Source organism: Deefgea piscis (assembly GCF_019665785.1).
Taxonomy (GTDB): Bacteria; Pseudomonadota; Gammaproteobacteria; order Burkholderiales; family Chitinibacteraceae; genus Deefgea.
In genome coordinates this window covers 862,675-978,017 of the sequence record NZ_CP081149.1, presented here as the reverse complement: position 1 = coordinate 978,017, position 115,343 = coordinate 862,675, and the positions used below count along the sequence as shown (strand labels likewise).

The window sequence follows — 115,343 nt, the reverse complement described above, 5'->3', positions numbered from 1 at the left end:
TTGTAACCACCGCCGGCGTTACCACCGGTATCACCACGCCCGCCGAGCATTTTCATTTCATCAGCGATAATTTCAGTGGTGTAGCGATCAGCACCCGTTTGCTTATCTTGCCATTTGCGAGTTTGCAAACGACCTTCGATATACACGCTGCTGCCTTTTTTTAAGTATTGGCCGGCAATTTCAGCCAAGCGGCCATACATGCTGATGTTATGCCATTCGGTTTTTTCTTGCTTTTGGCCAGATTGCTTGTCTTTCCAGCTCTCAGTGGTCGCAATCGAAAAATTACATACTGCATTGCCATTAGGCATAAAGCGCGTTTCTGGGTCTCTACCCAAATTACCAATTAGCAATACTTTATTTAATGAGGCCATTCATTTGCTCCAGTTTTTTTAAATCAATTCAATTTTTACGGCGCCTAGCACCGCACAATTTATGTCGTAGCGATATTGGTTTCAGCGATGAGTCGATCGACTTCAGCTTCGTCATAGCCCGCTTGCATCACTTTGAGCAGGGCGACGCGCTCGTCGATCAAAACCACGGCTTCTTTTACACCATCAATGGCGCCTAGTTTAGCAGACAGTCGGCCTACATCGCCTGACCATTCCTCACCAATGTGGAACATTTTGGTTTTGACCGGCAGTGGCGCTTGCATTCCCCATGAGACTAAAAGCCACACGGCCATCAGTAATGCGCACAGCGCAAACACCGGCATAGGGCTTTGAAACTCTTGGTATAAATACCCCGCTAATGCCGAGCCCATAAACATACTCGCCGCTTGGCAGGTGTTGTAAACACCCATCGCGGTGCCTTTGGCGGCGGTGGGAGCGATTTTAGAAATCAACGACGGTTGGGTGGCTTCTAAAATATTAAAGGCAATAAAATACACCCCTAGCCAAGCCACAATCCACGTGAGGCTGGGCATCCATAAAGTCATGCCCAGTTGCGCGGCAAACATCAGCGCGATGGCAAATAAAAACACTTCTTTAAGGTGGTTTTTTTTCTCACCATAAATAATTGCCGGCACCATCAACACAAAACCGACCAACACGACCGGCAAATACACCCACCAATGATGAGCCACATCAATGCCACCAATTTGCTTGAGTAGCAAGGGCATCACGGTAAACATGGCCATTTGCGAAGCGTGTAGCGCAAAAACACCGTAATTCAAACGCAGTAATTGCGGGTCTTTTAACACTTGCGGCAAGCGGCTGGCATTGGCTTCAGCATCGGAATGAAAACGCGATACTGCGGGATTAGGCACCACTTTCCACACGCCGATCAAAGCGGCAATAGTAAGACCAGCGGTGAGTAAGAAAATCCCCGGCAAGCCTATCCATTCGGCGAGTTTGGGCGCGGCCACCAGAGAAATAGCAAAGGTTGACGCAATTGACGCGCCAATCATCGCCATCGCTTTAGTGCGATGCTCTTCGCGGGTTAAGTCAGCCAATAACGCGGTCACTGCCGCCGAAATCGCCCCCGCGCCCTGCACTGCACGGCCCACAATCAACCACGCAATATGGTCCGCCATGGCACACATAATCGAGCCAATGGCAAACAGCGCCAAGCCGATATAAATGACTTTTTTGCGGCCAACATGATCAGACCACATGCCAAATGGCAATTGCAGCAAAGCTTGCGTTAAGCCATAAGCACCAAAGGCCAAACCGACCATGGTGTGATTTTCACCGCCGGGCAAATGCCCCGCGTAAACCGCAAACACTGGCAAGATCAAAAACATGCCCAGCATGCGAAGTGCATACAGCCCAGCTAGGCTGCTTGCGGCGCGCAATTCTAACGCCGACATAGTAGGAGAAACAGACATCAGCAGCCACATCAACAAAAGGATGGGCGATTTTAACAGCTCAGCCTCAGGATGGCAGTGTTTGCTTTATGATTGATTAAGAATACCTGCAGCACATCCCTATCCAGACTGGCCATATTCAAAGGGTATATCGATACAAGCTATTTAATTCAATGCCGATAGCTAAATACCTATAGATAAATGCCCTGCCACACCGCATCAGCACCCAAGCTGGCAAATACTGCTCTCATTTGTACCCAAGCAAATGAAAGACCGAGCAGCCCATCACTACGCAGACGCAGCAATTCCCCACAATTTGCACTTAATTCGAGGCTGGATGCGCGGCGCTGGCGGCATTGGCCACGCTTTGAAAATCAGCATCTAGCTGCGCCAATTGCGCGAATTTATTCGCGAACCACGCCGCATCGTACCAAGCCACATTCTGGCTATGCTTTACATCGTCCCACAAAGAAAAAAACCAACGCCGCGCCGCAAAGCCATCCGCTAAAGGATGCTGCTCGATATAGCTTTCCAATAAGCGCCAATCGGCAAATGCATCTGCCAAATGAAAAATATCCTGCTCACGATGGCGAAATGCCACATCACACGGATCAATGGCAGCAAGCGGCAAGCCGCTACTTGCGTCATATAAAAAATTACACGCGTGGGGGTCATCGTGGCACAGTGACGATGGCCCCGTAATGGGCGCCAACATGCGTTCACGCTCAGCCCACAGCTTGGCAAACGCGCTGCGTAATGGCGCAGAAAACGGCGAATTTGCAGTATTCAAACCATCCAGCAACGGCCGCGTCCACGATTCAAATGCGGGTAAAAATTCCGGTGTGAACTCACCATTGGCATGTTCAAAACCTCGCGCATCACTTACCGCATGCCACGCCAACATTTGCTCAACAATCCGCTGCGCCGTTTGTACCGGATTAGGCAAAGGATTGGGTAATTCCCATGCAGGAACGCCCAATAAACGCGGCATCAGAAAGGTATCGAGCTTGCCATGTTCACCCAAAATTTCGCGATGCTCTAAAACCTCGGACATTGGTAATACGCTATGCACTCGTAAGCGATTCAGGGCGATGATTTCAGAGGCCAAGCGCCCAGCTTGCCGAGAAAATTTAACGACAAACTCACCCTGCTCGGCCCGCAGCAACACCACATGCCCATAAAACGACGGAATTTCTTGCGTTATTTGCAGATTGGTTAAACCCGCTTGCGCCGCAAAGGCCAATGCCGGCGCTAGATAGTCCGAAGGATTCATCGCATTCACAGTATTTTCCTCGCACTTACAGTTTAAGCGTCTAGTAATCTTCAATTAATATTGGTATTGCAAGCCAAGCTGACGCCAACTATAAAGTACAAATCAATATTTTGAATTTTTAGCGACTTTGCGCAATCAGGAGTGTGGTTTATGCTACAAGCGCCAACCACGATGTTAAACGCTTTAGCAGCACTGACTAGCCTGCATGATCGCGACGCACTTTCATTAAGCTTGTGCATTACCTTGCAAGAAATTTTTGACTTCAAGCAGCTCGATCTCTATCACTACCGAGCGGCGCCGCTGCAAACCGACTGCGCATGGCAAATCAAACACACGATTCACCTGCAAGATGGCCAAATGTCGCAATCTTGGCATTGGCATGAGCATGAGCATGAAATCCTTAGCAATCTGTCGCCCGAGCTTGATCCCCTGATTACCCAAGCACTCAGCTCAAGCGAAGCCAGCGTTTTATCGTCGGATGGCTACCGTGTGGTGCGTTGCCTATATTCGGCCAATCAACCGCAACTGCTCATCGACTGCCGCAATACCAGCGCCTTAAGTGCTAAAGATTTACATGTGCTGCATGGCATGACGCGAATTTACGAAAATCACAGCACCCTGCTCGACTATGGCCAAACCGATACCCTAACCGGCTTACTCAATCGCAAAACCTTAGAGCAACAATTTTTCAAAGTGATGGCGCATCAAAAAAACATCAACAATCTCGAGCCCAGTAGCACAGACATTGAATGTGAACGCCGCAGCCATTCTGATAACGAGGCTTATTTCCTCGCTGTGATGGATATTGATCACTTCAAACGAATCAACGATCAATTTGGGCATATTTATGGAGATGAAGTGTTACTTTTGATCGCCCAACTGATGAAGGCCAGCTTTCGCAGCGAAGATCATTTGTTTCGATTTGGCGGAGAAGAATTCGTCATCATGATCGGTCCACAATCTGAGGACAGTGCACTACAAGCCGTCGAACGGTTTCGCGAGCGGGTGGCGAAGTTTGATTTTCCACAAGTGGGTCAAGTCACCATCAGCATTGGCATTACTCAATTACTTGATTTTGAAATTTTAAGCACTGTACTTGGCCGCGCAGATGAAGCTTTATATCAAGCCAAAGACCAAGGTCGCAATCGCGTTGTGAATGCGGCAATCGATGCCATGAGCATCAAAGAACACAGCCCGAATAATGGCAGTATTGAATTATTCTAAGCACCGTATTCGCCCGCTTAGCCCGCACTTTGGTAGCAAAGTGAACATTCGTACTCTTCACTACCCCGCGCTGCGGCAAAGCGCTACAATGCACGGTTACTTTTGCCGCCGGATAATGCCATGTACCGCTCTGCACTTGCCACTGACCAGCCAATGATCCGCATTCGCGGAGCCCGTACACATAACCTCAAAAACGTGAACTTAGACTTGCCACGTGGCAAGCTGATTGTCATCACCGGCTTATCTGGCTCAGGTAAATCGTCCTTGGCTTTCGACACTTTGTATGCCGAAGGGCAACGCCGCTACGTTGAATCACTGTCGGCGTATGCGCGGCAGTTTTTGCAATTAATGGAAAAGCCCGATGTCGATTTGATTGAAGGGCTCTCGCCTGCCATTTCCATCGAGCAAAAAGCCACTAGTCACAACCCGCGCTCAACCGTGGGCACGGTGACCGAGATTCACGATTATTTACGCCTGTTGTTTGCCCGTGTTGGCACACCGTTTTGCCCTGAACACAATCAGGCGCTGCAAAGCCAAACCGTTAGCCAAATGGTTGATCATGTGTTGGCGCTGCCCGAAGACAGTAAACTGATGATTTTAGCGCCAGTGATTATGGGCAAAAAAGGCGAAAACGCCGACTTGCTCGAAGAACTACGTGCGCAAGGTTTTGTTCGTGTTCGCATCGACGGCGAAGTGTTCGAGCTCGACGAAACCCCGAAACTCGACAAAAACAAAAAACACACCATTGATGTTGTCATCGATAGACTGAAAGTACATGCCGACATCCAGCAACGACTCGCCGAAAGCTTTGAAACCGCATTGCGCCACGCCGAAGGCCGCGCCATTGCGGTTGAAATGGACACCGGCAAAGAGCATTGGTTTTCGGCCAAATTTGCTTGCCCAATTTGTAGCTACAGCTTACCTGAGCTTGAGCCGCGCCTATTCTCGTTCAACAATCCAATGGGCGCTTGTCCTTCGTGCGACGGCTTAGGCCACCGCACCTTTTTTGATCCCAAGCGCGTCGTGGCGCATCCCGATCTGAGCTTGGCCGCTGGAGCAGTCAAAGGCTGGGATAAACGCAATCAGTTTTATTTCCAAATGCTGATGAGCATTGCCGAACATTACGGCTTTGATATCAATACGGCGTGGAATGAATTAAGTAGCGAAGTACAAGACGCGATCTTGCAAGGCTCGGGGCGCGATGAAATCGCCTTTATGTATACCAATGAACGCGGCAATAAGTTCGAGCGCGCCCATGCTTTTGAAGGGATTATTCCGAATTTAGAGCGCCGCTACAAAGAAACCGATTCAATGGCGGTGCGTGAAGAGCTGGCCAAATATCAAAATAATCAAGTTTGCCCAAGCTGCAATGGCGCACGTTTACGCACCGAAGCGCGCCATGTACAAGTTGGAGGTATTACTCTGCATGCCATATCCAAAATGGCTTTGCGAGATACACTGCTATTTTTTACCGGTTTACATTTAGAAGGCGCCAAAGCGCAGATTGCCGAAAAAATCGTTAAAGAAGTCAGCGAACGACTCGGCTTTTTGGTCAATGTTGGCCTCGATTACCTGTGCCTTGAACGCAGCGCCGACACACTGTCGGGCGGCGAAGCACAGCGTATTCGCTTAGCCAGCCAAATTGGTTCTGGCCTCACTGGCGTGATGTATGTACTCGATGAACCATCCATTGGTCTGCATCAGCGCGACAACGACCGCTTGATCGGCACTTTGATTCATCTGCGCGATTTGGACAATACGGTGATTGTCGTTGAGCATGATGAAGACGCGATGCGGGCTGCCGATTGGCTGATTGATATGGGCCCAGGCGCTGGCGTGCACGGTGGCGAAGTGATTGCCTACGGCAAACCTGACGACGTGTTTAACAACCCCAATTCCGTCACTGGCCAATTTATGACCGGCAAACGCAAAATTGCGATGCCCGCCACCCGCCGTGTGCCCACCGAAGGTCGTTGGTTGCATATCAAAGGGGCAAGCGGGAATAACTTAAAAGACGTCGATCTGGATTTGCCGCTGGGCATGATGGTGTGCATTACTGGGGTTTCTGGCTCGGGTAAATCGACACTAATTAACGACACTTTGTATGCCATTGCCGCACGTGAACTCAATGGCGCCGGGATCGAATCGTCGCCTTATCACAGCGTGCATGGGCTTGAGCATCTAGATAAAGTCATTAATGTCGATCAATCGCCGATTGGCCGCACGCCGCGCTCGAATCCCGCAACGTATACCGGGCTCTTTACGCCGATTCGTGAACTGTTTTCAGGCGTACCGATGAGCCGCGAACGCGGTTATGGGCCGGGACGATTCTCGTTCAACGTCAAAGGCGGTCGCTGTGAAGCGTGCCAAGGCGATGGCGTGATTAAAGTCGAAATGCATTTCTTGCCCGATGTGTACGTTCCGTGCGATGTGTGCCATAGCAAACGCTATAACCGTGAAACGCTGGAAGTCTTGTACAAAGGCAAAAACATTACTGAAGTTTTAGAAATGACAGTGGAAAACGCGCTGGCCTTCTTTAGCGCCGTGCCCACCGTTGCCAGAAAGCTGCAAACCTTAATGGACGTTGGCTTGGGCTATATTCGCCTAGGGCAAAGCGCCACGACGCTCTCAGGCGGCGAAGCACAACGGGTGAAATTGGCGCTGGAACTCTCCAAACGCGACACCGGCCGCACGCTGTATATCTTGGATGAGCCGACCACGGGTTTGCATTTTCACGATATCGATCTGCTACTGACCGTGGTGCAGCGCTTGGCGGGGCACGGCAATTCAATTGTCGTGATTGAGCATAATCTGGACGTGATTAAAACCGCCGACTGGGTGATTGATTTGGGTCCCGAAGGCGGCGCTGGCGGCGGACAAATTATTGCCACCGGCACGCCTGAAGAAGTGGCCAAAAATCCACATAGTCATACAGGGTATTACCTTGCACGCTCTTTAAATAAAGCGCCTGAATAAAATACCCCCAATAAAAAAACCGCCAACATTACATTGGCGGTTTTTTATCGTCTTTTATTTTACTGATTAGGGTTGCCCATAGTGGCTGAGTAATTTATCTAGCCATTTTGACGCACTTAAACGCTGCGGCATGGTGCCTTTATACAAGAGCATTTCTAAACGTTCAAATGCTTCACGACGTTGATCATCGGCAATTAGGACGGCAATTTCTTGCAAAGTAGCATCGTCAGAGACAAAGTCTTTCGCCTCAAATTGCCGGCGCTGTGATACTACAGACGACAAGCTAGCATCAATTTCGCGATCTTGCTGAGCGGCAAAAACACTCAATTGATCAGCGCCCCGCTCATTGGCATTGGCTGTAGGCAACAAATCTAAATCAAAGTGAAAGGCATCCTGCTGCGCTGTGCTCAAGTCGCTATTGACTGGGCTAGCAGCTAAAATTGGCGCTAAATTTGCGGAGTTAATTGCTGCGCCTTCTACAGGTGCATGCGCCAATGAATGCGCTGCTGAGCGCGCATCTAGCGATTGATATAAAGGATTATTGACGTCAATTTGCTGCCCCATACTTTGCACTTGTTGCCACAATGAATCGCTGGCAAATTGCAAGCGAAACGCCACGGCACGTTCTTGAAATGCCTCAAGCATGTTTTCTTGCGCAAACACCTCTAACAGCTTCATCCACAAAGCCAATGCATGTGGATGCTCAAGCAATTCATCGCTGAGTAGCTGAATGGCTTGGGCCTGCATGCCATAGTCGAGTAAAAGTTGCGCTTCTTCTGCAACCGAGTTTGGCGAAACCACATCCACCGCTTCATTACGCCAGTCACGCTCGTCACGCTCGTCATATTCCGGCACGCTGGGGGTTTCTTCCGTCATAAAGCCGCTGGTTCGCGTGAGTGAATGCGGAAAATGGCTTGGCGTTCTTTGCGTCAAAATTGTCGTTGGATTGCCATGTAAAGTGGCAACGCCCAACGCAGAATACGAGGTATCTTCAGTAATACGCTGCCGTTGACGCCAAATCAGCACCGCAATCGCCAATCCAATTAAGCCTAAAAATAAAAACCATTGCCAAGAAAATAAAACGTCTTCTGCAATCTTGCTCTCGCTTTTCGCCGCTGGCGAAACCTTAGCCCCACTCACTTGATGCAGTTGCTGCTCTAATTGCTTAATTTGATCTTTAAGCTGTAGCATTTGCGCCGCTTGCTCATCGGATTCAAGCGACAATAAACCCTCTCGCAAGCGTAAGATTTCCGCCGGAGATAAATTATTTTTTTGTTTTAAATCTAATGCTGGCAGGGACAGGCGCAAACGAAACTCACCATCCGCAGCAGGTGCGGCGAGCGGTTCGACCGCCTCAGCGGGGGGATTGGCTGGGGTTAAACTTAATCTGGCTTCAGTGGCGAGTGGCACCACATGCTGTGCGCTCGTGACTTTCGTTTTTGGGTTCGGATTCGTTATTGGCGCGGGCAGCTGAACTCGCCATTGATTGCCTAAACGCACTGTCGTGCCTTGTGGCAAATCGGGATTCAATTCATAAAGACGTTCAACAAAACGCGTCCGCAGTTGCGCTTGATTTGGGTAATAACGGCGAGCGATATTGGCGACCGTATCCCCCTCTTCGGTTAACCACACAGAGCCTAAGCGTGGTAAATCGCGCTGGCTGATAGGTGGATTAATCGATGCATTGCGTTTTTTATTCGGCGCTTGGTATTCATGCGGATCGAGTAGTACGCTGTAATCGCGCTGAAAAACCCGATTTTCCTCCCCTGGGCATTTCACTCGAACGGCGAAATTCAATATGGGCTCATGCCAAGCATCAAGCCCCTGCACCAAAAGTCGTCCACCCGCGCCATCGGGTTGAAAAACCAGTTTGGCACGGCGCAGTACATTTTGTTCTTCGCCACTATGTAAACCCACTAAACGAAAACATTGGCTACTTAGGGTTTCTTCTTCTAAAGCTGCAACAGCTACACTCGCCGAAAATTGTTCACCCAATGCCGAATACACCCGCAAATCGCCGAGCATAGCAGCGCGCGCGCCAGCCGCAATCATCAACATTGCAGCGAAAACGAAAATAAATTGGGGAAAGCGCAGCAGATGATGCAATTTTCTTATCATTATTTTTTCATAGACATTTCAAACACACATCAACAAAACACCATCGCATAGCCAGCAGTGCGCTGAAATAAATCGCTCAGGCCCACTCTGAGCTATCCATTTTTGTCCAGCAACAAACGAGCTTGCTGAATGCTTTGCGCTGATCTGTTTGCTAAAACTCTGTCACCAATACCATTAAATACGCCAATAAAGCGAATCCTCCGATCCGTCGTGTTGATGCATTTAATCCGCAACAAAAATCCTTTATCAACTCAAACCACACAAATACCATCTGCATTAAACAATGCAATCAAGCCATACACTCAATAAATCCTACAGCACTACAACACAAAATGAGCTGTAGTGCTTTGAGTACGCTTAACAAATTGTTAGCGATTGATTTTATACAATATCAAGATGATCTAGACCAGACAAAACGTCACGATTTTTCGATTCTGTGCCATTTAATTTGATTTGCAAGCGTAAATCATTCACCGAGTCGGCATTACGTAAGGCATCTTCATAGCTAATGCGATTGGCTTCAAATAAATCAAATAGCGACTGATCAAATGTTTGCATGCCTAATTCACGCGATTTTTTCATAATTTCTTTAATCTCGTGAACTTCACCTTTAAAGATTAACTCCGAAATCAATGGTGAATTGAGCATGACTTCAACTGCGGCAACGCGGCCTTTACCCGATAAGTGCGGCACTAAGCGTTGCGAAACAAAAGCTTTTAAATTGAGCGATAAATCCATCAACAACTGGGAACGGCGTTCTTCAGGGAAAAAGTTAATAATCCGATCCAGTGCTTGATTAGCCGAGTTGGCATGCAATGTTGCCATGCAAAGATGGCCGGTTTCGGCAAACGCAATCGCATAATCCATGGTTTCACGATCACGTACTTCGCCGATCAAAATCACATCGGGCGCTTGGCGCAGCGTGTTTTTAAGCGCAGCCATCCAAGAATCGGTATCAACGCCCACTTCTCGCTGCGTAATAATCGAATTTTTATGCTCATGAACGTATTCAATCGGGTCTTCAATGGTAATGATATGGTCATAGGCGTTTTCATTCCGATGACCAATCATTGCCGCTAACGATGTTGATTTACCTGAGCCAGTCCCACCGACAAAAATCACTAAACCGCGCTTAGTCATCGCAATATCACGCAATACTGGCGGCAAATTTAATTGATCCAGCTTGGGGATTTCCGAATTAATCGTTCGCAGCACCATCCCCACACGGCCTTGCTGCATAAATGCATTCACCCGAAAGCGCCCCATTGATCCAGGGCTAATCGCGAAATTACATTCTTTATTGGCTTCAAAGTCTTCGGCTTGACGATCATTCATAATCGCCCGAGCTAATTCTTTGGTGTGTTGTGCGGTCAGTTGCTGATTAGAAACTGGAGTCACTCGACCGTCAATTTTCATTGCCGGCGGAAAATCAACGGTAATAAATAAATCCGAAGCATTTTTACTGCGCATATGGCGCAATAAATCATGCATAAACTTAGCGGCTTGTTCTTTTTCCATAATCGACTGAAATTAACCTTTAAAATTATCTGGAATCGCCGCTTTACCACGCGCATCGATAATTGATACCACATTACGCTGCACTAAATTTTGCAGACATTGATCCAAAGTTTGCATGCCATATTGTGAGCCGGTTTGAATCGATGAATACATTTGCGCAATTTTATTTTCGCGGATTAAATTTCGAATCGCCGGAATCCCAATCATAATTTCATGTGCTGCAACACGCCCTTGCCCATCTTTGGTTTTTAACAAGGTTTGCGAAATCACCGCGCGCAATGATTCAGACAGCATCGAGCGCACCATTTCTTTTTCTGCCGCTGGGAAAACGTCAACAATCCGGTCAATGGTTTTGGCGGCCGATGTGGTATGCAAGGTGCCAAACACCAAATGCCCGGTTTCTGCTGCCGTTAGCGCTAAGCGGATGGTTTCTAAATCGCGCATCTCACCCACCAAAATCACATCCGGATCTTCACGTAAGGCGCTACGTAATGCATTCGAAAACGACATCGTGTGCGGGCCGACTTCACGCTGATTCACGAGGCATTTTTTAGATTGATGTACGAACTCGATTGGGTCTTCCACCGTCAGAATATGGCCGTATTCATTATCATTAATGAAGTTAACCATGGCCGCGAGTGTGGTTGATTTACCCGAACCGGTTGGCCCGGTGACTAGCACCAAACCACGTGGGTTTTGTGCGATATCTTGAAAGACTTTTGGACAGCCCAGTTCTTCTAATGACAGCACCTTAGAGGGAATCGTCCGAAATACCGCACCAGCACCGCGATTTTGCACAAAAGCATTCACCCGAAAACGCGCTAAATTGGGAATTTCAAAAGAAAAGTCACATTCCAAGGTGTCTTCGTAAATTTTTCGCTGGCCATCATTCATAATGTCGTACACCATATCGTGCACGTCTTTATGCTCCATTGCTGGCAAGTTAATGCGCCGAACGTCGCCATGTACCCGAATCATCGGTGGCAAACCCGCAGAAAGGTGTAAATCGGATGCTTTATTCTTTACCGAAAAGGCTAAGAGTTCTGAGATTTCCATTTATAATTCTTCCTCTTATCCATCAAATTGGCCCAACAAAAGCCCATTATTAAGTATGGGCTTGGGCTTTTGAGTTAATTTTCCCATTATGGCAACGATTTTTACTGCATTGCAAGACGTACAGGCGAGGATTGACACTGCGTGCACAGCTGTAGGGCGAAACCCCGCAGAGGTGAAGCTATTAGCGGTAAGCAAAACCTTTCCGGCTAGCGATATCCATGCGCTCTATCAATTTGGTCAACGAGCATTCGGTGAAAACTATGTGCAAGAGCTGGTCAATAAATGCCAAGTATTGGCCGAATGCAAAGACATTGAATGGCATTTTATTGGTCCTTTACAGAGCAATAAAACCCGCTTAGTCGCAGAAAACGCCGCATGGGTGCATGCCATTGACCGACTCAAAATTGCCGAACGTTTGTCTGCGCAGCGACCGCTGCATTTGCCACCCTTGAATATTTGTCTGCAAATCAATGTTTCTGGCGAAACCAGCAAATCAGGGCTCGCCGCAGATCAAGTGATCGCATTAGCTGAGCAAGTGGTCAAATTACCGCAGCTTTGCTTACGTGGCTTGATGTGTATCCCAGAATCAAGCCATGATTCAACCATACTGGCGCAGCAATTTTTAGTTTTAGTGCAATTAAAAGAGCAACTCCAAGCTCGCGGATTAGCTTTAGACACCCTATCGATGGGCATGTCGAACGATTTAGAGCCAGCCATTGCCGCTGGCTCAACCTTAGTGCGTATTGGTAGCGCCATTTTTGGCCAGCGACATTATTCATCATGAACGCCGTAAGATGCTCAGGCATACGGTTTGATCAGGACATCAAATAACCATGAAAATTACATATATTGGCGGCGGCAATATGGCTAGCGCAATGATTGGCGGCATGTTGTCACAAGGCTTTAAAGGGCAAGACATCCACGTTGTTGAACCCGATGCCGGCAAACGCGTTGAACTTGCACAGCAATATGGCATTAGCTGCAGCGCACCGGATGAAGCGCTGCCAGCGAGCCAAGCCATTATTTTCGCGATTAAACCGCAACAATTTCGTACAGTGGCGCAAAGCATCCTGCCACAACTGAATCATGCTTTGGTGATTTCAATCGCCGCCGGAATTCGTGCCGCCACCATCAGCCAATGGCTGGCAGGCTATCAACGCATCGTTCGCGTGATGCCCAATACACCGGCTTTAGTGCAGGCGGGTATTTCTGGGGTGTATGCGACAGAACACGTGACCGATACTGACAAAGCCTTAACGACGCGTATTTTAGCGTCGATTGGTGAGCAAGTTTGGGTTAATGATGAATCGCAAATGGACGGGATTACCGCGATTTCTGGCAGTGGCCCTGCATATGTGTTTTATTTGATGGAAGCCTTGCAAGCTGCGGCCTTGGCGCAAGGTTTTGATGCTGAAATCGCCAATAAACTGGCCTACCAAACTTTTGCTGGCGCGGTCAAACTGGCGCTGACTAGCCCAGATGACGCAGGAACTTTACAGGTTAAAGTAACTTCTAAAGGCGGAACAACTGAACGCGCGATTCAAACGCTAGAAGCGCATCATGTTCGCGCTACTATGATTGCCGCCGCTGCCGCTGCCGCTGCGCGCTCAGTCGAGCTAGGTGACGAACTCAGTCAAGATCCAAAATAAATAGATAGGAGGCTCTATGCTCACCAGCGTACTCGATTTTTTAATACGCAATGTACTCGATTTCTTTATTTTATTGCTTTTGGTTCGATTTTATTTACAAGCGGCGAAAGTATCATTTCGTAATCCAATCGGCCAATTTGCGCTCGCATTAACCAATTGGATGGTACTACCCATTCGCCGTTTTATTCCGCCATTTAAAGGCTATGACAGCACCAGCCTGGGTTTGGCTTGGCTATTTGCACTCACAATGCATGCCTTACTTTTGGCGATTAGCCCGTGGCCGTTTAACTTTATGTCAGGCAATTCAATATTAGCTTTGACGCTAATTGCGACACTTGAGCTTTTCAAAATGTCGTTATATTTATTATTTGCTGCCGTAATTGGGCAAGCCCTAATGAGCTGGCTTTCACCCTATAACCCATTTATGGCGATTTTAACCGGATTAACCGCGCCGTTTTTACGACCGATCCAGAAAGTAATTCATCCGATTGGTGGGATTGATATCACACCATTTATTCTTATTTTATTCATTCAGCTCCTACTCAATGTGTTTGTCGCACAAATGGAGCCGATGATTCTTCAACAAGTCGTGGTATCTGCATAATGGCGCACAATCGCTGGTTCACTCAAAACGGAACAACCCTCACTTTACGTTTACACGTTCAGGCCAGTGGCAAAAAAACTGAATGTATTGGTTACTATGGTGATGCGTTAAAAATCAGGGTCGCAACGCCCCCTGTTAGCCACAAAATGAATGTGTGCTTAGTCACTTGGCTGGCCGATCAATTTGGAGTTCGCCCACAGCAGGTGGGGCTAAATAGTGGTGAAAACTCACAAAATAAAGTTTTCACCATCACAGGCAGCAAGGTATCGCCCGAGAAGCTAAACCCCGCTTAACTTAGCGATCAATACGTGGCGTGGTATCGACAGGATCAACTCGGCGATATTCTGCCTCAATGATGCCATCGTCCGGTCTAGGCTGGCCGATGGTGGATTTAGTTTTCCAGGGTAAGAGCAAAATCAAAGCGATTGCATCACTGATTAAACCCGGAATAAGCAGCAGCACAGCAGCAATAAAATAGCGCGCAATGCCTAATAAACTATTGATCCCAACTTGGCCTGTGCGAATATCGTGCATTAGTTTTAAACCCATCGCCAAGCGATGATGACGTAGCATCAAAATACCCAAGCAAAACGATGCGATAACCCAAATCAGCGTCCAAAAAGTGCCAATCGTATCGGCAAGCCAGATCAAAGACATGACTTCAAGAAAAGGATAAGCCAATAGGCATCCGAACAAAAGGTAAGGCATGACAACTCCAACTGAAATTTTAATCGTGTGGTGCAACTGCCCCGATCATGCCACTGCAACGCAATTGGCATCGGGTTTGGTTAAAGAAAAACTAGCCGCTTGTGTGAATGTTTTACCTGCTGTGGAATCTATTTACCATTGGGAGAATAGGTTAGAAAATGCCACAGAAGTTCCATTGATGATCAAAACCACTCGCGCCAACTATTGCCAACTTGAAAACTGGTTACAAACTCATCACCCTTATACAATCGCTGAAATTATCGCCACGCCGGTCACCGCAGGCTTGCCCGCTTATCTAAATTGGGTTCGTACCGCCACTGCAGAGAACATTTAAATGCAACGTCTTTTAAGCTTTATTTTTTTAATCTTTATTTCTTTCGGCTCGCAAGCGCAAACCGAGTTGCTGGCCCCAGATAAAGCCTTTATTCCCAGCTTAATTGCGCTTGACTCGCATACCTTTGCGGCTGACTTCAATGTGGCTCCGCAATATTATCTCTATCGTGATCGAATCAGCTTTTCTGCTAACGGCCACGAAATCGAAACTGTATTTCCCAAAGGCGAGATGAAAGACGATCCCAGCTTTGGTCGAGTCGAGGTTTATAAACACGATACCCGCATTCTGCTGAAATTCAAACAAGCCGTCGACGCAACGCTACCCATTACCTTCAAATATCAAGGTTGTGCCGATGCGGGGATTTGCTACCCGCCACAAACCCAAATTTTACAGCCTGGGAAAAATACCCAAAATAAAGCTGTGAATGATTTATTTGGCAGCAATAGTAATAGCCCCCCATCGCAAGATGAACCCGATTATTTTGCTGGCAGTTTTCTTGGCACGCTGGGCGTGTTTTTTTTGGCCGGCATTGGCCTAGCTCTCACCGCCTGCATGTATCCGCTCATTCCAATTGTGTCTGGCATTGTCATTGGTCATAACGCCAAACAAATTAAGCCACAACGCTGGCAAGCTTTTGCTCTTACTTTTATCTACGTACAAGGCATGGCACTGGCCTATACAGCGATCGGCATCGCCGCTGCCGCAACGGGGACTTTATTGGTGGTAGTCTTGCAACAACCCATCGTGATTGCCGCATTTGCTTTATTTTTCGTCATGATGGCTTTGGCCATGCTTGGCGTATTTCATTTGCAACTCCCTCAAGGCCCACACAATTTTATTAATAATCTAGCCAATCGCTTACCGGGTGGACGCTGGTTATCGGTATTTGTGATGGGTTTACTCTCGGCCTTATTAGTCGGCCCCTGCATTGCCCCACCGCTGGCTGCTGCTTTAGCTTATCTGGGTAAAACCGGCGATTTATTCCTTGGTGGTGCCGCACTATATATGATGGCGCTTGGACTTGGCCTACCTCTATTACTGATTGGTGCATTTGGCTCAACGATATTGCCACGCCTTTCTGGGCGCATCATGCAAGGCATTAAAATCGCTTTTGGTATTGCACTATTGGGAATGGCGCTGTGGGTATCACGCCCATTGTGGGAAGTGTATTTGCGCCCTGCCGAACATCAACTTAATTTTGCTACAGTGACTTCATCCAGTCAGCTGGATCAAGCGCTATTGGCGGCACGTGGCAAACCAGTCATGGTCGACTTTTATGCCGACTGGTGTGTGGCTTGTATTGAATTTGAACGCGAAACCTTAAGCGACGACGCGGTACAAGATAAACTCAAAGAGATGGTCTTAATTCGCGTTGATGTGACTAAAAACAGTACAGAGGATGCCGCTTTATTGGCCCGCTTTGGTTTATATGGTCCACCGGCACTGATTTTTTATTCATCAGCAGGTCAAGAATTAAAACCACGCGTCATTGGCTTTCAAAATCCACGCGACTTTCTGCAAACGCTAAGCAAGATTGAGGCCCAGCAATGAAAAAATGGTTTCTCGCGCTGTTTTTATTGCATAGCAGCTGCTTTGCTGCCAACGATCTAGCGGGCTCATTGCCTGATTTGACCGGCAAGCCGCAAGCGCTATCGCAATGGCGAGGTAAACCGCTAGTGATTAATTATTGGGCTACCTGGTGTGGTCCATGTCGGCAAGAAATGCCTGAGCTGATCGAGCTACAAGCCAAATACGCTGGGAAAGTACAATTTATTGGCATTGCGATTGATGATGCCGCCGCCGTCAGCGCCTTTATCAAGCCGCTCAAAGTGAACTACCCCATGTTAATCGGTGGCAACACGGCAATGGAAATGATGCGTGGACAGGGCAATCTGCATGGCGGACTGCCCTTTACGGTGATTTTCGATGCGAAGGGACAAAAAATCGCCGTCGAGTTAGGTCGGATCAAGAAAGAACGGCTCGATCGCGCTTTAAATTTATTAAGCCAATAAAGCGCCAATGCCTAGGGTATATTAATCTAGTCATTATTAAATAATGGCTAGAGGCATATACCCTAAAAGCCGCAAAAAACGTCGCGCATCATCGCCACAACATCCAATGTGCGCTGGTCACCGACGCGGTAATAAACCCGATTGGCGTCCTTACGCGTTCGCAACACGCCTTTTTCACGCATCAAAGCTAAGTGCTGCGAAATATTCGATTGTGTCGTACCCACACGCTCAACGATATCTTGCACGCTCACTTCTTGATCGGCCAATACGCATAAAATTTTCAAGCGCAGCGGATGCGACATTGCCTTCATCGCTCGTGAAGCTTGGTCAATATGCTCATCGCCCATTAATGCAATAGAATCCATCATGTCTCTTATCTTTTTTATTAAATCTAACTTTATGTTTTCTGCTTTCCATCAGCAAAAAGACCAAACGCACACGGCATGATACCTGCTTAGGTTAGAATACTACCTACTATTGAATTTGATTCCAACCGCACTTACTTATTAATTGCGCGCCAAGCAATTCCATTCTTCTATTTAAACCTCAAGGATCGAGATATGACGCAAAAAATCACGCCTGTATTACTACTTATTTTAGATGGCTTTGGTTACCGTACCGGCGGCAATGACAATGCGATTTTACACGCGCGTAAACCGCATTTCGATCGTTTGTTTAGCCAATACCCATTTACAACAATTAACGCCTCAGAACAATTTGTGGGTTTACCTGCGGGGCAGTTTGGTAATTCAGAAGTCGGCCATTTAAACATTGGTGCCGGCCGTATCGTACAGCAAGATATTAGCCGCATCGACTGCGATGTGGCCGAAAATACACTGAAAGATAATCCGGTACTCAAAGCCGCGATGGACTCAGCCAAAAATAATAACAAAGCGCTACATATCATGGGCCTGATGTCCGATGGTGGCGTGCATTGCCATGAAGCGCACGTCTTTGCCTTAATCAAAGCAGCGCATGAGTACGGCGTACAAGATATTCGCGTTCACGCCTTCTTAGATGGCCGTGATACGCCACCACGTAGCGCCGAACGTTATATCGACCGCCTACAAGCAATTTGCGATACCAATGGTGCCAAAATCGCCGGCATCGTCGGCCGTTACTGGGCGATGGATCGCGACAATCGCTGGGAACGTGTTGAACCAGCGTACAAACTGATTGTGGATGGTGTTGGCCTTTACAGCGCACCAACGGCCATCGAAGGCTTAAAAGAAGCTTATTTACGCGATGAAAACGATGAATTCGTTTCCGCTACCGTGGTTGGCGAACCAAGCCAAATGGCCGATGGCGATGCCGTTGTCTTTATGAATTTCCGTGCAGATCGCGCGCGTCAATTAACTACCGCCCTCACCGCCAAAGACTTCCAAGGTTTTGAGCATCCACAGCGTCAACCGCAATTTGGCTATTTCTGCACCGCCACCGATTACGGTTCGGCTTACGATTTACCTGTGGCGTATACCAAACCGAAAGTACAAAACGGCTTTGGCGAATATGTGGCGAGTTTGGGCTTAAAACAATTACGCATTGCCGAAACCGAAAAATATCCGCATGTAACTTACTTCCTCTCTGGTGGTGAAGAAAGTGAATACGCCGGTGAAGATCGTATTTTGGTGCCATCGCCTAAAGTGGCCACTTACGACTTAAAACCAGAAATGTCGGCGCATGAAGTGACCGACAAATTGATTGGCGCAATCAACAGCCAACAATATGCCGCCATTATCTGCAATTACGCCAATGGCGACATGGTGGGTCATAGTGGTATTTTTGATGCAGCTGTGAAGGCCGTTGAAACTCTTGATCATTGCGTCAGCAAAGTAGTCGATGCGATGTTAGCAGCAGGCGGCGAAGTCATTATCACTGCCGATCATGGCAATTGTGAAATGATGTATGACCGCGATGCCAATCAACCGCATACTCAGCACACTACCGACGTAGTGCCATTTTGCTATATCGGCCGTAAAGCCAGCTTAAGTGCCGGTGGTGCCTTAAAAGACATCGCGCCTTCGTTATTGGCCATGATGGGTGTATCACAACCAAGCGAAATGACTGGTCAATCTTTGATTAGTTTTTTGTAAAAAGTAGCAAAAAGCCGCGTAATTCAGACTGAATCACGTGGCAATTTCAGCTAAAGGTTTAGTCGTTGCAATGAATCGAGTACAGTAGCGGTTCTGATCATTCTTTACTCGAGTCGATGTTGTGTTGCGACGACTATTCTTTATCCTAACGACCGGCATGGTCGGCTTTGCTGTAGCTGCGCCCAAAGCGCCCAGTACCAGCAATACCCAAGAACAACAAGCCGAGCTGCAAGAACTGCGCGGCCAAATTAAATCGCTGCAAAAAGACCTTTCGGCCAACGAATCAAACCGCAATGAAGCCGCAGATGCGCTTAAAAATGCTGAAAGCTCGATCTCAGAAGCCAATCGGGTGCTCAAAGAATTAGATAATCAGCGCCAATTGACTGCAGAAGAACTCACTCAGCTTAACTTAGACATTAGCAACACCCGTAATCACATTCGCGAGAGCCAAAAACGCCTCGGCGATTTACTCAGTAGCCGCTACAAAACCGGCAATGTTGACGCATGGCGCTTGCTGATCAACCAAAAAGATCCTAGCCAAGCCACGCGTGACTTAAGCTACTACCGCTATATTGCCAAATCACAACAAGATCTCGCCAAGCAGCTAGAAGTTCAACTCAATGAACTCAACCTGCTCGCCAATGAAATTCAAGAAAAAAACCAAGCCTTGCAAGAAATTGCTAGCGACAAACAACGCCAGCGCCAAGCCCTAGTCTCACAGCAACAAGAGAAAAAAGAGTTATACAGCCAACTCTCACAGACCATCAGCAGCCAACGCAATCAAATTCAAAAATTAGCCGCCGATGAAAAGCGCATCACTCAGCTGATTGAGCGCTTAAACGCCATTATCAAACAACAAGAAATCGCCAGAGCCAAAGCCGCAGCCAAACAGGCCGCAGCGCGGCGAGCGGCACAAATCGCAGCAAAAAAAGCCGCAGAAAAAGCCAAAGCCGAACGCGCAGCACAACAAGCCAAATTAGAGCAAGCGGCTAAAGCCGCAGGCAAGCCTGCGCCAACACCACCACCCGAGCCTAAGACCGCGCCTGAAACCGATAATGAAGTTAATAATACCGTACCAGATGCTAGCCAAGCAGGGCTTGCATTTGCGACACTCAAAGGCAAGATGCGTTTGCCAGCCAAAGGTGAAATCATTGGCCGATTTGGCGCGCAACGCGGTGAGGGTGGTAGCTGGAAAGGTTTATTTATCCGCACCAACACCGGCGAATCAGTTCATGCCGTCGCCACAGGGCGCATTGTATTTGCCGATTGGCTACGTGGTTTTGGTAATTTAATGATCATTGATCATGGTGGCGGATACATGAGCCTCTATGGAGCGAATGAAAGTTTGCTGAAACGTGTTGGCGACTCGGTGAAAGCTGGAGACCTCATTGCCAACGCAGGCAATAGCGGCGGAATGGCAGATTCCGGCGTATACTTTGAAATACGCCAAAACAGCCGCCCGCTTGACCCTGCGGCTTGGGTTAAATAATTATTTAGAGGCCTTAATGAGCCTTAACGATTCAAAACAGGAATAATCGGATGTCGCACAAGCCTTACAGTCGCTGGAAAAAAGTCAGCCTTCTCGCTGCAGGCGCTGGCCTCGGCGTAGCTCTCAGCCTTTCATTTAATGCCTCGGCAGACAAGGATTCAGTAAGCAACCCCTTGCCGATTGATGAGCTTCGCGCATTCTCAACCGTTTTTGGCGTTATTAAACAAAGTTATGTCGAGCCAGTTGAAGATAAAAAGCTCATTAATGAAGCCATTAAAGGTATGGTTGCTGGACTCGATCCGCACTCAAGCTACCTTGATGAAGCGGCGTTCAAAGAACTCAAAGTCAATACCCAAGGCGAATTTGGCGGCTTAGGCATCGAAGTCAATATGGAAGACGGCTTGGTGCGCGTGGTTTCGCCAATCGAAGATACACCCGCCTACCGTGCTGGCGTAAAGCCGGGTGACTTTATTGCCAAAATTGGTGATACCCAAGTGCAAGGTTTAACCCTCAACGAAGCTGTTGCCAAAATGCGCGGTAAAGTCGGCGAGCCGGTTACCCTCACCTTGCTCAGAAAAGGCGAAAGCAAGCCCATCGTCGTGACGCTAAAACGCGCGATTATTAAAGTGCAATCGGTTAAATACAAGCTGGCAGAACCTGGGTATGGCTATATCCGCGTAACACAATTCCAAGAACATACCAGCGAAAATCTGGGCCAAGCCATTGAGGCGCTTTACAAAGAAAACAAAGCACCACTCAAAGGTATTGTGTTGGATTTACGCAATGATCCAGGTGGCTTGCTCGATGGCGCAGTGGGGGTTTCGGCCGCATTCTTACCAAAAGATGCATTGGTCGTTTACACCGAAGGTCGTGTTGCCGATTCTAAAATTCGCTTAACAGCGAATCCGCAATTTTATCAGCGCGATAGCAAAAAAGACTTTTTCAAAGATCTACCTGCTGACGCCAAAAATGTGCCACTGGTGGTGCTGGTCAATGGAGGCTCAGCCTCGGCCTCTGAGATTGTCGCAGGCGCTTTGCAAGACCATAAACGCGCTTTAGTGGTTGGCACGCAAACTTTTGGTAAAGGCTCAGTACAAACGATTCTGCCAATCGATGCCAAGAGTGCACTCAAGCTAACTACTGCACGGTATTTCACGCCAAACGGCAGATCGATTCAAGCCAAGGGCATTACCCCTGATATCATCGTCGAAGACGCGACACTCAATGGTAAAGAAGACTTTGGCTTACGCTTGCGAGAATCCGATCTGGGCAAGCATTTAGATAATCCAAGTGATAAAGACGCCGGCAAAACTGAAGCCACGCCAGCGGTCGTTAAAACGGAAATCAAAAAGCCAGCCAAACTCAATGCCAGCGGTATTGATCCGGATGAAAACCCGCGCGAATTGGTATCAAAATCTGACTTCCAATTGCAGCAGGCACTCAATGTACTCAAAGTACAGCAATTAATGCTTAATAAAGAAAAGCCCAGCGCGAAAAAATAATACGCGACCAGCAAAAAGCCACTCAATTGAGTGGCTTTTTTTTCGTCAATATGGTCAATATACACAACGAATCTGGCATTCAGATGGAGTAATGCCCCGTTGTTCAGTACGGGGCATTGGGGCCTTACTCTCGTATCGGTCAACGTGTTCAAAGCGTTAACCTGAGATCATCATACCGAGCAACAACTATCTCTTCTCTGCATTTTTGCCACAATTAGAGTGTACTAATATACAGAGTCTAACTGCATAAATGCGCAAATCAAGTTTATTTTTTACCCAGAAAATAAACCCACGCACGTAAAAATGCCCCGTTGTTCAGTACGGGGCATTCGATGGTTATATCTTTTGGTAGCGTGTTCAAGGCGCATTCCATGTGTTGAATAATACGCGACTCAAAACCTGAGTGCGTTGTATTTTTACCACCAAAACAAAAAGTTCTTTACTTTGATCGAATAGATCTCGAATTTATATAAACCAAAAATTATTGCTTATTTCTCAGTGCCACCCCCGCGACAAAAAAACACTGCAGCGCAAAAGCAGCATCCATCTCGCGAATCAACACCAATCAAAATGAGGCGACGCTAACGAGCCCATCTGATTCCGCTCAATATCGCGCGGCGTCGCGTCATTTATACTTATGTGAATGAAACCGACTTTAATTCTTTATGCCAGCCGCGATGGACAAGCCAAGCACATCGCGCAAACGGTGCAGCAACATTTAGCGCTGCAAGCCTTGCATTGCGAACTTGCCGACTTAAAATACCCTCCCAATATGGCCCAAAACTGGCAGGCGATTATCGTCGTCGCTTCAGTTCGCTATGGTCGGCATCATGCCGAAGTTCAACAGTTTTTTGAGCACAATACACTGCTTGCGCCATTGGCCATTATTTCTGTGAGCTTAAATGCCCGCAAAGGCGATGGCACGCCCAATGGCTATTTAAAAAAACTCTTAGCGCAATATCATCTGCAGCCTTTTGCAGCATTGTCCGTTGCGGGTCGACTGGATTACCCACGTTATGGCTGGTTAGATCGGCAAATGATGCGCTTGATCATGAAAATGACTGGTGGGCCTAGTGATGGAAAATGCTGCGTTGAATACACCAATTGGCAACACGTTACCGAATTTGCAGGCACAGTGAGTCGCTATATTCAACAAGAACAAAACACAAACGCCAAACCGCTGTAGCAGTTTGGCGCTGAAGATTAACGCGGTGGTGAAGTTCGAATTTGCTTGAACTCACCATCGATTTTTTGCCATCGCGCATGATGCTCACGAATCAACTGCACTGCGTCTTCGATCGAATCAACCACGATCGGAATTTGCATATCAACGGCGCTGGCTAAACCGGCGTTATTGTCGACCATATGGTGTTGTGCCCAATCCACCAGCTCGTGCCACATTTCGCCAACTAAAATAATCGGCGTATCGTAGAGCTTACGTACCTGAATCAATTGCCAGACCATCGACAATTCAAGCAAAGTACCAATGCCACCGGGCGTCACAATAAACGCATTCGAGCGCATAATAAAATGATGTAAGCGCGAGAAAAACGTTTTATGTTCAAATACACGCCCAACAAAATCGTTCACATTCTGCTCAAAATCCAAATCAATCCGAATCCCCACCGAAGCCTCAGGCTTATTGGGGGCACCTTGACTGGCGCCTTCATTGGCCGCTTGCATTAAGCCCGGTCCACCGCCGGTTACAATATGGCAGCCCATCGCCGCCAATTGCGAAGCCAATTGCTTCACCGCTTCATACGCTGGCGTATTATCTTCAATACGTGCCGAACCAAAAATCGTCACATGATAATCCGGCGTATGCGCTGGCCGCAGGCGCGATAAATCATCCACCGCATCCCAAAGTTTTAAAACCGCTGAACCCACAATATCCAGCGCCTCTTCATCGTCAATCGTGCCGATGGGTTTGTTATATTCATTAATCATGATGAGTCACTTCAGTTACGCGCCATCAGGCTACAGACGCTTTGATCTTAGATTGAAAGTCGCTCATTGCAGGCGCTAAAAACAGAGCCGCACTGCACTACCTTGCTCACATCCATTGTACAAGGTCATTAGCAATACAGCATACGCACACTCTGTTGCAAGCCGACGCACTGCATATGGGCAAAGAAAATCTAATTCCCATAATTCAACAGCTTGCAATCCAATAAAGCCTTTAGAATCTACCACTCGATGTAAATAAAAACAAAAGTAAAATTCAAAAAAGTAAATCTTGCCGTAAGTAGATCCAAGTCCTAGCCTTAAAAAAACACCTTCTTGAGAACACAGTCGATGATTTTTTTTGAGCTAGTTTGGGACACGCAGCAAAATTGGATCGGACTCTTTGCCCATCACGCACAACACGATGCCGATGCGCTCAGCGAGGCCTGTCATAGCTACGAATTACTGAGCCTGCCATGTATGCTTCTCGATGATACTGCAGCACCACTCCCATCCCCATTGATAGCCTTAATACGCGACGAACAGGGTATTGCACTACCACAAGGCGGACATTTACATTTCAACGTGCAGCATACTGCAAGCTTAAGCCAACTTAACCCGCATGATGCCGTTTGCGGACCATGGTTTACCGAAGCATCGAATCCAAGCAGCACCAGCAATCCAAGCCGCCCTGTACTACTAGAAGTACTCAGTTTGATTGTTAGCGATGCAGAAATCGCTCAACTTGAAACCGCATTGGCCAAAGCCCCACAACTGATGCTGAATTTGCTACGCCTAGTTAACTCAGTCGGGATGGGGAACGCCACGCCCGCGCGCAGCATCCGCCAAGCCATTACCCTATTGGGTCGGCGCCAACTACAACGTTGGCTACAGCTGCTGATCTATGCCGAACAATATGGCGAAAGCGGCAAACCGGCATTACTGATTGCCGCAGCGCTGCGTGGTAAACGCATGGCGCAATGGGCCGAACAAGGCTGGCTTGGCAATATACAAGCCGATGAAGCTTTTTTATGCGGCATGCTATCCCTGCTGGATCGACTATTTGGTGAACCCTTGCAGCAATTATTGGCCCCGCTGCCACTGGATGAGCATTTACGTTCAGCGTTAATTGCGGGTGATGGTATTTTGGGTGCCGCCTTAGTCCAATTGAGCGCGCTTGAGGCCGGAGACACAGAGCATGCCTTGATTGCGCCCTTACTAGCCAAGCAAACAAAATGGATCAATAGCGAAATTCAAGCCATTGCTTGGGTGCATCGCTTAGTACGTGAGTCGCTGTAACGTGTCGACACTCAATGAACTTGGCCCCAGCAGCTTGATCGTTAATGATCTGGCGGCGTCTTTAATTACCCTCGATTTACAAGGCTATATTACCGGCTGGAATAAAGGCGCTGAACAACTGTTTGGCTACTGTGCCGACGATGTACTTGGCAAGCATATTTTGATGCTGTATGCCGATGAAAGTGGCGATGACAGTGAACTAATTGATGCGGTGATGATGAGCGGTCACGCGCAAATGGAAGTTTTGCGGCGCAAAAAAAATGGCGCGGTATTCTGGGCCAATATTCACCTCACCCTCATTCGCAATGACGAGCACAAACCAATCCGCATGATTGGTTACCTGACCGATATCACCGAACAATTAGCGGTCGAAGAAAAAAATAAGCTGTATAGCCACATTCTAGAGCAAGCCCCTGATGCGATTGTGATTACCAATTTACGCTTTAGCTGTGTTGGCTGTAATGCAGCGTATCACCACATTACTGAGCGAAAACTAGAGCAAACCCTAGGGCAACTCCCCAGCTTTATGCTGGCGCAACAAAGAGAATCGTCCTTCTTGCAGCAAATGTACGATTTACTTGAACGAATTGGCCATTGGGAAGGTGAACTCTGGGATGAACGCGCCTCGGGTGAGCGCTATCCAATTCATTTGGCCATCAGCGGAGTCAGAAACAAACGCGGCGATTTAACGCATTATTTTGCAATTTTTTCCGACCTGACTGAAAAAAAACACGCCGAAGCCCAATTGCATCGCTTGGCTTATTTTGACCCACTAACCAACCTCCCCAATCGCACCATGCTCTTTACCTTGCTTGAGCAAGCCTTGAGCGAGGCGCGCCGCAACCACCATCATGGGGCTTTATTATGCTTTAACATTGCCCGTTTTAAAGCGCTAAACGACTCTTTTGGCCATACCGCCGCCGACCAAGTCTTAATCGAAGTTGGCCAAAGAATACGTGCCAGCTTACGCGATGAAGACGTAGTTTCGCGCTTTGCGGCCGATGAGTTTTATATTGGCTTATTTGATATTCGCCACCGTGATGATGCCGCGATGGTGGCGCAAAGGGTTTTACTTCGAATTAGTCAGCCTTTTCTGCTCTCAGAAGAAGAACTACTGCTCAAAGCGTATATCGGCATCAGTATTTACCCCGACGATGGTCGCGATGCCGAAAAACTCATCAATCAAGCCGCAGTGGCCTTGCATCGTGGTAAGCAAGCGCAGCAAGATTTATTGTTTTATTCCCCCGAAATGAATCAACGCTCGATGGCGCGTTTAAAACTATCTAGCGAATTGCACCACGCCTTAGAGCGCAACGAATTAAAACTTTTTTACCAAGCGCAATACAACACGCAAAATACCCGGATTGTAGGCGCAGAAGCATTGATTCGCTGGCAACATCCAAGCCGTGGCTTTATATCGCCAGCTGAATTTATCCCTTTTGCCGAAGAAACTGGGCTGATCGTACAGATTGGCGAATGGGTGCTGTCCGAAGCCATTGGGCAATTAGCGCAATGGGATCAAGCCGGAATCGAGCTCAATCGTTTATCGATCAATTTATCGGCGCAACAATTTAAAATCAATTTAACTGATCTGTTATTAAACAAACTAAAACAGCATCAGATTCAAGCCCAACGTATCGAGCTAGAACTCACTGAATCCATGCTGATGAAAAACGACGAAGCGACACTCAGTCTCTTACTGAATCTAAAAGCCGCCGGGTTTTCTTTAGCGCTTGACGACTTTGGGACGGGTTATTCCAATTTATCGTATTTACAACGATTTACCCTCGACTACCTTAAAATCGATCAAAGCTTTATTCGTGGTCTGCCGGATAATCCTGGCAGCGCGGGGATTGTGAACGCCATTTGCGGCATTGCCAGTAGCTTGAATTTACGACTGATTGCTGAAGGGGTAGAAACCGCGGATCAATTAAGCTTTTTACAAAAAACGGCGTGTGATCAAATTCAAGGATATCTATTAAGCCGGCCCATTCCTGCCGATGAATTTGCCGTTTTATTTACACGCAATCTTGAACAATTTCAGCCCAATCAAACACGATAGATTCCCCGCTATTGGCCAACTCCAACATCGCGAATCTAAAATTTAACTTGTTTTTATCAATCCCCTCCCTAAGAATAAGTCGCAAGCTCAATCTGCGCAGAGCGCTTCTCCCCCTTACTTTCATAGGAAAATATCATGGGTTTACTCGATTCTTTAGCTGGTCAATTTCTCGGTGGCAGCAATAGCGAAGGCACAATGGGCATGCTCAGCACCTTACTTGAACAACAAGGCGGCGTTGCTGGCGTGGTGGAAAAATTTCAAAATGGCGGTTTAGGTGAAATCGCCCAATCATGGGTCGCCAGCGGTCAAAATCTACCGATCTCCAGCGAGCAAATTGAAGCGGTGCTCGGTAACGAAACCGTCGCTGGCATCGCCGACAAATTAGGTATTGACCCAGCCACTGCAGCAGGACAAATCTCGAGCCTATTGCCACAATTAATCGATAGCTTAACGCCAAATGGCCAAATCGAAGCTGGCAACACCGATGTCATGGGTGCGGCAATGAATTTAATCAAAGGTAAACTATTTGGTTGATTGCCACTGATAACAAAACGAAGCAGCTAAAAATTTGCCCGCCAATCTGGCGGGCAAATTACAAAAAATCTCGCAAGCGCAACGCTCTATAAACCGTCATACCGTAGAAATACAGTTCACTTAACGATAAACCCTGAAAACCTGACGCAGAGGCGCGGAGGCGCGGAGGAAATTCAGAGTTTTTCGATTGATTTTCTCGGCACCTTGGCGTCAAAAGCGACACCAGCAATGAGATCGAGAAAAAAATGCCGCTCACTTGGCTTAAGTGAACGGCATTAGTCATACCGCAGGCACTTAAAACCATCAACACCGAATCAAAAGAGCAAAAAATACGTGGGTATATAACTCTAAGCTATATTCTACAATGCCAACTAATCAATACCCCCTACTTGCTTCTGCCGAAATGCCCACCAATGGCTGCCACTAAAATTCCACAGCAAACCTACCGCCGTGGCTAATAATTGCGCTGGCCAATACCCCCAAAGCCAATGCCCAACCAAGATCGCCATCAAGCCCGTATTGATACACCAGCCGATACCGGTAATGGTATAAAACTTACTGATGGCTTCTCGATGCGGCTGACCGTGCTGCTTAAAGGTTAAAAAGTAATTTAATAAATAATTCGCCACCGAGCCCAGCGCGTAACCAATACCCGATGCCACGGCCGCTTTGAGCGCCAATAATTCAACGCCCAACCACAGCACCAAATATTGAATCGCCGTACCGCAAACCCCCACAGCGGCAAAGATGAAAAATTTTTTTACCGTGTTGTGCATCGATTAACCCAATAAGTGCTGGTGCAATATGGTTTGGCAGGCCGTGCAAGCCTTAGGCCGTACATCGAGCACGACCAGGCGAGACAAGGCTGCAAGAACTCAACATTATTCTTTCGGTGGAAAACCAATGCGATCTTGCACCACGTATAAAGGACGGCGTTTTATTTCGTTATATATCCGCCCGATATACTCCCCCAAAATCCCAATGCACAGCAATTGCACCCCGCCGATAAACAGAATCGCCACCATAATCTCAGCCCAACCGGCCACCCAATCGGTGGTGGTTAAACGCACGATCAGCGTATTGATAATCCCGATCAAGGCCAAAAATGAAGCGACTAAACCAATCGTGATCGATAGCTGCAGCGGCTTAGTTGAAAAAGACAAAATGCCGTCGGTAGCAAAACGCACCATTTTGCGCAGTGGATATTTACTCTCGCCAGCAAAACGCTCGGCACGGCGATAAGGCAAGGCCACCTGTTTAAACCCCACCCAGCTCACCATGCCGCGCACAAAGCGATCGCGCTCAGGCATGGCTTTGAGCACCTCGACCACCTGCCTATCCATTAAACGAAAATCGCCAGTATCCAGCGGAATCGGCACGTCTGAGAGTTGATTGAGCACCCGATAAAATGCTCTGGCAGTAATCAGCTTAAACGCCGATTCGCCGGGACGATCAACCCGCGTGCCATACACCACATGATAACCATTACGCCATAAGGCGATCATTTCACTAATGACTTCCGGTGGATCTTGCAAATCGGCGTCGATTAACACCACCGCATCACCGCTAGCGGCATCAATACCTGCAGTAACCGCAGTTTGATGACCAAAATTACGCGCAAAACCAATCACCCGCATTTCTGGATTTTCGGCCTGTGCGGCGAGTAATAAGGCGCGAGTTCGATCTTTACTGCCGTCATCGACAAAAATAAACTCGCAATCCATATCGACAACCATGGCGCGAAACTCGGCCAAACGCCGCAGCGTTTCGGCAATGACTTCTTCTTCGTTGTAACACGGAATAACCACAGATAAACGTTGTTGCATGTCCCCTCCTGCGCTCGGATGGCGCTCAGCCTCGGGTCTGTTGGCATTTTTCCAGCCGCGCCAGCGCGGCAGAAAACTAAACGCCAATAGCCGCTAAAGCTATTTATAATTTTTATATTGTCTGACCAACGACTCACAACCTTACAGCATCACCGAGACCTTGGAAAGCCCAGTTCACCTCAAGCTGAGCTGTGGTTTTGTTTTCAGCGAGTCAGTCACTCAGAGTGATGCAATTACACGACAAAGCCAAGCCAGCAAACGCTTTAGCGTTCACTAATATAGCGCCGTCGATATTGCACTGCAGTATCGCAGCCAAACCATAGCTGGCTTCATTTTGTAAGAAAAGCACTGTTTCTCCGCCATGATGACCAGCGATTAACGCCAAATGATTCTGAATGCCGCGCTAGGCGTAAGGATTCAGAGTCGCTATAGTGCTCACTTTGCTTGAAACTGAGTCAGCCTGACATGCCTCGATCTGCTGCACCTATGCTAGCCCGCCAATGGGCGATGATTATTCTGCTGGGATTATTACTCCCAATCCTCAGCAGCCTTGCGCATGCCGAAACTGCGGCCAATTTATTGCACAATGCCGACGCCGAAACGACGAGCCCATCGGGCGGTGCCGCTGGCTGGACTTTTGATCATTGGACGCAAGGCGAGCCCGCCAGTCAGGCTAGCCGCGATACCACGGTCAGCCATAGCGGCAGCGCAGCGCTCAAAATCAGCCTGCCGCAAGGCGATGATGGCAAACTCACCCAAGCCGTGCCGGTTGAACCCAATACCTGGTATCGACTATCGGGCTGGGTGAAAACCGCCGGTATTCCCAATGAAGTCAAAACTGGCGCTAATCTGAGCGTCATTGATGCAATGGAATTTGTTGGCGATATCAAAGGCGATCAAGACTGGCAACAAATCGTCGCTTGGGGCAAAACCGGCCCCGAGCAAAAAGAAATCAAAGTCGCCGCTCGGCTGGGGTTTTACGGCAGCTTAGCTACCGGCACCGCCTGGTTTGACGATCTGAGTCTAAGCCAAAGCGAGCCGCCAGCGGGCGCAAAAATCATCAGCTTTACGCCACCACCGCCTGCACCAGCGGTCTCATCTAGCCCTTCTGCCGCGCTGGTCAATAGCGTGGTCATTGGCGCCAGCTTGGCTTTTTTACTCTTAGCATGGCTCGCCATCCAAAACCGCAGCGCACTCAATCAACCCTTTGCTACGTTGGCCGATGGTACTCGCTCTTGGCAGCAAACTGCGCCCGCACTGGCTTTAATCGCCCTAGTGATTTTGGCTAAAGCGTGGGGCGCGGGGTCATACCTTGGCTACACCCAAGACGTTGGCACATTTAGCGCATGGGCGCTCGATATGTATAGCCGAGGCTTTGCTGGCTTTTATCAGCCGGGTTATTTTGCCGATTATCCACCCGGCTATATCACCGTACTGTGGCTGGTTGGCGCGATCTCCAACAACTTTGGCATTCATTACGGCACGCCGGGATTTTTGGTATTACTCAAAATGCCAGCCATGCTGGCCGATATTGCCGGGGTGGTGTTTTTACTTTACGTGGCGCGCGAGCAGCATCGCGCATGGGCGCTGATCGCGGCGCTGTTATGGTTACTCAACCCTTTAGCCATCGTCACATCCGCATTTTGGGGACAGGTCGATAGTATTTTTACGCTGATTTTAGCCGCGTCATTTTTAATGCTCGAGCGTCGCCGCATCGTCTTGGCGGCCAGTTTATACGCCGTTGCTGTGCTGTTTAAGCCGCAGGCTTTATTGGTCGGGCCAATTGCCTTAATCGCGCTATTGTCGCTGCGTGATCGAACTTTACAGCTCAAAGCACTCGCAGCCGCCGTCGGCACTTTTGTTTTGCTGTCACTGCCGTTTACCATTTCACGCGAACCCTTGTGGATTTTCAGTCTCTATGGCGGCACGCTGGCCAGCTACAACTACCTCACGCTGAATGCGTTTAATCTTTACGCGCTGCTGGGACAAAATTGGCTGCCCAATGAAACGCTATTGCTTGGTTTGCAAGTGAGTACTTGGGCTTGGGTGCTGACATTAAGCGCCTTGGCTGCCGTCTGCTGGGGCGTGATCGCCAGCCCGCAACGCGGCCCAGCCACTGGCCGATTCTTGTATGGCGCTTTTGCCATTTTTGTACTGTTTTTCGTGCTTGGCCCCAAAATGCACGAGCGCTATTTATTCCCAGCTGCCTTTATGGGTTTAACGGCATTTTTGGTCATCGGTGACAAACGCGTGCTGTGGTTGGCCATCACCGCCAGCTTAAGCACCTTTGCCAATACGCTGATCACGCTCGATATGATGACGCGGCTACAAAGCTCGCAAGTCCCCAATAGCAACGGCTTTATGCTGCTATGCAGCTTGGTGAATGTGATTTTACTGATCCAAACCTTGCGCATTGGCTACGATATTTTTTGGCGTGGCCAAATCAAAACCGATACTGATACCGATCAAACTGAATCACTCGATACCGCCGATCAAGCACTACCGCAGTCGCCCCGCGCTGATCTATGCGAGCCATTACCGCTAGCGCCGGTGAGCCGCTCTGCTTGGTTGGCCTTGGCTGGGATTTGCCTGCTGTACAGCATTGCCGCCTTTACCTATCTGGGCAATTTTGCTTCGCCGCAAAAATTCTGGCAGCCCCATATTGGCACGGACTCGGCAGTATATGACTTGGGCCAAATTAAATCGGTGGCTAGCGTGCAATACCACCATGGTTTAGGCACAGGTGAATATGCGCTCGCTTGGTCGACAGATGGGCAAAACTGGGTGAACAGCACCGGGATTATTGTGGATAATCGCTTCGCCGAATTTCGCTGGCGCAGCGTGCCCGCCAATCTGGCGGCGCGCTATTTGAAGGTCAACCTCAGCACCGGCGCCTTGCAAATGAACGAGCTGGCGCTGCGCGACCATCAAGGGCAATTACTCGCGCTACAGCAAATCAGCGGTCCAAGCCAAGCCAATGCCTTGATTGATGAACAAGACAAAACCGCCACGCAATCGACTGCGCTCAATGGCATGTATTTTGACGAGGTGTATCACGCGCACAGCGCTTGGGAAATCCTGCAAGGCATTGACGCCACCGAAAACACCCACCCACCTTTGGGTAAAATCATCATCGCCATCGGCGTGGCCATTTTTGGCATGAATCCTTTTGGCTTTCGCTTTATGGGCGTGACCTTTGGGATTTTGATGCTGCCGGTGTTTTTTGGCCTATCGCGGCGGTTATTACGCTCCGAGCCATTTGCACTGTTGGCCACCGCGTTGTTGGCCGTCGATTTTATGCATTTCACGCAAACGCGTATTGCCACCATTGACACCTATGGCGTGTTTTTCATCCTCGCCAGCGCGTATTGGATGTTGCGCTTTATGCAAAGCGAGCCCGCCAAAAACCACTGGCAAACCGATATCAAGTCGCTCTTACTGTGCGGCACGATGTTTGGCCTAGGTGCGGCCAGTAAATGGATTGTGCTGTATCACGGCGTTGGCCTTGCGGCACTTTATACTTGGCATCTGTGGCGACAAGCCCAAGTCGCGCGCCAATTGCCGCCGGCGCTACCTGATCAGCGCGGCTATACACAATGGCTGATCCAAACGCTTTTGGTTTCGGTACTGGGGTTTATTGTGATTCCGCTACTGATTTATACCGCCGCGTATATTCCGCTCATGCAAGCCACTGGCCAAGGTATTGGCGGTATGCTCGCTAACCAAAGCAGCATGTTGCAATACCATAGCCAGCTAAAAGCCACCCACCCCTTTAGCTCGTTCTGGTATGAATGGCCGACAATGGCTAAACCAATGTGGTATTACGGCGGCAGCGAATGGACGGGGCCAGCCAAAGTCTCAACCATTATTGCTTTTGGCAACCCAATCACTTGGTATTTGGGCACCTTGGCGTTTTTAGTGCTGCTCGGCTGGAGAATGCTGCTGGCGAATGCCAAAACCAGCGCCGCACTCTGGACGCTGAGCGCACAGCAAAAAATGGCGATGGGCTTTATCCTGATTGCCGGCTTGGCGCAGTTTTTACCTTGGGCGGTCATCCCGCGCAAATTGGTGTTTATCTATCACTTTTTTGCCTCGGTACCGTTCATTATTTTGGCGCTGGTGTGGCTGCTGCAAACCGTACAGCTCAACAACGCCAACCGCACTTGGGCCAAATATCTGCCGTGGAGTGTCTTTGGCGTCGCCCTGATCCTGTTTATCGCCTACTTCCCCGCCATCAGCGGCCTACCCGTCCCCCGTGGCTGGCTCGAATTCATCAGCCACGGACCGATTGCTTTGTATTTCTAAAAGCTCAGCTAATAAAAAACGACCTTCGGGTCGTTTTTTAGTGGCGGGCTAAAACGACGAAGCGCCCACCAGCAAAACCATGGTAAGTAATAATCCTTGCCCAATCACGGCAAATACGATGAAATCGCGCCATGACTTTTCAATGCCGCCCCCTGTGTGCCGCCTGCTGCACCGCCCCTTCTATCTCTAGCCCGATTCCCGGCATGCCCAATGGCAAGCCCGCCGGAGTGCCGTGCATTCAACTCGACGAAAATCTAGCCTGCAAAATCTTTGGCCAGCCAGAGCGCCCAGCCGTCTGCGCTGGGCTGCAACCGTCAGCAGAAATGTGCGGCGAGAATACAGCGCAGGCGATGTTTTATTTAACGCAGCTTGAAATCGCCACCGCGCCGCAAAATCTGCCGCGCTAATGACGCATCAAAATAATGGCTGCTATAGCTCCGATACAGCACAGCGAAATCAATGGCATCGCCGCGTGCCCCAGTAGTATTTGATGCGGGCGATTACGCGGCGCTAATCGCACCAACAGCGCTGGCTCAGAAAACCTTTGTGGGTAAGCCAATTCTTACTGGGTCTGCTAAAAACTAGCCATCATCAGGTTTATTGCAGCGAAAAGCGACATGTGCGCAATGAAATTTCGAAGCCGAGTCGGCATTATTTAAGTTAGCTCGGAAGTCATCAACGATGGGTATCAATTTTGAAAATAAAGGTGTGAGAGCACCCTTGGAGTGATTTATGGTTTGGCTGGACAATTCAAGAATAATCGCAATTTTTGCAGTAGTACTTTTACACATTTCAGCGCGCGTTGTGATTCAAAGTGATATTGGCACCACCCATTGGTGGATTGGCAATTTTTATGATTCGCTCGTTAGATGGTGCGTTCCAGTGTTTGTCATGATTAGTGGTGCATTATTACTTGACCCAAGCAAAAAAGAAGACTTAAAAACTTTTTACTTAAAAAGATTGTCACGGATATTAATACCACTTATTTTTTGGTCGGCTTTTTTCTTGCTTTTTGCCAACTGGCAAAACCCTATCCAAGGTGAGCCCCTGCCAATCTTAGAATGGGCTCAGATCATTTTATCTGGCCGTCCGTATTATCATATGTGGTTTCTGTATATGATCATCATTCTCTATTTGTTTACGCCATTTTTCAGAAAAATAGTTGCAAACTCATCAAAAAATGAAATTTCAATCCTTATTTTATTAACATTAACCCTGTCAGCATTAAACAGCTTTTTATTGCCAGAATCTAATATTTTTATTAACTGGTTTCTATCTTACATACCCTACTTCTTTCTTGGTTATTTAATCAAGGAAGACCAGAGTAACTATCCAAGTCCTATTTTATGGGGTGTATTTCTTGCATCGGTTATTTTGACTGCGGCAGGATGTTATGTTGTTGCAACAAAAGAAGGTTTAGAGGCTGGGCTATATTTTTATCATTATTTAAGTGTTACCGTAATTCCTATGTCGATCAGTGCTTTTTATCTACTTAAGAAATTAACCAAGCCGATTGGCAGTATGGCGTTTACTAAAAAAATAGCCGCATTAACGCTAGGCGTTTATCTAATACATCCAATAGTAATTAATATAATTAATTCTGCTGGTTACGGCCCGCTCAATTTTCATCCTTTAGTCTCAATTCCCGCTATCACTGTTGTTGTTTTTAGTTTGTCTTTAATTACTGCTTGGCTCATTAATACAGTGCCCCACCTAAAGCGAGTGATTTAATACCGTAATACTGCAGCGTGAACGCCCCACAGGCGATGTTTTATTTAACGCAGCTTAGAATCGCTACCGCGCCGCAGCGCCATTGCGGCCAATAAAAAAAGCCACTGCAATCAATCTGGCAGTGGCTTTATTTTTTGCGGATGTTAATGACTAGCCGCAGTCACCGTTTGATCGAGCACGGTTAGATCGGGCAAGGTTTTACAAGCGTCAGCAGCCACAATCCATTTTTCTGGAACAAACCAGCTTTTGGCTGCGGCATCGACGTTAGCGCGGGTCAAAATCTGCTCTGGTTTTGGATTTACCCAGCTCAAATCATGGTTATAAACCCAGTGAAACATCTGCGAATACGCATACCAGTAAGGATATTTCGGGCCGTTATCCAAGCCTTTTTGCATCAATTCATGCATCGCTTTGAGCTCGGCATCGGTCACTGAGTTTTGACTGAGTTTTCGCAATTCCTGCGCGGCCAGCACTAAAGCCTCACCGCATTTTTCACGCGATACGCTGTATTCAAAACCTAGTGTTGGTCCATAGTACGGTGACATTTCGCCCCTAGTATGCACCCCATATGAATCACCCGCTTGCTCGCGCAATGTCCTGTATAACCGTTGTTTGATCACGTCATTCAAGCCCTCTTGCAAGAATCCATTCTGGGTATTGGACTCCACGCCATCCAGTGCAACGCTCCAGACCGTATACTTATCATCACGAAACGTAAACGTCTTCAGCGACTCTTTCAAGCGTTCACTGAGCACGGTGCTCGACAAAGCTTGGACTTTCGGTTCAATTTTGCTCGGTAACAAGGTCACTGCCGTTGGCTTGGCTGGCGGAATGCTGGCGATATAGCGTTCAACCAAATCTTTGGCCTGCGCCATATCGGTAACGCCAGTTAACACGATACGTAGCTGTGCTGGGTTGCCATACAACTGGTCGCGTAACTGATCGAGTTTTTCAGTTGTAATCTCAAAGTCGCTCAGGCTACCCCAAACGCGATATGGCCACCCTGCACCGTATAGGTTTTGCAGAAATCCCGGGCCATTGGGCCAATAGCCACTCATGGCCAGATCTGCCGAGTTAATTCGGGCTGCATCATCGCTACGCGGCTGCGCCAAACTCAGGTAAATCAGCTGCATTAAAGGTTTCAAAGAGCGTTCCGCAGCTATGCCACCAAAGCCGTGCTGTGCGGTTTCAAACATTGGTTGAAATTGCAATTCTTCATTACGAACGGCTTGCCCAATTTCAGCCGAAGTTAAATCACCTGCACCTGCTGTTGCCATGTATTTTGGCAACATCTGCGAAACAAATCCCCACTCTTTGGGCAAGGCCAATGCGCCGCCGGCAAAGCGACCATTGATGCCAATGCGTTCATCAGGTAGACGCTGCTGGCGAACCAAGACTTGTACGCCATTACTCAGCGTCCAAACGGTCGCGCCATTTTCGGTTTTCGTTTGTACCACCTTGCCGCGTTGCGGCTCTGTGACCAGTAATGGTTTTACCACAACAGCCGTCGGCGCTTGCAAAGTCTCGGTCTCCACTGCCGCGATCATCGCGTTCACTTTATCGTCATGCCAGCTGTAATAATCGTCCTTTGCTGCTTTCGTTGCGGGCTTACCAATTAAAATGGCAACCTGATCGGGCGTGGTCAAAATTTGCTGTAACGCGGCATTACCCGCTTGTGGTGTGATCGTTGCCGGATCAAAAATAGACTTTTGCTCGGCGACATATAATTCAGGAACGCCCATTTTGGCCGACCCCGTTAAGCTATTGGCCCAAACCTCATTTGTCGCTGGAATACTTTTCATCGCCAACACATACGTATCGATGGCTTCTTTTACTTCAGCCGCCGTTAAGCCAAATTCGCGCGCACGGCGAATTTCTCGATACATCTGCGTGAGTGTGGCGCCTGGATTTTGCTCCCTGACTACCGCATTTAAGATCAAGTATGACTCGCGGCCGATAATGCCACTCCAGTCGGCCATCGATGCACTGGCAAACGGTTCATTTTCCAGCGTAGACATCTTGCTCAGCCGTTGCGACAGGGCCAACATCGCTACTTTTTGTAATTGAACCTGCCGTGCATCACTGATTGGCGATTGCATAAAACCCCAAGACACCGCCAGCTCATCTTGCGGCCAAGGATTGCCACGGTAGCTGCGTACTTTCGGCGTCAGCGGCAAAGCCGGATATTGGCTGGCCTGATCGCCCATCGGCGCTTTAGCAAATAGTGTTTTGATGGTTTGCTCGATATTTTTTGGCACGTCACCCGCAACCACCAAAGTCATTTTTTGCGGCTGATACAGCTTGCGGTGCAGCGCTTGAATGCGTTCAGGCGATAAATCGCGGATATTTTCTTCAAAGCCAATCGGCATATTTTCTAAATGCGGCGCATCAGGAATCAACACCGAATAAAAACTTTGCCAATTGACAGAATCACCTTTACGCAGATTCAGCTCATCAAGCACCACTTGCCGCTCGGTTTTCAACTCTTCGGGATCAAACACAATGTCACCATTGGCCCAATCGGCCATTAATTGCAGGCCACGATCTAAAGCCTCAGGCTTCACTTTAAAAAAGTAATTGGTGCTTTCGATATTGGTATAGGCATTGCTGTCATTACCCCAGCGCATGCCATTGCTATTAAAAAAACCTTTAACTTCGTCTTTGCCAAAGTTTTTAGTCTGTCTAAACGCCATATGCTCGATCAAATGCGCAACGCCGCGCTCGTCTTTGGCTTCACTGAGCGAGCCGCTATTGACCAGTAAACGCAGCTCAACTTCACTGGCTTGCCCTGCTTGCGGCGCAATCGGTTTGATTAAATAGCGCAGGCCATTGGGCAATTGCCCTTGGATGACACTGGGGTGCAGATGCGGAATCGGCGGTAGTTTTTCTACCGCACTAGCCAGCGATGCTACGCTAAGCAAAGCTAAAAATAGTAGATTTGTTTTTTTCATGACAGCCTCAAGAAATTATGCCGTCGTACTATACCCCTGTTGGTCATTTATTACAGTTGAACTTATGTCAGCTTTAAGTTGAAGATCGCACCGCTTTGCCGCGAGCAATCATCCGATCGCCAATCAAGCTCGGCATTGCGCGATTTAAGCGCCCATTGATGACCATGAAAAAAAACAAGGTACAATCAAGCGTTTTACACGGGCGGTGGCACAAAGTTAGCGCCAACCGAACGCCTCATCGTGCAGTTCAACCCAATGAACTGCGGTGCGTTAGCCCCCAACTTCACGATGGAAAATTGAGATATGGAACAAACCCTGATTCGAATGATGGATGCCAAAAGCGATCCATTAACGAGCCTGAAAGAACTCATTGACGCCTTGCGCCCGGGCAAGGTGATTGATGGCGTCACTGCGATTAATAACGCACGCGCGCTGTGCTATTTGCTAGAACAACACGCTGAATATCGGGCAGCGCTGCGTAAGCAGTTGTTTACGCTACTGGGCACCACGCGCCAAGTGCAGCTGTATACCGATACCGGTATTTTATCCAATGAGAGCGTCTTTACCGCGATTGTGCGCCGTGTAGGCTCCAAGCTATTGCCGCCGCCGGTGAAGCCTGAATATCTGAAAGATTTATTCGGGGTATTGTTCCCCAATACCAATGATTATGTATGGCTCAACGAGATACCTACCGAAGTTTGGTTTGAAGTCGGCGCTGCCGCGCATTTAGAAGAACTGAGCTTAGCCGAGATTCCAACGCATATTCGCTTGCAGCAGCTCGAAGCGATTCAAGTGTTGTCGTGCCGGCTTTCAGCGATTGGTTTAGAGCCCGAAATCGTTTTGCACCATCCCGATGTTGAGCGGTTTGAGTCGCCGTTTGTGCGTTTGAATGCCGAAGTTTTAAGCTATATCGAGCGCTATCGCGAAGACCTCACTGCGCGCCGCCCACCGGATGAAGATCATTCGCATATTTTGGTTTTGCTACAGCAATGCGAGCAAATCATCGCCAAAGTGTGGAAAATGGCCGCCAAAAATGGTGCTTCGGTGAGTCTGACCTACCATTTGCTGCGCCTCAAGCAGCATATTGATCGCTTAAAAGTGCTGTTTGATTTGGTCGACTCGATGACGCCAGCAAAACACGGCCCAGCCTTACTCGGCTTGTTTCTTGAGCTGGTGAAAGCTGAAAACCGCAAATACAGCGTTCGCGATGTATTGCAAGAAAACACCGAATTACTCGCGCTGCAAATCACCGAGCATGCCAGCCATACTGGCGAGCATTACATCAGTGAAACCCGCAGCGAATGGCTGCAAATGTTCCGTTCGGCCGCAGGCGCTGGGGCCATCATCGGCTGTATGGCTTTGATTAAAATCTTGTTTGCTAAAGCGCATTTACCGCCTTTGCTCGAAGCGTTTGCTTTTAGTATGAATTACGCGCTGGGCTTTATGCTGATTCATATTCTGCACTTTACGGTGGCCACCAAGCAGCCGGCGATGACGGCAGCACGTATTGCGGCAGCTTTGCCAACGATAGAAAACAAAAAAAATGAAGCGTATCCCGAGCTGATCGAATTAATGATCAAGGTTACTCGCACGCAATTTATTGCCATTATTGGTAACGTTTTACTCGCCATTCCGGTGGCGCTGGGGATTGCTTGGCTGTGGTGGTATGAATTTGGTAAGCATGTGGTCGACACCACCAAGGCTGACAAAATGCTGCAAGAGCTGATGCCAATTGCTGGTCTGGGGATTTTTTATGCGGCGATTGCTGGTTGCTGCTTATTCTTGGCCGGTTTGATTTCGGGTTATTACGACAATAAATCGCTGTACAACCAAATCCCACAGCGGATTGCCGCGATGCCGCTACTAAATAAAATCTTGGGCGAATATCGCAGCCGCCGCCTTGGCCAATATATCGAGCACAATCTGGGCGCGCTGGCGGGTAATTTTTATTTCGGGATTATGCTAGGCAGTATGGCCACGCTGGGCTTTCTACTCGGACTGCCGCTGGATATACGTCACATTACCTTCTCTGCGGCCAATCTCGCTTATGCGGTATCAGCGTATGACTTTACGCTGGCTTGGCCGATTGTGGCTTGGGGTGCGATGGGGGTGGCGGTGATTGGTATCACCAATTTATTTGTCAGCTTTACCTTGGCGCTATGGGTGGCGATGCGCTCACGTAAACGCCGTATGAGCGAGCTCAAACCGTTATGGGGCAAATTCTGGCGTCGGGCGATGAGCCGACCGATTGATTTATTTATTGCGCCCAAACCAGCCATCGAGGCAGTCAAAACACCGCCGCTAGAGGAAAAACAAGGATGAGTATTGATCTTGAGATCGTTGACGCTTTAACCGGCCCAGGCTATTTGGTCGTGCCCAATTTTTTAGATGCCAACCAATTAACGCAACTGAATGCATTATTTGCCAGTAGAGAAGACGACTTTGTTGCTGCTGGCGTAGGCCGTGAGGCCGCGCTGCAAGTACGGCAAGAAATTCGCGGCGATGCGGTGCTTTGGGTCGAAAACGATGATCCGGCGATGATAAAAGCCAATCAAAGAATGCGTGATTTACAGCAAACACTCAATCGCGAGCTGTATTTAGGGCTCGATGAATTGGAATGGCATTTTGCCCGCTACCCAGCGGGCAGTTTTTACCAGCGCCATCTTGACCAACATCGGCATCAAGACAGCCGCGTGGTCACCGTGGTGCAATACCTTAACCCAAATTGGCACGAGGACGATGGCGGCCAATTACGAATTTATTTGGATGACGAACAAACCCTGGATGTCACGCCGTATGGTGGCACTTTGGTGGTGTTTTTATCCAATCGATTTGAGCACGAGGTATTACCCGCTAGACGAGAGCGGCGATCACTCACCGGCTGGTACCGCCGCCGTCCGTGAACCTCACCACAGCCAAAACCAACCATACCGAGTAAAATCGGTATGGTTTTTTTACGCAGTCGCGCGTTGAGCACCCTCAGCGCAGCCCAAGGAGCCATGGATGAATACGCATTGGATTAAAATAGCTTTGCTCAGCGCAGCCTTACTCACGGGTTGCGCCAGCAATGATTCGGCCAAAATCTATACGCAAAATGAAACCATGCAAGTGGCGCGCGCGCGCAGTGGTCAAATCGAGCAAATTCGCGATGTTGCAGTTAAACCGGGCCAGCAATTGGGCATCGGTGGGGTGGCTGGCGGTGTGGTCGGTGGCGTATTGGCGGGCAATCACATCGGCCAAGGCACGGGCAGCGTCATTAGCAGCGTGTTTGGCGCATTATTAGGTGGTTTTGTCGGCAATCAGCTCGAAGACAATATGCGCAGCAAAATGGCCAAAGAAATTACCGTGCGCATGCACGACAATGGCGAGCGACTGGTGATTGTGCAAGATGGCGACCAAGCATTGCGCGTGGGTCAGAGAGTGGATGTGATTGCCAACGCCAACAACGCCCGAGTAGTGCCTGCCCAGCCCTAGGGTCTATTGACGTTTGGTGTTCGGTCGCCAAGCAAACGTCAACCAACCCTAGCAAGGAGAACGTCCGAGGCGCAATACCGCATCAGACGTCGTTAGCAATTAATAGCCCAAACGCTGACACACCGTCGACACCGCACCTGCGGCGTTGAGCGTGTAAAAATGCAAGCCCGGTGCACCACCCGCCAAGAGGCGATCCGATAGCTCGGTCACAAAGTCCAAACCAAACGCGCGAATTGACGCGGTATCATCCGCATAAGCCTGCAAACGCAGGCGTAACCAACGCGGAATCTCGGCACCACACATATCCGAAAAGCGCTGTAATTGGCTGTAATTTTGAATCGGCATAATCCCCGGCACAATCGGGATATTCACGCCACGTGCTTGGACTTCATCCACAAAGCGAAAATAAGCGTCAGCATTAAAGAAATACTGCGTAATCGCAGAATCAGCCCCAGCATTGACTTTATTAATAAAATTACGCAAATCAGCTTCAGCATTAAGCGATTGTGGATGAAACTCGGGGTAAGCGGCGACTTCGATATGGAACCAATCACCAAATTCGCTGCGCAAAAAACTCACCAATTCATTGGCATAGCGAAACTCGCCAAATTCCCCCATACCCGATGGAATATCGCCGCGCAAAGCGACGATATGTTTAATGCCGTGATTTTTGTATTGCTGAACCACTTCACGAATATTGTCTTTGGTCGAGCCAATGCAGGATAAATGCGGCGCGGCGGCGTGGCCGGCGGCTTGAATATCCACCACGGCGCGCAGCGTGCCTTCTTGCGTGGTGCCGCCAGCGCCAAAGGTTACCGAGAAAAATTCGGGATTAAATTGCGCCAATTGCCGGCGAGTCGTGGCCAATTTAGCCGCACCTTCGTCAGTTTTCGGCGGGAAGAACTCAAAACTAATCGGACGCAAAGGATTCGTCATGGCAAGGCCGCTTTTTTACAATCGCAATAGATGAATCTTATCACTGAGTTGCCGTCATCATCATGAAGGTAATTCATAGTCAGATTAATCTTTTTATCAATGACTATAAAGCCGCAACACTATTCAGCCAGACGTTTATATCTGTAAGAAAAGCGCCTAATATTCCTGTGAACTTGAGCATTCGACTCAAGCTTGGCAATCCCGATTGCCAACACATCAACAGGAAGAGACGATCATGACACGCAACACAATTCGTATCGCCAGTCTGCTTGGCGCACTGCTATTGGCCGCTGGCGTTCAAGCGGCAACATGGCAAGAAGGAACAACGTACTCAGCAAATACCGTTGTCGATTACAACGGAAAAACCTATAGCGCTTTGGTGACGCACACTGCTTATGTTGGTGCTGGCTGGAATCCAGCAGCAACGCCGACGCTGTGGAAAGAAGTCGGCAACAGCGCCAGCCCTGCGCCATCAACTGGACCGACGGCCAGCCCAAGCGCCAATCCAACGACCAGCCCAACTGCCGCGCCAACCAGCAGCCCTGTGCCAAGCAATACGCCGGTGACCACCCCACCACCGAGCACTGGCGTTGCCGCTTGGGATGCCAGCAAAGTGTATAACGGCGGCGCACGCGTGAGCGTCGGCACGGCTATTTATGAAGCCAAATGGTGGACCCAAGGCAATGTACCTGGAAGCGACCAATGGGGGCCGTGGAAATTAATTTCAGGCTCAGTTGCCACCCCAACCGTAACACCAACGGCCACCCCATCGGCAACGCCTACACCTGTCGTATCGCCAACACCGACACCAACGGCCACCCCTTGCCCGATTGTGACCCCATACCCAGGTAGCACTTGGGTGCCACCAACGACACCAGGCTCTTGCGGCTATTGGGTTCCGCCAACACCAACGCCGGTGACGCCAACGCCAACACCGACTGCCACCCCAAGCACTACACCGGGCACTGACTTGCTACCTAAGCACGTAGTGGTGGGTTACTGGCACAATTTTGACAATGGCTCTGGCGTAATGCGCTTAAAAGACGTACCGGCCGAATACAACATCATCAATGTCTCGTTTGTTGAAGGCGATCAAAGCGCAGCCAAAGGCACTGCTGCTTTTGTTCTGGATAAATTGTTTAACGAAGCTGAATTTATCGCCGACATTAAACTCAAACAATCGCAAGGCGTGAAAGTATTGGTGTCCCTAGGCGGAGCCAATGGGGTGATTGTGATCGACTCACTCGAAGCGCGTGAACGCTTCATCAAAACACTGGGCGACATCATTGCCAAATATGGTTTTGATGGTCTCGATCTGGACATGGAAAACAATCTAACGATTACCGCCCAAGACGACTACCGCAAACCCGTTACGCCACAAATTGTGAATGTAATCGCTGGCGTGAAAGCCATCAAAGCCCGCTTTGGTGACAAATTTATCCTGACGATGGCGCCGGAGGTGAACTACGTTCAAGGTGGACATGGCTTCTACGGCGGCACATGGGGCGGCTACTTGCCGATCATCCACGGCCTGCGTGATGATTTGAATATGCTGCATGTTCAGCATTACAACACCGGCAGCATTGGTGGCACGGACGGCCGTCAATACTCACAAGGCACGCTCGATTTCCAAGTGGCGATGACCGATATGTTGCTCACTGGCTTTAATTTGGGTGGCGACGTGAATAAACCCTTCCCCGCATTGCGTGCTGACCAAGTGGGCTTTGGTTTGCCAGCAACGACCAGTGCGGCGGGTGGCGGTTACCTCTCGATTGCCGAAACGCAAAAAGCATTGGATTGTTTGATGAAATTGCAAAATTGCGGCACTTACAAGCCATTGAAAGCGCAGCCCGATTTACGCGGCATTATGACTTGGTCAATCAATTGGGATAGCAAACAAGCCTACCAATTTGCTAAAAGCCATAGCGCGTATTTTAAAAAATAAAGCGCAGTCATAAAGCAAAGCGGCCTCATCATGAGGCCGCTTTTTTTGCAGAAATAATTAATTAAACGTTCAGCGATTCATTGAGCTTTGGCGCATTAATGATTCGCCGAGCAAGCCATATCGTTAATGTCTTCATCATTTGGATCGGCATATTCTTCGGCGATTTGTGCAAATCGATCGGCACAGACTTGAAAAGCATCGACTAAATCCGGATCAAAATGTTTACCACGGCCTTCAACAATAATATTCATTGCCATTTCATGTGAAAATGGCGGTTTATATACCCGCCGACTACGCAATGCATCATATACATCGGCGAGCGCCATTAATCTAGCACTCACCGGGATTTCTTCGCCTTTTGCGCCAAGTGGATAACCAGAACCATCCCATTTTTCTTGATGACCGTAGGCAATTTCACGCGCATAGCGTAAAAATAAGCTTTCACCCCCTAACATTTTTTCCACTTCTAAAATTATATTCCGGCCATAGGTTGGATGATTTTTCATAATGCTAAATTCTTCTGGCGTTAAGCGCGCCGGTTTATGCAAAATCGCATCCGGAATACCGACTTTACCAATATCATGCAAAGGTGCTGATTTGGCCATCCATTCAATACTAATGCTATCGAGTTCATCAATAAATCGAGGATGATGCATCACCGCATTGGCCAGCAGTCTGAATCGCACCGGGTTTCGCGGAGGCTGTTTGGTTTGAGTCAGACCAACATGGCCTGCTCGCTTTGATTACGATAATAATTTGCTTCTGCTTCCGCAGGTGGAATGTGGCCAATCGACCCAAGCAAACGATGCTGATTGAACCACGAAACCCATTCTAATGTCGCTATCTCCACAGATTCTAAACTTTTCCAAGGACCCAAACGATGAATCACTTCAGTTTTGTAGAGTCCGTTAATCGTCTCGGCCAGCGCATTGTCGTAGCTATCACCAGTCGTGCCCACTGATGGCTCGATACCCGCTTCGGTTAATCGCTCGGTATAGCGAATCGAAACGTATTGCGAGCCACGGTCGCTGTGATGAATCAATGCTTCGCGCTCTGGCTGGCGCGCCCAAAGGGCTTGCTCCAATGCATCCAGCACAAACTCGGTTTGCATGTTGCGACTAACTCGCCAGCCCACGATATAACGAGCGAAGACATCAATCACAAACGCCACATACACAAAGCCCTGCCAAGTCGACACATAGGTAAAATCCGACACCCAGAGCTGGTTTGGTCGTTCAGCCACGAATTGTCGGTTTACATGGTCAAGCGGGCACGCAACAGCAGGGTCTGGACGTGTGGTGCGCACCGTTTTACCACGCGATATGCCGCGCAAACCGAGGCTGCGCATCAAACGCTCAACGGTACACCGCGCGACAAGATGCCCATCGCGCTTGAGTTGCCGCCAGGCTTTGACGGCACCATACACCTGGTGATTCTCTTGCCAGACGCGCGTAACTTCACCGCTCAGTTGCTCGTCACGAATGGCGCGCTGGCAACGCAATGCGGGATTACGCAACCGAGCGGCATACCGTCGATAAGCAGACGGAGCGACCTGTAATAGCTTGCAGATCGGCTCGACCCCGTGCTGCTCACGGTGGGTATCGATGAATCCTCTTACGATTTCAAGCGGCGGTCGAGCTCCGCCTGTGCGAAATACGCGCTGGCCAGGCGCAGAATTTCATTGGCCTTTTTAAGCTCGCGCACTTCGCGCTCTAAGGCTTTGATGCGTTCGCTCTCTGCGGAGTTTTTGTTGGCTTGAACGCTATCGCCACCTTGTCGACGACACCAGGTGCGCAGCGTTTCGGGTGTGCAGCCTATTTTGCTGGCGATGGAAACGAGGGTTGCCCATTCAGATGGATATTCGGCAAGGTGCTCAATGACCATGCGAACGGCCCGCTCGCGGACTTCAGGGGAAAATGGGGTAGATTTTTTCATGGCACTATTCTCTCAAGAGTTAGTGCCTCCGCGAAACCCGGTGCGATTCAGTCGAACATATTCTTGCGTGCGTTTTAAATGCAAGCCAGTTTCTTCATCACGCAATTCAGCCATCACCCCCATCGCCATAATAATGGCATCCTGCATCTTATAAAGCTCTTGAGTACGCTGCGCAACGCGATCTTCTAATAATAAATTATGCTCTTGGATTGAGTTTTTTAAATCTTGCATTAATAAGATATTTCTAACTCGAATCAATACAAGCGCTGGACTTAATGGCTTATGTAAATAATCTGCTGCACCAGCATTAAAGCCATTAATCTCATCAATTTCTTGGGTTTTAGCAGTTAAAAAGATAACTGGAATATCTGCAGTTAACACATTACTTTTTAAGCTGTGGCATACCTCAAATCCATCCATCCCCGGCATCATGACATCTAGCAAAATTAAATCGGGTATCGGCAAGCGCTCAGCCAAACGTAATGCTTGCTCACCATTATTTGCAATCCTAACTTTGTAGGTATCTTTCAAAATAGCATTAAGTACCGTCAAATTATTTGGCGTATCATCAACCAGCAAAATAGTTTTTCGGTGGCTGGTCAGTATTTCAGTCATGACAAACCCCTTGCTAATTGAATTTCTTTTAACCACCTTGTTGCCGCCGAAAAATCAAAATCATTGGCTATCGCACATCCGAGACGATCAAGCAAACTCACATCAACCACCGATTCTAAATCATCACGCAATTTATAATAAATCTCGACAGCTTCTCCATCACAATCATCTAATAATTCGAATAGTTGCTTAATTAATAATTCGGCTTCAGCTGGATTCGATAAGACACTCGTGTGATTGTTCATTGGCTCTTGATAGGCAGCAGAAATCACTTCGATCATTTTCTCAAGCTCAATATAAAATAACGCTGCATTTTTAGCGATTGAAGTAGGATCTTGCTTTAAGTTTGATTCTAATGCGACTGCCGCATCTGCAAGTTGATGCATACCTAAAGTACCTGCAACACCTTTCATAGAATGAATAAAAATACCAGCGGCAGTTAAATCTTCTTTAAGTAGTTTAGCTAATACTTCACTGCCATTTTTATATTCATGCAAAAACTGTTTAAATAACTGCGTGTATAATTTTTTATCACCCATAAACCGCTGCAATAATTCTTGCGTATTGATACCTGGAAATTGAACGAGATGGTCTTCATTAAAATGTTGCTGAATCACTTCAACATCATCAAGAACAATATTCTGCGTTGCCGCCCATTTAATCACGGTAGCAAACAAAACATCAGGGCGAATCGGCTTGGTAATATAATCATTCATGCCGTTTTCTAGGCAACGCTGCCGCTCATCTGACATCGCATTCGCCGTCATAGCAATAATGGGTAAATCGACAAAACGTGGATCACTACGGATTAATTGCGTTGTTTGATGCCCATCGAGCACCGGCATTTGTAAATCCATAAAAATAAAATCACACGGCAATGGATCTATCGATAACCAACCTAAAGCTTCGCCACCATGTTGTGCTAATAACACGCTAGCGCCGGCACCTGTGAGTAATTCCTGTGCGACTTGCTGATTGAGTGGATTATCTTCAACCAATAAAATACGTACCCCATTCAGATTTTTTCGATTATGGCTTGGATTATCGACCTCAATATCAACCTCGGCACAGGCCAGCCACGCCGTAAAATGAAAAGTACTGCCAAGATTGACTTGGCTTTCAACCCAAAGCTCGCCCTCCATCATTTCAACTAAGCTTTTGCAAATCGATAAACCCAGCCCTGTTCCACCAAATTTCGGGTGGTTGAACTATCGGCTTGAGAAAATGGTTTAAATAAACTGCTGATTTGAATCGGAGTCAGGCCAATGCCACTATCTTGTACTGCAATATGTAAACGAATTTTATTTTCTAATTGTGTTACTACCTCCACAGAGACTTTGACTTTACCTTCTTTTGTAAACTTAATTGCATTACTCACCAGATTATTGAGTATTTGCCCTAAACGAAGTGGATCACCTAATAAAGTCGACGGGCAATTCTGTGCAAGAATAATTTCTAATTCAATCTTCTTTTCTTCCGCTTTTATTTCATGCAAAGAACGAACTTGATTTAATACCTGATCAAATCTAAATGGAATTGTTTCCATACCTAAACGATCGGCTTCAATTTTTGAAAAATCCAGAATATCATTCAAAATATGCAGCAATGATTCGGCAGCCAAACTGATTTTGCTTAAGTAATCTCTTTGCTTATTATTTAACTCAGTCTGTAGTGTGAGATGCGTCATACCAATAATGGCATTCATTGGTGTGCGAATTTCATGACTCATATTGGCCAAAAAATCACTTTTTAAACGATTGGCTTGATCGGCGGCTTCTTTGGCATTAATTAATTCAGTTTCTACTGCTTTTCTTAATTCAATATTGTCATATACGGCAACAAAATGCGTAATCTCTCCGTTTTTTTCTCGAATTGGAGAAATAGAAACCGACATCCAAACTAAAGAGCCATCTTTACATATATTGCGTAAATCTTTATGCCACTCTTGGCCTTGTAATACTTGTTGTAAAATTTTATTGTGCGCAACGGGGTTAGCCACACCACCACCCAGTACATCCACCGGACTTCTGCCCAGCATTTCTTCGGTCATAAATCCAAAGGTTTGTTCAAATTTTGGATTGGCGTACTCAATCAATCCTTGTAAATTGGTAATTAAAACGGGATTTGGGCTCGCTTCGATGGCGGCAGAAAGTTGCCGTACTTGCTGTGCAGCCTGTTTTTGCTCGGTGATATCAAACAATATCCCATCTAAATACTGCACCTGGCCCTGGGTATCACGCAGCACTTGGCCACGCTCATAAACCCAATGCAAAACACCTTGTGCATCATGAATTCGATATTCAACGCTATACCGCTCACCGCCCGCGACTGCCGAAGCGATCGCCTGATCAAGCTGCTCCATATCGTCGGCCAGTATCAGGCTGTGATAGCTGATCTGCGGTGATGAGGATAAAAATACAACTGGGGTATAGCCCGAGAGCACTTCAATTTCCTTGTCGATATACTGCATACCCCATGGCTTGGCAATTTCTCGACGAAATACGACACCAGGAATATTATTCACTAGCGTCTGAAATTGCGCCGCTTGGGCTTGCAAGGCGAGCTCAGCTTGTTGGCGCGCATCAACCAGCTGCCCCATCAAAATCGACAATTGCTCTAAATCTGCCGTCGCATTATTTGCAACCGGCAAGCCCAAGCTCTGTTGCAGCTGGTAAGCGGTTTGCCATAAAGCATCTATTGCTCTTTGCCTAGCTTCACCTTCGAGCCGCAATGCATCATTACTGCGGGTTAATTCATCCGAACTAATTTGCAGGCTACGCGAACTCAGTGCCAAATCGCGTTCGGACTGCTGATAAACCTCATCAATCACAGTCAATAAACGCCGAAAATTGGGTCCTAAACCCAGACAAGGAAACTCAGGGTGCGCTGCAATATAGCTCTCCATGGCGCTCAGCTGAGCCTCAGACATTGCTTCATCGGCCCACGCCAAATGGCGTTTTAACTGACGAGCAAGCAATCGATTCATACTTGCGGCTCACTCAATGTCGTAATCGTCATGGTCTGATTGTGTAATTTGCATTCCGTTGAGCTCACAAACGGGCTGATTTCACCGTAAGAATAAAACCCAGCCAGGGTCACATGCTGACCAAAAACATCGGCAACCGCTTCAACTTCTTCATCGACTCGGCTGCCCATTACCAGCTTTCTCCCCACACAACTAACCAATAAGCCCAAACTTTGATCGGCTGGCGTCACCACCATTTGTGCGGCATGGGCGGCGGCTTCTGCGCCTTCAATCAGCGCGTCATTACTGGCGTGCATCAGCCGTAAATAACCATCGGCCACAATATCGCCCGCCAATATCAAGCTGCCATCGTCCTCATTCACGCCCAAGATAGTCCGCACCACCCCCATTGCCTGATGATCTTGCCCAAGCATTTCAAATGGAAACAGCAAGCCCGATGAGGGTAATTGCGCGGCGTATTCACCAAGGTAATTCTTATACACATCCAGCGCCTGCTCGCCATCGAGCTCATACAGCACATTGTCCACACTGCGCGTAACTCGCCGGGCAGGACCAAAAGGCTGCCAGCCACCAAATGAGCCATGCCCCACCGCAATCTCAGGCGCAATGGCCATGGCAACAATAGTATTGCTGGCAATTCCTTCATTGCTGAGCACCAAGGTTTGGCTAAATGCAGTGCCATCTCCTGCGAGCCCGCCCATGACTGGCACCTTGGCGGTTAAATTGGCAATCAAGCCTTGTACCAAGGCGCTGCCATTAATTTCGACCCCTTGGCCCAATACCAGTACGCCACCCAGTGGATGCGGATTGAGTGCCTCGGCCAGTCGCCGCCCTGCGGCCTCGCTGTCGGCCATTCCTGCCAATTGTGTGATCGCACAAAAAGGGACTCCGGCTAGCCAATGTACTGCCGTGATCACGCAGCAATCATCATCGACGCCGTCATAGGCAATCTCACCAGCGGTTGAACAGCCCAATAAGGCCGCTGTTGGAAAATACTGGCGCAACTGACTAAACCATTGCGTATCGCTCAATAAGGCTCGACTGGCAAAAACCAGTAAGAAATGGGGGTCTATCTGACTTATATCTGCTATTTTCCCATTTAAATCATTAATATTGCTGACTTTAATCTGAGTAACTTTCATTATATTGCCTCGCAACATGGATGATTCAGCTTAGCAAAAGCATTTTTTTTCGCCGAAAAAAAAGCACTCTCCAGCGAGAGTGCCGTCTATAGCGACTAAAAATTTCTTAACAAATACTGACAATAAAAATTCAAACAACCCATCGCACACGATATAAACCCACACCATAGGCCAAATACAGTTCACTTAACGACAAACCCTGAAAAGCTGACGCAGAGGCACAGAGACGCGGAGGAAATTCAGGGTTTTTCTATTGATTTCTCTGTACCTTTGCGTCAAAAGCGACACCAGCAATGAAATAGAGGAAAAAAATGCCGCTCACTTGGCTTAAGTGAACGGCATTAACACCATAGGCCATCATTCAAATTTAAAATCAGCAGCTAAAAACAGGTGATTTCAACCCATCATTGCTCAGCATGCGGCATCAAGGCGCTAGCTTAGCTTGGGCAATAGCGGCAATTCGGGCGGCTTGTACTGCTTTGGCGATTTCTTGCGGCTGCGAACATTGCGCAGCAATCGCCCCCGCATCCACCGCAGCGACTACATCACGCAAATACAACAAATAGCTGTGCTGTGGATAGTCACAATGCTCAAACTGCCAGCGACCGCGTGCATCGGCCAAACATGCGTCAAGCAATTGTTTAAATCGGTCCGGCCTGCGCAAAGCATCGCAGCGCATGAATAAAGCGCATAACGTTTCGGAGCGCAATTGCTCGGCGGTATGCACCAAGGTATGTTCACGGCAGACCAAAACGGCCAATTCTTTACATTCAGTGGGCACTCGCAAGCGCTGGCACAGCGCCTCCACCAGCGGCACACCGCGAGCTTCATGACCGATATGGCGCGGCAAAACATCGGCTGGCGTTGTGGCTTTGCCCAAATCGTGGCCGAGCGCGGCAAAGCGCGTCGCCAAAGGCCAGCCCTGCGCGGCGCAATAGTCCAGCACCAGCATGGTATGCAGGCCGGTATCGACCTCTGGATGGTAATCGGCGCGCTGTGGTACGCCCCATAGTGCGTCGATCTCTGGCGCAATTTTGGCTAAAGCGCCACATTCGCGCAAAATGGCAAACATTAAACTCGGTCGATCTTCCATTAAGCCTTTGGCCATTTCTTGCCAAACGCGCTCAGCGACTAAATGATCGACTTCACCCTCGCTAACCATTTGCCGCATTAAGGCCATGGTTTCATCGGCAACACTAAAGCCAAATCGCGCCGCAAATCGTGCTAGTCGTAAGATTCGCACCGGATCTTCGGCAAAAGCGGGCGAAACATGGCGTAATATTTTGGCGGCCAAATCAGCCTGCCCAGCATACGGATCGATTAAGTTGCCGTGCTCGTCCTCGGCAATGGCGTTGATGGTTAAATCACGGCGCAGCAGGTCTTCTTCGAGTGTCACATCGGGGCTAGCGTGAACTTCAAAGCCGGTATAGCCATGGCCGCTTTTACGCTCAAGGCGTGCCAACGCATACTCTTGATGTGTTTTAGGGTGCAAGAAAACCGGAAAGTCCTTTCCCACGGCTTGATAGCCCAAATCGAGCATCGCTTGTGGCGTACTACCAACGACCACCCAATCGATGTCTTTGACTGGCAAGCCCAATAAACGATCACGCACAGCGCCGCCAACACGGTATATCTGCATTGCTTCTTTCCTTAGGCAAAAAAGTGCTTTTAACTGTGCACATAATACCGTCTACAATCTGCAGATTGCCGTTTAATTTTAGCTGGAGCTGCTATGAAGATCGCGAACAATGTGACTGAACTAATCGGCCACACCCCATTGGTTAAACTCAACCGCATTACAGAAGGCTGCGTGGCCACCTTGGTCGCCAAGCTTGAATACATGAATCCATCGCACTCGGTTAAAGATCGGATTGCCGTGAGCATGATTGACGCCGCCGAAAAAGCCGGCCTCATCCACGCCGATACGGTGATTGTTGAACCGACCTCGGGCAATACCGGGATTGGTTTGGCGATGGTGTGCGCCGCGCGCGGGTATAAATTGGTGTTAACCATGCCAGAAACCATGTCTAAAGAGCGCCGTGCTTTATTGCGTGGTTATGGTGCTGAGCTGATTTTAACGCCGGGGCCAGATGGCATGGGCGGCGCGATTGCCAAAGCCAAAGCACTCGCAGAAGAAAACGCCAATTACTTAATGCCACAGCAGTTTGAAAACCCAGCCAATCCAGAAATTCACCGCCAAACCACGGCGATTGAATTGTGGGAAGACACCGATGGGCAGATTGATATCTTGGTTGCTGGCGTCGGCACCGGCGGCACGATTACCGGCGTTGCCGAAGTGCTTAAAGCCAAAAAGCCATCGTTTCAAGCGATTGCAATTGAGCCAGAAGCTAGCCCAGTGTTATCTGGCGGCGCTAAAGGCCCACATCCGATTCAAGGCATTGGTGCTGGATTTGTACCTAAAGTGCTCAATACCGAAATTTACGATGAAGTGATTGGCGTAAGTAATGACGATGCCTTTGCCACCGCCCGCTTAATGGCAACACAAGAAGGCATCTTATGCGGCATTTCAGCTGGTGCGGCAGTCTGGGCGGCGTTACAAGTGGCCAAACGCCCAGAAAACGCTGGCAAGCTGATTGCGATCATTATTCCATCATTTGGCGAGCGCTATTTATCCACCAAACTGTTTGAAGGTCTGGCCGACTAAGCACGCTTAAGTCGCCAACAACATTGCCCGCCCAGCACGACGCGCGTTCAGTGATGAACTGATAGAGCGGGCAAGATTGAGTGTGATGCCGTGCCGCGCTCGTTGATCTGGGGCTTAAAAACCCGTTTAAGCGCACCGAGTGAGTCAGAAACAAAAGCATTACCGTTTGGCTCACGATCGATCGAGGGAACAGCGGAGCTGGGCGAGATCAAAATCGCCTTTCTTTCCCCATCTTTCTTTGGCGAGACAAAGAAAGATGGGGCCGCCACTGACTGCGACTGTAAATAACCGTGCCGTAGGCACTTAAAACCATCGACAGCAAGTCATCACTAAATTATCAACGTATTTACTTCAAACCTGCGAATATAAAAGCCTTGCAAGCAATACCCCTAAAAACCAAAAACGCTCGCCTCTTCATCCTGCCAATTACTAATATCACGAAACACCAAAACAGCGCCCAAAGTGCCATGCGCATCGTCGCGAATTCGCGCGGCGCTTTCTTCAATATAAAAATGCAGGCCAAGCTTATTGAGTAAAATACTGCGCCGTGCACCGTGGCCTGATGCTGAATTTTGTAACGCCAATGCCGCTAAGCCAGCCAGCGGCAAGCGCGTTTTAGCGTCGATGGTTTGGTAAACCGAGCTTAAATATTGCCCTTGCGCCATTTCTGGTTCCCAACCCAATAAGGCGGATGCAACAGGATTTAGATAATAAATCCGGCCGTTTAAATCCGTCGTCACTACCCCATCAACAATCGAGGCCAAAGTAGCTTGGGCGCGCTGCTGCTCAGCCAAGAGCGCCGCTTGCGCCAAGCGAATCGCCGTTACATTGCGGCCCACGCCACGGTAGCCGATAAATTCACCGTTATGGTCAAACACCGGCCGCCCCGAAACGCTTAAATGCAGCGCCTGCTGATTCAATTCGGTTTGATATTCAAAATCACGATACGCTTGTTGCGATGCCAATACGGCACGATGCGCCGCCCATTGCGCAGCTGATAAACCGCCGTGCCCCAGCTCCCAGCGACATTTACCAATAAACAGCGCAGGGTTAATGTCCAAGTCGGTAAAAAACCCGCCCGACACCGCAGTAAATCGCCCTTCAGGGTCTTGTTCCCAAAACCAGTCATTGGAAATCTCCACCATCATGCTTAAGCGCTCAACTTGCTCACGCAGAGATTTAATCGTGGCCGCACTGGCGCTAATATCGCGTGCTTGCATCACCGTACCAATCCACTGCAAGCGGTCGTCCCGCAAGGGTTTGAGCATCAGTTCGTACTGCCGCATTTGTTCATCGCGATCAATATGGCTCACCATCAGTTGCTGCGGCATGCTTAATCGCCCTAATTCAGCCGCGTCAAATACCGCCTCAATGGAGCCCAGCAAACTACGGTCATGCTGGCCCAAGCGCAACTCGGCTACGGCATTGGCGTAAGTAATTTGCCCGCGAGCATCGCGCAATATCAAAGGGTCACTCACCGCTTCAAGTAATGTCCGCGTTGGTAGCTCCTGAATTAAACGCAAATTTTGCTTGTCCACGTTGTCATCCAATACCGGCTGCGGCAAACGATTGCGGCGCTGTAATAAGCTGGCCAACAACAGGCTGAACGCCAGACCCAAAACTGCCAGCCATGCCATAAACTGCATTTGCTGCAAACTCAGTGCACTGGCGATGGGTTGAAATTCAAACCGCCATTGCCGACCCAACACATTCAGCGGTGCCAGCATCAGGCCTGAACTGGCATCTGGCTGAAAATTACTCGAGCTATAGCGTATTTTTGCCGCAGCGGCGGAGCGCGCCACAGCATCAATTGCGCCATGATCCACTACGCGAAAAGCCAAGCCAGCCGCTGCGGCCAAGCGATCTAGCGCGGCAAAAAAAGGTTTGGTTTGTAGTAAAACAATCGCGCTGCCCAAGTAATTGCTCGATCTTAATGCGGGCGTGCTCGAATTAAATAAACTGCGATAAATCGGTAAATAAATCACCAAAGACTCAGTGCGCACTAAGCTGGCGGTAAAGCCATCACTCATCCACGGCTGACCACTACTTTTGGCACGCTCTAAAGCGCGTTTAAACGCTGCATTATGTGCCAAATTAAAACCCAACCACTGCGCAGTCGTACTATTGAGTGGGCTGAGCATATCCACAATCTGTAAAGCTTCTTTTTGCTGCGGGCTAGCGACATCAAATACCGAATAAAACTCTGTGGCAAAGCGGGTATCGCTGCGATTTTGCTCAATATATTGGCTCAAAAAGTCAGCAGAAACCGGGCGCACAAAGCCCATCGCCAGCACGCCTGCGCTGATTTTTCGCGATTGACTTTGTAATTGCAATTGATTGAATTGCTCGGGAGAAAGTTGATTTTGCGCGATAAAAGCCGCTTGAATAAGCTGCAAATCGGACTGGGCCAGTAATAATTGCGTCCGAAATTGATCCAATAACTGATCTTGGCTTTGCTGCCAGCGCCCATTCGCCAAATTAATGGCCTGCCAATAATACAAACTAATACTCGCAGCGGTTAACAATAGGCCAAGCAATAGCGTAACGATAAAAACAGTGTATTTTTTTAGCTTAAACATAACACTCTATTGATTAGGCAATGATGATGCTTTGCACTGCGCGCAAAGGATTACATGCCACTATAAAGTGATATGGTTACAAAAGAACAGCGTCATAAAAAAATGGCAAGTGTCAAACAACACCTGCCATCAAAATAACAAAAATAGTCAGATTAAAATCAATTCACCGCTTCGGTGCCCAAAAATAACTGATACGCCAAATTATGCGTCTCTAGCCAATACGGATAAGCCAAGCGCGTTAGGAAGGCATTAAATTCAACGTCATCACTTGGCGGCACCTGAATCCCCACCAAGACCCGACCATAATCCGCGCCATGATTACGATAATGAAATAAAGAAATATTCCAGTTGTCGCTCATGCCATTTAAAAAATTCAACAATGCGCCTGGGCGTTCTGGAAATTCAAAACGAATCAAGCGCTCATTCACCGCTTGCGGCGCATGTCCACCGACTAAATGGCGAATATGCAATTTAGCCAATTCATTGTCGGTTAAATCCACCGCCGCCAATTCATGGCTCGCCAGCGTGGCAATTAAATCGACTACTTCTGAGCGATGCTGAATCGACAAGCCAACAAACACATGCGCTTCGCTTTCTTTGGCGTAGCGGTAATTAAATTCAGTGACATTACGCGCGCCAATCAAGCTGCAGAAGGTGCGGAAACTGCCCGGTTTTTCTGGCACGGTGACCACCATAATCGCTTCGCGCTGCTCACCCATTTCGGCTTGCTCGGCCACATAGCGCAAGCGATCGAAATTCATATTGGCGCCAGAAGCAATCGCCACAAAAGTTTGATCTTGAGCGCCTTCGCGCGCCGCCCACGCCTTCATGCCGGCAATGGCCAATGCGCCTGCGGGCTCTAAAATCGAGCGATTATCTTCAAAAACGTCTTTAATCGCCGCGCACATCGCGTCGGTATCAACCAAGATCACATCATCAACAAACTCTTGCGATAAGCGGAATGTTTCTTCGCCCACTTGCTTGACCGCCACACCGTCAGCAAAAATACCCACTTGCGGCAAAGTAATACGCTCGCCCAATTTAAGTGATAAATACATTGCATTGGCATCGGTGGGCTCAACGCCAATGACTTTAACTTCTGGGCGTAAACGTTTGATATATGCCGCCATGCCCGCTAGCAAGCCACCACCGCCGACAGGAATAAACACCGCGTCAATTGGATCAGGATGTTGGCGTAAAATTTCCATCGCCACTGTGCCCTGCCCGGCAATCACATCAGGATCATCGTAAGGATGAACAAAAGTGGCCCCCGATTGCGCCGCCAATTTCATCGCATGTTCGTAGCAATCAGAATAAGAATCACCAATGAGCACCACTTCAGCACCACGGCGCGTTACCGCATCCACTTTAATGCGCGGCGCAGTCGCGGGCATCACAATCGTTGCGCGGCACTTTAAATATTGCGCAGCCATCGCCACACCTTGCGCGTGATTACCTGCCGAAGCGGCAATCACACCACGCTCTAAATCAGCGCGTGATAACTGCACCATTTTGTTATATGCGCCACGAATTTTAAACGAGAACACGGGCTGCATATCTTCGCGCTTGAAATACACCGTATTTCCAATACGACGAGATAAATTCGGAGCGTGCTCTAGCGGCGATTCAATCGCAACATCGTATACACGGGCTGAGAGTGTTCGTTCGAGGTAGTCTTTATTCATTGGCGCATGACCTTGGTTTAATCGACTGATTGGCTAAGTGATACAGGCAAAATGTTAACGCCAAGCGTTGCTCAGACCGTAGCCGACAACGAGAGAACAAGGCCAAAAAACATTTTGCTTTACGACTTAATCCAGCAATCGATTGCTAACGGCAAAAAAAGGGGCGATTTATTACAATCGCCCATTCTAACCGTAAAAGTCACGCCTTACGCATAGATTAGTCAGCGTAATCTCGATAAGACATTCTGATTTCTTCAATTTTTGGTAAGCAACGGAAAAACGCATCCACCACTTCTGGATCAAAATGACTACCCGATCCGGCTTTAATTTCATCCAACACCCGCTCACGCGACCATGGTGGTTTGTAGCAACGTGAATGCGCCAGCGCATCATACACATCCGCCAAAGCAATAATTCGCCCAGCAATATGAATCTGCTCGCCGACCAATTGCTGCGGATAACCACTGCCATCCCATTTTTCATGGTGCTGGTGGGCAATCACAGCGGCCATTTTTAAAATTCGCGGTTTAGACGCTTTGAGCATTTCATAACCGAGCTGCGCATGCGTATTCATCACCGCCCGCTCTTGTGCGTCTAAAATGCCGGGCTTATTGAGCACCAAATCGGGAATGCCGACTTTGCCAATATCGTGCAAGGGGCTGGCGATGCGAATAATCTCGGCTTCTTCTTCACTCAGACCCAGCACAATGGCCAGCGCATAAGAAAACTCAGCCATTCGGTGAATATGTTTACCGGTGTCTTTTGAACGATTTTCGATGACTTCAGAAAGCTGATAAATAATGCTGCGTTGCGTTTCTTCGATCTCTTTATTGAGCATCAAGTTTTCATACGCAATCGCGACATTTTTACAAAACATTTCGATTAAATTGGCATCAGGGTGCGACAGCGCCACCGGACCATCAATAATCAGTAAATTCACCGAACCCAAAGGTGCTTGAAAAAAACCAATAAAATGGTCGGCCGCAAAAATGCTATGCCGCTGCGCAAGTGCCTCGTCAATCGATGGTTTTAAACGACTTAATTCGGCATTAGCCAAGGTCTGCCCACAAAAAGTCTGATAGCCACCAGTAGCATACATAATGGTTAAATCATCGCTTTGCGACAAAGCCGCCAGCCCGCCAGTGACCACCACATACAAAGCGTCTTGCTCAAAAAACAATAATGACTGCAATTGCTCGAGCACGCCTTGCGCGAACTTAATCACTGATTGCTGTTTAAAAATCGTTGTTGATGCATCGACGACTTTGATCAACCCACGACGATTGGCATCTAATTGCCGACGTTGATGTTCAATCAACATGATGTCGTTATAAGAGCGCAATGTCCCTAGCACCGCGGTATACAATTTATCGCGCGTAAGCTCAGTTTTGGCTTTGTAATCATTAATATCGTAGTTTTCAATGACGTGTCGTTCTGGTGCAACACCGGGCTGGCCAGTGCGCAAAATAATCCGGATATGATGATTGTGTAGTTTTTCGCGAATATCTCTGGCCACATTTAAACCGGCGTCTTCTGACTCCATCACCACATCGAGCAACACCAAGGCGATATCGTCCCGCGTGTTAAGCATATCCAAGGCTTCTGCGCCTGAATAACACGACAATAAATTCAGCGGTCGGTTTAAAAAATCAATATTAGATAGGGCCAATTTGGTCACATGATGAATATCGGGCTCATCATCCACCACCAGTACATTCCACGGCTCTATCTCCGCACGGAGCGATAAATCAGTATCTTCTTCGAGCCAGTTTTCATCATCAATCATCATGCGCCCCTGTTAAACCCCATCGTGTGGTCGCCTCTTACAACACACGCAAAATTTTATACATTTAAATCATTGTGAAATAAGGAGTGAAACAAGCAAGCGTCATCTCCACGCAAGCCATATTTAGTAGATTAGTCAAAATTCAGGGAAATGCACTAGCTATCACTCCAGCAATCGCACTCACGTCTCCTCCAAGTCACACTCAGACCTTTAAAAATCGCCAAATGCCCAGATGTGATTCAAAACCGTATGCTTAAGGATTGCGCAATGACTCAAATGACCCCACAAGAAATTGTCCACGAACTGGACAAACACATCGTCGGCCAAGCCGCAGCCAAAAAAGCCGTGGCCATTGCGCTGCGTAATCGCTGGCGTCGTCAGCAAGTGGCCGAGCCACTGCGTAGCGAAATCACGCCAAAAAACATCTTGATGATTGGCCCGACTGGCGTAGGGAAAACCGAAATCGCTCGCCGGCTGGCCAAATTATCTGACGCACCATTTATTAAGGTTGAAGCGACTAAATTCACCGAAGTCGGCTATGTCGGCAAAGACGTCGACAGCATCATTCGCGACTTAATCGAAATCGCCATCAAGCAAGTTCGCGATCAAGCCATCAGCAAAAATCGCATCAAGGCCGAAGACGCAGCAGAAAACCGCGTACTCGATGTGCTATTGCCGCCCGCAGCGCCAGCGTATGGCGAAGTCAATGCCAATGATGGCATGAGCGAAACGCGGCAAAAATTCAGAAAAATGCTGCGTGAAGGCAAATTTGACGACAAAGAAATCGAAATCCAAGTTGCGGCCACTGCGCCGACAATGGAAGTATTTGCGCCACCGGGAATGGAAGACTTCTCTAGCCAGATTCAAAATATGTTTAAAGGCGCAATGAGTGAAAAAACCAAGGCACAAAAACTCAAAGTACCTGACGCACTCAAAGCATTGATCGACGAAGAAGCCGCCAAACTAGTCAATGATGAAGACACCAAAACCGAGGCGCTACGCGCGGTTGAACAAAACGGCATTGTGTTTATCGACGAAATCGACAAAGTGACCACCCGCTCAGAAGGACAAGGCGGTGAAGTGTCACGCCAAGGCGTACAGCGTGATTTGCTGCCGCTAGTGGAAGGCACCACCGTGACCACCAAATACGGCATGGTCAAAACTGACCATATTTTGTTTATTGCCTCTGGCGCGTTTCATTTAGCCAAACCATCGGATTTGATTCCTGAGTTGCAAGGCCGTTTCCCGATTCGCGTTGAGCTCAATTCGCTCACGGTGGACGATTTTGCCACCATTCTCACCGGCACCGATGCTTGCTTAGCCAAGCAATATCAAGCTTTGCTAGCGACTGAAGACGTCGAGCTGGTATACACCGAAGACGGGATTCGCAAACTGGCGCACATGGCATGGCAAGTCAATGAAAGCACCGAAAACATCGGCGCACGCCGCTTGTATACCGTGATGGAGCGTTTACTCGCCGACATTTCATTCGACGCCAAACGTGGCACGGTGACCATTGATGCTGAATTTGTTAGCAGCAAACTCGCCAGCGTCGCCAGCAACGACGACCTCGCCCGCTTTATGCTCTAAATTACCGGCAAACTGTTTGAATTTAAAACCTCAAAGACCAAGGTATTTCCATCTAGCCTTTCTATTTAAATGGCTAGATGGAAATACTCAACCATCAAGCAATTAAAATTTGCCAACCATAGGGTGGAATAAACGAAGTGCATTCCACCATAAGCTTCGCGACAAGGTTGAATGCGCTGTGCTTATTCCACCCTACAATGGCATTGTTTTTTATATTGGCTTAAAGCTAATCCCATCAAAAACTCATCGCAATACTCATCCCTGAGCCCGATACATTCGGTCCAAACATATAGCGCATTAAAAACCGGGTACGGGTTACAAACACAGGATGCGCGCTGCTATCGACCTCAAAACCTAATCCCACGGTAGATAAATAATCAAAGCCCAAGACCCCAGCCTGATCACCGTAATAATGCGAATGCGATGCTTCTAATACATAACGCAGCGGACGGCTTAAAAAAGTCAGTCCTGTCGGCGCACGATATCGCGTCCAGACATTGGCGGTTTGCGACTTGGCACTGCCGGCTACCGCATCGTTCGTTTTAAACGTTTGCAAATGCACTTGAGATAGGCGCAGCTCTAAATCCACTTCGTATTCGGGCTTGACCAGCTCGTAATCGAGCATTAAAGCGCCGCCTAAGCCGTACACATTCATGCTGCCTTTATCAAAAAAATTAAACTCTTTGCCCGTTTTATAATTAATCCACCAATTGGCGATTTTTAAATCACTCGCCACCGTACCCAATGAAAAATTAACAATCGGTCGCAACACCCAATTTTCTGCAATCGGAAAATCCCAGCCGATACCACCAGTGCCACTTAAGGAAGTCCATTTGAGCGGAATCGCACGCTCTTGTTCGCCATTAGTGGCGACAAAAGTCGGGTCAAAACGGCTGCCCGCTAACGCGCCTTCCAAATACAAAGGCACATCTTTGCTGATGGTTGAACCGCCCCCCAATTGCGTCATCATTAATTTTTTATTTTCACTTTCAGTACCTTTAATCGACAAACTACTGGCGGCCAAATCCAAAATCACCGAATACGACATCAAAGACAACACCGCATTGGCGCTGCGTTGCACATTGCTATTGGGTAATAAATTCAGCTCTTTTTTATCCTTTGCCGACAACGGTGACAGCAAGCTCAAACTGAGCAAAAAAAACAGCGCTAATTTTTTCATAAGCAAGTAATTCTTAAGTATTGCAAACAGATTTTCAGCATAGCATCAACGCCTGCCAGCTCAGCAAAGCCACGCAAAGACGCGGCATAAACACGACAAATTGTCATTATTTGGCCTCATCCAAGCAAAAAAAACAAATATTGACCACCATCAAAAACAGCCCATTATGTGCAGCAAGCAAAACAAAAACACCATATATTGTGTTTGCTTCGAGATAAAGCCACAAACCAACACAATAAGCTGCAGGCCAAAAGCAAAAGCCCTGTCAGCCAATAATCTCAATACCTGTACCACTGATTACGCACCAAGGAAAAAACAGCAATGCTCAAAGTGATTAAACGCGACGGCGCCAAAGCCGCCTACGACAGTGCCAAAATTTTTGAAGCCTGCCGCCGCGCTGCCACTGCTGCAAAATATCCGCAGCCAGACCAATTGGCCGAACAAATCACCAGCCAAGTTGAAGCACAATGCCGCACTTTGAGCCAGCACAATGCCCCTACCGGCTTATTAGATATTCCAACGATTCAGCAATGGGTCGAAGACGCCTTGATGCATGATTACCCCGAAGTGGCGCGGATTTATATTCAATATCGCTACGACAGAGATCGCACGCGCGCGCAAGGCTCGGAGCTACACGCCAAACTGATGGGCTTAGTCAATAAAACCGACAGCGAAGCCACTACTGAAAACGCCAATAAAGATGCCAATGTCTTTCCGGTGATGCGTGACCTGATGGCCGGCATTGTCTCGAAACAATTTGCCAGCACCTTTTTGCCCAAAGATATTTTAGAAGCGCACCACCAAGGCGATATCCATTTTCATGATCTGGATTACTCACCGTTTTTGCCGCTAACCAATTGCTGCCTCGTCGATTTAGAAGGCATGCTCAAAAACGGTTTTCGCCTTGGCAATGCAAAAATCGAAAGCCCTAAATCCGTCGGCGTCGCTTGCGCGGTCACAGCGCAAATTATTGCTCAAGTGGCCAGCCATCAATATGGCGGCACCACCATTCCCAATTTGGACCAAGTGCTCGCGCCGTATGTGCTCAAAAGCCATGCCAAAAATTTGGCCATTGCTCATGAATATGGCATTACCGACCCAGAACGCTACGCCACCGAGCGCACCGAAAAAGAAGCCTACGACGGCATTCAAGCGTGTGAATACGAAATCAACACGCTGTTTAGCTCCAATGGTCAGCAGCCCTTTGTAACCTTTTCATTCGGCATGGGCACCAGCTGGGCTGAGCGCATTATTCAGCAATCGATTTTGCGCGTACGAATTAAAGGCCTAGGCAAAGAAGGCACCACACCGGTGTTTCCTAAATTGGTGTTTTTTATCGACGAAGGCATTAACCTCAAGCCCACTGATCCCAATTACGACATCAAACAATTGGCGCTCGAATGCACGTCCAAACGTATGTATCCGGACATTATCTCGGCCAAGCTCAATCGCCAAATTACCGGTTCGAGCGTGCCAGTATCACCGATGGGTTGCCGCAGCTTTTTGCCCGCTTGGCGCGATGAACAAGGTAAAGAAGTCCTCAATGGCCGCAATAATCTAGGTGTAGTCAGCCTGAACCTGCCGCGTATTGCCATTGAAGCGCAAGGCAATATCGAGCAATTTAATCAGTTATTAGCGCAGCGCCTACAAGTATGCTTACGCGCACTCAATATTCGCATCCAACGACTGCAAGGCGTAAAAGCCAATGTAGCCCCGATTTTGTATACCGAAGGGGCGTTTGGGATTCGACTCAAGCCGCAAGACGACATCATGACGCTATTTAAAGATGGCCGCGCGTCGATCTCTTTGGGTTATATCGGTCTGCACGAAGTTGGCGTATTACTGTTTGGTCAACATCCCGCCGATGCCAGCGCCGCGCAAGCCTTTTTGCACCAGGTGGTCAAAACCATGGGGGATGCCACGCAGCGCTGGAAAGAAGAAACAGGCTTTGGCTTTTCGCTGTATTCCACGCCAAGTGAATCGCTGTGCTACCGCTTTTGTAAACTCGATCAAGAACGCTTTGGCGACATCAGCGACGTGACCGACAAAGGCTATTACACCAATTCATTCCATCTGGATGTGTACCGCAAAGTCAATCCATTTGAAAAAATCGACTTTGAAACCGGCTATGCCGAGCTCGCAACCGGCGGCCACATTACCTATGTTGAGCTGCCCAATATGAAGCACAATCTCTTGGCGCTCGAACGCATTTGGGATTACGCCATCGAACGTGTGCCGTATTTTGGCAGTAATACGCCGGTTGACGCCTGCGGCGCTTGCGGCTTTATGGGCGAAACCCTCGCCACCGCCAACGGCTTTGTCTGCCCCGACTGCGGCAACCACGACAGCGCCACGCTATCAGTCACCCGCCGAGTCTGCGGCTACCTCGGCAGCCCCAACGCTCGGCCGTTTAACAACGGCAAACAAAAAGAAGTCATGCGCCGAGTCAAACACCACGCGCATGCGGTTGAGTGATTGGGTATATCAACACAAGTATTTTAAATACATGCCCACAACCCTATACCCATGAATTACGACCGCTATTACACGCATGATCTGATCAACGGCCCCGGCATCCGCGTGACGCTTTTTGTCAGCGGCTGCCAACATGCGTGCGAAGGTTGCTACAACCCATCGACATGGGATAGAAAATCCGGCCAAGCCTTCACCGCTGAAATCGAACAAAAACTACTGCAAGCCTGCGAATCACACGACGGCCTTAGCCTCTCCGGCGGTGATCCACTGCACCCGGCCAATCGGGACGCCATCCTCCAACTCTGCCAAGCCTTTAAACAGCGCTACCCCGAAAAAAACATCTGGCTCTGGACTGGCTACGTGTTTGAAGAGCTGCAAGACCTCGCCATCATGCAATACATCGACGTGCTCATCGACGGCAAATTCGAACAAAATGCCCCCACCAGCCAACCCTGGCGCGGCTCTAGCAACCAACGCCTGATCGAACTCAAAAACCACCGCAACCGTGGTGGTGATTAATTCGCGGCAGCTTATTTGGGATTGGGGAAGTGTGTGCAAATTCGCAGGGTTTACGCACTCGGAATTATGCTAAATAAATCACAAATCGTCATAATTACGCCAAGCCTATCATCCAACACAATCATTGCAATTGGCTTTACAGCGCAACGTAGATAAATCACCAACCGGTTCACCGCGTGCGCAAATGCGCACCCTACAGAACTAAAATATACATTTCATTTTAAGAACAAAATTTAGGTCTAATATCGGCCGACATATTCGTCGTTGCGCAAAGCCATTGATCTTGTATCAAATCATAATTGAGGACGATGGTTGAATTAACTAAACTCGAAGGCGTATTTTGTAATTCACAACGAATCGATGCCGCTGTCACCGTAATAGCACAATGATTGGTTAAGGATTGCAAACCAATATCAGCAACTGAAGAAACGGTTTCGCCATTATTAATATGGCCAATAAAATTAGTTTTTCCTGCAGCAATTTCAGTATACGCAGCCATCGCTTTGCTTTGGCTTAAATATTGTTGATACTGATTAGTTGCGATAGAAGCAATAATGCCAATAATTGCAATCACCACCAACAATTCAATTAGAGTAAGGCCAGCTTGTATTTTCATTATTCCAGTTCCTCATAATAAAAAACAATCTTGAGCCATATTTAATTTTAGCTTGAAATCCAACTTATTTAATAAGAAGTAAGCCCCATAACTATGGGGCTTACTTTCAAACTATTACTTAACTAACAAAATTAAACGCCTGGGCAAGTTTTTGGCATCAAATCTGCAGGGCCGTCCGAAGTACAAGTCCAAGCACCAGCTGCATCACGCGCCCAAGTTAAAATTTTGCCATTAACTGCTGCTGGAGCATTAATAAGTGTACATGCAATACTAGCAACACCATCAGCTCCACCTGTAGCGGCAATGGTGCAATTCTGTGTCTTTGCTTGCAAACCAATATCTGTTTGAGCTGCGACTGTTTCGCCATTATTTAGTTTTTCTTCCATTGCTGTTTTACCTGCAGCAACTTCAGCTAAACCAGCAGTTGCTTTGGCTTTAGCTTGGTATGCAGAATATGCAGGGATCGCTACTGCAGCCAAAATACCGATAATCGCCACAACGATCATCAATTCAATCAAAGTAAAACCTTGTTGGGCGCGTTTCATAGTTTGGTTCATGGTATTGCTCCTAATGTATTGGGTGAGTAGGCAATTCTGCCTAACTTGATCTTGGTATAAGCAATCATCGTGCCAGCCGCGTAAATATGATGAGCCTAGCGTAATCACCCGTATGCAATCGTTGCAATAAAACCTAGGGAATAAGGCAATGCCGCCGCCGACTTCGCTACGCGCCATCAAAGTGACTAGGCTAAATTACGCAAAAATGTAGTTTAACCACTCTGAGTCTGACCATTTTTGTCACAAAAACTGCCGTAAATGGTAAAAATACCTATGCCGCAAACAACATCAAGCTAATTACCCATCCCCCATTCAACCTTTCCACCCCACTCGCACATTAATACTTCCCTGACAAATCTGGGCTTGTTACCATCAAGCGGATCAGTTAACGAGGTGGCGTATGCGTTTATTTTTGGTGGTTTGCTTATTGCTTAGCGCCCTGCCCGCCTTTGCGGCGCGGATTTTGCCGGAAGGGGCTTATGCGCAGATGGATTATTATGCGCCGCCGGTGATTCGTTTGGATGGCAAGGATTATTTGGTGTCAGCGGCGTTTCAGGTGCGTGATCAGCAAAACCGTTTGATTCCACCACAGCGCGTACCCCGTGATGTGCCGGTTTGGGTACAGCTTGAAGCCAATCGCAAGGATTTGGTGTGGAAAGCGTGGCTACTCTCGCCAGCTGAGATTGATTTCCTTAAATCCATCGGCCGAATCAAAGAACCACGCGGTGGTTTTTTGGGGATAGGCTGCTGGTTTGTTGACTGCAATGCGGTGCAATAACGAAACAAGCACAAGCCATTGCTCGCATTCTGAAACAGAAGCAATAATGTCAAATACTGGCCTTAGCAAATGGGATGTCGCGGACTATCTCAAAACCGAAGCAGAGATGACTTTGTATTTTGAGGCCTGCCTTGAGGAAAATGATCCACAGCTTATTGCGCATGCCTTGGGCGATATTGCTCGCGCTCGCGGCATGAGTCAGCTTGCCAAAGACACTGGGCTTTCTCGTGAGAATCTCTATAAAGCACTCTCTAGCAATGGCAATCCCAGCTTTGCGACCATACTCAAAGTAACCCAAGCCCTTGGCTTGCAATTGCACGCTAGCCCACGTTAATGGTTGGCGTTGTTACTACTACGATTAGCGTCGCGTAATCGCCCGCATGGCATCAATTACGCGCCAGCGCTGGCGATAAGGCGGCGGAGCCTTCGATTTCGCTGCGCGCTATCGGAGCTACGCTATTGCGCAAGTCGGCAGTCCTGCTTGCTGCTGCTCACCCTGTGTAACAAATCCCATGTCATAAGAGCGCCGCTTGTGGGTCGATTTGCGTTAAAATCACGGCCTAGTCTTTGCTGGCAACATTGCCCAATACACCAAAATAATTCTTATTTTTATTGCATTCCAAGGGTATTGCTACATAGCCCTTGTTGATAAAAGCAGTAAAACCAATACCCCTATAGAAGAAAGCGATGAGCAAAAAAGTCTTTATTAAAACCTTCGGCTGCCAAATGAATGAATACGATTCAGACAAAATGGTTGACGTGCTCAATGCCGCCGATGGCTTGGTGAAAACCGAGAATGTCGATGAAGCTGACATTATTTTATTTAACACCTGCAGCGTGCGCGAAAAAGCGCAAGAAAAAGTATTCTCCGATTTAGGCCGTGTTCGTGAGCTTAAACTGGCCAATCCAAATATCGTCATCGGTGTGGGCGGCTGTGTTGCCTCGCAAGAAGGCGATGCGATTATCAAGCGCGCGCCGTATGTGGATATTGTATTTGGCCCGCAAACCCTGCACCGCTTGCCTGAATTGATTGCCGAAAAACGCAAATCTGGCATTAGCCAAGTGGATATTTCCTTCCCCGAAATCGAAAAATTCGACCACATGCCGCCTGCTCGTGTTGAAGGCGGCGCGGCGTATGTATCGATTATGGAAGGCTGTTCTAAATACTGCAGTTTCTGCGTGGTGCCGTACACGCGTGGCGAAGAGGTTTCACGCCCGTTTGAAGACATCTTGACCGAAGTTGCGCATTTGGCTCAGCAAGGCGTGAAAGAATTACATTTGCTCGGCCAAAATGTGAACGCCTATCGCGGCGTGATTTTGGATGGCGAAGACGCTGGCGAAATCGCCGATTTGGCGACTTTACTGGAATACGTACACGAAATCCCCGGCATCGAGCGCATTCGCTACACCACCAGCCACCCCAAAGAAATGACGGCGCGGATTATCGATTGCTACCGCACGCTACCAAAACTGTGCTCGCAATTGCATTTGCCGGTGCAAGCGGGGTCGGATCGCGTATTGGTGAATATGAAACGCGGCTACACCACACTGGAATACAAATCAGTGATTCGCAAATTGCGCGAAGCGCGCCCTGATTTGTGCTTTTCTAGCGACTTTATCGTCGGCTTTCCTGGCGAAACCGAAGAAGACTTCGAGCGCACAATGAAGCTGATCGAAGACGTGGGTTTTGATACTAGCTACAGCTTTGTTTACAGCCGTCGCCCGGGTACGCCAGCGGCTGATTTGCCGGATGATGTGCCAGAAGAAGTGAAACTCGCACGCTTGCAACGCATGCAAAAACGCCTAGAGCAACAAGCCGAAGCGATCAATCTATCGATGATTGGTAGCGTGCAGCGTGTGTTGGTGGAGCGTTTTGCCAAAAAAGACAAAACCGAGCTCGCTGGCCGCACGGATAACAACCGCATTGTGAATTTTGAAGGCAGCCCACGCCTGATGAATCAGTTTGTTGAAGTGCGCATTACCGATGCCTTCCCACGCAGCTTGCGCGGCGAAATCATTATTAAAGAATAAATCCGCGCTTGCGAGCACGCTGCCAAGAGATCCCTTCGCCAAGATATCCATCACCATCGCTCAAACCAAGCGATTAATCTGGATGTTTTGGCGATGCGCCAGACTGATCCAGCCAGAGAGAATTAAACCTTGCATACAGAAACTCTGCATTTCACTCCCATCGATAATCTGCGTTTAGCCAATTTATGCGGCGCGCTGGATGAAAACTTAAAACAAATCGAAGTGGCGTTTGATGTCACGGTGCATCGCCACAATGAAGCGTTTCGCGTTTCAGGCGAATTAAAATCAGTTCGTCAGGCGCTCGATGCGCTGGAATGCTTTTACGAAGACAGCGCATCCCCGCTTGATGTGGATGCAGTGCAATTGGGTTTGATGGAAATCTTGCGTAATCCCAACGCGCAAATTATCGACCCCACCGTGCCGCAATTGCGCACCAAACGCGGTGATTTACGCGGGCGCACGCCGGGGCAAAATGTGTATATCAAAGCCATTGCCGACAACGACATTACGTTTGGCATAGGCCCTGCCGGTACCGGCAAGACGTATCTGGCGGTAGCCAGCGCCATTGATGCGCTAGAGCGAGATACCGTGCAAAGATTAGTTTTGGTTCGCCCTGCCGTTGAGGCCGGTGAAAAGCTCGGATTTTTGCCGGGCGACTTAGTACAAAAAGTTGATCCGTATTTGCGGCCACTGTACGACGCGTTGTACGACTTAATGGGCGTAGAAAAAGTAACCAAACTTTTTGAAAAACAAATTATCGAAATCGCCCCGCTGGCGTTTATGCGTGGTCGTACGCTAAGCCACAGCTTTATTATTTTGGATGAAGCGCAAAACACCACGCCAGAACAAATGAAGATGTTTTTAACGCGGATTGGTTTTGGCAGCAAAGCGGTGATTACCGGCGACGCTACGCAAGTTGATTTGCCTAAGCATCAAAAGTCCGGCCTGACCGACGCGCAAGAAGTCTTGCAAGGCGTGCGCGGCATTGGCATACACCACTTCACCGCTGCCGATGTAGTGCGCCATCCACTGGTGCAAAAAATTGTTACCGCTTACGAAAAAGCCGCAGCCAAACGCACAGCAGGCGATAAACCGTAGGGTGGGCTTTAGCCCACCACGCATCAATCAATTCGGTGGGCTAAAGCCCACCCTACACTTGTAAAGAAGATCGTCGCAACAATGAAAAGCCAAATCCAGCTCGCCATTCAAAACGAAAGCTGCAACAGCCCCATTCCACGTAAAAGTTTATTAAGAAAATGGGTGAGCGCCGCCTTGTCCGCGCAAATTGAGCACGCTGAAATCACGCTGCGCTTTGTTGATGCCGACGAAGGCCAAACGCTGAACCGCGATTACCGACAAAAAGACTACGCCACCAATGTGCTGACCTTTACTTTTGATGACGAATTGCCACAGCTAGCCGGCCAACCATTAATGGGCGATTTGGTGTTGTGTGGTGCGGTAATTGAGCGTGAAGCGCAGCAGCAAGGCAAGCCCTTATTGGCGCATTATTGCCATATGGTGGTACACGGTACATTGCATTTACAAGGGTTTGACCATCTTGAAGAAGCAGAGGCCGAAGCGATGGAATTGCTTGAAACCCAAATTGTCACGCAGCTGGGTTATGATGACCCTTATCTGACCGAGCGCGAATAATTTCGCTCATTGATCGCTGCGGGCCAGCCCTGCCATCCACCCATAGGAGCAATACGCATTATGGACGACGTTCCGTCCCCGAGTTATAAGCCCAGCTTATTAGAAAGATTGACCCATTTCCTGTTACGGGAGCCGGAAAACCGCGGCGAACTGGTTGAAATTCTCCACACTGCTTTCGAGCGCCAATTACTCGACGCCGATGCCCTCGGCATGATCGAAGGCGTGCTCAATGTAGGTGATATGCAAGTGCGCGATGTGATGGTGCCGCGCTCGCAAATGGATGTCATCGACATCAACGACTCCCCCGCCGAATTTATCCCCTTTGTCATTGAAACTGCCCACTCGCGCTTTCCAGTCATCGACGGCAGCAAAGACCATGTATTGGGCGTATTGCTCGCCAAAGATTTGCTGCGGTTTTATGCCAGCGACAGCGAATTTAATGTCCGCGAAATGCTGCGCCCTGCGGTGTACATCCCCGAAGCCAAACGCCTGAATGTGCTACTTAAAGATTTTCGGAATAATCGCAACCATATGGCGATTGTCGTCGACGAATACGGCGGCGTTGCCGGATTAGTCACCATTGAAGACGTGATGGAACAAATCGTCGGCGATATCGAAGACGAATACGACGAAGATGAAGACGAAGACAATATGGTGCAAGATCGCAAAGGCCATTGGCGCGTCAAAGGCGTGACCGAACTGACTGATCTAAATGAAACCATCGGCAGCCGCTTTCCAACCGATGAATTCGACACCATTGCTGGGGTGATGATGGATTGCTTTGGTCATGTGCCTAAGCGTGGCGAAAGCATCGATTGCCATGGCTACCACTGCTTGATTTTGCGCGCCGATAGCCGCCGCGTGCATTCGATTTTGCTAGAAAAAATCACTGATCATCACGAAGCTTAAGTCATCGATGGATCACGATAAAAATAATGCGTCGTGATCCAAGCCACCTCCTCTTTGCAAACCACCTTGCAGCGCGACTTCGCTTTTAAGACCATGCCTAAAAACCGCTATCTATTACTGCTCATTCAATGCCTTGCCGGCGCTAGCGCTGTCGCCGCTTTTGCGCCTTTGTCGCAATTTTGGTTGCTGCCAATTTCGCTATGGATTTTATTTACTGGCTGGCAAAACGCCGGTTCAGCACGGCAAGCATTGTGGCCGGGTTTGGCCTGGGGACTGGGGTATTTCGTTGCCAATGCCGGCTGGATTTACATCAGCTTACATACCCACGGCAAAATGCCAGCACTCGCCGCTGCGGGCGCAGTGCTATTGTTTGCCGCCTATTTAGCCTTGTTTCCGATGTTAGCCGGTTGGCTCACATGGAAAATCCCTTGCCGCAATAGCTGGCGCTTTACGCTGATTGCGCCAACGATGTTTATTTTATGTGAATGGCTGCGCGGTTGGCTATTTACTGGTTTTCCATGGGCATCGGTCGGTAGCGCTCAGATTGATTGGCTTGGTGGGCTATACCCTATTATTGGCAGCTATGGCGCAGGTTGGTTAATGGCTTTATGCGTTGGCGTATTTTTATTGGATAAAAAAATTGCGCTCGGCTTAGCAATCGCATTATTCAGTAGCAGCCAATTACTGCAAAAAATCAATTGGACGCAAGCCATCGGCGAGCCACTCAAAGTCAGCGTTTTGCAGGGCAATATCGGGCAAAGCATGAAGTGGAATAGCGATTTTTATTTTGACAGTCTAAAAAGCTACCTCACACTCACTCAGGCCGCCAAAGGCCAGCTGATCTTGCTACCAGAAACGGCGATTCCATCGTTTTTTAACGAGATCCCGCCTGACTATTTGGCAGAACTACGCCAAATCGCTCAGCAAAAATCCGCCACGCTATTCATGGGCGTCGCCACGCGCGGACCACAGCCAGATCAGTATCAAAATTCCGTGGTGAATTTAGCTAACCCAGCCCAAGAACAGTATGCCAAATCGCACTTGGTACCCTTTGGTGAATACATTCCGCTGCCGTGGTTATTTGGCTGGGCGTATCAAATGCTCGAAATGCCAATGAGCGGTTTTCAGCGCGCCCCATTGGCGCAAGCGCCATTGACGATGAATGGCGGGCTGATCGCTGCCAATATCTGCTACGAAGACGTTTTTGGCGACGAAATCCGCATTAACGCCGCCAACGCCACATTGCTGACTAACTTTACCAATATGGCGTGGTTTGATGGCTCTTGGGCGGCCGAACAACACGCGCAAATGGCGCGCGCCCGCGCGCTAGAAAACGGCCGCTATCTGATTCGCGCCACCAATACCGGCAAAACGGCGATTATTGATGCCAAAGGCCGAATTGTGAAGAGCTTGCCCGAGCAAACCCAAGCGGTTTTAGAGGGTGAAGTTCGCCATATGCAAGGCCATACGCCGTATCAGTGGGCCGGTGATAAACCGGTGATTGGCTTTTTGGTGGCGCTATTATTACTGGCTTTTTTGCGCAGTCGCCAAGATTAAAACCGGTATAAAAAAACCGTTGCACTGCTTCGCCAGTCACAACGGTTTTTCATCGCTAAATGCGCGGTGCTTTAACCCAATTGACTAAACAGCCTCATCCTGACTTAGCTTGGCGTATTTTGATGGCACTTCTTTGGGAAAAAACACTGTGCGGGTTTTGGCAAAACGATCATAAACAAACTGCTTATCCTTATCGAATACAGCCCAAATAAACGGCAATACAAATAAGCCGCCCGCAATATACAAGCCCAGTTGATATTCGGGCTGTTTGCGCGCCAGCAGATAAATCGGCAATAAAGGCAGATAACAGGCGCTCGCCACTACAAAGCGAATCAACACCGCTTTAGGCGTTAAATTGGCGCCATCTTGCATCAGCAAGCGGCAGCGCCAAGTTTTCATCGCCAAGGTTTGCCCACCACGCATCCAGCACCAGCCAAAATACAGCAAGGTCACCAAGGTCAGCCACGCAAAATTAAGCGCATTGAGCCAAGGATATGCACTCAACTCGGTCACCGCTTGCCCAGAAAGCAGCTGAAAACCGCCTTGAAACAGCCCTTCGGCAATCAGTAATAAGGCAGTGAGTAATAAAATCTCATACAAAAACGACACAAAACGGCGTGCTAAACCCGCGCTAATGAACATATTGGTCCTACTCAGTTTTTGGTGAATTACAGCAAGCTTGGCTGGCTCGACGTTGATGGCGCTGATGCATCAATTTTTGTCGTTCTTCTGGCGACATCGCTTGCAAGCGTCGATAGTTTTCGCGCGCGCGCTCACGCTGCTCAGGGCTTAATGTGGCCCATCGATTGATACGCGCCCGCATTTTTTCTTGATGATGTGGCGGCATTTGTGAACAGCGCAAAGCCAAAGCTGAAAATCGTTGCTGATCTTCATTGGGCAAACCATCCCATTGCGTTTGCATGGCGCTTAATACTTCGCGCTGAGCTGGCGTTAATTCCGACCAAGCTGGCGCCGCCTGCGCAGCAGCACTCCAAAACAGCAGCGTACACAGCAATATGATCAATCGTTTCATCGTGACTGCGCGTCCAATAAAGTAGGGTCAAGTAAATCGTCCATCGCCACATCGCTACTTAATAAAGCCAAATCAATCGACGTCGTCATCGGTTTTGACTGCTGCTGTTGCAGTAAAGTCACACTCATAATCAGCACCATGAACAAACTCGCCATACTGATTTTGGGGTGTGAATAAACGAGTGCCCACACGCCACTCGCGCGAGAATGCGGTAAAGCCGCCTGCGCTACCGCCGCTTGGCGGGCCTGAATTAAACGGGCACGAATATCCTCAGGAATCGGCGCATCAGCCACCTGCCGACTCAATTGTGCTAAATGCTGCTGCTTTGCTTCATCAAATTCATTCATAGGGTGAGCCCCCTTTGTTTAAGCCAATCGGCCAAGGTATGACAAGCGCGCGAACAATGCGTTTTAACACTGCCTTCAGAGCAGCCCATCACTTGCGCGGTTTCTTGCACATCCATCTCCTCCCAATAACGCAGCAAGAAGGCTTCGCGTTGACGTGGCGGTAATAAAGCCAGCCCTTCCTCGATTAAGGCCATATTTTGCTGCTGTAATACCGCCTGTTCTGCACTGGGATTGAGCTCGCTATTGTGCGGGACATAGGATAGCGGATCAGCTAAGTCAGCCTCATCATCGGAATTAGAAGAGAATTTAGAGAATAAACTCACCCAAAAATGACGTAATTTGTTCCGACGTAGAAAGTCTCGTATCGTGTTTTGCAAGATAGTTTGAAATAACATCGGCCATTCAGATTCGGGTTTGTCAGCATAACGCGTTGCCAATTTCAGCATTGCATCTTGCACAATATCCAAAGCGTGCTCATGATCGCGCACTGCGTACTGTGCTTGCCGCCATGCACGGCGCTCAACGCTAGCTAAAAAATCATTTAATTGCTGCTGACTTGCCAAACTTGGACTCCAAAACAGGGACGCGCAAAACTGCTGCCAAATAGCCAGCAAAAACAGGGGATTGATACTAACAAAAGCAAAAATATTCAGCCAGAAAAACTTGCCAAAATATAAGCGATCGTATACCTTTAATCCCCTACACAAAGTCACTATAGCGACCGGTCGTTTAAACAGACGGCAGGGGCACTGGATCGACACCGCAAGCGCATCACACTTCGTTCTTGATGGCCACAAGCCAGTGAACTGCGGCAAGTCCAGTAAATAAAATGCCCGTTCTTAAATAGATAAGCTGATAAAGCTTACAAGCGCGGCGTTGGCTGTTGCTCTTCAACAGTCGCCTGCTGCTATCTAGCAGCTTGCATTTAACCGATCAACGATTGACTCAGGACTTATCCCATGCAGATCTCGGGCGCTGAAATTCTTGCGCGCTGTCTTGCCGAAGAAAATGTCGAATTTGTATTCGGCTATCCCGGCGGCGCGGTTTTGGAAATCTATGATGCGATTTTCAAACAAAACAAATTCAAACACGTACTCGTTCGCCATGAACAAGCCGCAGTCCATGCCGCTGATGCTTACTCACGATCCAGCAATAAAATTGGCGTGGCGTTAGTTACATCGGGCCCTGGCGCCACCAATGCTTTAACTGGCATTGCAACGGCGTTTATGGATTCGATTCCAATGGTGGTGATTTCTGGCCAAGTCGGTACGCCGTCAATTGGCTCAGACGCCTTCCAAGAAGTCGATATGGTTGGCTGTTCACGCCCGATTGTGAAGCATAATTTCTTAGTCAAAGACGTTAAAGATCTAGCAACGACGATCAAAAAAGCGTTTTACATTGCCACTACCGGTCGTCCCGGCCCTGTGGTGATTGACGTTCCTAAAGATGTGACGCAAGCCAAAGCGGTTTTTGAATACCCTAAATCGGTCGCTATTCGCAGCTATAACCCGCCAGTAAAAGGCCACCCAGGGCAGATCAAAAAAGCGGCGCAATTACTCGAGCAAGCTAAACGCCCATATATTTATGTTGGCGGTGGCGCGATCTTGGGCAATGCCTCAGAAGAAGTGACTGAGTTGGTGCGCATGCTCAATGTGCCATGCACCAATACGCTAATGGGCTTGGGCGCATATCCAGGTTCGGATCCGCTGTTTGTCGGCATGCTTGGCATGCATGGCACGTATGAAGCAAATATGGCGATGCAATACGCTGACACCATTATCGCCATCGGCGCTCGTTTTGATGACCGCGTGATTTCTAATCCGGCGCAGTTTTTGTCGCAAAGCAAAAAAATTGTGCAAATCGACATCGATCCATCGTCGATTGCCAAACGCGTTAAAGTCGACGTGCCGATTGTTGGCGACGTGAAAGACGTACTGAAAGATCTGATTGCAATCCTAAAAGAAACCAACGCCCGTCCAAGCGAAAAAGCATTGAATGCGTGGTGGGATCAAATTAACGAATGGCGTGCACCGAAAAGCTTGTGGTATCCACAAGACGACGAAATTATTCAGCCGCAATTTGTGATGCAAAAACTGTTTGAAGTGACCGGTGGCGAAGCGATTATTACTTCGGACGTCGGCCAGCATCAAATGTTTACCGCGCAGTACTATCATTTTAACCGTCCTCGCCAATGGATTAACTCTGGCGGCTTGGGCACGATGGGCTTTGGTCTACCTGCTGCGATGGGTGCCCAACTGGCTAATCCGTATGCCGATGTGGCTTGTATCACCGGCGACGGCTCAATCCAGATGAATATTCAAGAATTGTCGACGTGCAAGCAATACCACACGCCAGTGAAGATTATTAATCTAAACAACGGCTACTTGGGTATGGTTCGCCAATGGCAAGAATTCTTCTATGGCACGCGTTATTCTGAGTCGTATGTCGATGCATTGCCTGACTTTGTGAAGTTGGCTGAAGCTTATGGTCACGTTGGCATGCAAATCACCAAGCCAGCCGACGTTGAGCCAGCACTACGCGAAGCGTTTGCGATGAAAGAGCGCTTGGTATTTATGGATTTCTTAACCAATCCAAAAGCCAATGTGTTCCCAATGATCCAAAACGGCAAAGGGCTCAACCAAATGGACTTGCCGCCGCATATGCAATCAATGCAGCTTGTGCCATTTGAAAACAACCGTGATTACGGCAATCTTTGCTAAGGAGAGATGAACATGCGCCATATTTTATCTGTCCTGATTGAAAACGAAGCCGGTGCGCTATCGCGCGTGACGGGGCTGTTTTCGGCTCGTGGCTACAATATTGATTCACTGACGGTGCAAACCACCGAAGATCCAACCATGAGCCGTATGACGATTGTCACGCATGGCTCAGAGGATGTGATCGAACAAATCACCAAGCAGCTCAACAAGCTGATCGAAGTGGTTAAAGTGATCGACCTGAACGAGGCCGATCACATTGAGCGTGAACTGATGCTCATTAAAGTACGCGCCACCGGCAAAGATCGCGACGAAATGAAACGCATGGCGGATATTTTCCGTGGGCGTATCATCGACGTGACTGAAAAAACCTACACGATTGAACTGACTGGCACCGGTGAAAAGCTTAGCGCTTTTATCAATGCGCTCGACCAATCGGCGATTTTAGAAACCGTGCGCACCGGAGCCTCAGGCATCGGCCGTGGCGAACGGATCTTGAAACTATAACGATTAGCCCTGTAGGAGCGGGCTTGCCCGCGAAAGCAGTGTCAATACGGCGTGAAGTGGCTTTGCAATCAATGTCTTCGCGGGCAAGCCCGCTCCTACGAGAATACGATTTCAAGCCTGCTGAAACCGCTAGCTAATTAAAAACTAACAAGGTATTTACCTGTAGCCATTTACAGGTAAAGCCTGCAAACATATACCCATTTAACCAAGGAAATAACATGAAAGTTTCTTACGATAAAGATTGCGACTTAAGCATCATCAAATCTAAAAAAGTAGCCATCATCGGTTACGGCTCACAAGGCCATGCCCACGCTTGCAACTTGCAAGACTCTGGCGTTGATGTGACTGTTGGTTTGCGCACTGGTTCTGCTACCGTAGCTAAAGCGCAAGCACACGGCTTAAAAGTAACTGACGTTGCGACTGCCGTTGCTGGCGCAGACGTGGTGATGATTTTGACGCCGGACGAGTTCCAATCTGCATTGTACAAAAATGAAATCGAACCAAACATCAAGCAAGGCGCAACACTCGCTTTCGCTCACGGCTTTGCGATTCATTACAACCAAGTTGTGCCACGTAAAGACCTCGACGTCATCATGATCGCGCCAAAAGCACCAGGCCACACTGTACGTTCAGAATTCGTCCGTGGCGGCGGCGTGCCTGATTTGATCGCGGTTTACCAAAATGCATCCGGCAAAGCGCTTGAAATCGCTATGTCTTACGCTTCAGGCGTGGGTGGCGGCCGCACTGGTATTATCGAAACGACATTCAAAGACGAAACTGAAACTGACTTGTTCGGCGAACAAGCTGTATTGTGTGGCGGCGCGGTTGAATTGGTGAAAATGGGCTTCGAGACTTTGGTTGAAGCCGGTTACGAGCCAGAAATGGCGTACTTTGAGTGCTTGCACGAATTGAAATTGATCGTTGATTTGATGTTCGAAGGCGGTATCGCCAACATGAACTACTCAATCTCGAACAACGCTGAATACGGTGAATACGTAACTGGTCCACAAGTCATCAACGAAGAATCTCGCAAAGCAATGCGTCAAGCACTGAAAAACATTCAGTCTGGCGAATACGCGAAACAATTCATCTTGGAAGGCCAAACTAACTACGCATCAATGACTGCAGCCCGCCGCAACAACGCCGCGCACGGCATTGAAGTAGTGGGTAACAAATTGCGCTCAATGATGCCTTGGATTCAAGCGAACAAAATCGTTGACCAAACCAAGAACTAACAAAAGCGGCTGCAACGTGATTGAGCCAAGAAGAAAATAAAACATCTTCGCTGCGCGGCTCGTGTACTCAACGTACACGTCGCCGCTATCTTCGTGCCCAATCGCGTTTCGCTCGCTAAAATGATGCGTCAAATAAAAAACCGGCTTCGCGCCGGTTTTTTATTTATCTACTTATATCAATCGGTATATTTTTAACTCTAATCACAGAGTCATAAATACGGCGCTAATGAGAAAAACCTTTTGACATCAACACGCCTTTATTCATGATGTTTAAAATGCCCGCCACTCTTTGAGCCTCAAACTCAGCATTCTCAGCCTCAACATTAAATAAAACCAACTCGTCGCGGATCGTGCTAAACAAAGTAAGCTCATAACAATAACGTCCCTCTTTCACATAAACATAAGAAAAATCAGAAACATGCATCGTTTTTTCACTCGCCACTCGCCAAGCAAAAATAGATTTTTCTAGGGAAAGAGCATTTAATTCAGCATCAAAAGTACACTCGATTTTACTTGCCAAATGAATTAAAAGACCAAGCAGATTTATAGCCACAAAAAGTAGCGCAAACTTAAAGCCATATTGGAAATGAGCATAAGCAAGCAATGCTGATAGTAAAAAAGAGGCCATAATAATATGCGTATTGTGCCGAATAGAAGTACCAGCACTACACCCTATCTTGACTGAACTCATTAATCCTCCTCCAAAAAGACCATCGCCGATTAGCACGACTCGTAAGTCGCAATCGTACCACGTACACCGTAATGCTTTTGTAACTAGTAAGCCGAAATCGTAGGGGGCAATGAGCTTTAGCGAATTGCACCGGCTTTTGCGTAAATTGAATCCATCTGCTTGTAAAATGAGTAATGCTTGAATCACACTGGGTTGTGGTTCCACGTTTATTCGGCGCAATTCGTTTCACTCATTGTCGCCCGTTGGGGCTTACTTTTACGGATGGATGGATCGGAAGCCACAATCAAGCCCAATCCGATGCACCGCGTATGACATCATTCCTTTGGGGATCATTGCGCCGCATGACGTGAGCCAAACGGTGGAATGCGCTGCGCTTATTCCCCCCTACGCATGGCAAATCAGCCAACATCAAACCAACGTCAACTCCGCCATTTTCGAACGGGGCACGACCATTGATATTGAAAACAAAATATCGGGGCAGTCGCCAAAAGCGTGTTCGATTTCTGGGTTAAGGATAAAGACCATGCCTTCACTCACCGCAGTGGCTTGCTCGAGAGGATTGCTCGCGCCAGTCATTCGCAGCACGCCTTCGCCTTGCAGCACCACATGCAAAAAGGCGACGGGTTCGTCTTGCACCAAAAAGCCAATATCAGTGTGCGGATCAAGCTGGGTATAACCCATCAAATTGGCATCGTGCATATACTCGGGCGCGAGGCCCAGACGATTTAATAAGGCGATGCCAAATGCCGCTTTTTCCGCATCCAGTTGCCACGCATCCCCTGTCGGCAGATTAGGATTGCCTTGCGGAAAATAATGCACCTCAATCACGCCTTTGGCGGCAAACGCCGAGCTGCGCGTTTGCCGAATTTCGGCGAGGTTTTGCTTAAGCGATTCAGGAATCGTAATCTGGCCTAATACTCGTACTGCACTCATTTAAACCTCACTGGCAGCGAAAAAACCCAATACAAAATCTATACCCAGGATTTATGCATCTAAATAAAAAGACCTGATTAGTCTCAACAACACGCCGTAGGAGCGGGCTTGCCCGCGAAAGCAATGCCAATATGAGCGTGAATCGCTCTAATTAACCGTGTCTTCGCAGGCAAGCCTGCTCCTACAAACGCGCATTGTTGGCTTTAAAATGACTCAGTAATCCAACAGATAATGGGTATATAGATACAAGCATTACTAATAAATAGCTACATGGATATACCCAAGCAATAAACCAGCCAACTTAATCCGCCATCACCTCACCCAAGCGCACGCTGCGCCCAGCTTTCCAATCGGCATTAAATTCCAAATCGCCCTCAGGAAACAGTAATACCACGGTTGAGCCGAGTAAGAAGCGGCCCATTTCTGCACCCTGCTCCAGCACGATTTGCTGGTCGCGATAATCTTTGGTCCACACCGATTTGCTGCGCGGCGGATTGACTACGCCGTGCCAAGTAGTCGCCATACTGCCGACAATTGTCGCACCGACCAGCACTTGCACAAAAGGATGGCCGTTGTCGGCTTCAAACACGCACACCACTCGCTCATTACGCGCAAACAAGCCATCGACGCCACGCGCTGTGGCTGGGTTCACCGAAAACAACTCGCCCGGTACGTAAGTCATTTCCAACAAACGTCCACGGCATGGCATATGAATGCGGTGATAATCTTTTGGGCTGAGATAAATCGTAGCAAACAGGCCGTTTTCAAATTGCTTGGCCAACGCCTCATTGCCACCCAATAACGCCGTGGTGGTAAATTGCTTGCCTTTGGCTTGATAAATTTGCCCGTGTTCTATTGGGCCAAACTGACTAATTGCCCCGTCAACAGTACACAGCAGTTGCGCATTGGTCAGTGGCCGCACGCCGTCTTTTAAGGCGCGGGTAAAAAATTCATTGAATGTGGCATAAGCGGCAGGATTTGGATTGGCCGCTTCGGCCATATTGACTTGGTATTTGGCGACAAAGCGAGTAATCACGGCGTGAGTCAAGCGGCCAGCACGTAATCCGGCCAAGGCCCCCATCAATCGAGTCAACGCCAACTTAGGGATGACATACTGCAAAAGTACAAATAGACGCTCAGACACGAAAGTCACCTAGGACAAATAAGAGCGCGGATTATAACGTATCTACCCACATGCTACCGATGGCACGAGACGTCAGTTACAATGTTGCCTCAAATGCTTATGCAATCGAGGCTTTCATGCAACTGCAACCCCCATCAAGCCGCGCACAAACCTTGCGCCGTCAAAGTATTTACTTGCTGCCCAATTTATTTACCCTCGCCGCACTGTTTTCTGGCTTTTATGCCATCGTGCAAGCCATGAATGGCCAGTTTGAATCGGCGGCGTTGGCGATTTTTGCTGCGATGATTTTAGATGGCCTGGATGGCCGTGTTGCCAGAATGACGCATACGCAATCTGAATTTGGTGCGCAATTTGATAGCTTGTCCGACATGGTGTCGTTTGGCGTTGCTCCGGCTTTAATTATGTATGAATGGGGCTTGTCGGGCTTTGGCAAACTCGGGTGGGCGGTGGCCTTTATCTACTGCGCTGGCGCCGCACTGCGTTTGGCGCGCTTTAATACCAATATCGAAGTGGTTGATAAACGTTTTTTTCAAGGACTACCCAGCCCAGCTGCAGCGGCCTTAGTCGCCGGTTTAGTGTGGATCAATATTGAATACCATGACGATTTATCGCCCTTGGTTGAGCTACTACCCTACGCTGCGCTGTGCTTTACGCTATTTGCTGGCTTAACTATGGTGTCCAACGTGCCGTACTGGAGCTTTAAAGAGCTACATATGCGCAAAACCGTGCCTTTTGTGAGTTTATTGATTGCCACCTTGATTTTGCTCATCGGCGCATCACGCCCAGCCTTGGTGTTGTTTAGTTTCTTTATCTGCTACGCCGCCTCAGGCTATGTGTATTGGCTGTGGCTTGTGATGAAACGTCCAAAACAAGTCAGAAAATTAGACAAATAGTCTAATTTATAAATAAAATGTAGAAAAAAGAGCGGCCAATACAACAGGTCGCTCTTTTTTATTTCTCAAGTTTGACACTAAGTCTAAAAATGGCTAATCTCAAGTCATCGCTGCAAAGGAGAACACTGTGTCATTAGACATCGATCGTCTAATCGCTGATTTTGGTGGACCCAGTACACTGGCCGATCAGCTTAATGCTGCTTTTCCAGATGAGCCGGTATCCCGAGCTGCGATTTATAAATGGCGCGAACGCGGCAGCTTGCCGCTCGCCCAAGTGAATAAACTGGCTCAATTGGCAAGTCAGCAAGGCCGGCAATTCAATATCCAAAACTATATGGGCCGTGATCAAACCACCGCCGCAGAGACTCAGGAGCACAGCATGACTCAACGCAGTAATGACCGCTTGGTGATTTTTGATACGACATTGCGTGATGGTGAGCAGTCTCCTGGCGCATCGATGACCAAAGAAGAAAAAATCCGTATCGCTCGCCAATTGGAAAAACTCGGCGTTGACGTCATTGAAGCCGGTTTTGCCGCCGCAAGCCCAGGCGACGCGGATGCCATCAAAACCATCGCTGGCATTATCGAAAACAGCACGGTTTGTTCTTTGGCGCGCGCCAATGAGCGTGATGTACGCGCTGCGGGTGAAGCAATTAAAGACGCTAAACGTGGCCGAATTCATACCTTTATCGCCACCAGCCCGATTCATATGGAACACAAATTGCGCATGACGCCAGATCAGGTGGTTGAAGCCGCAGTGAAAGCCGTCAAAATGGCGCGTGAATACACCGATGATGTTGAGTTTTCGGCAGAAGACGCTTTGCGTAGCGATATCGACTTTTTGGCGCGTATTTTTGGCGCGGTCATCGAAGCTGGCGCGAGCACCTTGAATGTGCCTGATACCGTCGGCTACGCCGTACCACAACGCACTGAGGCGTTTTTCCGCGAATTGATCGCCAAAACCAAAGGCGGCGATACCGTAATCTGGTCGGCACATTGCCACAACGATTTGGGCATGGCGGTAGCCAACTCTTTGGCCGCGGTTTTGGGCGGCGCACGTCAGGTTGAATGCACGATTAACGGTTTGGGCGAACGCGCTGGTAATGCCTCACTCGAAGAAGTCGTCATGGCGACGCGAACTCGCCGCGATATTTTCAACGTTGAATGCAATGTCGATGCCACCCAAATCGTGCCAACCAGTAAATTGGTTTCAACGATTACCGGCTATCCGGTACAGCCGAACAAAGCCATTGTCGGCGCCAACGCCTTTGCCCATGAGTCAGGGATTCACCAAGATGGCATTTTGAAATGCCGCGAAACCTATGAAATCATGAGCGCGGAATCGGTAGGCTGGAGCACGAATCGCTTGAGCTTGGGTAAATTGTCTGGCCGCAATGCATTTAAAACCAAGTTGATGGAATTGGGCATTGAACTGCAATCGGAAGAAGCCTTGAATGCCGCTTTTGCGCGCTTTAAAACTTTGGCCGATAAAAAACGCGAAATTTACGATGAAGATTTGCACGCCTTGGTGTCCGATGAGTTGATTTCGATTGAGCAAGAACACATCAAACTCATTTCCTTGAAAGTGGTTTCCGAAACTGGCGAAACACCAAGCGCCGATCTAGTGGTCAGCGAAGCAGGGATTGAGCGCCATGCTACGGCACACGGCGATGGCACAGTAGATGCGACCTTTAAAGCGATTGAATCACTGTTTAATAGCGGCGCAGAAATGCAGCTGTATTCGGTCAATGCAATCACCTCAGGAACAGACAGCCAAGGTGAAGTGACCGTGCGCTTGATGAAGGACGCCAAAATCGTCAACGGCCAAGGTGCAGATACCGACATTATTGTTGCCAGCGCCAAAGCGTATATTTCGGCACTGAATAAAATCCACAACAATATTAATCGAGTGCATCCACAACCGGTTTAAGTGAATGCACCTAGTGCGACATCCACTGCTTTTTTGTCGTTGAGCAGCACGCTGTTAGGTACTGCTCAATGGCAAGCATTTGCGAATCACGGCACCGATCGATACCACCCCCATCGATTGGCGGAGGCAGCAACCACAAATTGCGCGCGCTCAAGCTTTTAGTCTGGTGAACCTAAGCCACAACTGAAGAAACCGAACGCATAAACTACAAAGCCCCGCTGCGATCCAGCGGGGCATTGTTCTATCTATCGGGCGACAGACCCTTAAAGCTAAAAACCAAACTCAATCATCAGCCAACAATAGGTATATTCATCTATGCACTGAAATAAATACTATGCAGCCATATACCCATACATCAACTACCCATTAACTTTGCGCCAATAAACTCGGTCGAGAATACTTGGCATATAAAGTAGCACTCACAAAACTCACCACCGTCAGCACCACTTGAATCGCTGCCAATACTTGTGATAAACCTTGATCACTCCATGCGCGCATCACGCCTTCCATAAAAAACACCAACACAAACATGGTGTACCACTGATAGGTATAGCGGCGGCCATGCAATAAACCGCGTAATGGCAAAAACAAAATCAGCGCTTTTAATACCACCCATGAACCACCGGGCTTAAGCGGCGCGAGCCATAATTCCCATGCGGTAGTTAGCAAAATCATCGCCACCAAGGCAATGACGGTAATGGTTTGCAATGCTGGCAAATTGGCGGGACTTAATTTCATTCACTTATTCCTTTTAATTTCAGTGCAACTTCTGCCAATCGACGCCCTTGCGCCAAGCACAGCACGCGCTCAGAGTCCGAAATCGCTTGGTTTGACTCAGTGCCAGCCCAATGGCTCGGGCCATACGGCGTACCACCGGTCGTAGTCGACATCAAAGCGGTTTCTGAATACGGCGTTCCAACAATCAGCATGCCGTGATGCAATAGCGGCAGCATCATCGTCAATAGTGTGGATTCATTGCCACCGTGCAATGTGCCTGAACTGGTAAAGACTGAAGCGGGTTTGCCAATCAAAGTGCCTTTGAGCCAATCGGCAATGGTCGAATCCCAAAAATATTTCATCGGTGCCGCCATATTGCCAAAGCGAGTGGGACTTCCCAGTGCTAAGCCGTCACATTCAAGTAAATCGTCGAGCGTGACATACGGCGCCCCTGTAGTTGGAATATCCGCCTCGGTGGCTTCACACACCGTCGAGATCCGCGGCACAGTGCGTAAGCGCGCTGAGCAGCCCGCTGTCGCTTCAATACCCCGTGCAATTAGTTGCGCCATCTGACGCGTAGCACCGTGGGTTGAGTAATACAAAACAAGGATTTCAGTCATGATCTTTACAGGGGCGGCTTTCAGGATGCGCTATTATAATGGGATTCGCTTCTTATCGTTGTCTGCTATGAATTTTGCTAACACTTTCCCACGATTGACCCGAATTAGCGGTTTTTCTCGCTTTGTCGGTCAACGTCTACTCAATGATCGTTGCCTAGAAACCGCCGGTAGCCTGACATTTACCACCTTGCTGGCGGTGGTGCCGCTGTTTACCATTGCGATTACGCTGATTTCAGCTTTTCCGATGTTCAGCATCAATGTGGGTAAATTTCGCGGGTTTATCCTCAATAACTTAGTCCCCGAAGCCTCCGGCAAAGTGATTGGCGTGTATATGCGCCAATTTGCCAACAATGCCGATAGTCTCACTACGATGGGCATGATTGGCTTGCTGGCCACTGCGCTATTGATGATGTTTACCATTGAGAAAACGTTTAATTCAATTTGGCGCGTTAAACGCCCCAGAAAATGGCTATCGCGCACGCTTACTTATTGGGCGGCACTCACCTTAGCGCCGATTTTGATTGGTTTAAGTTTGTCACTCACCAGCTGGATATCGCAAAATTCGGGCCTAGGTGGACTCAACATCCCCATGTTGCAAATATCTTCATGGCTGCTGATGTTTATTACTTTGGGATTACTGTATCTCACACTCCCCAATTGCTTTGTTCCTCGCTCGCACGCCTTAATTGCGGCGCTGTTTAGCAGCGCGTGCCTCGAATTGATGAAGATGCTATTTGGTTTGTATATCAAACAATTCACCACATACAACTTGGTTTACGGCACTTTTGCGAGTTTTCCGATTTTTTTGATGTGGTTGTATTTATGCTGGGTATTGATTTTAGCGGGGGCGGTATTATCAGCGAGTTTGTCGTATTGGCATGGCAATGGCTGGCGCTGGGATAATCATCACGGTACGCGCTTTGAACAAGCAGTGCAGATTTTAGCTGCTTTAGCGCGCGCCCACCAACATGGCGAAGTGCTGCACATCGATCAATTACGCCGCAAAGTTGAGCTCGGCATCGATGCCACACAGCAATTATTAGAACAAATGACGGCTAAACAATGGGTTGAATCAACTCGGGATGGCGAATGGATTTTGGCTTGCAGTAGCCAGCGAATTAGCTTGCTAACGGTATTTGAATTGGTGGTGAGCCCACTCAATAGTGAAGTCGATAGCGGGCTAGAATCTCATCTAGAATTAGCCCGCTCGGCGTTAGATCTATCGCTGGCCGATTATTTGCTAGATTCACAACCTGCCAGCAATGCGGTATCAATCGCGATTTCAGGCAACTCACCGATATAAGCTTCACCCAATTGGCGCAGCAAGATAAATTTGATTCGACCAGCGTCGACTTTTTTATCTTGCGCCATTAAAGCCTTATAACGCTCGCCCCCTAAAACAGGCGAAACCACCGGTAAGCCGGCTCTTTGCAATAGATTGATCACACGATCCACATCAGCTGCTTGTAAATGCCCTAATGCGCGCGAAGCATGCGCTGCAAGCACCATCCCCGCTGCAACAGCTTCGCCGTGCAACCAAACGCCATAACCTAATCCAGCCTCAATGGCATGGCCAAAGGTATGACCCAAGTTGAGCAAGGCGCGCTGACCGGTTTCTTTTTCATCAGCAGCCACAATTCGCGCTTTATTTTGGCAGCAACGTTCCACGGCATAGGCGATTAAATCCACATCACGCGCCATTAAAGCATCGATGCTTTCTTCGAGCCAGACGAGAAACTCTAGATCGTCAATCAAGCCATACTTAATGACTTCGGCCATTCCGGCTGAAAACTCGCGCTGCGGTAAAGTCGCTAGCGTACTTAAATCAGCGAGTACCAGCTTAGGCTGATAAAACGCGCCAATCATATTTTTACCCAATGGATGATTAATCGCGGTTTTACCGCCGACCGAAGAATCAACCTGAGCGAGCAGCGTCGTAGGAATTTGAATAAACGGCACGCCGCGCTGATAGACCGCAGCGGCAAAGCCCGTCATATCACCAATCACCCCACCGCCTAAAGCGATCAAGGTGGTTTTGCGCTCGGCACGTGCAGTTAATAGCGCATCAAAAATTAGATTTAAACTGTCCCAAGTTTTATATTTTTCACCATCGGGCAGGATGATCGACTGGCATTCAACACCAGCAGCTTCTAATTGAGCCACTAAACCCGCCAAGTACAACGGTGCAATCGTCTCATTAGTTACAATGGCAACGCGTTTTTGCGCTAGCAATGCAAGCAGTGGCTCGACGGACTGAAGTAAACCTTCACCAATCAAAATCGAGTACGGGGCGTGGTCAATATCAACGTGTACATTACGGATCATGCCTGACGCTCCAATTCTTTTAGCAGTAATTGCAAAAGGGTATTCACAGTTTGTTGGCTGGTATCAATCACCAGATCGGCCACTTCGCGATACAGCGGATCGCGTTGTTCGTAGAGTTCTTTGAGTTTGCCTAAGGGATCTGCCGTTTGTAATAAAGGCCGATTTTTATCATGGCAAGTGCGTGAATACAGCTCTTCAGGGCTAGCGCGCAAATAGATCACATAGCCATTGCGCCGTAAATGATTCCGATTAATTGGATTTAAGATCGCGCCACCACCTGTTCCCAATACAATGCCTTGTAATTTGGAAAGCTCGGCGATGGTCTCTGCCTCTCGTTCACGAAACCCACTCTCCCCTTCGATTTCAAAAATCATAGGAATACGAGCGCCAGTTCGCGCTTCGATTTCATGATCCGAATCATAGAAAGTTTTCTGGGTTGCACGCGCAAGGGCACGCCCCACGGTCGTTTTGCCAGCCCCCATTAGGCCGACTAAATAAAAATTGCCTGGCATTCTCATGCCAGGCATTTTACTTGAATCTATGTTCCTTAGCGAGCCATGGGCTCGCAACGTTGCTAGATTATCGCAGCGTTAGATCTGATTCCAATACGCGAGGCGTCAAGAAAATTAACAACTCACGACGCTCTTTCTTGGTTGATCGATTTTTAAACAAATTACCCAATACCGGAATATCACCCAAGAGTGGAACTTGCGTAATCGTATTGCCGGTATTTTCAATATAAATACCACCAATTACCACGGTACCGCCGCTTTCAACCAAGACCTTGGTTTTAATTTGCTTGGTATTAATCGCTGGGCCATTTATGGTTTCGGTGCCTCGGCTGTCTTTATTCACATGCACATCCATAAATACGCTGCCATCTGGCGTAATTTGTGGCGTCACTTTTAATGACAACGTCGCCTTTTTAAATTCAACCGTGGTTGCACCATTTTGTGATGAAGTTGAATATGGAATTTCTTGACCATCTTCAATCACTGCTTCAACTTGATCGGCAGTCACCAAACGTGGGCTCGAAACGATTTTCAACTTCCCATCTTGCTCTAATGCACTCAACTCCAAGCCCAAAATACCATCTGAACCAGCAATCAACATCGCAATTGAGCTAGGAGTAAAGCCGCCAATCCCTGCCGCAGGCAAACTCACTGAAGGCACATTGCCACCAACGGCAGGGCCCGGAAAAGTCGAGCCACCTGGGCTGGTGTAATCTTTACTGGTTAAATTGCCACCAAACGCCGTATCGCCTTTGGCATATAAACCATGCAATTTCACCCCAAGTTGACGTTGGAAACCATCTTCAGCCTCAACAATCCGCGCTTCAATCATCACTTGACGCACAGGGATGTCAATTTTGGTCAACAACTCGCGAATTTGCTCAAGCTTAGATGGGATGTCTTGCACCACCACTTGATTGGTACGAGGATCAATCACCGCTGAACCACGCGGCGAAAGAATCTTTTGCTTTTCATCGCTCAAAATAGTTTTTAACGCATCGGCTTTATGATATTTCAGCTGGAAATATTCAGTGCGAGTTGGCTCTAATTCAGAAATTTGTTTACGATTTTCTAATTCAGATTTCTCTTTCGCGGCCAATTCATCCCTTGGGGCAATCCACATCACATTGCCTGTTTTACGTTGATCAAGCCCTTTGGCTTGCAAAATAATATCCAACGCTTGATCCCAAGGCACATCTTTTAATCGTAGTGTTAATGCACCACCCACCGAATCACTGGTAATAATATTTAAACCGGTAAATTCAGCGATCACTTGCAAAACCGTACGCACTTCAACATTTTGGAAATTCAAAGATAATTTTTCACCTTTGTAATTCGCTTTACTTGCTACTTTATCTTTGTTGGCACTGGCATCGCGCACTTCAACCACAAATCGATTCTCGGTTTGATAGGCTGAATATTCCCAATTGCCTTTAGGCTCAATCAGCATTTTGACTGAGTCACCTTGCGCATGGGTTTCAATTTTTTGAATTGGCGTGCCAAAATCAGTGACATCGAGTTGGCGCTCTAGATTTTTTGGCAAGCCCGCTTTTGAAAAATCAACGACTAGATTTTTACCTTGTTGGCGAATATCAATACCAACATTGGGGCTGGATAAATCAATAATAACTTTACCTTCACCGGCCGAACCACGCCGGAAATCAATCGCTTGAATCCCTTCTGATTTACTGCTGGATTTCGCATCTGAAAACTGCGTATTACTCCGAACAGGTGCACTATTGACTGCACTATTCGCCGCAGCTGCAGCATCAACAGTAATTAAATACGAATTACCTTCTACGCTGGTTTCGTAACTGGCTTGTTTTTGCAAATTAAACACTAAGCGAGTTCGACCCGTTCCTTCGGCTACATTCACTGAGCGTAATGCAGCACCATTAACTGGATAAACATTTTTCCCGGTTTGGTTCGCGGTATTTGCAAAGTCAAATGCAATCCGGGGCGGCGTGTTCACAGAGAAACTCGTTGGTGTTGGTGGCGCACTATTAAAGGTAACTTTAATAATTTGCTTATCGGCGCTGACGTTACTGACTTCAACATTGGTGATATTGGCCGCATCGATTGCAAATGCAAATGGCGTTAACAAACATAAAGCAAAATAGCTTAAACGCGCCAGGCTCTTATTCATTTTCATTTTTTCTGCTCCGCATCATCCAAGCCCAAGACAGTCGTTCGCTCAACCCAATCGCCACCACTGTCTTCAACAATTTCTTTTAATGTAATTTCAGTTTCTGACACTTTCGCGACCATGCCAAAATTTTGCCCCATATAACTACCTTGCTTAACTCGATACAAATTACCATCAGGCGCACGAATTAGCGCTTGTACTGCGGCACCTTGTTGTAAAGTCCCAACCATGCGTAGTTTTTCAAGGTCGTAATTTTCTAACACCTCTTTTACACGATTCATATTTGGCGCTAAGCCACTACCATTGGTCTTTTTGGCCAATTCCATTTTGCTAGTTCGAAATGGATCGGCGATTTCAAAAGCTTCATAAGGAAATGCAACATACACCTTTGCCTCAGGCAACGGCTCAATTTTTCCTCGTAGGCCTTTTGATTGTTCCACCATCCATTCTTTTAAATCACTATGTTCATCGCCAAAACAACCGGTTAATCCCGTTAGCAACAATACATAAAGGAGCCATCTTTTCACAATATTTTCTCCGATAGACCTTTATTTTTTCTTTTTACGCGCTTCAGCTTCAGCCTGACGAATCGCTTGTAGTTCAGCCTCATCCAATGCGCGATAAGTTTTAATTGTCGCTTCCATGGTCAATAACTGATCTTTTGAAGCGCTTAATTTAACATCACTTAAAATCACAATTCGTGAAAGCTGGGCAATATCACTCACAAAAGCAGCTAGATCATGATAGCTACCTGTGACTTTAATTGAGATCGGTGCTTCAACAAACTCAGCTGTTTTTATCTCAAGACCAGGCTTGAATAGTTCAAACAATAAGCCGCGTCCTACACCTGCTTGATTAATCTCGGTCAGCAATGTTTCCATTTCAGAGCGATTTGGCAATTGCTTAAGTAAAGCACCAAATGATTGTTGAATTTCCAACAACTGTTGCTTGTATTCAGCAAGATTAATTGCTCGTTTTTTCTTATCAATAAATTCAGTTTTTAATTGAATTTCTGTTGCTTGCCCCGCTTCAAGTTCTTCAACCTGAGCGCTCCAAACATAAAAATAACCCGCAGCAATGGTTAAAACTAATACGACAATCAATGATCCTAACTGAACCTGTATTGGCCAATTGCCTGCATCTTTTGGATCTAAATTTCTTAAATCATCCAATGTCATTGCTGGCCTCTCTTCACTGAACTAGCCGTGTTTTCTGCTGGCTCATCAACTCGTGTTAGTTTTATATTTAATGTGAAGTCAGATAATCTTTGATTACCTACAGAAGCTGATTTTACTTCAATCAGCAAAGGCTGCTCAAAAATAGGCGAATCGTTTAAATTACGCATTAATGTTGATACCCGAGCATTTGATTGTGCGTAGCCGGTTAATACCAATTGCTCATTGGTTTGCTTAACTTCTTTCAAATACACGCCCTCAGGCACTTGTCGTGTTAACTGATCAAGTAAATGAACGGTTTCTGTTCGATTAGATTGCAAACGCTCAACAATTTTCTTCCGATCCAGCAAAGCTTGTTTCTCGGTTTTTAATTTGTCAATTTCTGCTATTTCACGATCGAGCTTGGCGTTTTCTTCAGTTAAAAAGTGATTACGTCCATTTTGAATATCTACTTTTGCTGAAAGCAGCATGTATCCGGCGAGTACCACCCCCACTGCCAACAAAAAAGACATAATCAACATTGACACATATTGCCGCTGCCGTGCCGCACGCTTTTGTTCGCGATGTGGCAATAAATTAATCCGAATCATACTGGGTCAAACCTCCGCATAGCCAAACCACATGCAATCAGCAATGAAGGCGCATCCAGTTGAATTTGCTTACCTTTGATCTTGCCAGTTGACATACTAAAAAATGGGTTTGCCCGCATAGTACTGGCGACCTGAGTACGACTTGAAACCGCTTCATCTAGGCCATGAATCACACTACATCCTCCTGCCAAGAGGATATGATCCACTGCATTGTAATTACTGGAAGTGTAGAAAAACTGCAGCGAGCGAGAAATCTCAAGCGCCATCGTATCCATAAATGGCTGCAATACATCAGGCTCGTAATTATCCGGCAAACCACCTTGCCGCTTGGCTTGCTCAGCCTCTTCGGCCGACATATTGAATTTTCTTTGAATCTCTTGTGTGAGTTGGTTACCCGCATAGCCTTGATCACGACTATAAATCGACTGACCATCTTTAAAGATATTCATGTGCATTGCTGTTGAGCCAATATCAACAACAGCAACGATTTGATTTTCGCCACCATTAGGCAATTGTGGACGCATCAATTCAAAAGCCGCCTGAGTGGCGTAGGATTCCACATCCAATACAACCGCCTTTAAGCCTGCCTCTTCAATTGCCGCTACGCGCTCATCGACTTTGTCTTTTTTCGCGGCGGCAATCAATACATCTTCTTCATCTGGATTATTTGCAGCAATCCCTAGCACCTGAAAATCAAGGTTAACTTCATCTAAAGAAAATGGAATATATTGATTAGCCTCGGTTTCTACTTGGCTCTCAAGCTCACGCTCGCTCATGCCTGCTTGCACCAAAATCTTTTTAGTAATAACCGCTGAGGCCGGCAACGCTGCGGCTACATTTTTAACCTTACTTCCCATCCGCCGCCATGCATTGCGAATTGCATGTGCCACGGCCTCGGAATTCACGATATTATTGTCTGTCACCGCATCTTTAGGTAAGGGCTCAATAACATAGCGCTCAAGGCTAAAATTGCGCCCCGCTTGACTCAGCTCAACCATCTTTACGGCCGAAGAGCTGATGTCTAGACCGATAAGCGGAGGCGCTTTCGGTTTAAGAAAATCGAGGTTCAACGCAATATTCCCTATTGTAATTGGTAAAAAATCCTATCAGTGACACCTTACTCCTGTAAAGTAAGCTAACTCTTAATCTCTTTTTTTGCAACATCAGTACAAAACCCGTAAATTACCACTCACTGAATAATAGATTCATACTCATGGCAAAAAAATTAATTATTTCCCTGCTTATAGTTTTCTTTGGAATTACAATCATTGGCATAAGCTTAGCGGCTTTAGCCGTTATTGTGACCTATCCAAAGTTGCCTCCGCTCAATGCGCTCACTGACTACAAACCTAAAATTCCATTACGAATTTTCAGTGAAGATAAAGTTTTAATTGGTGAATTTGGCGAGGAAAGACGGGCCTTTGTTCCCATCAACCAAGTTCCGCCAATGATGATTAACGCGCTACTGGCCGCCGAAGATGAGCGTTTTTATCAGCATGGTGGCATTGATTATCTCGGTGTGCTGCGTGCGATTGTTGGTAATGTACTTTCTGGGCACTCACAATCAGGCGCCAGCACGATCACGATGCAGGTTGCCAAAAACTTCTATTTATCCAATGAAAAAACTTACACTCGTAAGTTCAATGAAGCCTTACTTGCATTCAAAATTGAGCACAACCTATCTAAAGATCAGATTTTAGAACTTTATATTAACCAAATTTATTTAGGCCAGCGTGCTTACGGTTTCTCTTCTGCCGCACAAACTTATTTTGGAAAAAACCTAAAAGACCTTTCAGTTGCTGAATTTGCCATGTTGGCCGGCTTACCAAAAGCCCCATCAGCTTACAATCCAATTGTTAATCCAAAACGAGCCACATTACGTCAAATGTATGTGCTACGCAGAATGGCTGAGCTGAATTTTATTGATGCCGCACAATACAAAGCCGCACAAACCGAACAATTAGTATTTAGCCGTAATAGCCAACAGTTTCCTGTTCATGCTGAGTATGTCGCTGAAATGGTACGGCAAATGATGTTTAAAAAATATCAAGAAGCGACCTACACCCAAGGTTTCCAAGTCTTTACGACCATTAATAGCCAAGCACAAAATGATGCGTATAGTGCATTGCGTAGCGGCATTCTCGAGTACGATAATCGCCACGGCTACAAAGGTCCTGAGGGCTTTATTGATGCGGCACTACTGGCAAATCAAATAGATGAACAGCTCGATGAAGCACTTAGCAACATCAAAGAAGCTGATGACTTACGCCCGGCCATTGTATTGAGTAGCAATAACAAAGAAGTTCGTGCTTACTTGCAAGGTGGTGAACAAATTACGATTCAAGGTGATGGCTTACGCTTTGCCCGTAGCGCCCTTTCTGATAAAAACACCCCAGCGAACCGAATCCGCCCTGGCGCTATCATTCGCGTGAATGCCACAGAAAAGGGCTGGGCCATTAAGCAGCTACCTGAAGTCGAAGGGGCCATTGTCGCAATGGATCCACAAAATGGCGCGATTCGAGCACTGGTTGGTGGTTTTGATTTTAACCATAACAACTTTAATCATGTCACTCAAGCATGGCGTCAACCCGGCTCTAGCTTTAAACCTTTCGTTTATTCCGCAAGTTTAGAGCGCGGGGTCACCCCTGCAACCATGATCAATGATGCCCCCTTGGTCATTGAAGTTGGTGGACAACGCTGGGAGCCGAAGAATTACGATGGTCGTTTTAGAGGCATGACCTCGGTGCGTAAAGCTTTGACCCTATCGACCAATTTAGTGTCTGTGCGGATTTTACAAGCCATCGGTACCGACTATGCACAGCAGCATTTAACCCGCTTTGGCTTTGACCCCAAGCAGCACCCTGCCTATCTGACCATGGCACTCGGTGCGGGCAGCGTCACGCCGTTGCAGTTGGCAGAAGGTTATTCGGTATTTGCCAATACCGGCTACCGTGTGCGCTCATTTTTTATTGATCGCATCGAAGATGCGCGCGGTAAAGTATTAGCGCAAACCCAGCCAGAGGTTGCCGGCAAAAATGCACCGCGCACCTTGGATGCGCGCAATGCGTTCATCATGAATTCAATGATGGGCGATGTCATTAAAATGGGTACCGCAACGAAAGCTAAGGTGCTAGGCCGCAGCGATTTGGCAGGCAAAACAGGGACAACCAATGATGCTTATGATGCTTGGTTTGCAGGTTATCAAGCTAACTTAGTCACCATTACTTGGATTGGTTTTGATAAACCTAAATCACTCGGCGCACGCGAAACCGGTGGCGGTGCCGCACTGCCTATTTGGGTGAATTTCATGGGTAAAGCACTCAAAGATATTCCCGAATCACCTTGGGTAATGCCAGATGGTGTCATTAGCCGAACGACTGAGACTGAACGCGGTCCGATCACCGAATATTTTTATCAAGAGTTTCAATCTACCAATCCACAGCTTGGTCTAAGTGGTGGCAGCGAGACTGAAGCGGCTCCGATCGATGAAATTAAAGAACAATTATTTTAACGCTAGGCTGACGAAAAATTACGCGGTACGCACAAATTAACTAACCTGTATTCTGTTAAGTTAAACCGCAGTCGTTTAAATGATTCAATAACAAGAAATCCTATGTATATCTTTAGGGGCCCGATATCAATTCGGTTTCATCGATATACATAGGCCTATATAATTTATGCTGTTGTTAAAATATTGTCCTGCCATAATGATGTATTGATGCATTACTCTCCCTTGAACTCGTGCAACAAGGAAAGACGGCATGTCTATCACAACGACATTAATATCTTCCCACCGCGACAAAATGGCTCAACGTGCGGCACAATTAATGCACGAGGGTCGAGCTAAAAATTTTGAGCAAGCACGTCGTCAAGCTTGTATCGAATTAGGCTTATCCACCAAGGAGATCGGCGCTTGCACTGCAGAAATAGAAGCAGCAATGGCGCATTATCAGCTGTTATTTTGCCCCGATTTTGATGAAGATTTACTTAAATTACGTCAAAAAGCATTGGCTTTAATGATTTTTTTCCAGCAATTTGAGCCATATCTCGTTGGCTCGATACTCAAGGGCAATGCCAGTAAACACTCTGATATTAATCTTTTGGTTTACTCTGATGACCCAAAAATTGTTGAAATTTTTTTATTAAATCAACAAATAGATTACTCAAGTAAAGAGAGAAAGACGCAATATCGTCAAACCGATTCTCCAACAATTGCTTTCTGGTTTGATCAAACAGAAGTACATTTACAAATATTGCCCAGTGTCGCCCGTCATCAATACGCAAAAAAAAATGAGCGCGCTAATTACCGACAACTTCAACAACTGATAGCAGACAGTCAATCGACACACTCTATTGCATCAGAGGAATAGGATTAAATTATGGCTAGCAACTCCTCATTAACGCCGATTCGGCTCAAAGATCCTAGCCCCTATTTAGTCCATGATCGTGATGAAATTTTGCTTGTATTAACTCGGCTGGCTAAAAAACCAGAATTAGTTTGTCTGTATGCAAATCAGCAAAGTGATGTATTTATTTTGAGTGCTTTACTTCAGGTTAGTCAAAACAATCTTATTTTTGATCTAGGCCGAAATGCAGAATTAAATCAGCGCCTACTTTCTGCAAAAACAATATGTTGCGTTGCGCACATCAATAGCATTCACTATCAATTTGATTTAATTGTGAGTGAGGCCACCAGTATTAATGAGCAAGCGGCTATTGTTTGTTTGTTTCCAACGCAAATGCTAAGTTTGCAGCGACGAGATTTCTACCGGCTCTCCATTCCATTATCAACCCCATTATCTTGTCTTATACCTTTACAACAAGGTGGTGATGTCGAGATTTCAATGTCAGATATTAGCCTTGGTGGAGTTGGCCTACTCGGCTTTGTTCCTGATATTTCACTCGATATCGGCAGTATTTTGCACAATTGCCGTATTGAGCTACCCCAAGTCGGTCTGATTACTGCAGATATTGAAATATGCACGAGCAATGAACTCACTATGAAAAATGGCATCCGCACCATTCGCAGTGGTTGTCGATTTATTAATTTATCCGGTCCAGGGCAAACCTTAGTACAGCGCTATATTAACCATGTTGAACGCAAGCGCTTGGCGCTAGAATAATGCAGCTTCGATCTAGCTCTGATTTACTCCCAGCGCTACAGCAATTAATACGGCCAATAGATACTCACAAAGGCCTCTACGGTAGCGTTGCCATAGTTGGCGGTGCCACAGGAATGACTGGTGCAACATTACTTGCAGGACGTGCTGCACTGCATTTAGGCGTCGGCAAGATTTGGATTGGCTTATTAGAGCCACGGCTACTGGTTGATCCAAATCAGCCAGAATTGATGATTGTCGCAGCGAATCAAATACTAAAACAAAAACCCAGTCATATACTTATCGGCCCAGGTTTAGGGCAATCCCAGCAAGCAACCGAGCTATTGCATAGCTGCTTAATAAGTCGCTTGCCATTAGTGCTTGATGCTGATGCATTGAACTTAATTGCACAAGAATCTGAGTTTAAATCACTACTGCGCGCTAGAGCAGCAGAAACAATCATTACCCCTCATCCAGCCGAAGCTGCACGCTTGCTTCAGTACCCCACAGAAACAGTACAAGCTCAACGCGAACAAGCCGTCAAAACACTGAGTAAAGACTTGTGTTGCCATACCATCCTTAAAGGCAGCAATACGCTAATTGCGCATCAAGATGAAGTTTGGGTCAATTCGACTGGCAACTCAGCACTGAGTAGTGCCGGACAGGGCGATGTCTTGAGTGGGATTGTACTAGCGTTATTGGCGCAAGGCCTAAGCGCAATTGAAGCCAGCTGTTGCGCTGTCTACCTACACGGTAGCGCAGCAGATTCATGGAGAAATAAACACCCCAATGGCATTGGCTTAACTGCAAGCGAAACCTTGTTACTGGTACGTGAAGAACTCAATCAACAATTAAACTTAAGCAAATAACATTGTCAAATAGAGTTCCCGAGTAAAGCAGGTATATTCCTCAGTAGCTGATACTACAAGGGCCAGAATCAAATACCACTACCGGTATCTGCATTCTCCTCGACGTCTAAACGACAGACAGCAAAAAGCCCGACTCTTTCGAATCGGGCTTTCTACTTATAGGGAAGTCTGGCAATGACCTACTTTCACACGGGCAATCCGCACTATCATCGGCGCTGAGGTGTTTCACTGTCCTGTTCGGGATGGGAAGGAGTGGGACCACCTCGCTATGGTCGCCAGACAAAAACTTGTCTGATGCAACTCTTTCAAGTCACACGAGAGTTATCGCATTCAGCCGCTATCTTTTCAGACCACAACCTACAGCGCTAACTCGTAAAATCAATAGAAGAAGTAATTATACTACACTTTCCAACAACAACACTTGGATTGATTATATCCATCGTCGCACTACGCGCTTCAGGTTATAGGATCAAGCCTCACGAGCAATTAGTATTGGTTAGCTTAACGCATTACTGCGCTTCCACACCCAACCTATCAACGTCCTGGTCTCGAACGACTCTTTAGAGGATTTAAAACCCTAGGGAAATCTCATCTTGAGGCAAGTTTCGCGCTTAGATGCTTTCAGCGCTTATCTCTTCCCGACTTAGCTACCCGGCAATGCCACTGGCGTGACAACCGGTACACCAGAGGTCAGTCCACTCCGGTCCTCTCGTACTAGGAGCAGCCCCTCTCAAATTTCCAACGCCCACTGCAGATAGGGACCAAACTGTCTCACGACGTTTTGAACCCAGCTCACGTACCACTTTAAATGGCGAACAGCCATACCCTTGGGACCGGCTACAGCCCCAGGATGTGATGAGCCGACATCGAGGTGCCAAACTCCGCCGTCGATGTGAACTCTTGGGCGGAATCAGCCTGTTATCCCCGGAGTACCTTTTATCCGTTGAGCGATGGCCCTTCCATACAGAACCACCGGATCACTATGTCCTGCTTTCGCACCTGCTCGACTTGTCGGTCTCGCAGTTAAGCCGCCTTTTGCCATTACACTATCAGTACGATGTCCGACCGTACCTAGGCGACCTTCGAGCTCCTCCGTTACAATTTGGGAGGAGACCGCCCCAGTCAAACTGCCTACCATGCACGGTCCCCGATCCGGATAACGGACCAAGGTTAGAACCTCAAAGGGGTCAGGGTGGTATTTCAAGGACGGCTCCACAGAAACTAGCGTCTCTGCTTCAAAGCCTCCCACCTATCCTACACAAACCACTTCAAAGTCCAATGCAAAGCTACAGTAAAGGTTCACGGGGTCTTTCCGTCTAGCAGCGGGGAGATTGCATCTTCACAAACACTTCAACTTCGCTGAGTCTCGGGAGGAGACAGTAGGGCCATCGTTACGCCATTCGTGCGGGTCGGAACTTACCCGACAAGGAATTTCGCTACCTTAGGACCGTTATAGTTACGGCCGCCGTTTACTGGGGCTTCGATCAAGAGCTTGCACCCCATCAATTAACCTTCCAGCACCGGGCAGGCGTCACACCCTATACATCCACTTTCGTGTTGGCAGAGTGCTGTGTTTTTGATAAACAGTCGCAGCCCCCATTTCTCTGCGGCCTTATATAGCTCCAAACGCAAGGTTCTTCACCAATAAGGCACACCTTCTCCCGAAGTTACGGTGTTAATTTGCCGAGTTCCTTCTCCCGAGTTCTCTCAAGCACCTTAGAATACTCTTCCTACCCACCTGTGTCGGTTTGCGGTACGGTTCAATATAAGCTGAAGCTTAGTGGCTTTTCTTGGAAGCAGGGTATCAGTTACTTCATCACCTAAGTGAATCGTCATCATGCCTCAGCGTTAACAGCGTCCCGGATTTGCCTAAGACACCCGCCTACACACTTAAACCAACTATTCCAACAGTTGGCTAACCTAACCTTCTCCGTCCCCACATCGCACTTATATCAAGTACAGGAATATTAACCTGTTTCCCATCGACTACGCATTTCTGCCTCGCCTTAGGGGCCGACTCACCCTGCGCCGATGAACGTTGCGCAGGAAACCTTGGGTTTTCGGTGAGGGAGCTTTTCACTCCCTTTATCGCTACTCATGTCAGCATTCGCACTTCTGATACCTCCAGCATCCTTCTCAAGACACCTTCACAGGCTTACAGAACGCTCCTCTACCATATGCCATAAATGGTCATATCCGCGTCTTCGGTTATCAATTTGAGCCCCGTTACATCTTCCGCGCAGGACGACTCGACCAGTGAGCTATTACGCTTTCTTTAAATGATGGCTGCTTCTAAGCCAACATCCTGGCTGTCTGTGCCTTCCCACCTCGTTTTCCACTTAATTGATCATTTGGGACCTTAGACGGCGGTCTGGGTTGTTTCCCTCTTGACCCAGGACGTTAGCACCCCAGGTCTGTCTCCCATGCTCGCACTTGACGGTATTCAGAGTTTGCCATGGTTTGGTAAGTCGCGATGACCCCCTAGCCATAACAGTGCTTTACCCCCGTCAGTGATACATGAGGCACTACCTAAATAGTTTTCGAGGAGAACCAGCTATTTCCAAGTTTGTTTAGCCTTTCACCCCTATCCACAGCTCATCCCCTAACTTTGCAACGTTAGTGGGTTCGGACCTCCAGTGCGTGTTACCGCACCTTCATCCTGGCCATGGATAGATCACTTGGTTTCGGGTCTACGCCCAGCAACTATGCGCCCTATTCGGACTCGGTTTCCCTACGCCTCCCCTATTCGGTTAAGCTCGCTACTGAACGTAAGTCGCTGACCCATTATACAAAAGGTACGCAGTCACCCCATTTTTCAAGGGCTCCCACTGTTTGTATGCATCCGGTTTCAGGTTCTATTTCACTCCCCTCCCGGGGTTCTTTTCGCCTTTCCCTCACGGTACTGGTTCACTATCGGTCGATGATGAGTATTTAGCCTTGGAGGATGGTCCCCCCATCTTCAAACAGGATTTCTCGTGTCCCGCCCTACTTCTCGTACGCTTAGTACCACAATTGACTTTTCATATACGGGACTATCACCCACTATGGTTGGACTTTCCATTCCATTCTATTAAGTCTACTGCTATCACGTACAGGCTCTTCCCATTTCGCTCGCCACTACTTTGGGAATCTCGGTTGATTTCTTTTCCTCCGGTTACTTAGATGTTTCAGTTCACCGGGTTCGCTTCGCTAGACCTATGTATTCAGTCTAGGATGACCCAAAAGGGCCGGGTTTCCCCATTCGGAAATCGTGGGATCAAAGCACTTTGCCAGCTCCCCCACGCTTATCGCAGGCTATCACGTCCTTCGTCGCCTATCATCGCCAAGGCATCCACCAGATGCACTTATTCGCTTGATCCTATAACCTCAAACACGTAAAACGTATCTCAGATTACTGAAATCGTATTTGCGACTTGCAAGTGAGTTCTCATTTCACTTGCGGTTCAGTTCCACTGGCATGAGACCAGCACAACTGAACAGATACAATCAACCCAATATTTTTACTTTGAAATTAAACTCAACCACAACTGCACGCAGTTATTGTTTTATTTAATTCCATTACAATGTTTATTGGAATTAATTACTTCTTCTATTTTGTTAAAGAGCGATATTACTAAAATCAATCATTCATATCTAAATATAAACAGCCGATTTATCTAATTTTAGAAACCAGAATAAAATACACTGCACCCAACAACGTGCAATACATAGAATTCTATTTTCTACAGCAGATAATGGTGGAGGTTAACGGACTCGAACCGTTCACCCCCTGCTTGCAAAGCAGGTGCTCTACCAGATGAGCTAAACCCCCGTGATACTGGTGGGTCAGATAGGAATCGAACCTATGACCCCCGCGTTATCAACACGGTGCTCTAACCAACTGAGCTACTGACCCATATCGTTTCTTTCAAATCTACAGCCGATGAGTGTGAGTACTTAATCTACCAATCTTTCTCTTGAAAGGAGGTGATCCAGCCGCAGGTTCCCCTACGGCTACCTTGTTACGACTTCACCCCAGTCATGAATCCTACCGTGGTAACCGGACTCCCGAAGGTTATCCTAGCTACTTCTGGTAAAACCCACTCCCATGGTGTGACGGGCGGTGTGTACAAGGCCCGGGAACGTATTCACCGCGACATGCTGATCCGCGATTACTAGCGATTCCGACTTCATGCACTCGAGTTGCAGAGTGCAATCCGGACTACGATCGGTTTTGTGAGATTAGCTCCCCCTCGCGGGTTGGCGACCCTCTGTACCGACCATTGTATGACGTGTGAAGCCCTGGTCATAAGGGCCATGAGGACTTGACGTCATCCCCACCTTCCTCCGGTTTGTCACCGGCAGTCCCATTAAAGTGCTCAACTAAATGTTAGCAACTAATGGCAAGGGTTGCGCTCGTTGCGGGACTTAACCCAACATCTCACGACACGAGCTGACGACAGCCATGCAGCACCTGTGTTACGGTTCCCGAAGGCACATCCATATCTCTACGGACTTCCGTACATGTCAAGACCAGGTAAGGTTTTTCGCGTTGCATCGAATTAATCCACATCATCCACCGCTTGTGCGGGCCCCCGTCAATTCCTTTGAGTTTTAGTCTTGCGACCGTACTCCCCAGGCGGTCTACTTCACGCGTTAGCTGCGTTACTAAGCTCCGAAAAGCCCAACAACTAGTAGACATCGTTTAGGGCGTGGACTACCAGGGTATCTAATCCTGTTTGCTCCCCACGCTTTCGTCCATGAGTGTCAGTATTAGGCCAGGGGGTTGCCTTCGCCATCGGTGTTCCTCCACATCTCTACGCATTTCACTGCTACACGTGGAATTCCACCCCCCTCTCCCATACTCTAGCGAGACAGTCATAAACGCAATTCCTAGGTTGAGCCCAGGGATTTCACGTCTATCTTATCAAGCCACCTGCGGACGCTTTACGCCCAGTAATTCCGATTAACGCTTGGACCCTACGTATTACCGCGGCTGCTGGCACGTAGTTAGCCGGTCCTTATTCTTCGGGTACTGTCATCCCCAGTAGTTATTAACCACTAGGATTTCCTCCCCGACAAAAGCGCTTTACAACCCGAAGGCCTTCTTCACGCACGCGGCATTGCTGGATCAGGCTTTCGCCCATTGTCCAAGATTCCCCACTGCTGCCTCCCGTAGGAGTCTGGACCGTGTCTCAGTTCCAGTGTGGCGGATCGTCCTCTAAGACCCGCTACTGATCGTTGCCTTGGTAGGCCTTTACCCTACCAACTAGCTAATCAGCCATCGGCTGCTCCAATAACGTGAGGCCTTGCGGTCCCCCACTTTCCCCCTCAGGGCGTATGCGGTATTAGCACTCCTTTCGAAGCGTTATCCCCCATTACTGGGTACATTCCGATGTATTACTCACCCGTTCGCCACTCGTCAGCGGTGCAAGCACCCTGTTACCGTTCGACTTGCATGTGTAAAGCATGCCGCCAGCGTTCAATCTGAGCCAGGATCAAACTCTTTCGTTTAATCTAGCTGAATTTACATACTTGGCTTAGTACTCATTACTCAAAGAAACACTTGGTTAAAAACCAAGATTTCTTTTAAATCTTGAGTGTAAGCACTTGTTTGACTGGCAAACCAAGCACTCACACTCATCGGCTGTATTTTGTTAAAGATCAGTGGCTTAGACACTGAAACCAGCTGGAAAACCGCTTGTTTCGTTTGCTGTGTCAGCAGCAGAGAGGCCGAAATATACGGCAGCCCTGCGATCACGTCAACACCTTGCTGCAAAGAAAATCCAACCAAGACGATAAGCTATTGATTTATATAGAATCAGATTTAACTGAAAAATGCAGTAAACCGCAAAAACAAACAAGGGCGCTATCGCGCCCTTGCTTTTAAATCACTTATAAACTGTTAAAACGTGCTGTTTATTCTTCTTTTGGCTTATCCCGATTACCGCCAGCAATCATTTTGTACTCAAACAAGCGGCATTCCAGTGGACCATTAAACAATACCGTACGTTTTGAGGCTTTCAAACGCATGTGTTTAGGCATATCTAAGTCGGCAGTGAGGAAATAAGTATTCCAACCAGCAAAGCGTTGCTTCAAGAGCGTTGCCCACTGTGGATACAAACTAGCCAGATGTTCTTTCTCATCCATCCGTGCACCATAGGGTGGATTACAAACCCACACGCCCGACTCTGCTGGTGGTTTAGCATCAAGAACGTTCAATTGTTTTAATTGAATACTGTCTTGCATGCCTGCCGCCTCAATATTGGCTTTGGCATGAACCAATACGGTGCTCGATACATCACTACCCATAATGACATTGGGCGCAGCACTAAGTTCTTGTGCCTTGGCTTCCGTCAAAATGTTTTGCCAGAAGGATTTGTCGTACATGCGCATTTTTTGGAATGCAAATTGTCGATCCATGCCCGGCGCAACACGGCGCGCAATCATCGCAGCTTCAACGAGGAAGGTACCCGAACCGCACATCGGATCGTAAAACGCTTGATCTGGCGTCCAACCACTTAAGGACAAAATCCCCGCGGCTAGATTTTCACGCAATGGGGCATCACCAGTTTCAACGCGATAACCACGTTTAAACAGCGGCTCACCTGAAGTATCTAAATACAGCGTGACGTTTTTCTCTGATAGATACACATTAATTCGCATATCGGGTGCTTCAGTATCCACACTCGGGCGATTACCGCACTTAAGGCGGAAACGATCGCAAATACCGTCTTTCACTTTCAACGCGACAAAATTGGTACTGCGTACCGGCGAGCGCACTGCGGTAACGCTCACTTTAATGGTGTTTTCTACGGCAAAAATATCCGCCCATTCAGTATCACGTGCCAAACGGAAAATATCGTCTTCTGAACGATATGGTTTTTCAACCAATTTCCATAAAATCCGACTCGCCACGCGTGAATGTAGATTGGCTTTATACATCAAAGTCCACGGGCCAGAAAAAGCCACGCCGCCATCGGTGACGTGAATTTTCTTCGCTGCCAGCGCTTCGAGCTCTTTTTCTAGTACAACCTCAAGTCCACGTGGACAAGGGGCAAAAAAATCAAAAATTTGTAGCACAAGTTTCTTCTTTAAAAATTAAATAGTTATTGCTAGTGTACTCGCATCCAGCGGCTCGGTGCGGCGACGCGTTTGCATAATCAGCGGCGCCCAAGTCTCGCCGGGGCGTTTTTTACGCGTAGTCAGCGTCAATTCAGACGGCCCATATACATTGGTATTATGCGTAAGCGGCGTGGTAATCAAGTACTGCGCATTCGTCGCTTTTAGGAAAGCACCAACACGATCAATATTGAAAATATCCAAATGCGCAAATGGCTCATCGATAAACACAAAGCCCGATGGATTACTTTCATCCATCATTAAGCCAATCAACAAGATCAATGATTTCATCACCTGCTGACCGCCCGACGCTTCGCCGTCGTTCAAGCCCATCATGCCTTTTTGATCGAAATTGAATCTTGCCGTTAAGCCAGCTTGCGCCAGCACCACATCATCGTTTTCCAAATGCGGCATATCGAGTTCAACATCAATACCAGCCAGCTCGCCCAAGCCTTTCACATTGCGACCGTAGGCGCGAACTGTCGCGCGCAATTTATTAATATATGCGGCACGCGCTTCATCGGTCAGCTGAGCAGTGCGATCGACTTCTTGGCGATGACCGAGCGATTCGCCTTCGAGCGCTTTGTAATCGTTAATCAATTTATCGCGGCGCTGAACGATGGTTTCGTCTTTTTCCCAATGCGCTTGGCTGAGTTGCTCAGTTTGGCGCACCATCATATGCCGCACTTCAGCGACACTATTGTAGTCTTCCTTCAATTGGCGCAACGTGGCTGGCAACAGCCAAACCGATGGCACTTGCTCACGCAAAGTACGAATCGACGTCAATTGTCGGCTGATTTCATTGCGTTGACGCTGCAACTGCGCCTGCATTTCATCAATAGCACGTTGCAACTGATCCCGCTCAATCTCGATTTTTTGTGCGCCCAAACGTAAACCGGCACGACCTTCGCGAGAAGACTCCAGCGCCGCTTGCGCTGCAGCAAGTTCAGCACCCAAACGCTGCACCGCCGCTTGCTCTTCAGGATAACGTGCAGCAGCTGCCGCCAATTCGGCCTGACGACTCGCCAACTGAACCACCGCCTGCATGCCCATTAATTGCTGAGTAATCGCCGCGATGTCGCGCATCAAGCTATTAAGATCGGCTTCTTTATTTAAGATTTCTTCGTTTAGTGCTTTTAAGCGCAATGCAATATCGGCTAAGCGAGAATGACGTGCGGCCTCACCAAAAGCATAATCACGGGTATCGACCCCGATAAAACGCGCACCACGGCGTTCACGCAAATACCCCTCACGGGTAATCCAATCACCATTAATGCGTGCGCCCGCTTCAACCGATTTAACGCGCTGAATGCCATTCAATTGCCGCGCCAACCAAGCTGGCACCGGCGCTTTAAAGTCGAGAATTTCTAAAATCGAACCCAAGGTCGCTCTTGGCGCAGGCTCGCGCTCAGACACAATAAAGCTGCGATAACGTAAACGCTCACCCACTTCCCATGCGCGCTGTTTATCCGATTCGCGCTGCAACAAGATCAAATGCTTCGATGGCGCGAGCAAGGCTTCAACTGCGTCTTGCCAAGTATTATCTTTTACTTCGCAAATTTCGGTTAGCAATTGGTGCGGAATTCCTGCCGCATCAAGGCTGGAGCGCATTTGGCGCACAAATTCTGGCGACGGCGCTTTGCCCGCTTGCAAGGCAAATTGCGCTTCGGATAATTGCTGGCGTTCCTCTTTGGCATTTTTCAGCCAAATTTTAAGGTCGCCCTCTTGCTGCTTTAACTCACCCAAACGGTCATTCAGGCCCACCGCATCGGCGCCGTGCTCACGTTCGGCCAGCTCACGCAAGCGCTCGCCTTCTTTGATTAGTTTTTCAGTATCACGCGCCGCATCCCGCACAGCTTGGAAAGCTTGAAATTGCAGATCATAATCGGCCTTGCTTTGTGACTCTCCCTGCAAAGTATGCTGCGCCGCTAAGCGCGCCACCGCCAGCTGCTTTTCTAACTGCGCCAAATCACCGCGTCGATTCCAAAAACTGCGGCGATTTTGCTTAAATTGCATCAAGTAATTGCGCAAATTCTCATTAGCCTCAGCCACTTGCAGCGCTGGAATCACCTCTTGCTCTAAGCGCTGGGTATCAGTCCCCAAAGAGCACCATTCCAAATAGCTACTGGCGCGCATCCGAAAACGCTCGACATCCAATCCCAGTTGCGACAATTGCTGGTTCATTTTATCCAGCTCGCCTTCCGCCTCGCGCAGACGCACCTTGGCTTCTTGATAATGATCGAGCACTTCTTTGTCGCCAAACACCTGAAACACCAAATCGAGCAGTGTTTTAGGGGAGTATTCGCATAGCTTGTCGGTATCACCTTGCTCCAAGGCCAATACCTCGGCAATCGCTGGGGTTAAACCGGCTTGCTCCAAGCGGCGGCGATAATCGCCCACCCCCAACCATTGCAGATGATTCTCAGTTGTGCCATCAAGCTGCGCATCGCCCTCGGCGATCGCATACTGCCGCACCCAATCACCGCCCTGCTTTTTAATCCGGCAAAACAGCGTCACCGTTTCACTGGCTAGCGGGAAAAACAAATACGGAAAAAACCCACCACCGCTGCGGCGTGGATTACTCACCACAGCGCGCAACCAAGCGATGTTTTCTTTGTTATTACGCACATAACGCTTGTAATCGCGACGTCCTGAGCATTTCAACGCCAACATAGTACGTAGCGCGTCGAGCAAGGTAGTCTTGCCCGAACCATTTGGCCCGACGACAGTCACAATTTGTGCATCAAGCGGCACTGAAATTCTTTGCCAGAAATCCCAGTGCACCATTTCTAAAGTTTTAATCTGGAACATTTAGCGCATCTCCACCGCATTTTTTTCCCCGAGACCCCAATGCCGCCCAGTTTCCACTGTGTCACAGTAAAAACTTTTCAACGCAGAGGCGCAGAGGCGCGGAGAAAAGCCAAAAACAATAAGTTCCGATGTGGACTTAGCATCAAAATGGGCAAAATCGCCTCGTTTTTCCTCTGCGACTCTGCGACTCTGCGTCGGATTTTTAAGGTTTTTGGCGGGGTAACAAAGTGGCACAACTAAAGTTTTAATCTGAAACATGTGAGCCCTCCACATCGTCGGCGATCTGCGTGCCTGTCAATTTCAAAATATCGGCGAGCGCGCCGTTGATAATGCGCGGGGCGAGTTTGGCGTAGTCAATCATTAGATCGAGCAGCGGGCCTTCATAAATCATTCGATTACGACGATTGATAAAGCCTAATTTAGTCAGTTGACCCAAATTGGTGGCAAAACGCATTTTACCGCCGAGCACTTTGCCAAAGTCAGCGTACAGCGCGTCTTCCGAAATGCCTTGCGCAACGCCTTCGCCGTGCTCGATGGGTTTTTCTGCGCCAAACATATCGCTTTGATCTTCAGAGCCAATGGCAACACGAGCAATCTGCCGTTCACGTTTTGGCAAAATAATCAGCGCCCACACCACGACTAACAGCGCAATGCCATCACGCGGCAAGCCCATATTATTGGATAACCACGCATCGCCCTCACCAAACACCCATTCTTCCATTTGCGGCTGCAAAGCCACGGCAATGTGTTCGGCGTAGGGATTTTCTAGCAATTGCAGACCACAATCGGCCAAACGATGCTCGAGCGACTCACGAAACACTTCATCGATCAACGCTCGCCGAGCGAGCGGATCTTTACGTAATACAAAGCGTTGCGCTAATAAACGAGCGACTAAGATATTCAGGGCTTGATCCATGGATTATCAGCCTTTAAGTTCAAACTGCGCGCTAGGCGCTAAAAATACCGCTCTTGGCCAAGCCAGAGCGCATGAAAAAAACCAACTTTGCAACACGCTCACTTTTTACTCGGCAACGGCGGCGCTGCGGATAAGCGACCGGCGCTAATACTGGCCACTTCGGGGTGATCGGGCTCATGCAGTTCGCCACTGATTTCGAGCCGCAATGGCAACTTCACAATATCGGCCACGACGCTCTTCTCTAGCGCAGCTTCAGCGTCCCCCAATAAAGACAATAACGACAAGCGATAGGCCGTTTCTTTATACGTTGGTGCCAGTACCGCCGTTGGTAAGTCGCCGCCCATGCCTTGTGCGACTAAATGACTTAACTCTTCAAACAACGCTTCAGCAGCCAATAAGCGCTCAGCTTCAACGGCTCCGACCTCTTGTGCGGCAGCACCTTGCGGCATTTCGCTAATCACGTGCGTCGGCCGTTCGCGTTCGATAATTTCAAACTCGGTCACGTCGAGTAACACATCAGAAACCACAAAAGCCGGCTCTGGATGAAATAACACCAAATCTCGACCTAAATCAGCGAGCTTTTCTTGCTTTTGCTGGCGCAACCAGTCGGCGACATTGGTCGTTGATAAACCAGATTGCCCCAAATGCACCCGTTGCGATGCCAACTCGGACAAACGACGATGAAACACCGAAGTCAGTCGCAGCATTCTGGCTTGCGCCAACGCAATCGATTGGGCGATTTGATACACCCGAGGATCGGTCGTCTCGTCGGTCAGCACTGTGCGAATCACATCCGTGCCTTTTTCCACCCATTGCCAGACTTTTTCGAGTTTTTCGCGCGCTGCGCGGATTTGAAACTCAGACTGCGACTCCAGTGCCGCTTCAAAGTCGGTATAAAGCTCATTCAAACGCGCCAATAAATTAAGCAGCACTTCGTTCGAGACTTGACCGAGCGACTGACCGGCGGCAACTTGCGACGTTAAATAACCTAGTTCAGCGTCGCCATCGGCAAATTGCACCACAGTGCCGAGCGCCGCCAGCGCAACGCGGCCCGATTCGCTCATCGCATAGAGCTGCTCGTCCACATCCCAAATCAATAAGCCGTTCTCGCGCAAGCGCTTGAGCACCGTATCGAGCTTGATGGGATTGAGATACGAAAAATGCATTTGCAAATCTTGCGGCGACCACCGCGGCGCATCAGCGCGCGCGCCAATTTCACGCAAAATCAATAAGCGCACCAAGACTTCGTCTTCACCGCCGCGAAATAGCGTAATAAAAGCATTAAGATAATGCCGCGCGCGCAATAAACTCGCCATCGACGGTAAATCATCGGGCGCGAAGCCATTGGCAAAAAATTGAGAGAGTTCGTTTTCGTCTTGCATGAGGATGACAAATATCAGGGAGGAGCAAGGCTAAAGCTAAATGAGCGGAAAAACAATCAAAACATCAGCCAGCCGAGAGAAGTCTCATTCAGAGAAAAACAGCACAAACACTGCGCCAGTCGATATTTACAGCCTAAATCGCAGTCAAATCCGTGTTGAAATTAAAACGCCACCCTCAAATAAATTCATCTGAGTGTGGCGTTAAACAGATTCGCTGTAGATCAACGGCAATCTTAAATTACTTTACATCGCCCGCTTCTAGCGCTGCGGCACGCGCTGCCAGCAAAGCGGCTTTTTCGGCTGCGACGCGTGCGGCTTCGACTTCCGCTTCTTCACGGGCGATTTTTTTCGCCGCTTCAAGGTAATCCATAATCGCGTACGTCAAATCGCGGCAACCTTCGCCGGTCAAACCCGCAATCACAAACAAACGTGGTTTTAGCGGTTCAAAATCGGCGTATGGATTTTGCACGCCCGCATCCCAACCGTAGGCTTCCAAAAAGGCCGCAACGCGCTCTTCACGTTCATCTTCTGGAATCATGTCAACTTTGTTGAGCACTAACCAGCGCGGCTTATTGTAAAGATTTTCATCGTATTTACGCAGCTCTTCAACAATCGCTTTGGCTTCGGCAACCGGATCGGTATCGGCATCAAACGGCGCTAAATCGACCAAGTGCAACAAAATCCCAGTGCGTTGCAAATGTTTTAAGAAGCGATGACCAAGACCTGCACCATCACTGGCACCTTCGATCAAACCCGGTACGTCAGCAATAACAAAACTGCGGTTTTCATCAATACGCACTACGCCCAAATTTGGATGCAGAGTCGTGAAAGGATAATCAGCCACTTTTGGCTTGGCTGCAGACACTGCACGAATAAAGGTCGACTTACCCGCATTCGGCATACCGAGCAGGCCCACATCGGCTAAAACTTTCAATTCCAAACGCAAATCACGGCGCTCGCCTTCAAAACCTGGCGTTGTTTGGCGTGGCGCACGGTTAATCGATGATTTAAAGTGCAAGTTACCAAAGCCACCCGTACCGCCTTTGGCAATCGCAATCCGCACGCCATTACTGGTCAAGTCGGCAACAACTTCACCAGTTTCAGCATCGGTAATCATGGTGCCGATTGGCATGCGCAATTCGATATCGTCGCCGCCTTTACCGTAGCAATCCGCACCACGGCCATTGTCGCCATCGCGGGCTTTGTATTTCTTTTGGAAGCGGTAATCGACCAGCGTGTTGATGTCTTCGTCGGCAATCGCCCACACCGTACCGCCTTTACCACCGTCGCCACCATCGGGGCCGCCGCGGGGAACGAATTTTTCTCGGCGCATACTGGCCGAACCATTGCCACCTTTACCGCCAATGGCTTCAATTCGAGCTTCATCAATAAATTTCATCATTTTCTCCTACCGATCTCGGCGCAGGCTCTGGGGTATTGCACTGCAAGCGAAGTGGCTTGACGCATAGAGCTATATACATCACGACTCTATCTGGCAAACCGCTTAGACTCAAATCCGTATCGTATTTATAAAACAAAAAAAGCCCTATCACAGAGACAGGGCTTTCAAACCTACCAAAGAAGCCGCTAATTAAGCAGCAGCTTCTTCTTCGCCGACGTATGGCAATACAGTTACAGTGCGGCGTTTCAAAGCGCCTTTCACTGCGTACTGAACATAACCATCGCACTTAGCGAATAAAGTATGATCTTTACCCATGCCAACATTGTCACCAGCGTGGAATTCAGTACCACGTTGACGAACAATAATTGAACCTGCAGGGATCAACTCGCCGCCGTATACTTTGATACCAAGGCGTTTTGATTCAGAATCACGACCGTTACGTGAACTACCACCAGCTTTCTTATGTGCCATTGTTTAAGCTCCTTAATTAAGCGACGATAGCGTCGATACGGATTTCGGTGTAGTTCTGGCGATGACCAGCACGACGCATGTAGTGCTTACGGCGACGCATCTTGAAGATGGTAACCTTTTCGCCACGACCATGAGAAACCACAGTTGCTTTGATGGAAGCACCGGCCACCACAGGGGTACCGATCTTCACTGCTTCGCCGTCTGCAACCATCAATACTTCTTCGAGTACGATCTGGCTGTCAACGTCTGCAGTAATCTGTTCTATGTTTAATTTTTGGCCGACGACAACTTTATACTGCTTGCCACCGGTTTTTACGACTGCATACATAACAAGCTCCTAGGGAGTTTGGCCCAACACGCTGCACAAACGCTAGCGTGCCTTCCCAAATTGGGAATCGGGCATTCTACAAACGTTTTCCAATTGAGTCAATGACTTAATTGATCCAAAGCCCATTACACCCACAAAATCCGCCGCAAGCGCCAATCTGCCTTGAAATCAAGGTCCACGTTAAAAACCAAGCCCTACTGATCTGAGCGTTTTTTGCCCCGAACAACTGCGCGCCACCCTCGATTACCCCCTATTTGAGCATGCCAACGTAACGGCGATTGCATCCCGCAGTGAGCAAGGCGGCGGGATGGTGGCTTTTCTGCTAAAATCGCCGGATTATTTTTAATGGCGGCGTGCACTCCTTTGCACCGCGGCTTAATTTCTAGGGTGAACCCAGCGTGTCGATGAAGTTTGTTAAATCGGTAGTGGATGCCGATATGGCCTCAGTAGATAGCGTCATTCGTGAGCGTTTATATTCAGAAGTCGTTTTGGTCCGCCAAGTGGCCGAATATATTGTTGCTTCAGGTGGTAAACGCCTGCGTCCAATGATTGTGCTGCTCGCAGCGCAAGCGCTGGGCTACCAAGGCAATAAACACCATGAACTCGCTGCGGTAATCGAATTTATTCATACCGCGACACTACTGCACGACGATGTAGTCGATGAATCAAGCCTGCGCCGTGGCCGCGATACGGCCAATGCTTTGTTTGGCAACGCCGCTTCAGTTCTAGTTGGTGACTTTCTCTACAGCCGTGCTTTCCAAATGATGGTTGGCTGCGGTTCGATGCGCGTGATGGAAGTACTGTCAGACGCAACCAATATCATC

The 115,343-nt window shown here is 48.2% G+C and carries 94 protein-coding genes, 2 tRNA genes, 3 rRNA genes, 1 pseudogene and 1 other annotated feature (2 of these 101 only partly in view); of the genes and pseudogenes, 45 read left to right on the top strand and 55 right to left on the bottom strand.

Annotated features, from left to right (window positions below; all coding sequences use genetic code 11):
- From ssb to K4H25_RS04590, 3 genes are all read right to left on the bottom strand, one after another.
- On the bottom strand, positions 1-371 hold the 5' portion of the coding sequence (gene ssb, locus K4H25_RS04600; protein WP_221022208.1) for a single-stranded DNA-binding protein. Its footprint begins 145 nt before the window's first position; 371 of the gene's 516 nt are visible here — the first part of the coding sequence; it begins with the start codon at positions 369-371; the stop codon falls past the left edge of the window.
- A 59-nt stretch (positions 372-430) separates the two neighbouring features.
- Positions 431-1,825, bottom strand: coding sequence for an MFS transporter (locus K4H25_RS04595; RefSeq protein WP_255588030.1), 1,395 nt, complete (start codon positions 1,823-1,825; stop codon positions 431-433).
- Between the two features lie 301 nt (positions 1,826-2,126).
- Positions 2,127-3,077, bottom strand: a complete 951-nt coding sequence (locus tag K4H25_RS04590; RefSeq protein ID WP_255588190.1) for a phosphotransferase — start codon at positions 3,075-3,077, stop codon at positions 2,127-2,129.
- A gap of 150 nt (positions 3,078-3,227) precedes the next feature.
- Between K4H25_RS04590 and K4H25_RS04585 the strand changes: the two genes are divergently transcribed.
- Positions 3,228-4,301 (top strand): GGDEF domain-containing protein, encoded by a 1,074-nt coding sequence (locus K4H25_RS04585; RefSeq protein WP_221022206.1) that lies wholly within the window; start codon positions 3,228-3,230, stop codon positions 4,299-4,301.
- 120 nt (positions 4,302-4,421) lie between these two features.
- Complete coding sequence (gene uvrA, locus K4H25_RS04580) at positions 4,422-7,277, top strand: excinuclease ABC subunit UvrA (RefSeq protein ID WP_221022205.1); 2,856 nt, start codon at positions 4,422-4,424, stop codon at positions 7,275-7,277.
- 66 nt (positions 7,278-7,343) lie between these two features.
- Here uvrA and K4H25_RS04575 read toward each other — a convergent pair whose 3' ends face one another.
- The 3 genes from K4H25_RS04575 to K4H25_RS04565 form a co-directional block, all read right to left on the bottom strand.
- The gene (locus K4H25_RS04575) at positions 7,344-9,395 is read right to left on the bottom strand and encodes a type IV pilus assembly protein FimV (protein ID WP_221022204.1); all 2,052 of its coding nucleotides are present in this window, start codon (positions 9,393-9,395) and stop codon (positions 7,344-7,346) included.
- Positions 9,396-9,776: 381 nt separating this feature from the next.
- Positions 9,777-10,913 carry a PilT/PilU family type 4a pilus ATPase gene (locus tag K4H25_RS04570; RefSeq protein ID WP_221022203.1) on the bottom strand — a complete coding sequence of 379 codons (1,137 nt, stop codon included), beginning with the start codon at positions 10,911-10,913 and terminating at the stop codon, positions 9,777-9,779.
- A 12-nt stretch (positions 10,914-10,925) separates the two neighbouring features.
- On the bottom strand, positions 10,926-11,969 hold the full coding sequence (locus tag K4H25_RS04565; RefSeq protein ID WP_173533265.1) for a type IV pilus twitching motility protein PilT: 1,044 nt from the start codon (positions 11,967-11,969) through the stop codon (positions 10,926-10,928).
- A gap of 85 nt (positions 11,970-12,054) precedes the next feature.
- Between K4H25_RS04565 and K4H25_RS04560 the strand changes: the two genes are divergently transcribed.
- From K4H25_RS04560 to K4H25_RS17105, 4 genes are read left to right on the top strand one after another with little or no spacing between them, the layout of a single operon-like run.
- Entirely contained in the window at positions 12,055-12,753 is a 699-nt protein-coding gene (locus K4H25_RS04560) for a YggS family pyridoxal phosphate-dependent enzyme (protein WP_374706354.1), read from the top strand.
- A gap of 49 nt (positions 12,754-12,802) precedes the next feature.
- Entirely contained in the window at positions 12,803-13,618 is an 816-nt protein-coding gene (proC, locus tag K4H25_RS04555; RefSeq protein ID WP_221022201.1) for a pyrroline-5-carboxylate reductase, read from the top strand.
- A gap of 16 nt (positions 13,619-13,634) precedes the next feature.
- Entirely contained in the window at positions 13,635-14,222 is a 588-nt protein-coding gene (locus K4H25_RS04550) for a YggT family protein (RefSeq protein WP_221022200.1), read from the top strand.
- Positions 14,222-14,515: a DUF167 domain-containing protein gene (locus K4H25_RS17105; protein WP_173533261.1), complete on the top strand. Its 294-nt coding sequence runs from the start codon at positions 14,222-14,224 to the stop codon at positions 14,513-14,515. The genes K4H25_RS04550 and K4H25_RS17105 overlap by 1 nt, the downstream gene beginning before the upstream one ends.
- 1 nt (position 14,516) lies before the next feature.
- On the opposite strand, the gene K4H25_RS04540 is transcribed toward K4H25_RS17105, so the two are convergent.
- Positions 14,517-14,930, bottom strand: coding sequence for an FxsA family protein (locus K4H25_RS04540; RefSeq protein WP_221022199.1), 414 nt, complete (start codon positions 14,928-14,930; stop codon positions 14,517-14,519).
- On the opposite strand from K4H25_RS04540, the gene cutA reads away from it, so the two are divergent.
- From cutA to K4H25_RS04525, 3 genes are read left to right on the top strand one after another with little or no spacing between them, the layout of a single operon-like run.
- A complete protein-coding gene (gene cutA, locus K4H25_RS04535) occupies positions 14,929-15,264 on the top strand; it encodes a divalent-cation tolerance protein CutA (RefSeq protein WP_221022198.1) in 336 nt (111 codons plus the stop codon). The two genes, K4H25_RS04540 and cutA, sit on opposite strands and share 2 nt — an antisense overlap.
- Complete coding sequence (gene dsbD / locus K4H25_RS04530; RefSeq protein WP_221022197.1) at positions 15,265-16,815, top strand: protein-disulfide reductase DsbD; 1,551 nt, start codon at positions 15,265-15,267, stop codon at positions 16,813-16,815.
- Positions 16,812-17,276 (top strand): TlpA family protein disulfide reductase, encoded by a 465-nt coding sequence (locus tag K4H25_RS04525; RefSeq protein ID WP_221022196.1) that lies wholly within the window; start codon positions 16,812-16,814, stop codon positions 17,274-17,276. Before dsbD ends, K4H25_RS04525 begins: the two co-directional genes overlap by 4 nt.
- 62 nt (positions 17,277-17,338) lie before the next feature.
- Here K4H25_RS04525 and K4H25_RS04520 read toward each other — a convergent pair whose 3' ends face one another.
- Entirely contained in the window at positions 17,339-17,644 is a 306-nt protein-coding gene (locus K4H25_RS04520) for an ArsR/SmtB family transcription factor (RefSeq protein ID WP_226763265.1), read from the bottom strand.
- 192 nt (positions 17,645-17,836) lie between these two features.
- On the opposite strand from K4H25_RS04520, the gene gpmI reads away from it, so the two are divergent.
- The 4 genes from gpmI to hemG all read left to right on the top strand — a co-directional run bounded on the left by gpmI (position 17,837) and on the right by hemG (position 23,546).
- Entirely contained in the window at positions 17,837-19,369 is a 1,533-nt protein-coding gene (gene gpmI, locus K4H25_RS04515) for a 2,3-bisphosphoglycerate-independent phosphoglycerate mutase (RefSeq protein WP_221022195.1), read from the top strand.
- A gap of 121 nt (positions 19,370-19,490) precedes the next feature.
- Positions 19,491-20,858, top strand: a complete 1,368-nt coding sequence (locus K4H25_RS04510) for a murein hydrolase activator EnvC family protein (protein ID WP_221022194.1) — start codon at positions 19,491-19,493, stop codon at positions 20,856-20,858.
- Positions 20,859-20,908: 50 nt separating this feature from the next.
- Complete coding sequence (locus K4H25_RS04505) at positions 20,909-22,360, top strand: S41 family peptidase (protein ID WP_221022193.1); 1,452 nt, start codon at positions 20,909-20,911, stop codon at positions 22,358-22,360.
- A 643-nt stretch (positions 22,361-23,003) separates the two neighbouring features.
- Positions 23,004-23,546, top strand: coding sequence for a menaquinone-dependent protoporphyrinogen IX dehydrogenase (hemG, locus tag K4H25_RS04500; protein WP_221022192.1), 543 nt, complete (start codon positions 23,004-23,006; stop codon positions 23,544-23,546).
- Between the two features lie 17 nt (positions 23,547-23,563).
- Here the strand turns inward: hemG and K4H25_RS04495 are convergent, their stop codons facing one another.
- Positions 23,564-24,307 (bottom strand): LOG family protein, encoded by a 744-nt coding sequence (locus tag K4H25_RS04495; RefSeq protein ID WP_221022191.1) that lies wholly within the window; start codon positions 24,305-24,307, stop codon positions 23,564-23,566.
- Positions 24,308-24,655: 348 nt separating this feature from the next.
- Here K4H25_RS04495 and K4H25_RS04490 point away from each other — a divergent pair, with 348 nt between their 5' ends.
- From K4H25_RS04490 to K4H25_RS04480, 3 genes are all read left to right on the top strand, one after another.
- Positions 24,656-25,603: an HDOD domain-containing protein gene (locus K4H25_RS04490; protein WP_221022190.1), complete on the top strand. Its 948-nt coding sequence runs from the start codon at positions 24,656-24,658 to the stop codon at positions 25,601-25,603.
- On the top strand, positions 25,590-27,665 hold the full coding sequence (locus K4H25_RS04485) for a putative bifunctional diguanylate cyclase/phosphodiesterase (protein ID WP_221022189.1): 2,076 nt from the start codon (positions 25,590-25,592) through the stop codon (positions 27,663-27,665). The genes K4H25_RS04490 and K4H25_RS04485 overlap by 14 nt, the downstream gene beginning before the upstream one ends.
- Before the next feature lie 135 nt (positions 27,666-27,800).
- Positions 27,801-28,199: a YidB family protein gene (locus K4H25_RS04480; RefSeq protein WP_221022188.1), complete on the top strand. Its 399-nt coding sequence runs from the start codon at positions 27,801-27,803 to the stop codon at positions 28,197-28,199.
- 371 nt (positions 28,200-28,570) lie between these two features.
- On the opposite strand, the gene K4H25_RS04475 is transcribed toward K4H25_RS04480, so the two are convergent.
- Complete coding sequence (locus K4H25_RS04475; protein ID WP_221022187.1) at positions 28,571-28,975, bottom strand: GtrA family protein; 405 nt, start codon at positions 28,973-28,975, stop codon at positions 28,571-28,573.
- Between the two features lie 105 nt (positions 28,976-29,080).
- Complete coding sequence (locus K4H25_RS04470; protein WP_173533247.1) at positions 29,081-30,025, bottom strand: glycosyltransferase family 2 protein; 945 nt, start codon at positions 30,023-30,025, stop codon at positions 29,081-29,083.
- A 486-nt stretch (positions 30,026-30,511) separates the two neighbouring features.
- Here K4H25_RS04470 and K4H25_RS04465 point away from each other — a divergent pair, with 486 nt between their 5' ends.
- From K4H25_RS04465 to K4H25_RS04455, 3 genes are all read left to right on the top strand, one after another.
- Positions 30,512-34,330, top strand: coding sequence for a phospholipid carrier-dependent glycosyltransferase (locus K4H25_RS04465; protein WP_221022186.1), 3,819 nt, complete (start codon positions 30,512-30,514; stop codon positions 34,328-34,330).
- A gap of 131 nt (positions 34,331-34,461) precedes the next feature.
- Positions 34,462-34,737 carry a YkgJ family cysteine cluster protein gene (locus tag K4H25_RS04460; RefSeq protein ID WP_221022185.1) on the top strand — a complete coding sequence of 92 codons (276 nt, stop codon included), beginning with the start codon at positions 34,462-34,464 and terminating at the stop codon, positions 34,735-34,737.
- Between the two features lie 325 nt (positions 34,738-35,062).
- Positions 35,063-36,061, top strand: a complete 999-nt coding sequence (locus K4H25_RS04455; protein WP_221022184.1) for an acyltransferase — start codon at positions 35,063-35,065, stop codon at positions 36,059-36,061.
- Positions 36,062-36,204: 143 nt separating this feature from the next.
- Here K4H25_RS04455 and K4H25_RS04450 read toward each other — a convergent pair whose 3' ends face one another.
- The gene (locus K4H25_RS04450; protein WP_221022183.1) at positions 36,205-39,012 is read right to left on the bottom strand and encodes a M16 family metallopeptidase; all 2,808 of its coding nucleotides are present in this window, start codon (positions 39,010-39,012) and stop codon (positions 36,205-36,207) included.
- Between the two features lie 303 nt (positions 39,013-39,315).
- Here K4H25_RS04450 and K4H25_RS04445 point away from each other — a divergent pair, with 303 nt between their 5' ends.
- The 3 genes from K4H25_RS04445 to K4H25_RS04435 all read left to right on the top strand — a co-directional run bounded on the left by K4H25_RS04445 (position 39,316) and on the right by K4H25_RS04435 (position 42,486).
- A complete protein-coding gene (locus K4H25_RS04445; protein ID WP_221022182.1) occupies positions 39,316-41,334 on the top strand; it encodes a site-specific recombinase in 2,019 nt (672 codons plus the stop codon).
- Positions 41,331-41,915 (top strand): 2OG-Fe(II) oxygenase, encoded by a 585-nt coding sequence (locus tag K4H25_RS04440; RefSeq protein ID WP_221022181.1) that lies wholly within the window; start codon positions 41,331-41,333, stop codon positions 41,913-41,915. Before K4H25_RS04445 ends, K4H25_RS04440 begins: the two co-directional genes overlap by 4 nt.
- 100 nt (positions 41,916-42,015) lie before the next feature.
- Positions 42,016-42,486: an outer membrane lipoprotein gene (locus tag K4H25_RS04435; protein WP_221022180.1), complete on the top strand. Its 471-nt coding sequence runs from the start codon at positions 42,016-42,018 to the stop codon at positions 42,484-42,486.
- Between the two features lie 99 nt (positions 42,487-42,585).
- On the opposite strand, the gene metF is transcribed toward K4H25_RS04435, so the two are convergent.
- The gene (gene metF / locus K4H25_RS04430) at positions 42,586-43,422 is read right to left on the bottom strand and encodes a methylenetetrahydrofolate reductase [NAD(P)H] (protein ID WP_221022179.1); all 837 of its coding nucleotides are present in this window, start codon (positions 43,420-43,422) and stop codon (positions 42,586-42,588) included.
- 235 nt (positions 43,423-43,657) lie between these two features.
- On the opposite strand from metF, the gene K4H25_RS04425 reads away from it, so the two are divergent.
- Complete coding sequence (locus tag K4H25_RS04425; protein WP_221022178.1) at positions 43,658-45,367, top strand: chitinase; 1,710 nt, start codon at positions 43,658-43,660, stop codon at positions 45,365-45,367.
- Between the two features lie 95 nt (positions 45,368-45,462).
- On the opposite strand, the gene K4H25_RS04420 is transcribed toward K4H25_RS04425, so the two are convergent.
- The 6 genes and pseudogenes from K4H25_RS04420 to K4H25_RS04390 form a co-directional block, all read right to left on the bottom strand.
- Positions 45,463-46,053: an HD-GYP domain-containing protein gene (locus K4H25_RS04420; protein ID WP_255588018.1), complete on the bottom strand. Its 591-nt coding sequence runs from the start codon at positions 46,051-46,053 to the stop codon at positions 45,463-45,465.
- A gap of 29 nt (positions 46,054-46,082) precedes the next feature.
- Positions 46,083-47,302, bottom strand: a protein-coding gene (locus K4H25_RS04415; RefSeq protein ID WP_374706346.1) for an IS3 family transposase whose coding sequence is annotated in 2 segments (ribosomal slippage) — positions 46,083-47,023 and positions 47,023-47,302 — 1,221 coding nt in all. Because the reading frame shifts where the segments join, the coding sequence is not laid out codon by codon here.
- Positions 46,911-47,027, bottom strand: a sequence feature (AL1L pseudoknot). Its footprint overlaps the gene before it by 117 nt.
- Before the next feature lie 12 nt (positions 47,303-47,314).
- On the bottom strand, positions 47,315-47,917 hold the full coding sequence (locus K4H25_RS04410; protein ID WP_221022177.1) for a response regulator: 603 nt from the start codon (positions 47,915-47,917) through the stop codon (positions 47,315-47,317).
- A pseudogene (locus K4H25_RS04400) lies at positions 47,914-50,394 on the bottom strand (response regulator). The gene K4H25_RS04410 and the pseudogene K4H25_RS04400 overlap by 4 nt, the downstream one beginning before the upstream one ends.
- Positions 50,395-50,899: 505 nt before the next feature.
- Positions 50,900-52,045 (bottom strand): FIST signal transduction protein, encoded by a 1,146-nt coding sequence (locus K4H25_RS04395; protein ID WP_221022174.1) that lies wholly within the window; start codon positions 52,043-52,045, stop codon positions 50,900-50,902.
- A gap of 424 nt (positions 52,046-52,469) precedes the next feature.
- The gene (locus tag K4H25_RS04390; protein WP_221022173.1) at positions 52,470-53,684 is read right to left on the bottom strand and encodes a multifunctional CCA addition/repair protein; all 1,215 of its coding nucleotides are present in this window, start codon (positions 53,682-53,684) and stop codon (positions 52,470-52,472) included.
- Between the two features lie 93 nt (positions 53,685-53,777).
- Between K4H25_RS04390 and cysK the strand changes: the two genes are divergently transcribed.
- A complete protein-coding gene (gene cysK / locus K4H25_RS04385) occupies positions 53,778-54,710 on the top strand; it encodes a cysteine synthase A (RefSeq protein ID WP_221022172.1) in 933 nt (310 codons plus the stop codon).
- Positions 54,711-55,099: 389 nt separating this feature from the next.
- On the opposite strand, the gene K4H25_RS04380 is transcribed toward cysK, so the two are convergent.
- The 3 genes from K4H25_RS04380 to K4H25_RS04370 all read right to left on the bottom strand — a co-directional run bounded on the left by K4H25_RS04380 (position 55,100) and on the right by K4H25_RS04370 (position 60,763).
- Entirely contained in the window at positions 55,100-57,289 is a 2,190-nt protein-coding gene (locus tag K4H25_RS04380; protein ID WP_221022171.1) for a PAS domain S-box protein, read from the bottom strand.
- A 158-nt stretch (positions 57,290-57,447) separates the two neighbouring features.
- Positions 57,448-58,974 carry a threonine ammonia-lyase, biosynthetic gene (ilvA, locus tag K4H25_RS04375; RefSeq protein ID WP_221022170.1) on the bottom strand — a complete coding sequence of 509 codons (1,527 nt, stop codon included), beginning with the start codon at positions 58,972-58,974 and terminating at the stop codon, positions 57,448-57,450.
- A gap of 217 nt (positions 58,975-59,191) precedes the next feature.
- Complete coding sequence (locus tag K4H25_RS04370) at positions 59,192-60,763, bottom strand: response regulator (RefSeq protein ID WP_221022169.1); 1,572 nt, start codon at positions 60,761-60,763, stop codon at positions 59,192-59,194.
- 264 nt (positions 60,764-61,027) lie between these two features.
- Between K4H25_RS04370 and hslU the strand changes: the two genes are divergently transcribed.
- The gene (gene hslU, locus K4H25_RS04365; protein ID WP_255588017.1) at positions 61,028-62,350 is read left to right on the top strand and encodes an ATP-dependent protease ATPase subunit HslU; all 1,323 of its coding nucleotides are present in this window, start codon (positions 61,028-61,030) and stop codon (positions 62,348-62,350) included.
- Positions 62,351-62,585: 235 nt separating this feature from the next.
- Here the strand turns inward: hslU and K4H25_RS04360 are convergent, their stop codons facing one another.
- Positions 62,586-63,530 carry a hypothetical protein gene (locus K4H25_RS04360; protein WP_221022168.1) on the bottom strand — a complete coding sequence of 315 codons (945 nt, stop codon included), beginning with the start codon at positions 63,528-63,530 and terminating at the stop codon, positions 62,586-62,588.
- A gap of 321 nt (positions 63,531-63,851) precedes the next feature.
- On the opposite strand from K4H25_RS04360, the gene nrdD reads away from it, so the two are divergent.
- Together nrdD and nrdG are read left to right on the top strand one after the other, a co-directional pair.
- Positions 63,852-66,005, top strand: coding sequence for an anaerobic ribonucleoside-triphosphate reductase (gene nrdD / locus K4H25_RS04355; protein WP_221022167.1), 2,154 nt, complete (start codon positions 63,852-63,854; stop codon positions 66,003-66,005).
- A gap of 51 nt (positions 66,006-66,056) precedes the next feature.
- Positions 66,057-66,524 carry an anaerobic ribonucleoside-triphosphate reductase activating protein gene (nrdG, locus tag K4H25_RS04350; RefSeq protein ID WP_221022166.1) on the top strand — a complete coding sequence of 156 codons (468 nt, stop codon included), beginning with the start codon at positions 66,057-66,059 and terminating at the stop codon, positions 66,522-66,524.
- Between the two features lie 220 nt (positions 66,525-66,744).
- Here nrdG and K4H25_RS04345 read toward each other — a convergent pair whose 3' ends face one another.
- Positions 66,745-67,140 carry a pilin gene (locus K4H25_RS04345; protein ID WP_255588014.1) on the bottom strand — a complete coding sequence of 132 codons (396 nt, stop codon included), beginning with the start codon at positions 67,138-67,140 and terminating at the stop codon, positions 66,745-66,747.
- A gap of 131 nt (positions 67,141-67,271) precedes the next feature.
- A complete protein-coding gene (locus K4H25_RS04340) occupies positions 67,272-67,697 on the bottom strand; it encodes a pilin (RefSeq protein WP_221022165.1) in 426 nt (141 codons plus the stop codon).
- A 400-nt stretch (positions 67,698-68,097) separates the two neighbouring features.
- Between K4H25_RS04340 and K4H25_RS04335 the strand changes: the two genes are divergently transcribed.
- From K4H25_RS04335 to lnt, 7 genes are all read left to right on the top strand, one after another.
- Positions 68,098-68,475, top strand: a complete 378-nt coding sequence (locus K4H25_RS04335; RefSeq protein WP_221022164.1) for a hypothetical protein — start codon at positions 68,098-68,100, stop codon at positions 68,473-68,475.
- Between the two features lie 46 nt (positions 68,476-68,521).
- Positions 68,522-68,809: an addiction module antidote protein gene (locus K4H25_RS04330; RefSeq protein WP_221022163.1), complete on the top strand. Its 288-nt coding sequence runs from the start codon at positions 68,522-68,524 to the stop codon at positions 68,807-68,809.
- Positions 68,810-69,162: 353 nt separating this feature from the next.
- A complete protein-coding gene (gene miaB, locus K4H25_RS04325) occupies positions 69,163-70,506 on the top strand; it encodes a tRNA (N6-isopentenyl adenosine(37)-C2)-methylthiotransferase MiaB (RefSeq protein WP_221022162.1) in 1,344 nt (447 codons plus the stop codon).
- A 129-nt stretch (positions 70,507-70,635) separates the two neighbouring features.
- Positions 70,636-71,604, top strand: a complete 969-nt coding sequence (locus K4H25_RS04320) for a PhoH family protein (RefSeq protein WP_221022161.1) — start codon at positions 70,636-70,638, stop codon at positions 71,602-71,604.
- 81 nt (positions 71,605-71,685) lie between these two features.
- A complete protein-coding gene (gene ybeY, locus K4H25_RS04315) occupies positions 71,686-72,159 on the top strand; it encodes an rRNA maturation RNase YbeY (protein WP_221022160.1) in 474 nt (157 codons plus the stop codon).
- Positions 72,160-72,219: 60 nt separating this feature from the next.
- Positions 72,220-73,068 carry a CorC family transporter gene (locus tag K4H25_RS04310; RefSeq protein ID WP_221022159.1) on the top strand — a complete coding sequence of 283 codons (849 nt, stop codon included), beginning with the start codon at positions 72,220-72,222 and terminating at the stop codon, positions 73,066-73,068.
- Between the two features lie 33 nt (positions 73,069-73,101).
- Positions 73,102-74,625, top strand: coding sequence for an apolipoprotein N-acyltransferase (gene lnt, locus K4H25_RS04305; protein ID WP_221022158.1), 1,524 nt, complete (start codon positions 73,102-73,104; stop codon positions 74,623-74,625).
- An 84-nt stretch (positions 74,626-74,709) separates the two neighbouring features.
- Here the strand turns inward: lnt and K4H25_RS04300 are convergent, their stop codons facing one another.
- From K4H25_RS04300 to K4H25_RS04285, 4 genes are read right to left on the bottom strand one after another with little or no spacing between them, the layout of a single operon-like run.
- Positions 74,710-75,267 carry an RDD family protein gene (locus K4H25_RS04300; RefSeq protein WP_221022157.1) on the bottom strand — a complete coding sequence of 186 codons (558 nt, stop codon included), beginning with the start codon at positions 75,265-75,267 and terminating at the stop codon, positions 74,710-74,712.
- Between the two features lie 7 nt (positions 75,268-75,274).
- Entirely contained in the window at positions 75,275-75,658 is a 384-nt protein-coding gene (locus K4H25_RS04295; protein ID WP_221022156.1) for a DUF3106 domain-containing protein, read from the bottom strand.
- Positions 75,655-76,005 carry a hypothetical protein gene (locus K4H25_RS04290; RefSeq protein ID WP_221022155.1) on the bottom strand — a complete coding sequence of 117 codons (351 nt, stop codon included), beginning with the start codon at positions 76,003-76,005 and terminating at the stop codon, positions 75,655-75,657. Before K4H25_RS04290 ends, K4H25_RS04295 begins: the two co-directional genes overlap by 4 nt.
- Positions 76,002-76,568 carry an RNA polymerase sigma factor gene (locus tag K4H25_RS04285; RefSeq protein WP_221022154.1) on the bottom strand — a complete coding sequence of 189 codons (567 nt, stop codon included), beginning with the start codon at positions 76,566-76,568 and terminating at the stop codon, positions 76,002-76,004. Before K4H25_RS04285 ends, K4H25_RS04290 begins: the two co-directional genes overlap by 4 nt.
- Positions 76,569-76,964: 396 nt before the next feature.
- Between K4H25_RS04285 and ilvB the strand changes: the two genes are divergently transcribed.
- The 3 genes from ilvB to ilvC all read left to right on the top strand — a co-directional run bounded on the left by ilvB (position 76,965) and on the right by ilvC (position 80,464).
- Positions 76,965-78,725 carry a biosynthetic-type acetolactate synthase large subunit gene (gene ilvB / locus K4H25_RS04280; protein ID WP_221022153.1) on the top strand — a complete coding sequence of 587 codons (1,761 nt, stop codon included), beginning with the start codon at positions 76,965-76,967 and terminating at the stop codon, positions 78,723-78,725.
- A gap of 12 nt (positions 78,726-78,737) precedes the next feature.
- Positions 78,738-79,229, top strand: coding sequence for an acetolactate synthase small subunit (ilvN, locus tag K4H25_RS04275; protein ID WP_173533214.1), 492 nt, complete (start codon positions 78,738-78,740; stop codon positions 79,227-79,229).
- Positions 79,230-79,447: 218 nt separating this feature from the next.
- On the top strand, positions 79,448-80,464 hold the full coding sequence (gene ilvC / locus K4H25_RS04270) for a ketol-acid reductoisomerase (RefSeq protein WP_221022152.1): 1,017 nt from the start codon (positions 79,448-79,450) through the stop codon (positions 80,462-80,464).
- Positions 80,465-80,687: 223 nt separating this feature from the next.
- Here the strand turns inward: ilvC and K4H25_RS04265 are convergent, their stop codons facing one another.
- The 3 genes from K4H25_RS04265 to asd all read right to left on the bottom strand — a co-directional run bounded on the left by K4H25_RS04265 (position 80,688) and on the right by asd (position 83,232).
- Positions 80,688-81,155 carry a hypothetical protein gene (locus K4H25_RS04265; RefSeq protein WP_221022151.1) on the bottom strand — a complete coding sequence of 156 codons (468 nt, stop codon included), beginning with the start codon at positions 81,153-81,155 and terminating at the stop codon, positions 80,688-80,690.
- A gap of 408 nt (positions 81,156-81,563) precedes the next feature.
- Positions 81,564-82,088 carry a hypothetical protein gene (locus K4H25_RS04260; RefSeq protein WP_221022150.1) on the bottom strand — a complete coding sequence of 175 codons (525 nt, stop codon included), beginning with the start codon at positions 82,086-82,088 and terminating at the stop codon, positions 81,564-81,566.
- A gap of 301 nt (positions 82,089-82,389) precedes the next feature.
- Entirely contained in the window at positions 82,390-83,232 is an 843-nt protein-coding gene (asd, locus tag K4H25_RS04255) for an archaetidylserine decarboxylase (protein ID WP_221022149.1), read from the bottom strand.
- A 116-nt stretch (positions 83,233-83,348) separates the two neighbouring features.
- Between asd and pssA the strand changes: the two genes are divergently transcribed.
- Together pssA and K4H25_RS04245 are read left to right on the top strand one after the other, a co-directional pair.
- Entirely contained in the window at positions 83,349-84,125 is a 777-nt protein-coding gene (gene pssA, locus K4H25_RS04250; RefSeq protein ID WP_221022148.1) for a CDP-diacylglycerol--serine O-phosphatidyltransferase, read from the top strand.
- A gap of 127 nt (positions 84,126-84,252) precedes the next feature.
- Entirely contained in the window at positions 84,253-86,055 is a 1,803-nt protein-coding gene (locus K4H25_RS04245; RefSeq protein WP_221022147.1) for a 2-isopropylmalate synthase, read from the top strand.
- 366 nt (positions 86,056-86,421) lie between these two features.
- Here K4H25_RS04245 and K4H25_RS04240 read toward each other — a convergent pair whose 3' ends face one another.
- Together K4H25_RS04240 and wrbA are read right to left on the bottom strand one after the other, a co-directional pair.
- The gene (locus K4H25_RS04240; protein ID WP_221022146.1) at positions 86,422-86,793 is read right to left on the bottom strand and encodes a DUF2069 domain-containing protein; all 372 of its coding nucleotides are present in this window, start codon (positions 86,791-86,793) and stop codon (positions 86,422-86,424) included.
- Positions 86,790-87,392: an NAD(P)H:quinone oxidoreductase gene (gene wrbA, locus K4H25_RS04235; RefSeq protein ID WP_221022145.1), complete on the bottom strand. Its 603-nt coding sequence runs from the start codon at positions 87,390-87,392 to the stop codon at positions 86,790-86,792. The genes K4H25_RS04240 and wrbA overlap by 4 nt, the downstream gene beginning before the upstream one ends.
- A 67-nt stretch (positions 87,393-87,459) precedes the next feature.
- Here wrbA and K4H25_RS04230 point away from each other — a divergent pair, with 67 nt between their 5' ends.
- The gene (locus K4H25_RS04230; protein WP_221022144.1) at positions 87,460-88,695 is read left to right on the top strand and encodes a YihY family inner membrane protein; all 1,236 of its coding nucleotides are present in this window, start codon (positions 87,460-87,462) and stop codon (positions 88,693-88,695) included.
- On the opposite strand, the gene aroB is transcribed toward K4H25_RS04230, so the two are convergent.
- The 7 genes from aroB to K4H25_RS04195 form a co-directional block, all read right to left on the bottom strand.
- Positions 88,626-89,714, bottom strand: coding sequence for a 3-dehydroquinate synthase (gene aroB, locus K4H25_RS04225; RefSeq protein ID WP_374706353.1), 1,089 nt, complete (start codon positions 89,712-89,714; stop codon positions 88,626-88,628). The two genes, K4H25_RS04230 and aroB, sit on opposite strands and share 70 nt — an antisense overlap.
- On the bottom strand, positions 89,714-90,229 hold the full coding sequence (locus K4H25_RS04220) for a shikimate kinase (protein ID WP_247646510.1): 516 nt from the start codon (positions 90,227-90,229) through the stop codon (positions 89,714-89,716). The genes aroB and K4H25_RS04220 overlap by 1 nt, the downstream gene beginning before the upstream one ends.
- 67 nt (positions 90,230-90,296) lie before the next feature.
- Positions 90,297-92,375, bottom strand: a complete 2,079-nt coding sequence (locus K4H25_RS04215) for a type IV pilus secretin PilQ (protein ID WP_255588004.1) — start codon at positions 92,373-92,375, stop codon at positions 90,297-90,299.
- Positions 92,376-92,377: 2 nt separating this feature from the next.
- Positions 92,378-92,902 (bottom strand): pilus assembly protein PilP, encoded by a 525-nt coding sequence (locus K4H25_RS04210; protein WP_221022141.1) that lies wholly within the window; start codon positions 92,900-92,902, stop codon positions 92,378-92,380.
- Between the two features lie 21 nt (positions 92,903-92,923).
- Entirely contained in the window at positions 92,924-93,553 is a 630-nt protein-coding gene (locus K4H25_RS04205) for a type IV pilus inner membrane component PilO (RefSeq protein ID WP_221022140.1), read from the bottom strand.
- The gene (locus K4H25_RS04200; protein WP_255588002.1) at positions 93,550-94,020 is read right to left on the bottom strand and encodes a PilN domain-containing protein; all 471 of its coding nucleotides are present in this window, start codon (positions 94,018-94,020) and stop codon (positions 93,550-93,552) included. The genes K4H25_RS04205 and K4H25_RS04200 overlap by 4 nt, the downstream gene beginning before the upstream one ends.
- A gap of 116 nt (positions 94,021-94,136) precedes the next feature.
- Positions 94,137-95,210 (bottom strand): pilus assembly protein PilM, encoded by a 1,074-nt coding sequence (locus tag K4H25_RS04195; protein WP_173533200.1) that lies wholly within the window; start codon positions 95,208-95,210, stop codon positions 94,137-94,139.
- A 230-nt stretch (positions 95,211-95,440) separates the two neighbouring features.
- On the opposite strand from K4H25_RS04195, the gene K4H25_RS04190 reads away from it, so the two are divergent.
- The 4 genes from K4H25_RS04190 (at position 95,441) to K4H25_RS04175 (ending at position 100,108) form a co-directional block, all read left to right on the top strand.
- Positions 95,441-97,651, top strand: a complete 2,211-nt coding sequence (locus K4H25_RS04190) for a penicillin-binding protein 1A (RefSeq protein WP_255587999.1) — start codon at positions 95,441-95,443, stop codon at positions 97,649-97,651.
- 250 nt (positions 97,652-97,901) lie between these two features.
- Positions 97,902-98,510, top strand: a complete 609-nt coding sequence (locus K4H25_RS04185) for a nucleotidyltransferase domain-containing protein (RefSeq protein ID WP_221022137.1) — start codon at positions 97,902-97,904, stop codon at positions 98,508-98,510.
- A gap of 9 nt (positions 98,511-98,519) precedes the next feature.
- Positions 98,520-99,263, top strand: coding sequence for a flagellar brake protein (locus K4H25_RS04180; protein WP_221022136.1), 744 nt, complete (start codon positions 98,520-98,522; stop codon positions 99,261-99,263).
- On the top strand, positions 99,263-100,108 hold the full coding sequence (locus tag K4H25_RS04175) for an NAD(P)H-hydrate dehydratase (RefSeq protein ID WP_221022135.1): 846 nt from the start codon (positions 99,263-99,265) through the stop codon (positions 100,106-100,108). Before K4H25_RS04180 ends, K4H25_RS04175 begins: the two co-directional genes overlap by 1 nt.
- Before the next feature lie 166 nt (positions 100,109-100,274).
- On the opposite strand, the gene rrf is transcribed toward K4H25_RS04175, so the two are convergent.
- The 14 genes from rrf to rplU form a co-directional block, all read right to left on the bottom strand.
- Positions 100,275-100,388: ribosomal RNA gene (gene rrf, locus K4H25_RS04170) — 5S ribosomal RNA — on the bottom strand.
- A 185-nt stretch (positions 100,389-100,573) separates the two neighbouring features.
- Positions 100,574-103,466, bottom strand: a 23S ribosomal RNA gene (locus K4H25_RS04165).
- 377 nt (positions 103,467-103,843) lie between these two features.
- Positions 103,844-103,919: transfer RNA gene (locus tag K4H25_RS04160), tRNA-Ala, on the bottom strand.
- Between the two features lie 7 nt (positions 103,920-103,926).
- A tRNA-Ile gene (locus tag K4H25_RS04155) sits at positions 103,927-104,003 on the bottom strand.
- Positions 104,004-104,067: 64 nt separating this feature from the next.
- Positions 104,068-105,601, bottom strand: a 16S ribosomal RNA gene (locus K4H25_RS04150).
- The 16S, 23S and 5S rRNA genes sit together here with 2 tRNA genes alongside, the layout of an rRNA operon.
- A gap of 40 nt (positions 105,602-105,641) precedes the next feature.
- Complete coding sequence (locus K4H25_RS04145) at positions 105,642-105,866, bottom strand: hypothetical protein (RefSeq protein ID WP_221022134.1); 225 nt, start codon at positions 105,864-105,866, stop codon at positions 105,642-105,644.
- Between the two features lie 140 nt (positions 105,867-106,006).
- Positions 106,007-107,170: a THUMP domain-containing class I SAM-dependent RNA methyltransferase gene (locus K4H25_RS04140; RefSeq protein ID WP_221022133.1), complete on the bottom strand. Its 1,164-nt coding sequence runs from the start codon at positions 107,168-107,170 to the stop codon at positions 106,007-106,009.
- 18 nt (positions 107,171-107,188) lie between these two features.
- The gene (locus K4H25_RS04135; protein WP_221022132.1) at positions 107,189-110,020 is read right to left on the bottom strand and encodes an ATP-binding protein; all 2,832 of its coding nucleotides are present in this window, start codon (positions 110,018-110,020) and stop codon (positions 107,189-107,191) included.
- Positions 110,021-110,278: a hypothetical protein gene (locus K4H25_RS04130; RefSeq protein WP_221022131.1), complete on the bottom strand. Its 258-nt coding sequence runs from the start codon at positions 110,276-110,278 to the stop codon at positions 110,021-110,023. It abuts the gene before it with no gap.
- Positions 110,265-110,936 (bottom strand): hypothetical protein, encoded by a 672-nt coding sequence (locus tag K4H25_RS04125; protein ID WP_221022130.1) that lies wholly within the window; start codon positions 110,934-110,936, stop codon positions 110,265-110,267. Before K4H25_RS04125 ends, K4H25_RS04130 begins: the two co-directional genes overlap by 14 nt.
- 98 nt (positions 110,937-111,034) lie before the next feature.
- On the bottom strand, positions 111,035-112,318 hold the full coding sequence (locus K4H25_RS04120) for a hypothetical protein (RefSeq protein ID WP_221022129.1): 1,284 nt from the start codon (positions 112,316-112,318) through the stop codon (positions 111,035-111,037).
- 238 nt (positions 112,319-112,556) lie between these two features.
- The gene (obgE, locus tag K4H25_RS04115; protein ID WP_173534646.1) at positions 112,557-113,717 is read right to left on the bottom strand and encodes a GTPase ObgE; all 1,161 of its coding nucleotides are present in this window, start codon (positions 113,715-113,717) and stop codon (positions 112,557-112,559) included.
- A 192-nt stretch (positions 113,718-113,909) separates the two neighbouring features.
- Complete coding sequence (rpmA, locus tag K4H25_RS04110) at positions 113,910-114,191, bottom strand: 50S ribosomal protein L27 (RefSeq protein ID WP_173533190.1); 282 nt, start codon at positions 114,189-114,191, stop codon at positions 113,910-113,912.
- A gap of 16 nt (positions 114,192-114,207) precedes the next feature.
- Positions 114,208-114,519 carry a 50S ribosomal protein L21 gene (rplU, locus tag K4H25_RS04105; RefSeq protein WP_173533189.1) on the bottom strand — a complete coding sequence of 104 codons (312 nt, stop codon included), beginning with the start codon at positions 114,517-114,519 and terminating at the stop codon, positions 114,208-114,210.
- 404 nt (positions 114,520-114,923) lie between these two features.
- Here rplU and ispB point away from each other — a divergent pair, with 404 nt between their 5' ends.
- Positions 114,924-115,343, top strand: the 5' end (the start) of a protein-coding gene (gene ispB / locus K4H25_RS04100) for an octaprenyl diphosphate synthase (protein ID WP_221022867.1). Its footprint extends 543 nt past the window's final position; the window shows 420 of its 963 coding nt (coding positions 1-420); it begins with the start codon at positions 114,924-114,926; the stop codon falls past the right edge of the window.

What these genes read in the sequence shown, in the direction of transcription:
- K4H25_RS04595 (WP_255588030.1), bottom strand. Translation starts at nt 1,825, where the DNA reads ATGTCTGTTTCTCCTACTATGTCGGCGTTAGAATTGCGCGCCGCAAGC.
- K4H25_RS04590 (WP_255588190.1), bottom strand. Translation starts at nt 3,077, where the DNA reads ATGAATCCTTCGGACTATCTAGCGCCGGCATTGGCCTTTGCGGCGCAA.
- K4H25_RS04585 (WP_221022206.1), top strand. Translation starts at nt 3,228, where the DNA reads ATGCTACAAGCGCCAACCACGATGTTAAACGCTTTAGCAGCACTGACT.
- uvrA (WP_221022205.1), top strand. Translation starts at nt 4,422, where the DNA reads ATGTACCGCTCTGCACTTGCCACTGACCAGCCAATGATCCGCATTCGC.
- K4H25_RS04575 (WP_221022204.1), bottom strand. Translation starts at nt 9,395, where the DNA reads ATGATAAGAAAATTGCATCATCTGCTGCGCTTTCCCCAATTTATTTTC.
- K4H25_RS04570 (WP_221022203.1), bottom strand. Translation starts at nt 10,913, where the DNA reads ATGGAAAAAGAACAAGCCGCTAAGTTTATGCATGATTTATTGCGCCAT.
- K4H25_RS04565 (WP_173533265.1), bottom strand. Translation starts at nt 11,969, where the DNA reads ATGGAAATCTCAGAACTCTTAGCCTTTTCGGTAAAGAATAAAGCATCC.
- proC (WP_221022201.1), top strand. Translation starts at nt 12,803, where the DNA reads ATGAAAATTACATATATTGGCGGCGGCAATATGGCTAGCGCAATGATT.
- K4H25_RS04550 (WP_221022200.1), top strand. Translation starts at nt 13,635, where the DNA reads ATGCTCACCAGCGTACTCGATTTTTTAATACGCAATGTACTCGATTTC.
- K4H25_RS17105 (WP_173533261.1), top strand. Translation starts at nt 14,222, where the DNA reads ATGGCGCACAATCGCTGGTTCACTCAAAACGGAACAACCCTCACTTTA.
- cutA (WP_221022198.1), top strand. Translation starts at nt 14,929, where the DNA reads ATGACAACTCCAACTGAAATTTTAATCGTGTGGTGCAACTGCCCCGAT.
- K4H25_RS04540 (WP_221022199.1), bottom strand. Translation starts at nt 14,930, where the DNA reads ATGCCTTACCTTTTGTTCGGATGCCTATTGGCTTATCCTTTTCTTGAA.
- dsbD (WP_221022197.1), top strand. Translation starts at nt 15,265, where the DNA reads ATGCAACGTCTTTTAAGCTTTATTTTTTTAATCTTTATTTCTTTCGGC.
- K4H25_RS04525 (WP_221022196.1), top strand. Translation starts at nt 16,812, where the DNA reads ATGAAAAAATGGTTTCTCGCGCTGTTTTTATTGCATAGCAGCTGCTTT.
- K4H25_RS04520 (WP_226763265.1), bottom strand. Translation starts at nt 17,644, where the DNA reads ATGATGGATTCTATTGCATTAATGGGCGATGAGCATATTGACCAAGCT.
- gpmI (WP_221022195.1), top strand. Translation starts at nt 17,837, where the DNA reads ATGACGCAAAAAATCACGCCTGTATTACTACTTATTTTAGATGGCTTT.
- K4H25_RS04505 (WP_221022193.1), top strand. Translation starts at nt 20,909, where the DNA reads ATGTCGCACAAGCCTTACAGTCGCTGGAAAAAAGTCAGCCTTCTCGCT.
- hemG (WP_221022192.1), top strand. Translation starts at nt 23,004, where the DNA reads ATGAAACCGACTTTAATTCTTTATGCCAGCCGCGATGGACAAGCCAAG.
- K4H25_RS04495 (WP_221022191.1), bottom strand. Translation starts at nt 24,307, where the DNA reads ATGATTAATGAATATAACAAACCCATCGGCACGATTGACGATGAAGAG.
- K4H25_RS04490 (WP_221022190.1), top strand. Translation starts at nt 24,656, where the DNA reads ATGATTTTTTTTGAGCTAGTTTGGGACACGCAGCAAAATTGGATCGGA.
- K4H25_RS04480 (WP_221022188.1), top strand. Translation starts at nt 27,801, where the DNA reads ATGGGTTTACTCGATTCTTTAGCTGGTCAATTTCTCGGTGGCAGCAAT.
- K4H25_RS04475 (WP_221022187.1), bottom strand. Translation starts at nt 28,975, where the DNA reads ATGCACAACACGGTAAAAAAATTTTTCATCTTTGCCGCTGTGGGGGTT.
- K4H25_RS04470 (WP_173533247.1), bottom strand. Translation starts at nt 30,025, where the DNA reads ATGCAACAACGTTTATCTGTGGTTATTCCGTGTTACAACGAAGAAGAA.
- K4H25_RS04465 (WP_221022186.1), top strand. Translation starts at nt 30,512, where the DNA reads ATGCTAGCCCGCCAATGGGCGATGATTATTCTGCTGGGATTATTACTC.
- K4H25_RS04460 (WP_221022185.1), top strand. Translation starts at nt 34,462, where the DNA reads ATGACTTTTCAATGCCGCCCCCTGTGTGCCGCCTGCTGCACCGCCCCT.
- K4H25_RS04455 (WP_221022184.1), top strand. Translation starts at nt 35,063, where the DNA reads ATGGTTTGGCTGGACAATTCAAGAATAATCGCAATTTTTGCAGTAGTA.
- K4H25_RS04450 (WP_221022183.1), bottom strand. Translation starts at nt 39,012, where the DNA reads ATGAAAAAAACAAATCTACTATTTTTAGCTTTGCTTAGCGTAGCATCG.
- K4H25_RS04445 (WP_221022182.1), top strand. Translation starts at nt 39,316, where the DNA reads ATGGAACAAACCCTGATTCGAATGATGGATGCCAAAAGCGATCCATTA.
- K4H25_RS04440 (WP_221022181.1), top strand. Translation starts at nt 41,331, where the DNA reads ATGAGTATTGATCTTGAGATCGTTGACGCTTTAACCGGCCCAGGCTAT.
- K4H25_RS04435 (WP_221022180.1), top strand. Translation starts at nt 42,016, where the DNA reads ATGAATACGCATTGGATTAAAATAGCTTTGCTCAGCGCAGCCTTACTC.
- metF (WP_221022179.1), bottom strand. Translation starts at nt 43,422, where the DNA reads ATGACGAATCCTTTGCGTCCGATTAGTTTTGAGTTCTTCCCGCCGAAA.
- K4H25_RS04425 (WP_221022178.1), top strand. Translation starts at nt 43,658, where the DNA reads ATGACACGCAACACAATTCGTATCGCCAGTCTGCTTGGCGCACTGCTA.
- K4H25_RS04410 (WP_221022177.1), bottom strand. Translation starts at nt 47,917, where the DNA reads ATGACTGAAATACTGACCAGCCACCGAAAAACTATTTTGCTGGTTGAT.
- K4H25_RS04395 (WP_221022174.1), bottom strand. Translation starts at nt 52,045, where the DNA reads ATGAAAGTTACTCAGATTAAAGTCAGCAATATTAATGATTTAAATGGG.
- K4H25_RS04390 (WP_221022173.1), bottom strand. Translation starts at nt 53,684, where the DNA reads ATGCAGATATACCGTGTTGGCGGCGCTGTGCGTGATCGTTTATTGGGC.
- cysK (WP_221022172.1), top strand. Translation starts at nt 53,778, where the DNA reads ATGAAGATCGCGAACAATGTGACTGAACTAATCGGCCACACCCCATTG.
- K4H25_RS04380 (WP_221022171.1), bottom strand. Translation starts at nt 57,289, where the DNA reads ATGTTTAAGCTAAAAAAATACACTGTTTTTATCGTTACGCTATTGCTT.
- ilvA (WP_221022170.1), bottom strand. Translation starts at nt 58,974, where the DNA reads ATGAATAAAGACTACCTCGAACGAACACTCTCAGCCCGTGTATACGAT.
- K4H25_RS04370 (WP_221022169.1), bottom strand. Translation starts at nt 60,763, where the DNA reads ATGATGATTGATGATGAAAACTGGCTCGAAGAAGATACTGATTTATCG.
- hslU (WP_255588017.1), top strand. Translation starts at nt 61,028, where the DNA reads ATGACTCAAATGACCCCACAAGAAATTGTCCACGAACTGGACAAACAC.
- K4H25_RS04360 (WP_221022168.1), bottom strand. Translation starts at nt 63,530, where the DNA reads ATGAAAAAATTAGCGCTGTTTTTTTTGCTCAGTTTGAGCTTGCTGTCA.
- nrdD (WP_221022167.1), top strand. Translation starts at nt 63,852, where the DNA reads ATGCTCAAAGTGATTAAACGCGACGGCGCCAAAGCCGCCTACGACAGT.
- nrdG (WP_221022166.1), top strand. Translation starts at nt 66,057, where the DNA reads ATGAATTACGACCGCTATTACACGCATGATCTGATCAACGGCCCCGGC.
- K4H25_RS04345 (WP_255588014.1), bottom strand. Translation starts at nt 67,140, where the DNA reads ATGAAAATACAAGCTGGCCTTACTCTAATTGAATTGTTGGTGGTGATT.
- K4H25_RS04340 (WP_221022165.1), bottom strand. Translation starts at nt 67,697, where the DNA reads ATGAACCAAACTATGAAACGCGCCCAACAAGGTTTTACTTTGATTGAA.
- K4H25_RS04335 (WP_221022164.1), top strand. Translation starts at nt 68,098, where the DNA reads ATGCGTTTATTTTTGGTGGTTTGCTTATTGCTTAGCGCCCTGCCCGCC.
- K4H25_RS04330 (WP_221022163.1), top strand. Translation starts at nt 68,522, where the DNA reads ATGTCAAATACTGGCCTTAGCAAATGGGATGTCGCGGACTATCTCAAA.
- miaB (WP_221022162.1), top strand. Translation starts at nt 69,163, where the DNA reads ATGAGCAAAAAAGTCTTTATTAAAACCTTCGGCTGCCAAATGAATGAA.
- ybeY (WP_221022160.1), top strand. Translation starts at nt 71,686, where the DNA reads ATGAAAAGCCAAATCCAGCTCGCCATTCAAAACGAAAGCTGCAACAGC.
- K4H25_RS04310 (WP_221022159.1), top strand. Translation starts at nt 72,220, where the DNA reads ATGGACGACGTTCCGTCCCCGAGTTATAAGCCCAGCTTATTAGAAAGA.
- K4H25_RS04300 (WP_221022157.1), bottom strand. Translation starts at nt 75,267, where the DNA reads ATGTTCATTAGCGCGGGTTTAGCACGCCGTTTTGTGTCGTTTTTGTAT.
- K4H25_RS04295 (WP_221022156.1), bottom strand. Translation starts at nt 75,658, where the DNA reads ATGAAACGATTGATCATATTGCTGTGTACGCTGCTGTTTTGGAGTGCT.
- K4H25_RS04290 (WP_221022155.1), bottom strand. Translation starts at nt 76,005, where the DNA reads ATGAATGAATTTGATGAAGCAAAGCAGCAGCATTTAGCACAATTGAGT.
- ilvB (WP_221022153.1), top strand. Translation starts at nt 76,965, where the DNA reads ATGCAGATCTCGGGCGCTGAAATTCTTGCGCGCTGTCTTGCCGAAGAA.
- ilvN (WP_173533214.1), top strand. Translation starts at nt 78,738, where the DNA reads ATGCGCCATATTTTATCTGTCCTGATTGAAAACGAAGCCGGTGCGCTA.
- ilvC (WP_221022152.1), top strand. Translation starts at nt 79,448, where the DNA reads ATGAAAGTTTCTTACGATAAAGATTGCGACTTAAGCATCATCAAATCT.
- K4H25_RS04265 (WP_221022151.1), bottom strand. Translation starts at nt 81,155, where the DNA reads ATGAGTTCAGTCAAGATAGGGTGTAGTGCTGGTACTTCTATTCGGCAC.
- K4H25_RS04260 (WP_221022150.1), bottom strand. Translation starts at nt 82,088, where the DNA reads ATGAGTGCAGTACGAGTATTAGGCCAGATTACGATTCCTGAATCGCTT.
- pssA (WP_221022148.1), top strand. Translation starts at nt 83,349, where the DNA reads ATGCAACTGCAACCCCCATCAAGCCGCGCACAAACCTTGCGCCGTCAA.
- K4H25_RS04240 (WP_221022146.1), bottom strand. Translation starts at nt 86,793, where the DNA reads ATGAAATTAAGTCCCGCCAATTTGCCAGCATTGCAAACCATTACCGTC.
- wrbA (WP_221022145.1), bottom strand. Translation starts at nt 87,392, where the DNA reads ATGACTGAAATCCTTGTTTTGTATTACTCAACCCACGGTGCTACGCGT.
- K4H25_RS04230 (WP_221022144.1), top strand. Translation starts at nt 87,460, where the DNA reads ATGAATTTTGCTAACACTTTCCCACGATTGACCCGAATTAGCGGTTTT.
- K4H25_RS04220 (WP_247646510.1), bottom strand. Translation starts at nt 90,229, where the DNA reads ATGCCAGGCAATTTTTATTTAGTCGGCCTAATGGGGGCTGGCAAAACG.
- K4H25_RS04215 (WP_255588004.1), bottom strand. Translation starts at nt 92,375, where the DNA reads ATGAATAAGAGCCTGGCGCGTTTAAGCTATTTTGCTTTATGTTTGTTA.
- K4H25_RS04205 (WP_221022140.1), bottom strand. Translation starts at nt 93,553, where the DNA reads ATGACATTGGATGATTTAAGAAATTTAGATCCAAAAGATGCAGGCAAT.
- K4H25_RS04200 (WP_255588002.1), bottom strand. Translation starts at nt 94,020, where the DNA reads ATGCTGCTTTCAGCAAAAGTAGATATTCAAAATGGACGTAATCACTTT.
- K4H25_RS04185 (WP_221022137.1), top strand. Translation starts at nt 97,902, where the DNA reads ATGTCTATCACAACGACATTAATATCTTCCCACCGCGACAAAATGGCT.
- K4H25_RS04180 (WP_221022136.1), top strand. Translation starts at nt 98,520, where the DNA reads ATGGCTAGCAACTCCTCATTAACGCCGATTCGGCTCAAAGATCCTAGC.
- K4H25_RS04175 (WP_221022135.1), top strand. Translation starts at nt 99,263, where the DNA reads ATGCAGCTTCGATCTAGCTCTGATTTACTCCCAGCGCTACAGCAATTA.
- K4H25_RS04135 (WP_221022132.1), bottom strand. Translation starts at nt 110,020, where the DNA reads ATGTTCCAGATTAAAACTTTAGAAATGGTGCACTGGGATTTCTGGCAA.
- K4H25_RS04130 (WP_221022131.1), bottom strand. Translation starts at nt 110,278, where the DNA reads ATGTTTCAGATTAAAACTTTAGTTGTGCCACTTTGTTACCCCGCCAAA.
- K4H25_RS04125 (WP_221022130.1), bottom strand. Translation starts at nt 110,936, where the DNA reads ATGGATCAAGCCCTGAATATCTTAGTCGCTCGTTTATTAGCGCAACGC.
- K4H25_RS04120 (WP_221022129.1), bottom strand. Translation starts at nt 112,318, where the DNA reads ATGCAAGACGAAAACGAACTCTCTCAATTTTTTGCCAATGGCTTCGCG.
- obgE (WP_173534646.1), bottom strand. Translation starts at nt 113,717, where the DNA reads ATGAAATTTATTGATGAAGCTCGAATTGAAGCCATTGGCGGTAAAGGT.
- rpmA (WP_173533190.1), bottom strand. Translation starts at nt 114,191, where the DNA reads ATGGCACATAAGAAAGCTGGTGGTAGTTCACGTAACGGTCGTGATTCT.
- rplU (WP_173533189.1), bottom strand. Translation starts at nt 114,519, where the DNA reads ATGTATGCAGTCGTAAAAACCGGTGGCAAGCAGTATAAAGTTGTCGTC.